This is a genomic window from Allobosea sp. GW821-FHT03A12, from assembly GCF_058986765.1.
Map to the genome: position 1 here is coordinate 1 of NZ_JBYSVZ010000006.1, position 109,865 is coordinate 109,865.

General features: G+C 68.6%; 107 protein-coding genes and 1 riboswitch (1 of these 108 running past the window's edge). Of the genes, 61 read left to right on the top strand and 46 right to left on the bottom strand.

Going from position 1 to position 109,865, the window contains the following annotated elements; genetic code table 11:
* Positions 1 to 315 precede the first annotated feature (315 nt).
* The 3 genes from AC3WLC_RS22290 (at position 316) to AC3WLC_RS22300 (ending at position 4,433) form a co-directional block, all read left to right on the top strand.
* Positions 316 to 1,284, top strand: a complete 969-nt coding sequence (locus AC3WLC_RS22290) for an ornithine cyclodeaminase family protein (protein WP_493686109.1) — start codon at positions 316 to 318, stop codon at positions 1,282 to 1,284.
* An 84-nt stretch (positions 1,285 to 1,368) separates the two neighbouring features.
* Positions 1,369 to 3,024 carry an acetolactate synthase large subunit gene (locus AC3WLC_RS22295; protein ID WP_493686110.1) on the top strand — a complete coding sequence of 552 codons (1,656 nt, stop codon included), beginning with the start codon at positions 1,369 to 1,371 and terminating at the stop codon, positions 3,022 to 3,024.
* Between the two features lie 26 nt (positions 3,025 to 3,050).
* Positions 3,051 to 4,433, top strand: a complete 1,383-nt coding sequence (locus AC3WLC_RS22300; protein ID WP_493686111.1) for an aldehyde dehydrogenase family protein — start codon at positions 3,051 to 3,053, stop codon at positions 4,431 to 4,433.
* A gap of 6 nt (positions 4,434 to 4,439) precedes the next feature.
* On the opposite strand, the gene AC3WLC_RS22305 is transcribed toward AC3WLC_RS22300, so the two are convergent.
* Both AC3WLC_RS22305 and AC3WLC_RS22310 read right to left on the bottom strand, forming a co-directional pair.
* Positions 4,440 to 5,063, bottom strand: coding sequence for an SCO family protein (locus tag AC3WLC_RS22305; protein ID WP_493686112.1), 624 nt, complete (start codon positions 5,061 to 5,063; stop codon positions 4,440 to 4,442).
* Between the two features lie 31 nt (positions 5,064 to 5,094).
* Complete coding sequence (locus AC3WLC_RS22310; protein WP_493686113.1) at positions 5,095 to 6,156, bottom strand: L,D-transpeptidase family protein; 1,062 nt, start codon at positions 6,154 to 6,156, stop codon at positions 5,095 to 5,097.
* A gap of 189 nt (positions 6,157 to 6,345) precedes the next feature.
* Between AC3WLC_RS22310 and AC3WLC_RS22315 the strand changes: the two genes are divergently transcribed.
* Both AC3WLC_RS22315 and AC3WLC_RS22320 read left to right on the top strand, forming a co-directional pair.
* The gene (locus tag AC3WLC_RS22315) at positions 6,346 to 6,969 is read left to right on the top strand and encodes a DsbA family protein (RefSeq protein WP_493686114.1); all 624 of its coding nucleotides are present in this window, start codon (positions 6,346 to 6,348) and stop codon (positions 6,967 to 6,969) included.
* Positions 6,970 to 6,976: 7 nt separating this feature from the next.
* A complete protein-coding gene (locus AC3WLC_RS22320) occupies positions 6,977 to 7,141 on the top strand; it encodes a cytochrome c oxidase system small membrane protein (protein WP_493686115.1) in 165 nt (54 codons plus the stop codon).
* A gap of 4 nt (positions 7,142 to 7,145) precedes the next feature.
* Here the strand turns inward: AC3WLC_RS22320 and AC3WLC_RS22325 are convergent, their stop codons facing one another.
* From AC3WLC_RS22325 to AC3WLC_RS22345, 5 genes are all read right to left on the bottom strand, one after another.
* Complete coding sequence (locus AC3WLC_RS22325; RefSeq protein WP_493686116.1) at positions 7,146 to 7,448, bottom strand: hypothetical protein; 303 nt, start codon at positions 7,446 to 7,448, stop codon at positions 7,146 to 7,148.
* 102 nt (positions 7,449 to 7,550) lie between these two features.
* Positions 7,551 to 8,465, bottom strand: a complete 915-nt coding sequence (locus AC3WLC_RS22330; protein ID WP_493686117.1) for a cation diffusion facilitator family transporter — start codon at positions 8,463 to 8,465, stop codon at positions 7,551 to 7,553.
* Positions 8,465 to 8,971 (bottom strand): signal peptidase II, encoded by a 507-nt coding sequence (gene lspA, locus AC3WLC_RS22335; RefSeq protein ID WP_493686118.1) that lies wholly within the window; start codon positions 8,969 to 8,971, stop codon positions 8,465 to 8,467. Before lspA ends, AC3WLC_RS22330 begins: the two co-directional genes overlap by 1 nt.
* On the bottom strand, positions 8,968 to 9,588 hold the full coding sequence (locus AC3WLC_RS22340) for a methyltransferase family protein (protein ID WP_493686119.1): 621 nt from the start codon (positions 9,586 to 9,588) through the stop codon (positions 8,968 to 8,970). The genes lspA and AC3WLC_RS22340 overlap by 4 nt, the downstream gene beginning before the upstream one ends.
* Before the next feature lie 20 nt (positions 9,589 to 9,608).
* A complete protein-coding gene (locus tag AC3WLC_RS22345; RefSeq protein ID WP_493686120.1) occupies positions 9,609 to 11,969 on the bottom strand; it encodes a heavy metal translocating P-type ATPase in 2,361 nt (786 codons plus the stop codon).
* Between the two features lie 104 nt (positions 11,970 to 12,073).
* Between AC3WLC_RS22345 and AC3WLC_RS22350 the strand changes: the two genes are divergently transcribed.
* From AC3WLC_RS22350 to AC3WLC_RS22440, 19 genes are all read left to right on the top strand, one after another.
* Complete coding sequence (locus AC3WLC_RS22350) at positions 12,074 to 12,493, top strand: MerR family transcriptional regulator (protein WP_493686642.1); 420 nt, start codon at positions 12,074 to 12,076, stop codon at positions 12,491 to 12,493.
* An 88-nt stretch (positions 12,494 to 12,581) separates the two neighbouring features.
* Positions 12,582 to 12,947: a hypothetical protein gene (locus AC3WLC_RS22355; protein WP_493686121.1), complete on the top strand. Its 366-nt coding sequence runs from the start codon at positions 12,582 to 12,584 to the stop codon at positions 12,945 to 12,947.
* 181 nt (positions 12,948 to 13,128) lie between these two features.
* The gene (locus AC3WLC_RS22360; RefSeq protein WP_493686122.1) at positions 13,129 to 13,647 is read left to right on the top strand and encodes a YcnI family copper-binding membrane protein; all 519 of its coding nucleotides are present in this window, start codon (positions 13,129 to 13,131) and stop codon (positions 13,645 to 13,647) included.
* Positions 13,648 to 13,686: 39 nt separating this feature from the next.
* Entirely contained in the window at positions 13,687 to 15,276 is a 1,590-nt protein-coding gene (locus AC3WLC_RS22365) for a copper resistance CopC/CopD family protein (protein ID WP_493686123.1), read from the top strand.
* Positions 15,273 to 16,070, top strand: a complete 798-nt coding sequence (locus AC3WLC_RS22370) for a DJ-1/PfpI family protein (RefSeq protein WP_493686124.1) — start codon at positions 15,273 to 15,275, stop codon at positions 16,068 to 16,070. Before AC3WLC_RS22365 ends, AC3WLC_RS22370 begins: the two co-directional genes overlap by 4 nt.
* A 19-nt stretch (positions 16,071 to 16,089) precedes the next feature.
* Entirely contained in the window at positions 16,090 to 16,569 is a 480-nt protein-coding gene (locus AC3WLC_RS22375; protein WP_493686125.1) for a copper chaperone PCu(A)C, read from the top strand.
* Positions 16,570 to 16,729: 160 nt separating this feature from the next.
* Positions 16,730 to 17,644 carry a dihydrodipicolinate synthase family protein gene (locus tag AC3WLC_RS22380; RefSeq protein WP_493686643.1) on the top strand — a complete coding sequence of 305 codons (915 nt, stop codon included), beginning with the start codon at positions 16,730 to 16,732 and terminating at the stop codon, positions 17,642 to 17,644.
* Entirely contained in the window at positions 17,644 to 18,813 is a 1,170-nt protein-coding gene (locus AC3WLC_RS22385) for a mandelate racemase/muconate lactonizing enzyme family protein (protein WP_493686126.1), read from the top strand. The genes AC3WLC_RS22380 and AC3WLC_RS22385 overlap by 1 nt, the downstream gene beginning before the upstream one ends.
* Before the next feature lie 27 nt (positions 18,814 to 18,840).
* Positions 18,841 to 20,112: an ABC transporter substrate-binding protein gene (locus AC3WLC_RS22390; RefSeq protein ID WP_493686127.1), complete on the top strand. Its 1,272-nt coding sequence runs from the start codon at positions 18,841 to 18,843 to the stop codon at positions 20,110 to 20,112.
* Between the two features lie 123 nt (positions 20,113 to 20,235).
* Complete coding sequence (locus AC3WLC_RS22395; RefSeq protein WP_493686128.1) at positions 20,236 to 21,141, top strand: carbohydrate ABC transporter permease; 906 nt, start codon at positions 20,236 to 20,238, stop codon at positions 21,139 to 21,141.
* Positions 21,142 to 21,151: 10 nt separating this feature from the next.
* Positions 21,152 to 21,982, top strand: coding sequence for a carbohydrate ABC transporter permease (locus AC3WLC_RS22400; RefSeq protein WP_493686129.1), 831 nt, complete (start codon positions 21,152 to 21,154; stop codon positions 21,980 to 21,982).
* Between the two features lie 9 nt (positions 21,983 to 21,991).
* Entirely contained in the window at positions 21,992 to 23,113 is a 1,122-nt protein-coding gene (locus AC3WLC_RS22405) for an ABC transporter ATP-binding protein (protein ID WP_493686130.1), read from the top strand.
* The gene (locus AC3WLC_RS22410; protein ID WP_493686131.1) at positions 23,110 to 24,093 is read left to right on the top strand and encodes an NAD-dependent epimerase/dehydratase family protein; all 984 of its coding nucleotides are present in this window, start codon (positions 23,110 to 23,112) and stop codon (positions 24,091 to 24,093) included. Before AC3WLC_RS22405 ends, AC3WLC_RS22410 begins: the two co-directional genes overlap by 4 nt.
* Positions 24,033 to 25,772, top strand: a complete 1,740-nt coding sequence (locus AC3WLC_RS22415; protein ID WP_493686132.1) for an SMP-30/gluconolactonase/LRE family protein — start codon at positions 24,033 to 24,035, stop codon at positions 25,770 to 25,772. The genes AC3WLC_RS22410 and AC3WLC_RS22415 overlap by 61 nt, the downstream gene beginning before the upstream one ends.
* Positions 25,769 to 26,533, top strand: a complete 765-nt coding sequence (locus AC3WLC_RS22420; protein ID WP_493686133.1) for an SDR family NAD(P)-dependent oxidoreductase — start codon at positions 25,769 to 25,771, stop codon at positions 26,531 to 26,533. The genes AC3WLC_RS22415 and AC3WLC_RS22420 overlap by 4 nt, the downstream gene beginning before the upstream one ends.
* Before the next feature lie 4 nt (positions 26,534 to 26,537).
* Positions 26,538 to 27,950, top strand: coding sequence for an FAD-binding oxidoreductase (locus tag AC3WLC_RS22425; RefSeq protein ID WP_493686134.1), 1,413 nt, complete (start codon positions 26,538 to 26,540; stop codon positions 27,948 to 27,950).
* A gap of 261 nt (positions 27,951 to 28,211) precedes the next feature.
* The gene (gene exbB, locus AC3WLC_RS22430; protein WP_493686135.1) at positions 28,212 to 29,270 is read left to right on the top strand and encodes a tonB-system energizer ExbB; all 1,059 of its coding nucleotides are present in this window, start codon (positions 28,212 to 28,214) and stop codon (positions 29,268 to 29,270) included.
* 3 nt (positions 29,271 to 29,273) lie between these two features.
* Positions 29,274 to 29,726 (top strand): TonB system transport protein ExbD, encoded by a 453-nt coding sequence (gene exbD / locus AC3WLC_RS22435; RefSeq protein WP_493686136.1) that lies wholly within the window; start codon positions 29,274 to 29,276, stop codon positions 29,724 to 29,726.
* Positions 29,723 to 30,589 (top strand): energy transducer TonB, encoded by an 867-nt coding sequence (locus AC3WLC_RS22440; RefSeq protein WP_493686137.1) that lies wholly within the window; start codon positions 29,723 to 29,725, stop codon positions 30,587 to 30,589. The genes exbD and AC3WLC_RS22440 overlap by 4 nt, the downstream gene beginning before the upstream one ends.
* A 68-nt stretch (positions 30,590 to 30,657) precedes the next feature.
* Here AC3WLC_RS22440 and AC3WLC_RS22445 read toward each other — a convergent pair whose 3' ends face one another.
* The 3 genes from AC3WLC_RS22445 to AC3WLC_RS22455 all read right to left on the bottom strand — a co-directional run bounded on the left by AC3WLC_RS22445 (position 30,658) and on the right by AC3WLC_RS22455 (position 33,210).
* Positions 30,658 to 31,956, bottom strand: a complete 1,299-nt coding sequence (locus tag AC3WLC_RS22445; RefSeq protein WP_493686138.1) for an alpha/beta hydrolase — start codon at positions 31,954 to 31,956, stop codon at positions 30,658 to 30,660.
* An 86-nt stretch (positions 31,957 to 32,042) separates the two neighbouring features.
* The gene (locus tag AC3WLC_RS22450; protein WP_493686139.1) at positions 32,043 to 32,810 is read right to left on the bottom strand and encodes an SDR family NAD(P)-dependent oxidoreductase; all 768 of its coding nucleotides are present in this window, start codon (positions 32,808 to 32,810) and stop codon (positions 32,043 to 32,045) included.
* Between the two features lie 109 nt (positions 32,811 to 32,919).
* Positions 32,920 to 33,210 (bottom strand): metal-sensing transcriptional repressor, encoded by a 291-nt coding sequence (locus AC3WLC_RS22455; RefSeq protein WP_493686140.1) that lies wholly within the window; start codon positions 33,208 to 33,210, stop codon positions 32,920 to 32,922.
* A gap of 216 nt (positions 33,211 to 33,426) precedes the next feature.
* Here AC3WLC_RS22455 and AC3WLC_RS22460 point away from each other — a divergent pair, with 216 nt between their 5' ends.
* Positions 33,427 to 34,326: a nickel/cobalt efflux transporter gene (locus tag AC3WLC_RS22460; RefSeq protein WP_493686141.1), complete on the top strand. Its 900-nt coding sequence runs from the start codon at positions 33,427 to 33,429 to the stop codon at positions 34,324 to 34,326.
* Here AC3WLC_RS22460 and AC3WLC_RS22465 read toward each other — a convergent pair.
* The 12 genes from AC3WLC_RS22465 to AC3WLC_RS22520 form a co-directional block, all read right to left on the bottom strand.
* Complete coding sequence (locus AC3WLC_RS22465; protein ID WP_493686142.1) at positions 34,307 to 35,155, bottom strand: GNAT family N-acetyltransferase; 849 nt, start codon at positions 35,153 to 35,155, stop codon at positions 34,307 to 34,309. The two genes, AC3WLC_RS22460 and AC3WLC_RS22465, sit on opposite strands and share 20 nt — an antisense overlap.
* 10 nt (positions 35,156 to 35,165) lie before the next feature.
* Positions 35,166 to 35,687 carry a hypothetical protein gene (locus AC3WLC_RS22470; RefSeq protein WP_493686143.1) on the bottom strand — a complete coding sequence of 174 codons (522 nt, stop codon included), beginning with the start codon at positions 35,685 to 35,687 and terminating at the stop codon, positions 35,166 to 35,168.
* 12 nt (positions 35,688 to 35,699) lie between these two features.
* Entirely contained in the window at positions 35,700 to 36,629 is a 930-nt protein-coding gene (locus tag AC3WLC_RS22475; protein WP_493686144.1) for a nucleoside hydrolase, read from the bottom strand.
* A gap of 1 nt (position 36,630) precedes the next feature.
* Positions 36,631 to 37,392, bottom strand: a complete 762-nt coding sequence (locus tag AC3WLC_RS22480) for an ATP-binding cassette domain-containing protein (RefSeq protein ID WP_493686145.1) — start codon at positions 37,390 to 37,392, stop codon at positions 36,631 to 36,633.
* 5 nt (positions 37,393 to 37,397) lie between these two features.
* Positions 37,398 to 38,339, bottom strand: a complete 942-nt coding sequence (locus AC3WLC_RS22485; RefSeq protein ID WP_493686146.1) for a sugar ABC transporter substrate-binding protein — start codon at positions 38,337 to 38,339, stop codon at positions 37,398 to 37,400.
* A 33-nt stretch (positions 38,340 to 38,372) separates the two neighbouring features.
* Entirely contained in the window at positions 38,373 to 39,314 is a 942-nt protein-coding gene (locus tag AC3WLC_RS22490) for an ABC transporter permease (RefSeq protein WP_493686147.1), read from the bottom strand.
* Positions 39,315 to 39,316: 2 nt separating this feature from the next.
* Positions 39,317 to 40,096, bottom strand: coding sequence for an SDR family NAD(P)-dependent oxidoreductase (locus tag AC3WLC_RS22495; protein ID WP_493686148.1), 780 nt, complete (start codon positions 40,094 to 40,096; stop codon positions 39,317 to 39,319).
* Positions 40,097 to 40,217: 121 nt separating this feature from the next.
* Positions 40,218 to 41,762: a xylulokinase gene (locus AC3WLC_RS22500; RefSeq protein ID WP_493686149.1), complete on the bottom strand. Its 1,545-nt coding sequence runs from the start codon at positions 41,760 to 41,762 to the stop codon at positions 40,218 to 40,220.
* Between the two features lie 203 nt (positions 41,763 to 41,965).
* Entirely contained in the window at positions 41,966 to 43,267 is a 1,302-nt protein-coding gene (locus tag AC3WLC_RS22505; RefSeq protein ID WP_493686150.1) for an NAD(P)/FAD-dependent oxidoreductase, read from the bottom strand.
* A gap of 11 nt (positions 43,268 to 43,278) precedes the next feature.
* A complete protein-coding gene (locus tag AC3WLC_RS22510) occupies positions 43,279 to 44,010 on the bottom strand; it encodes an amino acid ABC transporter ATP-binding protein (protein WP_493686151.1) in 732 nt (243 codons plus the stop codon).
* On the bottom strand, positions 44,007 to 44,669 hold the full coding sequence (locus AC3WLC_RS22515) for an amino acid ABC transporter permease (RefSeq protein ID WP_493686152.1): 663 nt from the start codon (positions 44,667 to 44,669) through the stop codon (positions 44,007 to 44,009). Before AC3WLC_RS22515 ends, AC3WLC_RS22510 begins: the two co-directional genes overlap by 4 nt.
* Positions 44,670 to 44,755: 86 nt before the next feature.
* Positions 44,756 to 45,511, bottom strand: a complete 756-nt coding sequence (locus AC3WLC_RS22520) for an ABC transporter substrate-binding protein (RefSeq protein WP_493686153.1) — start codon at positions 45,509 to 45,511, stop codon at positions 44,756 to 44,758.
* 136 nt (positions 45,512 to 45,647) lie between these two features.
* Between AC3WLC_RS22520 and AC3WLC_RS22525 the strand changes: the two genes are divergently transcribed.
* The 6 genes from AC3WLC_RS22525 to cueR all read left to right on the top strand — a co-directional run bounded on the left by AC3WLC_RS22525 (position 45,648) and on the right by cueR (position 51,671).
* The gene (locus tag AC3WLC_RS22525; RefSeq protein WP_493686154.1) at positions 45,648 to 46,235 is read left to right on the top strand and encodes a helix-turn-helix domain-containing protein; all 588 of its coding nucleotides are present in this window, start codon (positions 45,648 to 45,650) and stop codon (positions 46,233 to 46,235) included.
* A gap of 320 nt (positions 46,236 to 46,555) precedes the next feature.
* Complete coding sequence (locus AC3WLC_RS22530) at positions 46,556 to 47,428, top strand: alpha/beta fold hydrolase (RefSeq protein WP_493686155.1); 873 nt, start codon at positions 46,556 to 46,558, stop codon at positions 47,426 to 47,428.
* A gap of 96 nt (positions 47,429 to 47,524) precedes the next feature.
* Positions 47,525 to 47,914 (top strand): c-type cytochrome, encoded by a 390-nt coding sequence (locus tag AC3WLC_RS22535; protein WP_493686156.1) that lies wholly within the window; start codon positions 47,525 to 47,527, stop codon positions 47,912 to 47,914.
* 173 nt (positions 47,915 to 48,087) lie between these two features.
* Entirely contained in the window at positions 48,088 to 48,546 is a 459-nt protein-coding gene (locus AC3WLC_RS22540; RefSeq protein ID WP_493686157.1) for an NUDIX hydrolase, read from the top strand.
* A 195-nt stretch (positions 48,547 to 48,741) separates the two neighbouring features.
* Positions 48,742 to 51,282 carry a heavy metal translocating P-type ATPase gene (locus AC3WLC_RS22545; protein ID WP_493686158.1) on the top strand — a complete coding sequence of 847 codons (2,541 nt, stop codon included), beginning with the start codon at positions 48,742 to 48,744 and terminating at the stop codon, positions 51,280 to 51,282.
* On the top strand, positions 51,279 to 51,671 hold the full coding sequence (gene cueR / locus AC3WLC_RS22550; RefSeq protein WP_152015900.1) for a Cu(I)-responsive transcriptional regulator: 393 nt from the start codon (positions 51,279 to 51,281) through the stop codon (positions 51,669 to 51,671). Before AC3WLC_RS22545 ends, cueR begins: the two co-directional genes overlap by 4 nt.
* Before the next feature lie 92 nt (positions 51,672 to 51,763).
* On the opposite strand, the gene AC3WLC_RS22555 is transcribed toward cueR, so the two are convergent.
* A complete protein-coding gene (locus AC3WLC_RS22555; protein ID WP_291679339.1) occupies positions 51,764 to 52,045 on the bottom strand; it encodes a hypothetical protein in 282 nt (93 codons plus the stop codon).
* 203 nt (positions 52,046 to 52,248) lie between these two features.
* Here AC3WLC_RS22555 and AC3WLC_RS22560 point away from each other — a divergent pair, with 203 nt between their 5' ends.
* From AC3WLC_RS22560 to AC3WLC_RS22570, 3 genes are all read left to right on the top strand, one after another.
* Entirely contained in the window at positions 52,249 to 53,697 is a 1,449-nt protein-coding gene (locus AC3WLC_RS22560) for a cytochrome P450 (protein ID WP_493686159.1), read from the top strand.
* A 339-nt stretch (positions 53,698 to 54,036) separates the two neighbouring features.
* On the top strand, positions 54,037 to 54,492 hold the full coding sequence (locus tag AC3WLC_RS22565; RefSeq protein WP_346356849.1) for a YMGG-like glycine zipper-containing protein: 456 nt from the start codon (positions 54,037 to 54,039) through the stop codon (positions 54,490 to 54,492).
* Positions 54,493 to 54,557: 65 nt separating this feature from the next.
* A complete protein-coding gene (locus AC3WLC_RS22570; RefSeq protein ID WP_493686160.1) occupies positions 54,558 to 56,393 on the top strand; it encodes a hypothetical protein in 1,836 nt (611 codons plus the stop codon).
* Positions 56,394 to 56,410: 17 nt separating this feature from the next.
* Here the strand turns inward: AC3WLC_RS22570 and AC3WLC_RS22575 are convergent, their stop codons facing one another.
* The gene (locus tag AC3WLC_RS22575) at positions 56,411 to 56,983 is read right to left on the bottom strand and encodes a hypothetical protein (RefSeq protein WP_493686161.1); all 573 of its coding nucleotides are present in this window, start codon (positions 56,981 to 56,983) and stop codon (positions 56,411 to 56,413) included.
* 203 nt (positions 56,984 to 57,186) lie between these two features.
* Here AC3WLC_RS22575 and AC3WLC_RS22580 point away from each other — a divergent pair, with 203 nt between their 5' ends.
* The 5 genes from AC3WLC_RS22580 to AC3WLC_RS22600 all read left to right on the top strand — a co-directional run bounded on the left by AC3WLC_RS22580 (position 57,187) and on the right by AC3WLC_RS22600 (position 70,391).
* Positions 57,187 to 59,556, top strand: coding sequence for a hypothetical protein (locus tag AC3WLC_RS22580; RefSeq protein WP_493686162.1), 2,370 nt, complete (start codon positions 57,187 to 57,189; stop codon positions 59,554 to 59,556).
* Entirely contained in the window at positions 59,553 to 63,092 is a 3,540-nt protein-coding gene (locus tag AC3WLC_RS22585; protein ID WP_493686163.1) for a hypothetical protein, read from the top strand. The genes AC3WLC_RS22580 and AC3WLC_RS22585 overlap by 4 nt, the downstream gene beginning before the upstream one ends.
* A 122-nt stretch (positions 63,093 to 63,214) precedes the next feature.
* Positions 63,215 to 64,702: a hypothetical protein gene (locus AC3WLC_RS22590; RefSeq protein WP_493686164.1), complete on the top strand. Its 1,488-nt coding sequence runs from the start codon at positions 63,215 to 63,217 to the stop codon at positions 64,700 to 64,702.
* Positions 64,699 to 67,356, top strand: a complete 2,658-nt coding sequence (locus tag AC3WLC_RS22595; RefSeq protein ID WP_493686165.1) for a penicillin-binding transpeptidase domain-containing protein — start codon at positions 64,699 to 64,701, stop codon at positions 67,354 to 67,356. Before AC3WLC_RS22590 ends, AC3WLC_RS22595 begins: the two co-directional genes overlap by 4 nt.
* Positions 67,353 to 70,391, top strand: a complete 3,039-nt coding sequence (locus tag AC3WLC_RS22600) for a hypothetical protein (protein ID WP_493686166.1) — start codon at positions 67,353 to 67,355, stop codon at positions 70,389 to 70,391. Before AC3WLC_RS22595 ends, AC3WLC_RS22600 begins: the two co-directional genes overlap by 4 nt.
* A gap of 130 nt (positions 70,392 to 70,521) precedes the next feature.
* On the opposite strand, the gene AC3WLC_RS22605 is transcribed toward AC3WLC_RS22600, so the two are convergent.
* From AC3WLC_RS22605 to AC3WLC_RS22625, 5 genes are all read right to left on the bottom strand, one after another.
* Complete coding sequence (locus AC3WLC_RS22605) at positions 70,522 to 72,006, bottom strand: hypothetical protein (protein ID WP_493686167.1); 1,485 nt, start codon at positions 72,004 to 72,006, stop codon at positions 70,522 to 70,524.
* 68 nt (positions 72,007 to 72,074) lie between these two features.
* Positions 72,075 to 72,632: a hypothetical protein gene (locus tag AC3WLC_RS22610; protein WP_493686168.1), complete on the bottom strand. Its 558-nt coding sequence runs from the start codon at positions 72,630 to 72,632 to the stop codon at positions 72,075 to 72,077.
* Entirely contained in the window at positions 72,629 to 74,185 is a 1,557-nt protein-coding gene (locus AC3WLC_RS22615; protein ID WP_493686169.1) for a hypothetical protein, read from the bottom strand. The genes AC3WLC_RS22610 and AC3WLC_RS22615 overlap by 4 nt, the downstream gene beginning before the upstream one ends.
* 183 nt (positions 74,186 to 74,368) lie before the next feature.
* Positions 74,369 to 75,319: a hypothetical protein gene (locus AC3WLC_RS22620; protein ID WP_493686170.1), complete on the bottom strand. Its 951-nt coding sequence runs from the start codon at positions 75,317 to 75,319 to the stop codon at positions 74,369 to 74,371.
* 49 nt (positions 75,320 to 75,368) lie between these two features.
* Positions 75,369 to 76,004, bottom strand: coding sequence for an OmpA family protein (locus AC3WLC_RS22625; RefSeq protein WP_493686171.1), 636 nt, complete (start codon positions 76,002 to 76,004; stop codon positions 75,369 to 75,371).
* A 292-nt stretch (positions 76,005 to 76,296) separates the two neighbouring features.
* Here AC3WLC_RS22625 and AC3WLC_RS22630 point away from each other — a divergent pair, with 292 nt between their 5' ends.
* Entirely contained in the window at positions 76,297 to 77,253 is a 957-nt protein-coding gene (locus tag AC3WLC_RS22630; protein WP_493686172.1) for a hypothetical protein, read from the top strand.
* A gap of 12 nt (positions 77,254 to 77,265) precedes the next feature.
* Here AC3WLC_RS22630 and AC3WLC_RS22635 read toward each other — a convergent pair whose 3' ends face one another.
* Together AC3WLC_RS22635 and cobD are read right to left on the bottom strand one after the other, a co-directional pair.
* On the bottom strand, positions 77,266 to 78,237 hold the full coding sequence (locus AC3WLC_RS22635; RefSeq protein WP_493686173.1) for a D-2-hydroxyacid dehydrogenase: 972 nt from the start codon (positions 78,235 to 78,237) through the stop codon (positions 77,266 to 77,268).
* 105 nt (positions 78,238 to 78,342) lie between these two features.
* Positions 78,343 to 79,347 carry a threonine-phosphate decarboxylase CobD gene (gene cobD / locus AC3WLC_RS22640; protein WP_493686174.1) on the bottom strand — a complete coding sequence of 335 codons (1,005 nt, stop codon included), beginning with the start codon at positions 79,345 to 79,347 and terminating at the stop codon, positions 78,343 to 78,345.
* Between cobD and cbiB the strand changes: the two genes are divergently transcribed.
* A complete protein-coding gene (cbiB, locus tag AC3WLC_RS22645; protein ID WP_493686175.1) occupies positions 79,346 to 80,329 on the top strand; it encodes an adenosylcobinamide-phosphate synthase CbiB in 984 nt (327 codons plus the stop codon). The two genes, cobD and cbiB, sit on opposite strands and share 2 nt — an antisense overlap.
* Before the next feature lie 64 nt (positions 80,330 to 80,393).
* On the opposite strand, the gene AC3WLC_RS22650 is transcribed toward cbiB, so the two are convergent.
* From AC3WLC_RS22650 to cobU, 3 genes are read right to left on the bottom strand one after another with little or no spacing between them, the layout of a single operon-like run.
* Entirely contained in the window at positions 80,394 to 80,708 is a 315-nt protein-coding gene (locus tag AC3WLC_RS22650) for a hypothetical protein (protein ID WP_493686176.1), read from the bottom strand.
* Positions 80,705 to 81,316, bottom strand: coding sequence for a cob(I)yrinic acid a,c-diamide adenosyltransferase (gene cobO, locus AC3WLC_RS22655; protein WP_493686177.1), 612 nt, complete (start codon positions 81,314 to 81,316; stop codon positions 80,705 to 80,707). The genes AC3WLC_RS22650 and cobO overlap by 4 nt, the downstream gene beginning before the upstream one ends.
* On the bottom strand, positions 81,316 to 81,828 hold the full coding sequence (gene cobU / locus AC3WLC_RS22660) for a bifunctional adenosylcobinamide kinase/adenosylcobinamide-phosphate guanylyltransferase (protein WP_493686178.1): 513 nt from the start codon (positions 81,826 to 81,828) through the stop codon (positions 81,316 to 81,318). The genes cobO and cobU overlap by 1 nt, the downstream gene beginning before the upstream one ends.
* A gap of 122 nt (positions 81,829 to 81,950) precedes the next feature.
* A riboswitch (cobalamin riboswitch) is annotated at positions 81,951 to 82,130 on the top strand.
* 35 nt (positions 82,131 to 82,165) lie between these two features.
* On the opposite strand from cobU, the gene AC3WLC_RS22665 reads away from it, so the two are divergent.
* Genes AC3WLC_RS22665 through cobJ form a run of 9 tightly spaced genes read left to right on the top strand, consistent with a single transcriptional unit; the run spans position 82,166 to position 91,494 of the window.
* Positions 82,166 to 82,339, top strand: coding sequence for a CbtB domain-containing protein (locus AC3WLC_RS22665; protein WP_346364335.1), 174 nt, complete (start codon positions 82,166 to 82,168; stop codon positions 82,337 to 82,339).
* A 10-nt stretch (positions 82,340 to 82,349) separates the two neighbouring features.
* Positions 82,350 to 83,105 (top strand): CbtA family protein, encoded by a 756-nt coding sequence (locus AC3WLC_RS22670; RefSeq protein WP_493686179.1) that lies wholly within the window; start codon positions 82,350 to 82,352, stop codon positions 83,103 to 83,105.
* Positions 83,106 to 83,152: 47 nt separating this feature from the next.
* The gene (locus tag AC3WLC_RS22675; protein ID WP_493686180.1) at positions 83,153 to 83,578 is read left to right on the top strand and encodes a DUF1636 family protein; all 426 of its coding nucleotides are present in this window, start codon (positions 83,153 to 83,155) and stop codon (positions 83,576 to 83,578) included.
* Entirely contained in the window at positions 83,575 to 84,624 is a 1,050-nt protein-coding gene (cobW, locus tag AC3WLC_RS22680) for a cobalamin biosynthesis protein CobW (protein ID WP_493686181.1), read from the top strand. Before AC3WLC_RS22675 ends, cobW begins: the two co-directional genes overlap by 4 nt.
* A gap of 4 nt (positions 84,625 to 84,628) precedes the next feature.
* Positions 84,629 to 88,033 (top strand): cobaltochelatase subunit CobN, encoded by a 3,405-nt coding sequence (gene cobN / locus AC3WLC_RS22685; protein ID WP_493686182.1) that lies wholly within the window; start codon positions 84,629 to 84,631, stop codon positions 88,031 to 88,033.
* Positions 88,030 to 89,310, top strand: a complete 1,281-nt coding sequence (cobG, locus tag AC3WLC_RS22690) for a precorrin-3B synthase (protein WP_493686183.1) — start codon at positions 88,030 to 88,032, stop codon at positions 89,308 to 89,310. Before cobN ends, cobG begins: the two co-directional genes overlap by 4 nt.
* Positions 89,311 to 89,324: 14 nt before the next feature.
* Positions 89,325 to 89,957, top strand: a complete 633-nt coding sequence (locus AC3WLC_RS22695) for a precorrin-8X methylmutase (protein ID WP_493686184.1) — start codon at positions 89,325 to 89,327, stop codon at positions 89,955 to 89,957.
* The gene (locus AC3WLC_RS22700; protein ID WP_493686185.1) at positions 89,954 to 90,706 is read left to right on the top strand and encodes a precorrin-2 C(20)-methyltransferase; all 753 of its coding nucleotides are present in this window, start codon (positions 89,954 to 89,956) and stop codon (positions 90,704 to 90,706) included. The genes AC3WLC_RS22695 and AC3WLC_RS22700 overlap by 4 nt, the downstream gene beginning before the upstream one ends.
* Positions 90,703 to 91,494: a precorrin-3B C(17)-methyltransferase gene (gene cobJ / locus AC3WLC_RS22705; RefSeq protein ID WP_493686186.1), complete on the top strand. Its 792-nt coding sequence runs from the start codon at positions 90,703 to 90,705 to the stop codon at positions 91,492 to 91,494. The genes AC3WLC_RS22700 and cobJ overlap by 4 nt, the downstream gene beginning before the upstream one ends.
* Here cobJ and AC3WLC_RS22710 read toward each other — a convergent pair.
* Complete coding sequence (locus tag AC3WLC_RS22710; protein ID WP_454029317.1) at positions 91,437 to 92,198, bottom strand: cobalt-precorrin-6A reductase; 762 nt, start codon at positions 92,196 to 92,198, stop codon at positions 91,437 to 91,439. The genes cobJ and AC3WLC_RS22710 overlap by 58 nt on opposite strands.
* Between AC3WLC_RS22710 and cbiE the strand changes: the two genes are divergently transcribed.
* From cbiE to bluB, 5 genes are all read left to right on the top strand, one after another.
* The gene (gene cbiE / locus AC3WLC_RS22715) at positions 92,197 to 93,447 is read left to right on the top strand and encodes a precorrin-6y C5,15-methyltransferase (decarboxylating) subunit CbiE (protein WP_493686187.1); all 1,251 of its coding nucleotides are present in this window, start codon (positions 92,197 to 92,199) and stop codon (positions 93,445 to 93,447) included. The genes AC3WLC_RS22710 and cbiE overlap by 2 nt on opposite strands.
* Positions 93,444 to 93,830 (top strand): cobalamin biosynthesis protein, encoded by a 387-nt coding sequence (locus tag AC3WLC_RS22720; RefSeq protein ID WP_493686188.1) that lies wholly within the window; start codon positions 93,444 to 93,446, stop codon positions 93,828 to 93,830. Before cbiE ends, AC3WLC_RS22720 begins: the two co-directional genes overlap by 4 nt.
* Positions 93,827 to 94,591: a precorrin-4 C(11)-methyltransferase gene (gene cobM / locus AC3WLC_RS22725; RefSeq protein ID WP_493686189.1), complete on the top strand. Its 765-nt coding sequence runs from the start codon at positions 93,827 to 93,829 to the stop codon at positions 94,589 to 94,591. Before AC3WLC_RS22720 ends, cobM begins: the two co-directional genes overlap by 4 nt.
* Before the next feature lie 106 nt (positions 94,592 to 94,697).
* Entirely contained in the window at positions 94,698 to 96,026 is a 1,329-nt protein-coding gene (locus AC3WLC_RS22730; protein ID WP_493686644.1) for a cobyrinic acid a,c-diamide synthase CobB, read from the top strand.
* Complete coding sequence (bluB, locus tag AC3WLC_RS22735; RefSeq protein WP_493686190.1) at positions 96,023 to 96,655, top strand: 5,6-dimethylbenzimidazole synthase; 633 nt, start codon at positions 96,023 to 96,025, stop codon at positions 96,653 to 96,655. The genes AC3WLC_RS22730 and bluB overlap by 4 nt, the downstream gene beginning before the upstream one ends.
* Here the strand turns inward: bluB and AC3WLC_RS22740 are convergent.
* Entirely contained in the window at positions 96,652 to 97,854 is a 1,203-nt protein-coding gene (locus AC3WLC_RS22740) for an MFS transporter (RefSeq protein WP_493686191.1), read from the bottom strand. The two genes, bluB and AC3WLC_RS22740, sit on opposite strands and share 4 nt — an antisense overlap.
* A 146-nt stretch (positions 97,855 to 98,000) precedes the next feature.
* Here AC3WLC_RS22740 and AC3WLC_RS22745 point away from each other — a divergent pair, with 146 nt between their 5' ends.
* Positions 98,001 to 98,921, top strand: coding sequence for a LysR family transcriptional regulator (locus AC3WLC_RS22745; protein ID WP_493686192.1), 921 nt, complete (start codon positions 98,001 to 98,003; stop codon positions 98,919 to 98,921).
* Here AC3WLC_RS22745 and AC3WLC_RS22750 read toward each other — a convergent pair.
* Entirely contained in the window at positions 98,905 to 99,558 is a 654-nt protein-coding gene (locus AC3WLC_RS22750) for a CoA transferase subunit B (RefSeq protein WP_493686193.1), read from the bottom strand. The two genes, AC3WLC_RS22745 and AC3WLC_RS22750, sit on opposite strands and share 17 nt — an antisense overlap.
* 15 nt (positions 99,559 to 99,573) lie before the next feature.
* Positions 99,574 to 100,281, bottom strand: coding sequence for a CoA transferase subunit A (locus tag AC3WLC_RS22755; protein WP_152015937.1), 708 nt, complete (start codon positions 100,279 to 100,281; stop codon positions 99,574 to 99,576).
* Positions 100,282 to 100,458: 177 nt separating this feature from the next.
* Between AC3WLC_RS22755 and AC3WLC_RS22760 the strand changes: the two genes are divergently transcribed.
* The 5 genes from AC3WLC_RS22760 to AC3WLC_RS22780 all read left to right on the top strand — a co-directional run bounded on the left by AC3WLC_RS22760 (position 100,459) and on the right by AC3WLC_RS22780 (position 104,199).
* On the top strand, positions 100,459 to 101,727 hold the full coding sequence (locus AC3WLC_RS22760; RefSeq protein WP_493686194.1) for a phosphopantothenoylcysteine decarboxylase domain-containing protein: 1,269 nt from the start codon (positions 100,459 to 100,461) through the stop codon (positions 101,725 to 101,727).
* 6 nt (positions 101,728 to 101,733) lie between these two features.
* Positions 101,734 to 102,219 (top strand): dUTP diphosphatase, encoded by a 486-nt coding sequence (gene dut, locus AC3WLC_RS22765; protein ID WP_493686195.1) that lies wholly within the window; start codon positions 101,734 to 101,736, stop codon positions 102,217 to 102,219.
* Positions 102,216 to 102,668, top strand: a complete 453-nt coding sequence (locus AC3WLC_RS22770) for an RrF2 family transcriptional regulator (RefSeq protein ID WP_493686196.1) — start codon at positions 102,216 to 102,218, stop codon at positions 102,666 to 102,668. The genes dut and AC3WLC_RS22770 overlap by 4 nt, the downstream gene beginning before the upstream one ends.
* A gap of 107 nt (positions 102,669 to 102,775) precedes the next feature.
* The gene (gene cysK / locus AC3WLC_RS22775; protein WP_493686197.1) at positions 102,776 to 103,750 is read left to right on the top strand and encodes a cysteine synthase A; all 975 of its coding nucleotides are present in this window, start codon (positions 102,776 to 102,778) and stop codon (positions 103,748 to 103,750) included.
* Positions 103,747 to 104,199 (top strand): GNAT family N-acetyltransferase, encoded by a 453-nt coding sequence (locus AC3WLC_RS22780; RefSeq protein WP_493686198.1) that lies wholly within the window; start codon positions 103,747 to 103,749, stop codon positions 104,197 to 104,199. The genes cysK and AC3WLC_RS22780 overlap by 4 nt, the downstream gene beginning before the upstream one ends.
* A 5-nt stretch (positions 104,200 to 104,204) precedes the next feature.
* Here the strand turns inward: AC3WLC_RS22780 and AC3WLC_RS22785 are convergent, their stop codons facing one another.
* The 8 genes from AC3WLC_RS22785 to AC3WLC_RS22820 all read right to left on the bottom strand — a co-directional run.
* Positions 104,205 to 105,056 carry a VOC family protein gene (locus AC3WLC_RS22785; RefSeq protein ID WP_493686199.1) on the bottom strand — a complete coding sequence of 284 codons (852 nt, stop codon included), beginning with the start codon at positions 105,054 to 105,056 and terminating at the stop codon, positions 104,205 to 104,207.
* A 157-nt stretch (positions 105,057 to 105,213) separates the two neighbouring features.
* Positions 105,214 to 105,489, bottom strand: coding sequence for a hypothetical protein (locus AC3WLC_RS22790; protein ID WP_493686200.1), 276 nt, complete (start codon positions 105,487 to 105,489; stop codon positions 105,214 to 105,216).
* A gap of 25 nt (positions 105,490 to 105,514) precedes the next feature.
* Positions 105,515 to 106,180 carry a ribosome biogenesis GTP-binding protein YihA/YsxC gene (yihA, locus tag AC3WLC_RS22795; protein WP_493686201.1) on the bottom strand — a complete coding sequence of 222 codons (666 nt, stop codon included), beginning with the start codon at positions 106,178 to 106,180 and terminating at the stop codon, positions 105,515 to 105,517.
* A gap of 9 nt (positions 106,181 to 106,189) precedes the next feature.
* Entirely contained in the window at positions 106,190 to 106,822 is a 633-nt protein-coding gene (locus tag AC3WLC_RS22800) for a CatB-related O-acetyltransferase (protein WP_493686202.1), read from the bottom strand.
* A gap of 129 nt (positions 106,823 to 106,951) precedes the next feature.
* Positions 106,952 to 108,847: a membrane protein insertase YidC gene (gene yidC, locus AC3WLC_RS22805; protein ID WP_493686203.1), complete on the bottom strand. Its 1,896-nt coding sequence runs from the start codon at positions 108,845 to 108,847 to the stop codon at positions 106,952 to 106,954.
* Between the two features lie 40 nt (positions 108,848 to 108,887).
* Positions 108,888 to 109,262, bottom strand: a complete 375-nt coding sequence (rnpA, locus tag AC3WLC_RS22810; RefSeq protein ID WP_493686204.1) for a ribonuclease P protein component — start codon at positions 109,260 to 109,262, stop codon at positions 108,888 to 108,890.
* A 56-nt stretch (positions 109,263 to 109,318) separates the two neighbouring features.
* On the bottom strand, positions 109,319 to 109,453 hold the full coding sequence (gene rpmH / locus AC3WLC_RS22815) for a 50S ribosomal protein L34 (RefSeq protein ID WP_038364779.1): 135 nt from the start codon (positions 109,451 to 109,453) through the stop codon (positions 109,319 to 109,321).
* A gap of 210 nt (positions 109,454 to 109,663) precedes the next feature.
* Positions 109,664 to 109,865, bottom strand: partial view of a hypothetical protein gene (locus AC3WLC_RS22820; RefSeq protein WP_493686206.1) — the 3' portion only. 5 nt of this gene lie beyond the right edge of the window; the window shows 202 of its 207 coding nt (coding positions 6-207); its start codon lies off the right edge, out of view — the gene reads right to left on this strand; it ends in the stop codon at positions 109,664 to 109,666.

Genomic DNA, 109,865 nt, shown 5'->3' on the forward strand with positions numbered 1-109,865 from the left:
CGGCGCCGTCTCGATGGCCGCTTTATAGGGGGAGGCCGGTTCTGGTGTCAACACACCTCATGAAAGTTTTTCGACAAAAATGGATTTCGATCGAGAAATGAAGCGTTTTCAATGACTTATATCTTACCCGGCAAATGGGACCTGACAAACCGGCCCCGCCTCGGCCAAATCGTGCCTCCTGTCCCCCCGCTCCCTGAGGGAGCCACTCGATACGATCAGCTCGCCTCGGCCTTGCCCGCCGCTTCTCCGGTGCTCATACCCAGTCCCATGGGCGTTCCGGCCCATTTGTCTGTCCGTCATGGAGCAGTCCGAGCGATGAGTAATTCCCTCCTCTATCTCTCGCACGAGGACGTCGAAGCTTGCGCCGTGACACCGCGCGAGGCGCGCGAGGCGGTACTGCGCGCCTTCCGCGATCATGCTGCCGGGCGAAACCGCAGCTTGCCGAAGAGCGCGCTCGCGCTCGGACCCGGCCATGCCTTCCAGGCGATGACGGCGGCATCGGAAGCCCAGGCGATCGCTACGGTGAAATGGGTCGCCTCCGCGCCGTCGCAGCCGGGCAGCGGCGTGCCGAGCGTGAGAGCGCTGATCTGCGTCAGCGACTATGCGACAGGCGCCCCGCTCGCGATCCTCGACGGCGACGAGATCACGCTGGTCCGGACTGCGGCGATGTCGGCCGCCGCGGCCTCACTGCTTGCCCCACCTGAAGCTCGCACCATCGGCTTCGTCGGCTGCGGCCTGCAGGCTCATGCCCACCTCGCCGCCTTCCACGAACTCTATCCCGGCCTTTCGACCGCGCTGATGCTGAGCCGCAGCCGCAGTTCCGCCGAACGCCTGGCTGAGGCTGCCGCGGCGCGGGGCCTCGCCAGCGAGATCGTCGACGACGCCGATGCGCTCCTCGCCCGAGCCGACCTCGTCATCTCCATGGTGCCGGCAGCACCGGGCTTGCGCCCCTTCCTCGATGCAGGGCGGATGAAGCACGCCGCCTTTGCCGCCGCCGTCGACACCGGCCGCAGCTGGCTGCCCGAGGCGCTGCCCGCATTCGATATCCTGGCAACCGACAGCCTCGCCCAGTCGCAGGCGCCCTATGATGTCGACGGACAGCCGGTGACCAGCGTCCGCTTCGGCCATGACCTCGCCGCGCTCTTGCAGGCGCCGCTCGCCGATGCCGGGGCAAAGCGCTCGCTGTTCTGCTTTCGTGGCTTTGCGCTAGCCGATCTCGCGCTCGCGCATCTCGTCCTGGAGAAGGCCCGCGCCGCCGGCATCGGAACCTCCCTGCCGCGCTAGCAACCCTGCCATGCGCCAGCTTTCCCTTCGCGCACAGGAAGCCTACCTTCCCCGGTATCGAGACGTTCCGGATAGGCGATGGCAATGACAAAGGGTTCCGATCTCCTGGTAGCTGCTCTCGAGAATGAGGGCGTCGATCGCATCTTCGGGGTTCCCGGCGAGGAGAATCTCGACGTCGTCGAGTCGCTCCGGACCTCGAAGATCGAGCTCGTCCTGACCCGGCACGAGCAGGCCGCCGCCTTCATGGCCGCGACCCATGGCCGGCTGACCGGGCGGCCGGGCGTCTGCATCGCGACGCTCGGCCCGGGCGCGCTGAACTTCTCGACCGGCGCGGCCTATGCCCATCTCGGCGCCATGCCGATGATCCTGATCACCGGCCAGAAGGCGATCATGAGCGCCAAGCAGGCACGCTTCCAGATCGTCGACGTCGTCGCCTCGATGAAGCCGCTGACCAAGATGACCCGACAGATCGTCAGCGCCGCCAGCATCCCGGCGGTCGTGCGCGATGCCTTCCGCGTCGCGATGGAGGAGCGGCCCGGCCCGGTGCATCTCGAACTGCCGGAGGACATCGCCGGCGAGGAAGTTGCCGACGTGCCGCTGATCCCGGTGCATCCGCTGGAGCGGCCGGTGGCGAATCCGCAGGCAATCGCCCATGCGGCCGCGATGATCCTCGCCGCCAAGCGGCCGCTGGTGATGATCGGAGCCGCCGGCAACCGGCCGCGGCTGGTCGAGCCGCTCTCCGATTTTGTGCGCCGGGTGAAGCTGCCCTTCTTCAACACCCAGATGGGCAAGGGCGCCGTCACCGGCGGCTCGAACCTCTATCTGGGCACGGCGGCGCTGTCCGAGGGCGACTATGTCCACCAGGCGATCGACCGGGCCGACCTGATCATCGCGGTCGGCCACGACACCGTCGAGAAGCCGCCCTTCCTGATGAAGAGCGCCGGCGGGCCGAAGGTGATCCATATCGGCTACCAGTCGGCGACGGTCGAGCAGGTCTATCATCCCGACGCCGAGGTGATCGGCGATATCGGCGCGACCGTCGCGGCGCTGGCGGAGCGGCTCGGCGGCCGGCTCGAGGCAGATCCGGTCATGCTGGAACTGCGCCAGAAGATCCTCGCCCATCTCAACGACCGCTCCGAGGAAGACCGTTTCCCGATCACGCCGCAGCGCATCGTCCATGACATCCGCGCGGTGATGCCGGAGGACGGCATGGTCTGCCTCGACAACGGCATGTACAAGATCTGGTTCGCGCGGAACTACCGCACCCATGTCGCCAATACGCTGCTGCTCGACAATGCGCTGGCGACGATGGGCGCCGGCCTGCCCTCGGCGATGATGGCGGCGATGCTGCATCCAAAGCGCCGGGTGATGGCGGTCTGCGGCGATGGCGGCTTCATGATGAACAGCCAGGAGATGGAGACCGCCGTCCGCCTCGGCCTCAACCTCGTCGTCGTCGTCCTCAACGACAGCGCCTATGGCATGATCCGCTGGAAGCAGGCCGTCGACGGCTTCCAGGATTACGGCATGACCTTCGGCAATCCCGATTTCGTTCGCTATGCGCAGGCCTATGGCGCCAAGGGCTCGCGCGTCGGCTCGGCGGCCGAGCTGGTGCCTACGCTGGAAGCCGCCTTCAAGGGTGGCGGCGTCCATCTCGTCGAGGTGCCGATCGACTATTCCGAGAACACCCGCGTGCTCGTCGAGGAGCTGCGCAACAAGACGCCGGATATCGAGCTGGCCTGAGCCGAGACCAAGCGAAGGAGATCATCATGCTGCAGGTCGTCCAGGCCTATGATCGCGCGCCGATCGAGGAGATCGCCACCGACGATGCCGCGGCGCTCGAAGCCAAGCTGGCGGCGGCCGACAAGGTCTTCCGCGACCGCGGCGGCTGGCTAAAGCCGCATGAGCGGATCGCGATCCTGCGCAAGCTCGCCGGCCTGCTCGACGCCAAGCGCGACCATTTCGCCCGGCTGATCGCGCGCGAAGGCGGCAAGCCGCTGCCCGATGCCATCGTCGAAACCACCCGCGCCATCGACGGCGTCCACAATGCCGCCGACGAACTCAGAAATTTCGGCGGACGCGAGATCCCGATGGGGCTGACGCCGGCGGCCGTGAACCGCTGGGCCTTCACTACCAAGGAGCCGATCGGCGTCGTCGCGGCGATCTCGGCCTTCAACCACCCGCTCAACCTGATCGTCCATCAGGTCGCGCCGGCGATCGCGGTCGGCTGCCCGGTGATCATCAAGCCGGCGAGCACGACGCCCTTATGTTGCCGCGACTTCGTCGCGCTGGTGCACGAGGCCGGCCTGCCGGAAGCCTGGTGCCAGACCTTCCTGCCGGAGACCAACGAGCTCGCCGAGAAGCTCGTGACCGACAAGCGCATCGCCTTCCTCAGCTTCATCGGCTCGGCCAAGGTCGGCTGGTACCTGCACTCCAAGCTGGCACATGGCGCGCGCTCGGCGCTGGAGCATGGCGGGGCGGCGCCGGCGATCGTCGACCGCAGCGCCGATCTCGACCGGATCATCGAGCCCTTGGTCAAGGGCGGCTACTACCATGCCGGTCAGGTCTGCGTGTCAACGCAGCGCATCTATGTGCATGAAGAGATCGCCGACGCCTTCACAGAGCGATTGGTTGCGCGCGTCGCCAAATTGCGTACCGGCGATCCCACGCTGAAGGAAACCGAAGTCGGCCCGCTGATCCTGCCCAAGGAGGCCGACCGGGTCGCAAGCTGGATCGACGAGGCCGTGAAGGGCGGTGCCAGGCTCGCGCTCGGCGGCAAGCGGCTGTCGGAGACGACGCTGGAGCCGGCCGTGCTACTCGATCCTGCCGCCGATGCCAAGGTCTCGCAGCTCGAGGTGTTCGGCCCGCTGGTCTGCGTCTATCGCTACAGCAAGCTCGACGATGCGATCGCCCGGGCGAATTCGCTCAACGTCGCCTTCCAGGGCAGCGTCTTCGCGCAGGACATCGATGTCGCCTTGCACGTCGCCGAGCGGCTCGACGCTTCGGCGGTGATGGTCAACGACCCCACCGCCTTCCGCACCGACTGGATGCCCTTCGCCGGCCGCAAGGAATCCGGCTACGGCACCGGCGGCATCCCCTACACCATGCGCGACATGACGCAGGAGAAGATGATCCTGATGAACCGGCGCTGAGGCCCCTCAGCGCTTCAGCAGCAGCCTGACCTTGGCGAGCGCCGAGTCCTGCTCCTCGTGATAGTCGATCAGGCTGCGGAAGCCGCCTTGCGCATCCATCAGATAGACCGAGGCGGTGTGGTCCATGGTGTAGCCGTCCTGCGTCGGGATGCGCTTGGCATAGGCCTTGAAGGCCTTCAGTGCCGCATCGACCTCGGCCTGCGTGCCGGAAAGCCCGACGATGCGTTGATCGAAGGATTGCAGGTAGAGCGAAAGCTGCGCCGGCGTGTCACGCTCGGGATCGACCGAGACGAAGAGCACGTTGAGCTTGTCGGCCTCAGGGCCGAGCTTGCCGAGCAAGGTGGTGAGCTCGAAAAGCGTGGTCGGGCAGACCTCCGGGCAATGGGTGAAGCCGAAGAAAACCAAAGTCGGCTTGCCCAGATAATCGGCCTGCGAGACCTTGCGGCCGGTATGGTCGGTCGAGGTGAAAGGGCCGCCGACATCGGCCAGCGGCATCGATACGGCTGTGCCGGAACCCGGCCGGCCGGGTCCATCGACGCGCCACCAGCCGAGCGTGATTGCGGCGGCGGCGAAGGCCACGAGGACGACGGCAGCCCAGGCGCCGTAACGGATGATCTTGAGGATCGGCATGGCGCTTGTCTGGCCGCCGGCTTGCCCGGCGTCAACGCGACAAGATCGACCCGGTCGCCGATGCCTGCTGCGGCTCATCGTCGCCGCCGGCGCCATAGGGATCGGCCAGAGCCGCCTGCGGCTGGCTGATCTCGACCTTGCCGGCGACCATAGTCTGCATCCGCTCCGGCCCGATATTGCGCAGGATCTTGCGGAAGCTCTGGTGCATGCCGCCATCCATCAGCGCATAGCTCATCGCCGGCGTACTGCCGGAGAGCTCGGCAAGACGCGCGTCGTCGCGGGCGCTGCGCGCGGAGACCAGCGAGGCGACCTCCGGATCGGTCTCATAGGCTGGGCACGGCGCGCCCGGAACGAAAGCCGAGGCATCGCCGGCCGGGTTGAAGACATAGCGGCCGCCGCAGGTCGCCAGCTTCGGTGGCTGGCGTGTCGCCTCGAAATGATCCGAGCCTTCCTTGAGATTGCGCCAGAAGGCGATGTTTTGATTGCTGCGATGGCGCGCCATGTTCTCGGGCGTCATCCGGAAGGGGAAGGCCTGGACCTGGAAGCTGCGCTGCCCCCCGGCCAAGGCCTCGCGCGCCAACCCGTAGATTTCAGTGACGCCGTCATCGGTCATGGCGTAGCAGCCGGCCGAGGTGCAGGCTCCGTGGATCATCAGGGCCGAGCCGGTATAGCCCTGCGCCTTCTCCAACGCGTTGGGATAGCCGAGATTATAGGAGAGATAGTATTGTGACTTCGGATTCATCAGCTCCGGCGTCACCGTGTAGAAGCCCTCGGGTGCCTGCCGGTCGCCCTCGCGCTTCTTGGGGCCAAGCTGGCCCGACCAGCGGCACATCGGATAGGTCTTGAGCAGAGCATATTGGCCGGAGCGGTCGCGCTTCCAGACCTCGAGCTCGCTCTCCTTCTTGTAGAGGCGCACGACGATCGGGTCGGCCTGGCTCATGCCCTTGCTCGACATCTGCGAGACGAGCGCAGCCGGCAAAGGCTGGTTGCCCCGGCCGTCGCCCTCCATCCCGACACAGGACGACAGGGCAACGGCGGCGACGCCGAGCAGAGCGAAGCGCCGGAGACGCTGGAAGAGAGAGCGATCGGACATGGCTAAAATTATCGGCGTCTGGCGCTAACGACTCGTGAACGGGTTTGAACCCGCGCGACCCTGCAACCTGAGACCGGTTGAGGTTCAATTGACGTTTTCGTGAACAACGCCTGCCGCCGCCCCGATTCCCAGTACTTGAAGCTCTAGTGGCTTCAGGTTGCAGAACGGCGGCGAAAGGGGAATCACGCCATGCTCGACCGCCGCCTCGCTTTGCAATCCCTCGCCTTCGGCCTCGCCGGCTCGCTCTCTTTGCCCGCGCTCGCCCAGGCACCGACCGCCCTGCTCGACCCCGGACCGCTGCCGGAAAAGGTCTTCGGTGCGGCGGAGGCGCCGGTGACGGTGATCGAATACGCCTCGCTCACCTGCCATCACTGCATGAATTTCCACATGAAGACTTGGCCGGAGTTCAAGGCGAAGTATGTCGACAGCGGCAAGGTGCGCTTCATCATCCGCGAATTCCCGCTCGATCCGCTGGCGATGGCCGGGTTCATGCTCGCCCGCTGCGCCGGCGAGGACAAATGGTACCCGGTCGTCGACATGTTCTACCGGACGCAGGAAAGCTGGGCCCACTCCGACAATCCGCTGGACGGGCTGACCCAGGCGATGCGCCAGGTCGGCATGGGCAAGGACGGCGTCGAAGCCTGCTTGAAGCGCGAGGACATCTATCAGGCTATCAAGCAGGTCTCCGAGCGCGGCAAGAGTTTCGGCGTCGAGTCGACCCCGACCTTCTTCGTCAACGGCAAGAAGGAGGTCGGCGCGCTCTCGCTCGAGCAGTTCGACGCGATCCTGGCGCCGCTGCTGGCCGGGCGCTGACCTCGCCATGATGAGGTCAAGAAACCTTGCGCTCGCGGCATCACTGACGGCGCTGGCGATCCTGTTCTACGCCGTCACCGTGGTGCGGGTGCGCGAGAGCGAGGATCGCCGGCATCAGAGCGATCCCCAGGCGCATGCGACGCCGGCGGAACCTGCCGGTCCCAGGCCCTGAGACATCAGGCCGAGCGGCCGATGGCGCGCTTGGCCGTCTCGACCGCGCCGGCGCATTGCGGCGCGATCTCGACGAGCACGGCGTCCGGGGTCGCCGCCCCCGTCCAGAAGCGGACGACCTGGACGACAGCCCAGCCCGGATTCTCGCCGACGCGTGTCACGATCGTCGGCGCCGCAGCGCGGGCGCACGTCGCGACCTTCTCGGCGCTGTCGCGCGGAATCCCGAGGGCCGAGAGCTGGCTGGTGATGGCGCCCTGGATCGGATTGAGGATCAGGAGCGAGACCAAGGCGGCGATGAACGATTCCATGATGCGGCTTTCAGCTTTGCCTGTGTCGGAATTGCGGTGCTCAATCTTGAAGTCAGAGACGGATTCACCGATCAGATTGATCCAATCCGATCGGATCCGGCTCTAGAGGCGCTGCTCGTGACCATCGGTCCGGCGGATCGCCTCGTCCTCGATCTGGATGGTGGTGTGCTTGAGCCCGAACTCCTCGGCGAGGAGCCGATTGGCCTGAACGAGCGTCTCACGCCCCTGCGCCATGTCGGCGACGACGATATGCGCGCTCATCGCATCGAGGCCCGAGGTCAGCGTCCAGATGTGCAGATCGTGGACGGCGGTGACGCCCGGCAACTCCAGCAGCGATTTCTCCAGCAGCGCGATGTCGACCTCCGGCGGCGTGCCTTCCATCAGGATATGCGCCGCCTGCTTCAGCAGGATCCAGGTCCGCGGCACGATGAACAGGCCGATGCCGGCGCCGACGATCGGGTCGGCGAGCGTCCAACCGGTCGCCATCACGATCACGGCCGCGATGATGACGCCGAGCGAGCCGAGCATGTCGCTCAGCACCTCGAAATAGGCGCCCTTGACGTTGAGGCTCTCGGAGGAGCCGCCGGCGAGCAGCTTCATGCTGATCAGATTGACGATCAGCCCGACCACCGCGACGGCGAGCATCGGCCCGCCGAGGATCGGCGGCGGCTCAAGGAGGCGCTGATAGGCCTCGTAGAGAATGTAGATCGTCAGCAGCAGCAGGACGACGGCGTTGGCCAGCGCCGACAGGATCTCCATCCGGACATAGCCATAGGTCCGCTGCGGCGTCGCCGGCTTCTCGGCAAAGCGGATCGCGACCAGCGCCAGGGCAAGCCCGCCGGCATCGGCCAGCATATGCGCGGCATCGGCCAGCAGCGCGAGACTGCCAGTCCATAGGCCGCCGATCACCTCGGCGAGCATGAAGGAGAAGGTCAGGCCGAAGGCCATGGCGAGGCGCGACTTGTGCCGCCCCGCCGCCGTGCCGGCGCTGCCGCCATGCGAATGTCCGGCGCCCATCAGGATGCTCCGTTCGTGCGCTGGGCCGGCGCCCGGTTCATCACCGGCAGCGCGGCCAGCAGCATCAGCGCTACGCCGCAGCTCAGTGCGATGTCGGCGCCGTTGAAGGTCGGCCAGTGCCAGTCGCCCCAATGCAGGTCGAGGAAATCGGTGACCGCGCCCTGGCGCCAACGGTCGATCGCATTGCCGAAGGCCCCGCCCGCCATCAGCGCCAAGCCGATGCGTTCGAGCCGGTGCCCGGCGAACGCCGCCCAGGCCAGCAGGCCGAGGCCGGCCGCGAACTTGAACAGCCCGAGCAGGCCGGGCCAGGCTTCGAGCGTGTCGCGGAATAGGCCGAAGCTGACGCCGGTGTTGAAGCCGAGGCGCAAACTGAGGAAGCGCGTGAGCGCGATCGGCTCCGGCGGATTGAGCACGATCTCGAGCATCAGCCACTTGCTGGCCTGATCGAGACCGGCGGCCGCGAGCGCGACGGCAACGGCAAAGCTTAGCCTGCGCGACCAGCTCATGCGGCCTCTCCCGCAGTGGCGCCACTGACGCCGAGCCAACGCCGGACGCGGGTCTTGTAGGCGAGATAGGGCTGACCGAGCGAGGCGGCGAGCACGCGCTCCTCGATCGCCACCTGCAGCCTGATCGCGATCAGCAGCGCCAGAGTCAGCGCCGCCTGGACGAGGCTCGGCAGGACGATGAAGAGGCCGATGAACAGCAGGGCCTGGCCGAGGAAGACCGGGTTGCGCGAGATCGCGAAAGGGCCGCTGTCGACGATCGCGCCCTGCTCGCCCTCTGCCGCGCCGATGCGCCAGGAAGAGCCCATGGCGCGCTGCGACAACAGCGCGACCCCGGTGCCGATGACGACGAGGAGATGGCCGAGCACGTCGAACCAGGGCCCGTCCAGCGCCGCCGCCAGCGGATCGTCCTTTACCGGATTGCCGAAGGCGGCGAGCCAGAGCGGCCAAAGCACGGCACCGGCGAAGGCGAGGCGGAAAAGCAGCGCCGGCAGCGTCTGCTTCTCCTTGCCCCTGCCGAAGAGCCAGACCGGGCGACCGGCCTCCTCCGCCAGGAGCGTCGACAGGACGAAGAAGCTGACGACGTAGACGACGGCCATCAGATAGCTAGCGATCTCCATGCCGGATATCGGCCGCCTCCTCAGCCGGCCTTGCCGGCGTTGAAGCGCAGCAGGCGCAGCGCATTGGCGGTGACCAGCACGGTCGCGCCGGTATCGGCGAGGATCGCGACCCAGAGGCCGGTATAGCCGAGCACGCTGGTGACCAGGAACACCGCCTTCAGGCCGAGCGCGAGCGCGATATTGGTGCGGATGTTGCCCATCGCCGCCCGCGCCAGCCGGATCATCGCGGCGATGTCGCGCACCCGGCTTTTCAGCACGGCGCCATCGGCCGTCTCAAGCGCGACATCGGTCCCGGAGCCCATGGCGACGCCGATATTGGCGGCGGCCAGCGCCGGGGCGTCGTTGATGCCGTCACCGACCATCATCACCGGCGCCTCGCGCGACAGAGCCTTGATCGCCGTGACCTTGTCGTCCGGCATCAATTCAGCCTTGTGCTCCAGGCCGAGCGAGCCGGCGATGGCGGCGCCGGTGCGGGCATTGTCGCCGGTCAGCATCACCGAGCGGACGCCGAGCGCCTTGAGCTCGGCGATGGCGGCGGCAGCGTCCTCGCGCGGCTCGTCGCGCAGGGCGATCAGGCCGGCGAGATGGCCGTCGGCGATGACGGCGGCGACGGTCTTGCCGGCCGTTTCGAGCTGCTCGACCGCTTCCAGTGCACTTGCGTCGAAGCTGGCGCGATCCTTGGCGTGGCGCGGCGCGCCGACGAAGATGGCGACACCATCGAGCTCGCCGGTGACGCCCTTGCCGGCCAGTGCCGCGGCATTGGCCGCAGGCCGCACCGGGACGCCATCCGCCTTGGCGCGGGCGAGGATGGCGAGCGCCAGCGGATGGCTGGAGCCGGTCTCGACAGCTGCAGCGAGCTCGACCACCTTGCGCTCGTCATGGCCGAGCGCAACGATTTCGGTGACGCGTGGCTCGCCCGCGGTCAGCGTTCCCGTCTTGTCGAAGGCGACGACGCCGGTGCGGGCGGCAGCCTCGATCACCACGCCGCCCTTGAGCAGCAGGCCCTGGCGCGCGCCGGTCGAGAGCGCCGCCGCGATCGAGGCCGGCACCGAGATGACCAGCGCACAGGGGCAGCCGATCAGCAGCAGCGCCAGCGCCCTATAGATCCAGACCGACCATTCGCCACCGAATGCCAACGGCGGCGCCAGTGCGACCAGGATGGCGAGGCCGACGATCGCCGGCATGTAGATGCGCGAGAAGCGGTCAATGAAGCGCTCGGTCGGCGCACGGGCCTCCTGGGCCTCTTCGACCAGGCGGATGATGCGAGCGATGGTGTTGTCAGCAGCCGCCTTCTCGACGCGCACGCGCAAAGCCGCCTCGCGATTGACCGAGCCGGCATAGACCTGTTCGCCGACCCCCTTGGTCTTCGGCACGGATTCGCCAGTGACCGGGCTCTCGTCGATGCCGGAGATGCCGTCGCTGATCGCGCCGTCGGCCGGGATGCGATCGCCCGGGCGCACCAGCACGATCTGACCGACTTTCAACGCGGCAGCATCGACTTGGCGGGTCTCGCCATTCTCCTCGACCAGGGCCGTCTTGGGCACGAGATCGCCGAGTGCCCGGATCGAGGCCCGGGCACGGTCGGCGGCGACGCCTTCGAGAACCTCACCGACAGCGAAGAGAAAGACGACCAGCGCCGCTTCTTCGGCCGCGCCGATGACGAGCGCGCCGGTCGCGGCGATCGTCATCAGCATCTCGATGGTGAAGGGCTGGCCGACAGCCGCCGCCGCGAAGGCGCGCCGCGCCACCGGCACCACGCCGATCACGCAGGCGACGACGAAGGCCCAGTAGGCGGCGGTGTCGGAGACCGTGAACTTGGCGAGCCAGGCGCCGGCGAGCAGCGCGCCGGTCAGGAGGACGAGCCGGCCCTTGCCGGTCTGGTACCAGGAGACGCCGTCCGGCGTCGGCTCATGGACATGGCCAGGCAGACCGTGGCCGTGGTCGGCGGCTTTGCTCGCCTTGCCGTGGGTATGGTCGTGGCCGTGGTCGTGCTTGTGGTCATGAGCATGGTCGTGCCCATGTCCTCCACAGGCCGAATGGTCATGGTCGTGATCGCGCGCATGATCATGCGCCTTGTCCGCCGGCCCGTGATCGTGGCCACAGCCGCAGCTCGAAGCGGCCTCTGGCTCAGCCGCCCGCTTGGCGGCAATCGCCGCCGTCGTATAGCCGAGGCTGGCGACGCGCTTCTCGATGGCGTCGCGCCGGGTCCGGCTCTCATCGAGAGCAAGCGTCAGCGTCTCGGACATCACCGAAAGACGCACATCGGAGACACCGGGCAAGCGCTCGACAGCCCCGCGAATCTTCGCCGCGCAGCTGGCGCAATCCATGCCGCCGACCTTCCAGGACAGCGTTTCCGTTTCGGTTTTGGCGGCAGTAGTCATGCGTCGTCTCCGCTTGACAGCGTTGCGGGACCACCTACCTACAACCTGTAGCCACTACAGCTTCAAGAGGAAAAATGATGCGGCCGGCAAAAACCCTTGAGCGCGTGGTGCCGATCGGGACGCTGGCCGAGCGCACCGGGGTCAAGGTCGAGACGATCCGCTATTACGAGCAGGTCGGCCTGCTGCCGGAGCCCGAGCGCTCCGAGGGCAACCAGCGCCGCTATGGCCGCGCCCATGTCGAGCGGCTCGCCTTCATCAAGCATGGGCGCGATCTCGGCTTCGCGGTCGATAGCATCCGCACCCTGCTGCGGCTTTCGGACACACCCGGAATGGCCTGCGACGAAGCGCATGCGATTGCCGCCGAGCATCTCGAGGAAGTGCGCGACAAGATCGCGCGTTTGCGCTCGCTGGAGGCGGAACTCGCCCGGATCGCAACGGTTTGCTCGGGCGGTGTCGCCGCCAGCGACTGCGCCGTGATCGAGGCGCTGGCCGACCACCGCCAATGCGAGCACCACGGCCACTGAGACATCGACGCAAATTGACCCAGCCGGCAGCCATGCTATCGAAGCCGCAGGAGGGCCGGTTTTGTCCGCAGGGCGCCACAAAGTAGGGATGAGACGCTGGGTCGCGCTGGCCGCGGCCTATCTCGTCGTGCTGCAGGCGATCTTCGCGGGCCTTGCTTCCGGTGCCAATGCGGCGAGCTTCAGCCTCGACCGCTCGCTGGCGATGACGCTCTGCGCCGGCGGCGATCAGCCGATGAGCCAAAGCGACGGCGCCGCGGCGCATGAGCTGATGAGCTGCTGCATGCTCGGCTGTGCCTTCACCAGCGCCGGCGGACCAGCCGGCCCGACCAATTCGCTACCGGTCGTGCATCGCGCCGTCGATCTCGTCGCCTTCCAGCGCCGGCTCGACCTGCCATCCGGCTTCGTCGCCGGTCGCTCTCCAGCCAATCCGCGCGCACCTCCCGCCGGCCTCTGACCAGGACAGGCCTGCGCGCTCGGTTGCGCCGCCTGCTCCTTGCCGACGGCCGCCAGCGGCCTCTTCCCACTCCATTCGCTCGCGACGGCACCCTGCCGGCTCGCGCTCTCCTTCCAAATCCATGCCGCCGAACGCGGCTGCGCCGGCCGTGCCGGCGTCCTTTCCGCAGGGATTCCTGACGATGAAATCGCTTTCGCTTGCCGCGCTCGTCGCGGCTTTCGCTGCCGGCCCGGCCGTCGCCCATGTCACGCTGGAGAGCCAGCAGGCCCCGGTCGGTTCGACCTACAAGGCGGTGCTGCGCGTGCCGCATGGCTGCAAGGGCGCGGCCACGACCAAGGTCCGCGTCCGCATCCCCGAGGGTGTCATCGCGGTCAAGCCGATGCCCAAGCCCGGCTGGACGCTGGAGACGACCAAGGGCAAGTACGAGAAGGCTTACGACTATTACGGCACGCCGACGGCCGAGGGTGTCACCGAGGTCAGCTGGAGCGGCGGCAAGCTGCTCGACGAGCACTATGACGAGTTCGTCCTGCGCGCCTACCTCACCGCCGACCTCAAGCCGGAGACCACGCTCTACGTGCCGATCATCCAAGAATGCGAGGGCGGCGCGGTCGAGCGCTGGATCGAGATCCCGGCGGCCGGCAAGTCGGCGGACGACTACAAGTTCCCGGCCCCGGGCGTGAAGCTGACCCCGAAGAAGTGAGCGAGCGCGGCCGGGTTTTCGCCCGGCCGCCGTCCCGCCATGACCCGGCAACTTCGTCTCCTTCTCATCCTGCTCGGCCTCGCCGTCGCGTCGCTCGCGACAGCGGGGCAAGCACTGGCGCACGCAGCGCTGACGAAAACCGTCCCGGCGGATGGCGCGGTCGTCGCCGGCGCTCCCGATGCGTTCAGCCTGAGCTTCAGCGAGCCGGTCTCGCCGCTGGTGCTGAAACTGATCAGCCCGGACGGGACGAGCCGCGCGCTGACGCGCTTCACACTCTCGGACCGGACGCTCTCGATCGCGCCGCCGGCCGATCTCGGGCAAGGCACGCATGTGCTGAGCTGGCGCGTCGTCTCCGAGGACGGCCATCCCGTCGGCGGCTCGGTGCTGTTCTCGGTGGGTGCACCGAGCGCAGCGCCTGCCATCGCCGCAAGCCAGACCGAGACGGCCGTCCGCATCGCGCTCTGGCTCGGCAAACTTGGGCTTTATCTCGGCCTCGCTTTCGGCATTGGCGGCGTGGCCTTCATGGCCTGGGTCGCCCCTCTGTCCGCTGCCGCGCACCGACCGATCGCGAGCTTCCTTGCGCTCGGGCTGCTGTCGCTGCCGGTCGCCTTTGCGGCGCAGGGGCTCGACGCGCTGGCGCTGCCGCTCTCCGCGGCACTTCGGCCTGCAGCCTGGCAGGCCGCCGCCGCGAGCAGCTTCGGTCGCACGGCACTGATCGCGACGCTCGCTTTGCTCGTCGCACTGCTCGCGCTATTCGTCCCCAGCAGAAGCGGACGCCTGCTCGCAGCCCTCGGCTGGTTCGGCATCGGTGCAGCGCTCGCGGCGAGCGGTCACGCCAGCGCCGCCGAACCGCAATTCCTGACCCGCCCGGCCGTGTTCCTGCACGCGGTCGGCATGGCCGGCTGGGCCGGCGCACTGCTGCCTCTCGCTCTCGCCCTGCGGCAGCCCGATGGGTCGCTGGCGCTGCAACGCTTCTCGCGTCGCATTCCCGTGCTGATGCTCGTTATCCTGTTCAGCGGCCTCGCGCTCGCCATCGTCCAGGTCGAGCGCCCGCAGGCCTTGCTGACCACGCCTTATGGCCTCGTGCTCACCGGCAAGCTCGCGCTGGTCGCAGCGCTGATCGGCCTCGGCGCCTTCAACCGCTACCGGCTGACGGACGCGGTCGTATCGGGGCGGGCGAGCGCCCGCTCGCTGCTGACCCGGGTCATCGCCGCCGAGATCGCGATCATCGTCGCCATCCTCGCCGTAGTCGCGCTCTGGCGCTTCACGCCGCCGCCGCGCGCCCTCGCTGCGGCAGCGGCGCAGCCCGCCAGCGTCCATATCCATACCGAGAAGGCGATGGCCGACATCAGCGTGACCCCGGGCCGCGCTGGCCCCGTGACGATCACCGTCTCGCTGCTCGACGGCGATTTCGGCCCGCTCGCGGCGAAGGAACTGCGCCTTGCCCTGTCGCGGCCGGAGGCCGGCATCGAGCCGATCGAGCGGCAGGCAATCAAGCAGTCGGACGGCAGCTGGCAGGTCGGGGATCTGACGCTTCCCGTCGCCGGACGCTGGACGATCGAACTCGAGATCCTGGTCTCGGATTTCGAGATGACCCGTCTCAAGGAGACCGTGGAGATCAAGCCATGACAGGTGACATTACGCGACGCGACTGGACGGGCCTGGCGGCGACCAGCGCGCTCTCCGGATTGCTCGCCGGGCTGCCTCAAACCGCACTGACCCAGCCTGCCGGCGCGAGCGCGCCACGGATCGCCATGCTGGTGCATCCCGATATGGTGATGCTCGACCTGATCGGGCCGCTGACCGTGTTCTCATTGCTGCGGGCGGAACTGCATCTGGTCTGGAAGGACCGGCAGCCGGTCGCGAACGATCTCGGCCTGCCGATTACGCCATCCACGAGCTATGCCGATTGCCCGGCAGAGCTCGATGTCCTGTTCATCCCCGGCGGGCTGAAAGGTAGCATCGCCCTGATGGAAGATGCTGAAACACTCGCCTTCCTCGCCGACCGCGGCGCCCGGGCCCGCTATGTCACGGCGGTCTGCACGGGCTCGCTGGTGCTCGGCGCCGCCGGGCTGCTCAAGGGCTATCGCGCCACCGGCCACTGGTACATTCGCGACCTGCTGGCAGCGATGGGAGCGAGCGTCGAGCACAGCCGTGTCGTCACCGACCGCAACCGCATCACCGGCGGCGGTGTCACGGCCGGGATCGATTTCGGCCTGACGGTCGCGGCCAAATTGCGTGATGAAGAGACGGCGCGCCTGATCCAGCTCGTGCTGGAATATGATCCGCAGCCACCATTCGACGCCGGCTCGCCCGAACGGGCCGGCGCCAAGCTCACCGGCGACGTGTTGGCGCGGCGCAAGCCCCTGATCGATGCCGCCCGGCGCAATGCCGACCTCGCCAAGTCCCGACTCCCGCTTTGATCACCCAAGGAGCCTCAAGATGACCAAGTTCCGCTTCGCCCTCGCCGCCACAGCCCTCGCGCTGAGCTGCGGCATCGCCCTCGCGCAGGACTACACGGCCGGCCCGCTCAAGATCGAACAGCCCTGGACGCGCGCGACGCCGGCCGGCGCCAAGGTCGCTGGCGGCTACGTCGCGGTCACCAACACCGGCAGTGCCCCCGACCGCCTGCTCGGCGGCAGCAGCGAGATCGCCGGCAAGGTCGAGATCCACGAGATGTCGATGAACAATGGCGTGATGACCATGCGCGGCCTGCCTGAGGGCGTCGAACTCAAGCCCGGCGCCAAGGTCGAGATGAAGCCCGGCGGCTATCACATCATGTTCATGGATCTGAAGCGCCAGCTCAAGGAAGGCGAAAAGGTCAAGGGCACGCTGACCTTCGAGAAGGCCGGAGCGGTTCCGGTCGAATTCTCCGTGCAGTCCGTCGGCGCCCGCGCCCCGGCCGAAGCGCACAAGCACTGATCGCCGCCGAAGGGCTGCGAAATCGATGAAGCCGCCGGGCGCATGCCCGGCGGCTTTTTTGATGCGCGCTTGACGATCCCGAGCGTGAGAAGTACGGTCCATATTAGAAAACAAATGATCCATAATATGGATCGATTGGAGGAACGCAGTGCTGCAGGGCATGCTCCCGGTGTTGCCGACGCCGTTCACGGAAGCTGGCGCTGTCGACCCCGAGGCGATGGCGGGGATCGTCGACTTCGCCGTCGCCTGCGGCGTCGACGGCGTGGTGTTCCCGGGCTTCGCCAGCGAGGTGGACGAACTCACCGCGGCGGAGCGGACGGCACTGCTAAAGGTTGTGGTCGCCAGGGTCGGCGGCCGCCTGCCGATCGTCGCCGGCGCGAGCGCGCCGACCGCGGTTGAGGCGATCTCGCATTGCCGCGAAGCCCTCACCAACGGCGTCAGACATGTCATGATCCAGGCGCCGAAGAGCGTCGGCACGACGACGGAGGCCGTTTCCGCTTTCTATAGCGAGATCGCCGCGGCAGTGCCCGGCCTCGAGATCGTATTGCAGAACGCCCCGGCACCGCGCGGCTCCGACCTCAAGCCCGAAGCGATCCTGGCGATCGTCCGCGCCAATCCGGCGATCACTTATGTCAAGGAAGAGACCTTGCCCTCGGGCCTCGCTATCTCGGCGATCGCGGCCGGCATGCCGGCGCATCTGAAGGGCGTGATCGGCGGCGGCGGCGCGCGCTACCTGATCGACGAATATAACCGCGGTGCCTGCGGGGCGATGCCGGCGGTCGAGCTCGCCGACATCCATGTCGCGATGGACCGAGCCTATCGCGCCAGCGAGATCGAGCGCGCGCGCGAGCTCTACATGCGCACGCTGCCGCTGCTGGTGATCCAGTTCAATTTCCGCATGGCCTTCACCAAGCATGTGCTGACGCGGCGCGGCGTCCTGACCAACCAGGTGGTGCGGGCGAAGGTGCCGCCGATGGATGCGCTGGATGTCGCCGAGATCGACGCCTGGCTGGAGGCCTGCGCCGAGCTGATGAGCGTCGAGCCTCGTGAACCCAAGCTCGACGGAGGCGCGTGATGGGGGAGCGCGTCGCCCGCGTCGAGGTCTTCTCGATCACCATCCCGCGCGAGACGCCCTATCTCGGCGCCTTGCGCGAGGGCGAGCGCATCAACGATCACGGCTACATCGTCCGTAAGGGCAACCGCACAGTCTATCCGACCGTCGACCGGACCGTAGTCGTCCGGATCGAGACGGCGGGTGGTGCGGTCGGCTGGGGCGAGACCTATGGCATCGTCGCGCCGGGCGCCGCGATGGCGATCATCGACGACCTGCTCGGCCCCTTCGTCGTCGGGCGCGATCCGCGCGACGTCAGCATCATCCATGACGACCTCTACGATCTGATGCGGGTGCGCGGCTATACCGGCGGCTTCTATCTCGATGCGCTGGCCGCTATCGACATCGCGCTCTGGGACCTCTGCGGCAAGCTCTCCGGCCTACCTTTGGTCAAGCTTCTCGGCGGGCAGAAGCACGAGCGCTTGCCAGCTTACATCTCCGGCCTGCCCAAGCCGACCCGGGCGGAGCGGGCGGATTTCGCATCGGAATGGCAGGCGAAGGGCTTCGACAGCTTCAAGTTCGCTGCCCCTGTCGCCGATGATGGCAATATCGCCGAGATCAGGACGCTGCGCGAGCGGCTCGGCCCGCAGGCGCGCATCGCCTGCGACATGCACTGGGTCCATACCGGCGAAGAGGCTGTCGCGGCGATCCGGGCGATGGAGCCGCATGGGCTCTGGTTCGCCGAGGCGCCGGTGAAGCCGGAGGATCTCGACGGCCTCGCCCATGTGGCGTCCAAAGTCTCGACGCCGGTCGCCGCCGGCGAGGAATGGCGCACGGTCTATGATCTGGTACCGCGCGCCGCGCGCCGTGCCTGCGCGATCGTGCAGCCGGAGATGGGCCATAAGGGCGTCACCGAGTTCATGCGCATCGGCCTTTATGCCCAGGCGCATCATCTTCGCGTCATCCCACACGCCACCATCGGCATCGGCCTGTTCCTGGCGGCGAGCCTGCACGCGTCATCGGCGCTCGCCGCGGTCGAGTGCCACGAATTCCAGCACTCGATCTTCGAGCCGAACCGGCGGCTGCTCCTCGGCGACATGGATTGCAGCGCCGGCTTCTACCGCTTGCCGAGCGGGCCCGGCCTCGGCGTCGAGCCGTCAAAGGAAGCGCTCAAGCTGCTGAAGCGGCTTTAGCGACAAGAACCAAGGGAGGAGGAGACCATGACGAGGAAGAAGCTTGCATTCTCCGCGGCTGCGCTCGCGCTCGCCGCCGGCTTTGTCCCCGGCGCCGCCTGGGCGCAGGGCAAGGTGCTGAAGTTCGTCTCCTGGCAGAAGGACGAGCGCGGCGTCGGCGACTGGTGGGGCTCGGTGATCAAGGAGTTCGAGGCGACTCATCCCGGCGTCAAGATCGAATGGACCAAGGTCGAGCGCGGCGCCTATGCCGACACGATGACGACGCTGTTCGCCGGCGGCAAGCCGCCGGACATCGTCCACCTCGCCTCCTTCGAGTTCCAGAAATTCGCCGATAATGGCTGGCTGGAGCCGCTCGATAGCTACATCAAGGATGCGAAACTGGACCTCAAAGGCTGGGCCGGCCAAGACACCTGCACCTGGAACAAGCAGACCGTCTGCACGATGATGCTCTACTTCGGCTACATCTTCGCTTACAACGAAGAGCTGCTGAAGAAGGAAGGTCTTGCTGTCCCGAAGACCTACGCCGAATTCCTGACGGCAGCGCAGAAGCTGACCAAGGACCTCAACGGCGACGGCATCACCGACCAGTTCGGCACCGGCCACGAGACCAAGGGCGGCGGCGGCCAGTACATGAGCGAGATGATGAACTACACGCTCGATGCCGGCGGGCGCTGGACCAACGATGCCGGCAAGGTGACGATCAACACGCCCGAGATGATCGAGGGCCTGTCGCGCTGGAAGACCATCGTCAAGACCAGCCTGACCCCGCGCGATCTGGCGGCCGGCGAGGTCCGCCAGATGTTCGCCGACGGCAAGATCGCGATGAAGACGGACGGGCCCTGGCTCTACCCGATCATCCAGAAGGGCAAGGCCAAGGACCAGATCAAGCTCGGCATGGTGCCGTTCAAGCCGCCGGTCGGCGGCTCCTCCAACGTGCTCGGCATCGCCGCCGATGCGCCGAAGGAGAACAAGAAGCTGGTCTGGGACTTCATCGCGATCGCGACCTCGGACAAGTTCCAGTCGAGCTATGCGACGCTCGGCGCCTCGCCGCCGCCCAGCCCGCGCGCCGACACCTCGGCCGCGACCAAGGACACCCCGCATTTCGACCTCTTGGTGCAGGCGACCAAGGCGGCGGCCGAAGCCAAGGTCGACCGCATCCCGAAGGGGCTGGAGCTGCAGTTCAACGAGTTCGCCAAGATGGTCATGGAAGAATCCCAGCGCATGATCATCCAGGACCTCGACCCGAAGGCGGTGGCGGCGACGATGCAGGCCAAGGCCGAGGCACTGCAGAAGCAGTGACCGGAGTGCCGTCATGGCCGGGCTTGACCCGGCCATCTCGGAAACCAGCGCGCTCTCGTCATGAGATTCTCGGGTCTGCGCTTCGCTCCGCCCGAGAATGACGCGCTTCGGCCAGGAGGCACCATGCCCCGATCAGCCTTTCTCGATCTCGCCCGCCCGAGCCGGCGGCACTGGCTCGGCTATCTGCTGCTGGCGCCGGCGGTGCTGCTGATCGCGCTGATCATCGTCTATCCGCTGTTCGTCTCGGTCGATCTCTCCTTCCAGAACGTCAACATCGCCCGGCTGGACCAGCCGCGCCGGCCGTTCACGACCGCCAATTACGAGCGGCTCTTCGCCTCCGAGGATTTCTGGAACGCCTGCTGGGTGACGTTCAAGCTCGTCACCATCGTCTCGTTCTTCTGCTTCCTGCTCGGCCTCGGCACGGCACTGCTGGTCAACAATCGCTTCAAGGGCCAGGCGCTGGCGCGGCTGCTCGTCGCCCTGCCCTGGGCGATCCCGGAAGTGATCGCGGTCGTGATCTTCGCCTGGCTGTTCGATTCCTCCTTCGGCCTGATGAACTGGCTCTTCATCAGGCTCGGCCTGGTCGACCAGACGATCAACTGGTTCTCCTCGCCTGAGGCCGCCTTCGCCGTGGTCTGCACGGTGATGGTCTGGAAGGGCTATCCCTTCGTCTCGATCATGATGCTGGCCGGTTTGCAGTCGATCCCCGAGGATTTCTACAACGCCGCCAAGGTCGACGGCGCCCGCGCCTGGCAGCGGCTGCTTTACATCACCATCCCCTCGCTGATGCCGGTGATCGGCGTCACGCTGGTGCTGGTGATGCTCTGGGTCTTCCGCGACTTCTCGATCATCTACGTGCTGACCGGCGGCGGGCCGCTGAAGGCGACGCAGTCGCTCTCGATCATGACCTACGAGCAGGCCTTCGGCTTCTTCAAGATGGGTTACGCCTCGGCCATCGGCGTCATCACCCTGATCGTCTGCGTGATCGCGAGCCGGCTGATGATCGCCCGCGCGCCGGACAATATCTGAGGAGGCGGCGATGAGACGGAAAACGACACGTCACGCCCTGCTCTATGCCGGCGTCGTCCTGACCTGCGCCATCCTGGTCTTCCCGATCTACTGGCTCGTCGTCACCGCGCTCTCCGAGCCGAGCCAGCTTCGGCAACTGCCGCCGAGCTTCTGGCCGAGCGAACCGCGCTGGGGCGTGTTCGGCCAGATCATGGCGGAGAAGCCGATCCTGCTCTGGCTCGGCAATTCGGCGCTGGCGGCGATCGGGGCGGTGAGTCTCTCCATGGTCGTCTCGGTGCTCGCCGGCTACAGCCTGTCGCGTTTTCGGGTCCGCGGCGGCCAGTCGCTCGGACTCTTCATCCTGACGGCCAAGATGCTGCCGGCGACGCTGCTGGTGATCCCGCTCTTCGGCATCTTCCGCAATCTCGAGCTGATCGGCAGCCTGTGGTCGATCATCCTCGCCCACGCCACCCTGATCATCCCGTTCACCACCTGGATGCTGAAGGGCTATTTCGACACGATCCCCCGCGAGCTCGAGCAGGCGGCGATGGTCGATGGCTGCTCGCCGCTGGGCGCGATGGTCCGGGTGATCCTGCCGGTCTCCGCGCCGGGGCTGGCGGCGACGGCGCTCTACGGCTTCGTCCTGTCCTGGTCGGACTATGCCTATGCCCGCACCTTCCTGACCAACGCCCAGGGCAACTGGACCGCCAATCTCGGCATCACCACGATGAAGGGCGAGTACATCTCGAACTGGAGCGACATCTCCGCCGCCTCCATCCTCGTCGCCCTGCCGATCCTCGCGATCTACCTCTTCCTCGAACGCTATCTCGTCGGCGGCCTGACGGCCGGGGCCGAGAAGTAGAGAACCTGCATGGCTGGAATCTGTATCGACAGCGTCACCAAATCCTATGGCGCACTGACCGTCCTCAAGGCGTTCTCGCTCGATATCGCCGATGGCGAGTTCGTCGTCCTCGTCGGCCCATCCGGCTGCGGCAAGTCGACCATGCTTAAGATCCTCGCCGGGCTGGAAGAAGCCTCATCCGGCACGATCGCGATCGGCGAGCGAGACGTCACCGACCTCGCGCCGGGCGACCGCGACATCGCCATGGTCTTCCAGAACTATGCGCTCTACCCGCATCTGACGGTCGCCAAGAACATGGGCTTCGGCTTGAAGATGCGCGGCACCGATGCCGGCGAGATCACCAGGCGGGTCAATGAGGCCGCAAAGATCCTCGGCATCGACCACCTGCTCGAGCGGCGGCCGCGCGCCCTCTCGGGAGGCCAGCGCCAGCGCGTCGCACTCGGCCGCGCGATCGTGCGCGAGCCGCAGGCCTTCCTGATGGACGAGCCGCTCTCCAATCTCGACGCCAAATTGCGCGTCCATACCCGCGCCGAGATCAGCGCCCTGCACAAAAGGCTGCGGGTGACCACGATCTACGTCACCCATGACCAGACCGAGGCGATGACGATGGCCGACCGTATCGTCATCATGAAGGACGGCATGATCCAGCAGATCGCCTCGCCGGACGTGATGTTCCGCGAGCCGGCCAATCTCTTCGTCGCCGGCTTCATCGGCTCGCCCGGCATGAATTTTCTGAAGGCGAAGGCTGAGGCCGCGAGCGGCAGCGTGACCGCGAAATTGTTCGGTCACGACGTGGCGCTGCCGATCGCGAACGTCACCGCACTCGCCGGCAGGGAGATCGTCGTCGGGCTCAGGCCTGAGCACATCGCCGCCGGGCCGGGCCAGGTCTCCTTCGCGGTCAGCCCGCGCCTGATCGAAAGCCTCGGCAGCGAGCAATATGTCTATGTCGACTTGCCCGAAGAGCATCGCCGCGAGGCGGGTTCCGGCGGCGAGGACGAGGCAAGGCGGACCTCGCTGATCGCACGCCTGATCAATCCCGAGCCGCGGCCGCCCGAGGCGACGCTAACGCTCTCCTTCGATCCGACAAGACTGCATGTCTTCGATGCGGCTAGCGGCGAGGCGATCCGATGAGCACCATTCTGGTCACCGGCAGCGCCGGGCGTGTCGGCTCGCGCGTGGCGCGGCAACTGCTCGATGCGAGCCACCGCGTCACCGGCTTCGACCTGCGCGCCAGCGGCATCGAGCATCCCGCTTTTCGCGAGGTGCTCGGCGGCTTCGACGATCGCGCCGCCGCGAGGGAGGCGGTGCAGGGTACTGATGCGATCCTGCATCTCGGCGCCTTCATGTCCTGGCTGCCGGCCGACCGCGACAAGCTGTTCACCGCCAATGTCGAAGGCACGCGCGTGCTGCTCAAAGAAGCGGCGGCGGTGAAGCCGAAGCGGCTTGTCTTCGCATCCTCCGGCGAGGTCTATCCCGAAAACGTGCCGGACTATCAGCCGATCGACGAGGACCACCCGCTGAAGCCGCGTTCGCCCTATGGCTTGAGCAAGCTCCTGGGCGAAGAGGTCGTGCGCTTCTTCGAGCGGACCAGCGGAACGCCATCGACGATCCTGCGCTTTTCCCACACTCAGGATGCTAGCGAACTGCTCGATCCCGGCAGCTTCTTCTCCGGCCCACGCTTCTTCCTGCAGCCGAAGATCCGGCAGCAGGAAGGTTTCGGTAACGCCGCCGCCGTCGCGGCGTTACGCGCGATCGATGACGGGCGCGAGGCCTTGGTGCTGTCGCGCAACGAGGCCGGCCGGCCCTTCCGCATGCACATCACCGACACCCGCGACATGGTCGCCGGCATCCTGCTGGCGCTGTCGGATGAGCGCGCCGCCGGCCGCACCTATAATCTCGGTGCGACCGAACCGGTCGACTTCGCTGCCGCACTGCCGATGATGGCGGAGTTGACGGGACTGCCGTTGAAGACCATCGACCTGCCGGGTGCCGGCGTCTTCTACGAGACGTCGAACGCCAGGATCCGGACCGAACTGGGATTTGAGCCGCAATGGACCTTCGAGCGCATGATCGGCGAGGCGGCGCAGGCGCGGGTGAAGCGCGCGTCCTGACGCCGGACGAGCGCGACGTCCCGACCGGCGCAGCCGCCCTCGCCAAGGGCCTCTATCTGCTCGACGTGATCGGCGAGGCATCGGCGCCGCCGCGCTTCCGTGACCTGCAGGCCGCGACCGGCCTACCCAAGGGCACGCTGGCACGAATGCTCAACACGCTCCTGACCTTTCGCCTGATCCGGCATGAGGAGAGCGACAACACCTACCGGCTCGGCCACCGCCTGTTCGAGCTCGCACACCGCGTCTGGGAATCCTTCGATTTGCGCGGTGCGGGAGCGCCAGCGCTCGACCGGCTCGCAGAGGAGACGCGCGAGACCGCCGCGCTCTGCGCCATCGACAATGGCGAGGTGCTCTATATCGACCAGCGCAGCCGTGGCGGCCCCTATGGCTTCCGCATCGAGATCGGCCGGCGCGCGCCGCTGCATTGCACCGCCGGCGGCAAGGCCCTGCTCGCCTTCGTCCAGCCGCATGAGCAGCGGGCGCTGGTCGACCGGCTGAAGCTCGAACGTTTCACCGACACCACCATCACCGAGGAGGAGGCGCTCGCTGCCGACCTCGCTCTGACCCGGGCGCGCGGCTACGCCGTCTCGCAGGAGGAGCATGTCGCCGGCGTCGCCTCTGTCGCGGCGCCGATCTTCGACCATACCGGCCGCGCCGTGGCGGCGATCGGCGTGTTCGGCCCGTCCTCGCGGCTGACGCGCGAGCGGTTGCACACCACCGGCCGCGACCTGATGGCGGCTGCGAGGCAGATCTCCGGCAATGTCGGCGCGACGCAGATGAACATCTCCCCGGCGCCGCGTTCGGCGCGGCCGGTCGATCCGAACGTCCAATGCGTGCTGCCCTGGGGCGCGCATCTCGCCGAGGGTCCCTACTGGTCAGCCGGCGAGCAGCGGCTTTATTGGGTCGATATCCTCGCACCCTCGGTCAACCGCTTCGACCCTGCGACCGGCAACAATGAGGAGGTAACGCTGCCACGCCTTGTCAGCGCCGTGCTCGGCCGCCGCGGCGGCGGGCTGGTGGTGCTGACGCAGGAGGGGCTGGAGGCCTTCGACTTCGCCAGCGGCCGGCTGACGCCACTCGCCGACCCCGAGGCTGACATCCCCGACAATCGCTTCAACGATGGCAAATGCGACCGGCAGGGCCGGCTCTGGGCCGGGACGATGCGGCTCGACGCCAGCCGCGCCTCCGGTTCCCTCTACGCGATCGCGCCGGACCTCTCCTGGCAGCGGCAAGAGAGTGGGCTCACGGTTGCCAACGGGCTCGACTGGAGCCCGGATGGCCGGAGCTTCTACTTCGTCGATTCCGCCCATGGCCGCATCTACGCCTACGCGTTCGACGCCAAGGCGGGCACGCTCGCCGATCGCCGCGTCCTCGCCGAGGTCGCCGGCCGGCCGGACGGACTCGCTGTCGATGCCGAAGGTTTCGTCTGGTGCGCGATCTGGGATGGCTGGTGCCTGCACCGCTATGCGCCGGACGGCCGGCTGGATCGTGAGGTCTGGCTGCCTGTGCCGCGCCCGACCAGCCTCGCCTTCGGCGGGCCGGACCTGAAGACGCTGTTCATCACCACGGCGCGCATCCGGCTGGCCTCGCGCGTGCTGGCCGAGGCGCCGTTCTCGGGCGGTCTCTTCACTCTGCCGGTCGACGTGCCCGGTCTGCCGGCGGCGGAGTTCGGCGGGTGAGGGTCGAAGCCAGCTATCCCGATCTCGCCGGCAAGGCCGCGCTGGTCACTGGCGGCGCCGATGGCATCGGTCGCGCCATCGTCGAGGCCTTGGCACGGCAGGGCAGCAAGGTCGCTTTCCTCGACATCGACGCCGGGCGCGGCGAGCGGCTCGCGGCCGAGCTTTCGGCGGCTGGCAGAACGGTCTCGTTCCATCGGGTCGATCTGCGCGACATCCCAGCGACGCAAGCGGCGATCGCCGCGGCGCGGGCCGTTCACGGCCCCTTCGCCATCGGCATCAACAACGCCGGTCATGACGAGCGGCACGATTTCGAGGCGGTGACGGAGGCCTATTGGGACGACCGCCTTGCGGTGAATCTGCGGCCAATGATGTTCGTCGCGCAGGCGCTGGTGCCGGATATGCGCAGCCTTGGCGGTGGGGCGCTGGTCAACCTGTCTTCGACCTCGTGGATGAAGGGCTCGCCGCACATGATCGCCTACACCACGGCGAAATCCGCGGTGATCGGTTTCACCCGCTCGCTGGCACGGGCGCTCGGGCCCGACGGCATCAGGGTCAACTGCGTCACGCCGGGCTGGGTGATGACCGAGCGCCAGCGATCGCAGTGGTGGACACCGGAGAAGGGCGCGGCCAACCAGGCTGCGCAGGCGCTGAAGGGCGAGATCCTGCCGGAGGACATCGCCCAGATGGTGCTGTTCCTCTGCTCCGACGTCTCGCGCATGTGCGCTGGCCAGAACTTTATCGTCGATGCCGGCACGGTCTAGCGCGATGAGCTCGCTCGACGACCTGCGCGCCATCCTCCACCCGGCCGCCATTGTCACCGATCCGCAGGCGCTGGCGCCGCATCTGACCGATTGGCGCGGCAAGCATCGCGGCCAAGCGCTCGCGCTGCTCCGCCCGCGCAGCGTCGAGGAGGTCTCGACCGTCCTGCGCTGGGCGAGCGCGACGCGCACGCCGGTCGTGCCCCAAGGCGGCAATACCGGCCTGTCGGGCGGGGCGACGCCGGGCGGCTCCGGCGAAGCCATGGTGCTCTCGCTGGCCCGCCTCAACCGGATCAGGGCGGTCGACATCGAGGGCGACACGCTGACCGCCGAGGCCGGCTGCATCCTCGCCGATGTCCAGCAGGCCGCTGCCGCCAATGATCGGCTGTTCCCGCTCAGCCTCGGCAGCGAAGGCTCATGCCAGGTCGGCGGCGTGGTCGCGACCAATGCCGGCGGCATCAATGTCATCCGCTACGGCACGGCGCGCGATCTCGTGCTCGGCCTCGAATATGTCCGCGCCGACGGCGCCGTGATCCATGGGCTGAAGCCGCTGCGCAAGGACAATGCCGGCTATGCGCTGAGAGAGCTGGTGATCGGCTCGGAAGGCACGCTCGCGATCGTAACGGCGGCGACTTTCAGGCTGTTTCCCAAGCCGCGCGCGAGTGCGACGGCACTGTGCGGTCTCGCCAGCCCGACGGACGCATTGCGGCTGCTCGCCCTGCTGCGGCAGAGCGCAGGCGAGCGCATCTCCAGCTTCGAACTGATGTGCGACGGCGAGATGGGCCTCACGCTCGACGGCGTGCCGGGCACGGCCCTTCCCCTTGAACGGCGGCACAGCTGGTATGTCTTCATCGAACTCGCTGACAGCGACCCGACTGGACAGGTTGGCGAGTTGCTGACCGAGACACTCGCAACGGCGCTGGAGCAGAACCTGCTGCAGGACGCAGCCATCGCGCAGAGCGAGGCGCAAGCCAAGGCGATCTGGCATCTGCGCTTCACCGTAGCGGAAGCCAATCGCCGCGCCGGATCGATCGTCTCGCATGACACCAGCGTCGCCATCGCCGATGTCCCGGCCTTTATCTCGGCGATCGAAGCGATGGCTGCCGAGCGCTTTCCGGACGCGCGCGCCCTCTTCGTCGGCCATGTCGGCGACGGCAACATCCATGTCATCCTGCGCCTTCCCAACGAGACGCCGGCGGAACGGCTCGCAGATATCGGCCCTGCCGTGAATGCCCAGGTCTTCGCGATCGTCGGGGATTTCGGCGGCAGCATCACGGCCGAGCACGGCATCGGCCGCAGCCTGACCGGCGCGCTGACAAGGCAGGCGCAGCCAGAGGCGCTGGAGCTGATGAGAGCGGTCAAGCGGGCCTTCGATCCGCTCGGCATCCTCAATCCCGGCGTGGTCCTCGCGCAAAGCTGACCATGCTCGCAGCCGAGCGAAGCACCCAAAACACTTGAACTGTTCCGGACCAAGAGCAGCGGGCGCGTTACTTTAGAATACGTGTAAACTATTGTATTTGCTAACCAATTCGCTCTGGTTTAACTGCTGGTGACGATCGCGGAGACGATGTGCTCAGCCAGCCTCGTCGTGCGGTCGACCGGAGCTGCTTCAACGGACGTGGCTCTGGTCGGAAAGCGCTCCCGTCAAGGAGGAGCGCCGCAAGACCACGGACCCAATTCGATGCAGCGTTTGATCGGCACAGTTCTGCTCGCGACAGCCATCGTCGCCACGCCCGTGGCGGGCTTCGTCGCCGTGGCCCAGACCGCCCCCGCCGAGACCGCACCGGCACAGCAGCAGCCGAGCCCGTCCGGTGCTCATGGCGGCGGACTGCCGGCCCCGGCGGCTTCGACTCCCGCTCCGGCCACCGCCGCACCAGTTGGTCAAGCCGCGCCGGCTACCGTTCCCGGCGCCGGCGCCACGCAGGCCGCCCTGCCTGCAACCGCCCCTTCCGCATCCCCCGCTCCCGTCACAGCGCAGGCGACGCTGCCTCACGACCTGTCGCCTTGGGGCATGTTCATGGCCGCCGACATCGTCGTGAAGGCGGTGATGCTCGGCCTTGCCTTTGCCTCGCTGGTGACCTGGACGATCTGGCTCGCCAAGGCGCTTGAGCTCGCCGCAGCCAAGACTCGGGCGCAGCGGGCCGTGCGCCGGCTGGAAGAGGCCGTCAGCCTCGACGAAGCCGCGCGTGCGATCGCCGGCCGCAAGGGCCAGGCACGCGGCACTGTGGCCGAGCTGGTCGGCGCCGCCCAGAGCGAGCGTCAGCGCTCCGACGATCTCGGCGAAGACGGCATCAAGGAGCGCGCTGCAATCGCGCTGTCGCGGATCGAGGCCAGGGCCGGCCGCTCGATGGCGCGCGGCACCGGCCTGCTCGCCACCATCGGCTCGACCGCCCCCTTCGTCGGCCTGTTCGGCACGGTCTGGGGCATCATGAATTCGTTCATCGGCATCAGCCAGTCGAAGACGACCAACCTCGCCGTCGTCGCCCCCGGCATCGCTGAGGCGCTGCTGGCGACTGCGATCGGTCTCGTCGCGGCCATCCCTGCCGTGATCATCTACAACGTCTTCGCGCGCGCCATCTCCGGCTATCGCGCGACACTCTCGGACGCCTCGGGCGAGGTCCTGCGCCATCTCTCGCGCGATCTCGAGCGGGCACGCCGCCAGGCAGCCCAGCAGGTCCGTGCCAACCTGCATGCCGTGCCGGCCCAGCCGGCCGCCATGCCGCGCGTCCCGGCGGAGTGAGCCATGGCGGTTTCGCTCAAGGAAGTGCAGGACGGCGATCTCGGCGAAGTCAGCGAGATCAACGTCACGCCGTTCATCGACGTGATCCTGGTGCTGCTGATCATCTTCATGGTCGCCGCACCACTCTCGACCGTCGACGTTGCGGTCGACCTGCCGGTCTCGAACGCCCAGCCGCAGCCGCGGCCCGACAAGCCGGTCTTCCTGACCGTGAAGCAGGACCTCTCGCTCGCCCTCGGCAACGACACCGTGCCGCGCGAGCTCCTGCAGGCCACGCTCGACCGCCAGACCAATAATGACCGCGAGCAGCGCGTCTTCCTGCGTGCCGACGGGGCGGTGGCCTATCGTGAACTAATGGACGTCATGAACCGGCTGCGCCAGGCGGGCTATCTCAAGATCGCGCTGGTCGGCCTGGAAGATACCGGCCAGAGCACTGCGCCGGGGGCGGGCAAGCCATGATCGCCCCCGCGCCGGATCGCCGCTGGCTCGCCGCGCTGCGCTGGGGCGTTGCGGCGGTTGCTGTCGCCGCCGCCCATGGCGGCGCCGCCTGGGTCGGCGTGAACTGGCGCCCGACGGAAGCCGCAGCCGGCGCTCCTGAACCGGCGGTGATGATCGAGCTCGCCGCTCTGTCGGTCGCCCCCGAGGCGCCGCCAGAGGACCTGCCTGTCGCGGAACAGCGTGCCGAGCCGGAACCGCCGCCGCCCGAGCCGGTCAGGGAGACGACGCCACCGGAGCCCGAGCCGGAGCCGGTTCCCGAGCCGACACCGGTCGAGCAGCCGGAGATCAAGCTGCCGGAACTGCCGCAGATCCCGAAGCTCGACGCCGTGCTGCTGCCGCCTCCGCCCGAGTTAAAGCCGGTGGAGAAGAAGCCCGAACCGAAGCCGAAGATCGTCGAGAAGAAGGAAAGGCCGAAGCCCAAGCCCAAGGTCGTCGAGCGCAAGCCGGTCGAGCAGCGGGCCAAGGAAGCGGTGGCACCGAAGCCCTCGGAGCAGCGCGCCGCCGCCCCGAGCAGCGCGGCTCAGGGCACCGCCAGCCAACCGACCGTCTCGACCGCCTCCTGGCGCGGCTCGCTGATCGCCCATCTCAACCGCTACAAGCGCTTCCCCGGCGGAGCGAGTCCCGGCACGGTCCAGGTCGCCTTCGCGATCGACCGCAGCGGCAATGTGCTGTCCTCGCGCGTCGTCGGCTCGTCCGGCGATTCCGCCTTGGACGCCGAGGCGGCGGCGATGATCCGCCGCGCCAGCCCGGTCCCGGCCCCGCCTGCCGGCGTCGGTGGCGGCGGAGCGATCGCGCTGTCGGTGCCGGTACGCTTCAGCCGCTAGATCATCGCATCGGATTTTTCCGAAAAGTGGATTCCACTTTTCGGTCCGATGCTTATAGGCGGCTTCCCTCAGCGCGGCGCGCCGGGGTTCTGGAGCGGCGTGGTCACGGTGTCGCCGACCGCCGCGCCGGTGTCCTGGATATTGTTGCCGAGATGCTCGACCCGATCGCCGAGATTGCGCCGGGCCTGCGGATCGATCACCGCGATCGGCGCGGAAACGACGATGCCGGCGGCAGTGCCGACCGCGGCCGCGGCACTGCCAGTCACCTCGATCAGCCGGTCGCCGAGGCCAACACGGGAATCGGTGATCGGCTGGCCGTCGACCAGGCGCGTGCCGATCAGCTTCACCACCTCGGGGCTCTCGGCGAACTTGCCGTGGTTGAGTTTGTCGCCGGTGCGCAGCTTGGTCAGGTTGAGGACCGTGATCTTGTCCTTCTCGAACTCGGTCTTGTAGGGCTCGACATCGGGATCGACGGCGCCGAGGCGGTCCTTGTTACCCCAGACCCGGCGCGAGACCGCGAGCGCGCGGTCATCCTGCGAGACGAAGAGGGTGAAGTTCGGCCGCCGCCCCGTCATTTCGGCGATCTGCGTGCGGAAGACGTCGGCATCGACATCGGGCGAGGCGAGCATGACGTTGGCGATCTTCGGCGGAATGCCGCGATTGCGCACCGCCATCTGGGTCAATGACTCCAGCGCGACCCAGTTGCCCATCGAATGCGCCAGAAGCGAAACTTCGCCGACAGCCGGATCGCGGGCGAGTGCCTGCAACAGGTTCTCCAGCGCATTGCGCGAATAGGTCGCGCTCTCGCGATCGTAGCCATAGGCGAAGAGCGAGCCGCGTGAGGGCCAGGTGAACAGCACCGGCACGACGTTCGCATCGGAATCGTGGACGATCTGAGCGAAGCGGTAGACCGCGTCCTCGAAGCGATTGTTGAAGCCATGGACGAAGACCATGACGCGGCGCTTCGGTACGCGCGAGACGCGTTCGTGCAGGCGCGCCAGGCCGGTCTTGGCGTCGAGCTTGTCGACCTTGAGCGTGACGAAATCGGTCTCGGGATTGCCAGGCAGTCGACTCGGCCACTGCACCTCACCGACCTTGCGGCGGCTCTCCGGCGGCAGCGAGATCGTCATCTCGGCAAAAGCAGGCTTGCCGCGTTCGCCGGAGAACAGCACGCCGGCATCCGGATCAGCCGCGCGCGTGGTCGCGACCAGCATGGTGACCTTGCTGGTGCCCGGCACGGTCGAGGTGACCGGCGTCAGCACGCCCTTCACGTCGCCGGCGCAGCCGGCGGCGAAAACGCTGATGGCCACGGCCGCAAAGCCTCGTCGGGCAGCCGATGTCGGCAGATCTGTGCGGCGGATCGGCATCACTGGCTACCCATGGTCCGGCTCGTAGCCCGGACCATGCTAGGCTGCAGCAAGGCCCGTCAATGACGCCAAAGCCACAGTGACCGTCAGACCATGTACTGGCCGCCATTCACCTCGATGGTCTGACCGGTGATGTAGCCGCTCATCGCCGGGCTGGCGAGAAAGAGGAAGACCCCGACATTGTCCTGCGGTGTGCCGACGCGCTCCATCGGAACGGTCTTGCGCATCGCCTCGATCTGCTCGGCGGTCGAATAGCGCTCGTGGAACGGCGTCATGATCACGCCGGGCGAGACGCCGTTGACGCGGATGCCGAAGGGCACGAACTCCTTGGCCATGCCGCGCGTCAGGTTGAGCACGAAGGCTTTCGAGCTGGCATAGAGCGAGGAGCCGGGGCCGCCGCCATTGCGTGCCGCGATCGAGCTCAGATTGATCACGCTCGCCTTGCCGCCGGACTTCTTGAGATAGGGCAGCGCCGCCTTGGAGGCCATCACCACCGAGCGGACATTGAGATCGACGACGCTGTCGAAGAACTCGTCCTCGATCTCGGCGATCGGCGTGCGCTTCACCAGCGCGCCGGCATTGTTGACGAGGACGTCGAGCCCGCCGAGCTTGTCGGCCGCCTTGTCGACGAGATCGACCGCCTGCCTGCTGTCGGCGACGTCGGCCTGCAGCACATGCGCCTCGCCTCCGGCCGCCCGGATCTGCCCGGCAACGGCGTTGGCCTCGGCCTCGCTCGACTTGTAGTGCACGACGACACGCATGCCGTTCGCCGCATAGGCCTTGGCGACGGCAGCCCCGATGCCGGTGCTGGAGCCGGTGACAAGGGCGCGCAGCCCCTTGAGATCGTCGAGCATCATTCCTCCCATGGGATGCAGGCTTAAATCGTTTCAGGAACGATCTTGCGCGAGCCGACGCCGAACCGCCAGCGCCGCTTCGGCAACCCGGCCATTCCCGAACGGCCGTTCAAAGGAACTTGGTCATCGCCTTGAACTCGGCGAGCAGCCCGCGCGCCTCGTCGGGAAGGCTTCCGGCGGCCTGCTCCAGGCAATGGCCGATATGCTCCTGGATCAGGATCTTGCGGGCATTGGCGATCGCCCCTTCGACTGCCTGCAATTGCTGGGCGATTTCCAGGCAGGAGCGGACATTGGCGACCATCTCGATGGTCGAGCGCAGATGCCCCTCCGCCCGGTTCAGGCGCGTGATGATCTCCGGATGCCGGTGATGGTGGATCCGGGCGTGTTCCTCGTCCTGCATTCCCCGACCTTTCCGTCTTGATCCTATCCTCCCGGGGAGGTTATAGACCGGAGCATCCGCTGAGCAAGCGGCACCCGATCAGGCAGGCGCCGGCGCAAGACCGGGTGCATCCCGGCGATCGGGCGGGCGAGGACGAGACGGGCGCCCCCGACCAGCTCCGGCAACGCCGGACGGCACGGCAGCCCCCGATCCGTTCCGGATCCGGAGCACCATGTCGTGCCGAGCTTCACCGAATTGCTGGCGCAGGGCGCTGGCCATGCCTGGCTGTTCATTCCGAGCGCGATCCTGCTCGGCGCGCTGCACGGGCTTGAACCCGGCCATTCCAAGACGATGATGGCGGCCTTCATCGTCGCCATCCGCGGTTCTGTCATGCAGGCGCTGCTGCTCGGGCTCGCCGCGACGCTCTCGCATACGCTCGTCGTCTGGGGCGTGGTCCTCGGTGGCCTCTATCTGACGCGCGATTTCAATGCCGAGGTGACCGAGCCCTGGTTCCAGCTCGCGTCCGGCCTCCTGATCATCGCGATCGCGCTCTGGATGTTGTGGCGGACCTGGGCAGAGCAGCGCGCGCTGCATCCGGCCAGTCATGGCAAAAGGCATAGTCATGGCCACTCCCATGGTCATGGCCACAGCCACGGACACTCCCACGGCCATTCGCACGGGCACAGCCACGACAAGACGGCCGAGGACGAGCCGATGGACGCGCATCAGCGCGCTCATGCGCAGGACATCCGCCGACGCTTCACCGACCGGCCGGTGACGACCTGGCAAATCATCCTGTTCGGGCTGACCGGCGGGCTGATCCCCTGCCCGGCGGCGATCACCGTGCTCTTGATCTGCATGCAGCTGCGCGAGATCGCGCTCGGCGCCGTGCTGGTGTTGTGCTTCTCGATCGGCCTGGCGATCACGCTGGTCACGGTCGGCGTCGCCGCCTCGCTCAGCCTGCGCGCCGTCGAAAAGCGCTCGACATGGCTGTCGATGGTCGCGGCGCGGGCGCCCTATTTTTCCGGTGTGCTGATCGTGCTGGTCGGGCTCTATACGGTCTGGCACGGCTGGAGCGGGCTGCAGGCGCTGGGCACGCACGCCGCAGCGATGCTGCTCAACCCATTGCCTGGTTGACCAGCGCGAACCGATGCGCCGGCCCGGGCGCGGCCGGTGCGGACCCGCGCGCCATCACCACGCCGGAAGCGACGAGCGGCAAGCCGCGCTCGCCGAGCCATGCACCGAGGCCGGTGCGGGCGGGCACGTCGATGCGGACGAAATCGCCGCGGCGGGCGGCGAGCAGAGCCGCGATCAGATTGCAGGCGGCGGCATCGTCGATCGCTGCCACCGGGCCAATCAGCCAACCATGGCCATGCCGGCGCAGGAAGCCGAAGCCGGTGGGCGTGCCGTCTCGCTCGATCAGGATGGCATGGCCGCGCGCCAGCAGCGCTTCGAGGACGGGCGCGCGCGGCAGCCCTGTCGCCTCGCCGTCGAGCTGCGCCAGCAGCGGCAGGTCGGCGGCAACGGCCGGGCGCATGACCTCGTTCGCAGCGAGAACCGGCGCTGCCAGTTCCGGCCAATCGCCCTGGTGCTGGCGGACCTCGTCGATAGCGATGAAGCCGTAGCGGGCATAGAGCGGCTCGCCCTGCGGTGTGGCGACGAGGCCGAGCGTCCGCCCCTCCGTCACCGCGATCAGCCGCTCGGTCAGCAGCTTGCCAATGCCCTGGCCCTGCCGGTCCGGCGCGACGATGATGGTGCCGAGCGTCGCATGGCTCGCGCCAAAGCCCCACCAGAGCCCGACGGCGACGACCGCGTCCTCGATCGACAGGGTGAAGCCCTGGCCGAGCGACAGCACGAACTCCCAATCCTCGCGCCGATGCGGCCAGCCGATCGCGGCCGACAGCCTCTGGCAGGCGTCGGCATCGGAAAGACCGGCCGGGCGAAGGGTGAGCTGGAGCGGCTGCATCGACCGGCCCTCAGCGACAGAATTCGGCGCAGCCAGACTGCCAGAACGGCGCCTGCCCATCGAGCACCGGTACCGAGGGACGCGGCTTGGCGCCCGGCAGATCGGTGGGCGCCGGCACGACCAGCTCCCACCAGCGATGGGCGCATTGCGAGCGGAAGGCCATCTGGTCGCTGATCGAGGTGTTCTCGCGGGCGAGGACGGCATCGAGCGCATCGCAGGCGCGGCGGAGCGCAGCGTCGTTCGCATCGCCGGGCTCATTGGCGTAGTCGTGGAAGGCTGCGGTGAAGGTCTCCATCTCCTGGGCGATATGCGGCCAGTCCTGGCGGCCGAGGTTCCAGGCGTCCATCCATTCGCGCACCACCGTCTCGACCGCCTCGGCCTTCGGCTTGCTGGCGACCTTGCGGGCGGTGGTCAGCATATGGCGCATCAGTTCGGCGCGGGCATGGAGCTGGCGGGCGGCGAGCGCGGCCGTCTGCATCGCCAGAATCGCACGCTCGGCCTCGAGCTGCAGCTCCTCGACGAAATGGGCCATCTCCGCCTCCAATCACGGCAACGTCGCGAGTCGGTCGAACAGGCGCTGGAACAGCGCTTCCGCCTCGACGCTCGCGACGACATGGGCATTGGCCGGCCGCTTGAGCCGGCCGTTCAAGTCGATCGTGGTGCGGCCCCGCAAGGGACCGTCACCGGTCTCGACCTCGACACAACAGTCGCGCCCCGAAAAGAGTTCCGGCCAGAGCAGGAAGGCGATCACGCAGGGGTCGTGCATCGGGTGGCCGGCGGTGCCGAGCCCGCCGGGGCGTGGGCGGGTCAGCATGCCGTGAACAGCCCTGCCCGCCGCATTGCCAAAAGAGAGCAGGCGGGCGACCTGCTCGTGCGAAGCGATCGCCTGATGGGTGACGCCGAGGCCGAACATCACGATCGGCCGGCCGCAACCGAACACGATCGCGGCGGCGTGCGGGTCGACATGGACGTTGAACTCGGCCGCCGGGGTGATGTTGCCGAGTGCCAGAGCCCCGCCCATCAGCACGATGCGCCTGACCTTGGGAAGGACATCCGGCGCCAATCGGAAGGCGAGAGCGAGATTGGTCAGAGGCCCGAGCGGGCAGAGCGCGACGCTGTCGTCTGGAGCGGCGCGCAAGATGGCGATGAGAGCCTCGACGGCATGGGTTGCGCTGGCCGTGCCACGTGCCGGCGGCAGATCGGCGCCGGCGAGGCCGTCTGGACCGCAGACGAATTCGGCGGTCGAAAGCGGGAAGAGCAGCGGCCGGTCGGCCCCGGCATGGACCGGCACATCCTCGCGGCCAGCGAGCTCGCGGATGCGCAACGCGTTGGCGGTGGTCAAAGCGAGCGGGACATTGCCGGCGACGGTGGTGATCGCCCTGAGGTCGAGCTCCGGGCTGGCGAAGGCGAGCAGCAGGGCAACAGCGTCGTCCTGGCCCGGGTCGGTGTCGATGACGATCGTCTCGCCGGCCATCTCAGGCGGCTCTCGCATTGCCGGCCATGATCATATGGCTGAGATCGTCGGCAGTGAGGTCGCCGAGCGGCTGATCGACGTACTTTCGGCCGGCCCCCATGATCACCACCCGATCGGCCAGCGCAACGACGTCGCGCATATTGTGGCTGATCAGCAGCACCGTCCGACCATCAGCCTTGAGCTTGCGGATCAGGTCGAGGACGAGGGCGGTCTCCTTGACGCCGAGTGCCGCCGTCGGCTCGTCCATGATGATGATCTCTGCCTTCCAGCGCAGGGCGCGCGAGATCGCCACCGCCTGGCGCTGGCCGCCTGACAGCCGCTCGACCGGCCGGTCCATGTCCTCGACCGAGACCGAAAGCTGCTTGAGGAAGCCGCGCGCCTCCTGCGCCATCCGCTTCTTGTCGAGCACGCGCAAGAACGGCAGCACGAGGGGCCGCGTCAGCTCGGAACCCATGAAGACGTTCTGGGCGATGGAGAGCCGCGGCGCCAAAGCGAGGTCCTGGTAGATGGTCGCGACGCCATGGCTCAATGCGTCATGCGGCGAGGCGAAGACGACTGTCTTCCCACGCATCTGGAGCGTGCCCGAGGTCGCCTCCTCGGCGCCGGAAATCACCTTGATCAGGCTCGACTTGCCGGCGCCGTTGTCGCCGCAGATGGCGACGACCTCGCCGGCAAAGATGTCGAGATCGACCTCGCGCACCGCCACGACCGGGCCGTAGGCCTTGCCGATGCCGCGGAGCGACAGGAGGGGTGTGGCGGTCACCGGACTCACTTCAGGAACTGCTGGACGTTGTTCTTGTCGACCAGCACGGCGTCGGTGAAGAGATAGGGGCCCGAAGTGATCGTCTCCTTCGGCTTTTTGTCGACGACGATGGTCTGGATCGCGTCGACCGCCTGCTTGCCCATCTCCTCGAACGGAATCGAGACGGTGGCGGTGAAGGTCGAAGCGGGGTCGGCGATGCGGGCATAGGTCTCCTTGCCGCCATCGACCGAGACCAGCGGGATTTGGCCCTTCTTCACGCCCTGCGCCTGCAGGAGATCGTCGATGATGTAGGCTTGGCCGTCGAACGAGGCCCAGATGCCGTTGATCTTGCCCTGGTTCTGCAGCAGCAGCGCCTGCATGCCGGCGCGGACATCGTCGCGCCAGCTCTGGGTGCGGGCCATCGAGAACTTGCCGAGCTCCTTCACCGCCTGGTTCTCGGAAAGCACGGCGTCGAGCAGCTTGCCGCGGATGCGCGACGCGACGTTGAGGTCGAAGCGGGCGGTGACGATGTTGCCCTGGTAGCCGAGCTGGCCGAGCAGGTAGAGCGCAGCCTCGGCGCCGACCTTGTATTCGTTGGTCTGGATGTCGAAGAGCGCGTGCGGGCTCGCGCCCGACTGCACGGTGATGACCGGGATCTTGGCGTCCTTGGCGGCCTTGAACTGGGCGTCGGCTTCGACCGGCTTGCCCATGGCGATGATGATCGCATCGACCTTCTTGGCGATCAGCGCGTCGAACTGCTCGGCATGCTTGGGCAGCGCGCCTTCCGAGTTCAGCAGCGTGACGTTCCAGCCCTTGGCCTTGGCCGCGGCGGCCGCGGCATTGGCGACGCGGGCATGCGTCTCGGACGAGAACTGGAAGCCGATGACGCCGAGCTCGAAGGCCCCTGCCCCCTGAGCCATCGCGACGACGGCGGCCGCCGCCAGCAGAACCTTCCTCAAACCGACCATGACGACCTCTCCCCTCGTTATCGTTGTGAACTGTCAGACCTTGAACGCCGCCTTCTTCAACGCGCTGGCCGAGAAGGCGACCGAGCCGATGATGATGACGCCGAGAAAGATGTCCTGAACGTAATAGGCCGCGCCCATCAGCACCAAGCCGTTGCCGAGCACCTTGAGCACCAGAGCGGCGAAGACGGTGCCGGGGATGTTGGGCTTGCCGGGCTCGAACATGGTCATCCCGAGCAGCACGGCGGCGATGGCGTAGAGCAGGTAGTCGCCGGCCATGTTCGGCGCGGCCGAGGACAGGTTGGCAGCGAGCAGCACCGCGGTGATGCCGGCGCAGAGCCCGGTCAGCAGCAGGCCGATGCGCTTCATCCTGGCCGTCGCGATCCCGGAGAGCCGGGCCGCTTCGTCCGCCTCGCCGGTCGCGACCATATGGGCGCCGGTGCGGGTCCACTTGATCAGGCCGTAGGTCACGAGCGTGACGGCGGTGAGCCAGAGCACGAGATTGGGAATGCCGAAGCTCGTGCCGCGCGCCAGGCCGGTGAAGGAGACCGGCCAGCGCCCGACGAAGGCGACGCCCTGCGTGATCATGAAGGCGAAGCCCCGCGCGATCGCGGCTGTACCGAGCGTCATGATCAGCGAAGGCACGCGCATGACCGTGACGCCGTAGCCATTAGCCGCGCCGCAGAGGAGCCCGACCAGGAGTCCCGCCGCAACGGCGAGCGCCGGATGCTGCTGGCCCTGGATGAGCCAGCCGGTTACGACGGCCGACAGGCTCGCGACTTCGGCGATCGAGAGGTCAAGCTCGGAGACGATCAGGGCGAGCGTGAAGCCGATCGCCAGGATGGCGAGGAAGCTCGTGTCCTTCAGCACGTTGACGATGTTCATCGTCGTCGCGAAGTTCGGCGCGAAGGCGACGAAGAAGACGATCAGGGCAAGGCCGGCGAGCGCGGTGCCGTAGCGGCCGATGATCTCGCGCATCGTCAGGCGGTTCCCTTGGCGATCGCCGAGATCGGCGAGAGGATCTCGATGCCGCCGGTGACCGGGATCAGCGCGCCGGTGACAAAGGCGGCGGCGGGCGAAAGCAGGAAGGCGATCACTCCCGCGACATCCTCCGGACGGCCGAGCCGCCCGAGCGGGGTACGCTGCGAGGCGCCTTCGACCAGGGCGTTGAACTGACTGGCGAAGCCGCCGCGCACCATCGGCGTGTCGATGATCCCCGGCGCCACAGCGTTGACGCGGATGGCATGGCGGCCGAGCTGCTGGGCCATGCCATAGGTCAGCGTCGCCACCCCGCCCTTGGCCGAGCCATAGGCGAGATTGGCGCCGCCATTGCTATGGGCGATCGAGGAGATGTGGACGATGGCACCGCCCTCGCCCTGTTCGATCATCCGCCGGGCGGCGGCCTTGGAGACGCGGAAGACGGCGGAGAGGTTGATGTCGACGAGCTTGTCCCACTCCTCGTCCTCCATCTCGACCATCGGTACCGGCCGCGAAGCCCCGGCACCGGTGACGAGATTGTCGAGCCGGCCAAAGCGCTCCACGGCAAGCTCGACCAGCGCCCCGGCGAGATCGCGATCGCGGACATCGCCGGTCATGGCGGCAACGTCGGTGCCATCTGCCTGCAGCCGCTCAGCCAGCTCGACCAGCGGGCCGGCCTCCAGCCCGGAGAGGACCAGCCTGTGCGCGGGAGCCAGCGTCATCGCGAGCGCGCCGCCGATGCCGCCGGAAGCGCCGGTGATCAGGGTGACGGGCTTGGGCATCAGCCGGCCTTGCCGACGACGGCGGAGGGACGAAACGCGGCGACGCGGCAGGAACGCGGCATGGACCTCTCTCTGGAGATTGGTTCCATCTGGGTAAGACGCCTGCTCCCCAGCCGCAACGTCAATCGGCGTGCAGGCTCGCGGCCGCAGACGCATGGCGCGCGAGACCGGCGAACGAACCGCCATCCTGCGCGGCAGCGACGAGATCGCGCGAGATCGGAGCCAGGGCTGCTTCGGCCCGGCGGAACAGGGCATAGAGCGCGTCATAGGCCGGCTTGCGAGCCGGATCGGGCTCGAAGCGGCGGGCGACCGTGACGAGCGCCTGCTGCGCGTCGGCAAGCGAGGTGAAGCGGCCGAGCCCCGCGAAAGCGATGATCGCAGCGCCAAGCAGACCGGGCTCGCGGGAGGCTGCGACCACGACCGGCCGGCCGCAGAGATCGGCCTTGATCTGGCTCCAGAACGGATTGGCTGCGGCGCCGCCGCCGAAGCGGATCTCGGTCGCTTCCCGGCCGAGCGCAGCTTCGGCACGCTCCAGCACGACACGGTTGAGGCAGGCGACGCCCTCGAGCACGGCATAGGCAAGGTCGGTCGGCCCATGCCGGCGGTTCAGCCCCGCGAGCGCGCCGCGCAAGGACGGGTCCCAATACGGCACGCGCTCGCCCTGGAGATAGGGCAGGAAGAGCAGCGGCTGCGTATGGCGCGGGCCGGCGAGCAGCGCGTCGATCTCCTGCCCCACCGCCGCACCATCGCGGCCGAGCAGCGCCAGCAGCCAGGAGACGGTGTCGGCGCCGGTCTGGCTGGGGCCGCCTAGCTGGAACAGGCCGCGCCAGTCGACCGTGAGCAGCCCCTCCGCCCGCGCTGGCTCGCGGCCGACAATGCCGAGCACCTCGGTGGTGCCGGAGATGTTGTAGGCGAAGCCTTCGCGCATGGCGCCGAGGCCGACCACCGCCGCCCAGGTGTCGTTCGAGGCACAGAAGACCGGCTTGCCGGAAAGGCGGTCGAGCGGCGCCGGCAGACCGACCTGCACCGGGCCGACCTGATCCCAGGGCTCCAGCATCTTCGGCAGGATCGCAGCGGGAATGCCGATTGCGGTCAGCAGATCACGCCCATCGTGCGGGGACGCCGCCGCCAGCAATCGCGCCATCGAGACAGGATCGCTCGCCTGCCGACCAGTCAGGCGAAAGTTGAGATAATCCTTCGGCTCGAGCAGGCAGTTGAGCTTGTCAAATGCGTCCGGCTCCTGCTCGCGCAGCCAGGCCAGGCGGGCAAGCGGATGGAAGGCGTTGACCGCGGCGCTCTCCGGATGGGCTGCGTCGAGCCTCTCGCGCAGACGCGCCGCAAGCGCGTCGGCGCGCGTATCCTTCCAGGTCATCGCCGTGCGAAGGGGCCGGCCAGCGCGATCGAGGAAAACTTGCGTGCGGGTGACGCCGCAGATCGCGACGGCCTCGACCGCATCGAACAAGGCCGGCGCCTCGGCCACCAGTCCGGCACAGGCCTCGACCAGCACGCGCCACCAGGCCTCCGGCTCGATCTCGGAAGCCCCCGAGCGATCGTCGCGGCTCACCGGCCCCGCGCTGGCATGCTGGGCGCGGATGGCGCCGCTGTCATCGACGAGGGCGGCGCGGAAGGAGGTGCCGCCGAGATCGCAGGCAAGGACGATGCTCATGCCCTCGCCCTGCGTCAGGCACTCTGATTGGTCAAGCGGCAATCACGACCGGCCCCTGACAGCCCTCATCCTGAGGAGCAGCCGAAGGCTGCGTATCGAGGGATGCTCCAGGAGGCTTCCGAGACATCTGGACCATCCTTCGAGACGGCCCTGCAGGCCTCCTCAGGATGAGGGCTGAGAAGAGATATCCGGAGGAGGAACGCTCAAGCGGCGCGGTCCTTCATGCCGCCATCCGTGAGCCGGTACCAGGCGATGATCGCCGAGACATAGAGCTCATTCAGCGCGTGCAGCGGCAGCGGCTTGATCGAGGTCACCGGGAAAGGCAGGCTCGCTCTGTCGCCGGTCGAGAGATACTGCGCCATCGCCTTGCCCATCGCCGTCTGCAGGCCGACGCCGCGGCCCATGCAGCCGATGTCGACGAGCAGGCCGGGCTCCGGTTCGTGCAGATGCGGCAGGAAATCGCGGGTCAGCGCGACGCGGCCGCACCAGCGATAATCGCTGCGCAGATCCTTGGCCTGCGGGTACATCTTGCCGACGACGCGTTCGAGATGGGCCCAGTCGGCGGCCCCCTGCGGCTCGCGGAAGGGCCCGCGCCCGCCCATCAGCAGGCGGTTGGTGTGGTCCTTGCGGAAATAGAGCAACAACTGGCGGGTATCGGAGGTGACCTGTCCCTCCGGCAGGATCGTGCCGGCGAGATTGTCCGAGAGCGGCTCGGTGGCGACGATGAAAGAGTTCGGCCGGATCACCGTCTGGCGCAGCTTCGGGATCAGGTCGCCGGTATAGCCATTGGTCGCGATCACCACGCGCGGCGCGGTGACAGTTGCTCCCTGCGCGGTGCGCACGATCCAATTGCCACCGTCGCGACGAAGGCCGGTGACCGGGCTCTGGCCGCAGATCGCGACGCCCGCCTTCTGCGCGGCACGGGCGAGGCCGCGGGCATAGGCGAGCGGCTGGACGCCGCCGCCGCGCGGATCGAGCCAGCCACCGAGATAGCGGTCCGTACCGAGCATGCGGCTGGCCGCATCGGCATCGAGAAAGCGGGCGCCGACGCCGCGCATGCTCCACTGCTCGGCCCGGCGCTTCACCGTCTCGACCATGGCCGGCGTATGTGCGCCCTGAATCCAGCCGGCGCGGCGATGTGGCACGTCCATGCCGTGCTTCTCGATCAGTCCGAAGACGAGATTGGCGGTCGAGCCGACGAAGGAGACCAGGGCCTCGCCGGCCTCGGGCCCATATTTGGAGACGATCTCGCTGGGATCGTATTTGATGCCGGGAATGACCTGCCCACCATTGCGCCCCGATGCGCCCCAGCCCGGCTCGCGTGCCTCCAGCACGATGACGGAGACGCCTGCCTCGGCAAGATGCAGCGCCGTCGAGAGGCCGGCATAGCCGGCGCCGACGATGCAGACGTCGGCTTTGGCATCGCCGGCAAGCGGCGGCGTCTGCGGCGCGGCCGGGGCGGTCGCATGCCAGAGCGAGGGCTGCAGCGGGAAAGGCTCGACCATGGTGATGTCCCTCAGATCGGCTTGAGCACGCGGCGCAGGAAGTCCTGCGTGCGCGGATTACGCGGCGCGCTCAGCACCTCGCGGGCGGCGCCTTCCTCGACGATGACGCCGCCGTCGAGGAAGAGGACGCGGTCGGCGACCTCGCGGGCAAAGCCCATCTCATGGGTGACGACCAGCATGGTCATGCCCTCCTCGGCGAGGCTCTTCATCACGCCGAGCACCTCGCCGACCAGTTCCGGATCGAGCGCCGAGGTCGGCTCGTCGAACAGGATCGCCTTGGGCTGCATGGCGAGCGCACGGGCGATGGCGACGCGCTGCATCTGGCCACCGGAGAGCTCTGCCGGATACGCCTCGAACTTGTCGGCAAGGCCGACGCGGGCAAGCAGATCGCGACCGCGCGCCAGCGCTTCGGCAGCCGGCTCCTTCTTCACATGGATCGGCCCTTCGACGACGTTCTCGAGCGCGGTCCGATGCGGGAACAGGTTGAAGCGCTGGAACACCATCGCCATGGCGGTGCGGATGGCCTGGATCGAGCGGTCGGCACGATCGACCCTCGCCCCGTCGACCGTGATCGCGCCGCCATCATAGGATTCGAGCCCGTTGATGCAGCGCAGGATGGTCGACTTGCCGGAGCCGGAGGGGCCGATCAGGCAGACGACCTCGCCGCGCTGGACGCTGCCGGTGATGCCCTTCAGCACCTGATGGGAGCCGAAGCTCTTGGTGACGCCGGAAAGTTCGATCATCGCCTGGCTCCCTTGCCGAAGCGGCGTTCGAGCCAGCCGACGAAAGCGATCAGCGGCAGGCTCATCGAGAGGTAGAGCAGCGCCACCAGCGTGTAGACCGTCATGTTCTTGAAGGTCGAGGAGGCCAGGATCTGGCCCTGCAGCGTCAGCTCGGCGACGGTGATGGTCGAGGCCTGCGAGGAATCCTTCAGCATCATGATCATGATGTTGCCGTAGGGCGGCAGGATCACCTTGATCGCCTGGGGCAGGATCACCCGGCGCATCATCAGGAACCAGCCCATGCCGATCGACTGCGCCGCCTCGATCTGGCCATGGTCGATCGCCTCGATGCCCGCCCGGAAATTCTCGGAGTGATAGGCGGAATAGGCGATGCCGAGCCCGATGATCGAGGCTTGCAGTGCCGTCAGCGCCACGCCGAATTCGGGGAAGACGAAGTAGATGTAGAAGAGCTGCACCAGGATCGGGATGCCGCGCAGCGTGTTGACGATCACCTTGGCGACGAAGGCAAGCCAGGCGATGCCGGAGACGCGCATCAGCGCCCAGACCAGCCCCAGCATGGTGGAGATCGCCAGCGAGCCGAGCGTCACCAGAACGGTGAACTTCAGGCCCTGGAGCAGGATCGGCAGGAAGGTGCCGGCATCGCGCAGGATGGTCTGCATGAGCCTCGGACTGTCTGAAACGGGCGGCGCGCCGGGCGCCGCCTCACGATGACGATGGAGCGTGCTTCAGTGCGCCGGGCGCGACCTCACTCGAGGCCCCATTTGGCGAGGATCTTGGCGAGGCTGCCATCGGCCTTGAGCTTGGCGAGCGCCGCGTTGACCTTCTTCAGCAATTCGCCATCGCTCTTGCGCACGCCGATCCCGACCGAGCCGGTGAACATCGGCTGATAGGACTTCACCAGCCGCACCTGCGGGAACAGGCCCTGCTGCAAATTGTAGGCGACGATCGGCCCGTCGGCGAAGCCGGCCTGGATACGGCCGGCGTTCACATCGGCGAGGATGTCGGGGATGGTCTTGTAGATCTTCACCTCGGAGACGATGCCGCCCTTCTGCAGCGGCTCGACATAGGCGGTGCCGACCTGGGCGCCGACGACATAGCCCTTGAGCTCGTCGACGGACTTGTAGTCCTTGCTGTCCGACTTCGGCACCATCAGGCCTTCGCCATAGGTGTAGATCGGGTCGGAGAAGTCGATCGCCTCCTTGCGCGCCGGAGTGATGTACATGGCGGCGGCGATCAGATCGATCTTGTTGCTGGTCAGGCCGGCGATCAGGGTGGAGAACTGCATGCCCTCGACCTCGACCTTGAAACCGGCCTCCTTGCCGACCTCCCTGATCAGGTCGACCATCACGCCCTCGATGGTGCTGGTCTTGGTGTCGAGGAAGGTGAAGGGAATGCCGGTCGGGGTCGAGCCGACCTTGAGGACGGACTGGGCGGCCGCCGGCGAAACGGACGCGGCGACAGCGCCTCCGGCCAGCAGAGTCAGGAAGGTCCGGCGTTCCATGGCAATGTCCCCTCATTTGTCCGTACACCCGATCGGGCGTCGGCTCGAATTTTCATGAGCATGAAGATACGAGCATAGAGCGGCCTTGCCGGCAAGCGATTTTCATGCACATGAAAAAGACGAAAAAGGAATCGCGATGAGCCTGCCTGCCGCCGACCTGCCGCATCTGCATGTCGACCGCGAGATCGGGGCGCGGCTGCGCCTCCTCCGGCGCGCGCGCCGACTCTCGCTGGAGGAGCTGGCGGGCCGCACAGGCCTCTCGATCGGCTTCCTCAGCCAGATCGAGCGCGGCCTGTCCTCGCCGACGCTGCGCGTCCTCGCCGCCGTCGCCGACGCGCTCGGCGTCGCAATCTCGGACCTGTTCCCGGCGGATGCGCGCCAGGCCGACCCGACCGCCACCATTGTCCGCCAGGCCGATCGCGGCGAATTGCAGCTCTGGCGCTCCGGCATCCGCAAGCAATTGCTGACCCCGCAGGCGGAAGGCTCCAAGCTCAATCTCTACCTGGTCGAGATGGAACCGGGCGCCAGCACCGGCGACGAGCATTACATCCATAATGGCGAGGAGGCCGGCCTCGTGCTCAGCGGCACCATGCTGCTCAATGTCGAGAACGAGAGCTGGGTGATGAGCGAGGGCGACAGCTTCCGCTTCCTGTCCTCGCGGCCGCATCGCTTCGCCAACCAGCATGACGGCGTCACCCGCGTGCTCTGGGTCAACTGCCTGTAGCCGGCATCGCCATGCACGTAGCGCATAACAACGCTCTTCCCCGATAGGCCGTCCTGCGTCTAAGCCAATGCCGCCATGAACAAAGGCGGCTGGACAATGCCGCCTCCCCCGGCACGATCAGCCGCGAGGGAAATGCAAGGGGAGGTCGGCATGGCAGGGCACGCCGCCAGCAGGACCATCCCGTTCGGCTCCGCATCCGGGCCGCAGCGGCAGGCCATCCATGTGATCCAGATCAAGGCGCCGCCTGCAGGCGAGCCGAATGATCCCGCTTTCCCTTCCGAACAGCCCGCCAGCCTTCCCGCGCAAGAGGACAGACAGCCATGACACAAGCGCGACGGCATCAACACGACCATTCCGAAGCGGCACCGGCGAGCGTGGCCAACGGCGGCGCGGTCAGCGGCGAGTTCAAGGTGAAGCTGCCCGATGGCGCCGTGCTGCGCGCGTTGTCGCAGGGCCAGGGCCGCCCCGTGCTGCTGGTCAGCGGGCTCGCCGGCAGCGTCGCCTTCTGGGACGACAATGCCGCGACGCTCGCCCGCTCCTTCCAGGTGCTGCGCTTCGACCAGCGCGGCATCGGCACGAGCGATCGCGGCGGCGCGCCCTGCACGGTCGACCAGCTGGCCAAGGATTGCCTTGCCGTGCTCGATGCCGCCGGTGTCGAACGCGCCACCGTGCTCGGGCACTCGACCGGCGGCTGCATCGGCCTGTCGCTGGCGCGCCAGGCGCCGGAGCGGCTCGACGGGCTGATCCTCAGCGGCAGCTGGCTCAGGCAGAACCGCTACATGGCCGCTCTGTTCGAGACCCGCCTCGCCATCCTCGACCAGCATCCGCGCGCCTATGCGGCGAGCGCGGCGCTGATGACCTACCCGCCGACCTGGCTCGAAGCGCATTGGGGCGTCTACGAGACAGCGATCGCGACGGCGCCGGACACGCCGGAAGCAAAGCAGATCGTGCGCGAACGCATCGGTGCGCTACGCGCCTTCGACGCGTCGGGCTGGGCCGGAGAGATCGCAGCGCCGACACTGATCCTCGGCGCGCGCGACGACATGATCGTCCCGGCCTTCCTGCAGGAAGAGCTCGCGGCCGCCATGCCCGGAGCCCGGAAGACCCTGCTCGATACCGGCGGGCACTATTTTCCGATCTCACGCCCCGACGCCTTCACCGCCAATGTCGCCGAGTGGATCGGGGCTTTGTGATCCCACCGCGACGAACTGCCCCCCTATCCAACAGAACAGGCTGCGTTATCTCAGAAGGAGTCTAAGCTGAGGAGAAACGACCCGATGAGGCTGCCCATGAGACTGACCGCCAGCGCCACCTTGCTTGCCCTCGCGGCGATTGCCGCCTCCCCTGCCTCGGCGCAGGACATTTCCGCCGGCGAGCGCTCCTGGAACAAGTGCCGGGCCTGCCACCAGATCGGCGAGGGCGCCAAGAACCTGGTCGGGCCGCAGCTCAACGGGCTGTTCGGGCGCCATACCGGCGCGGTCGAGGGCTACAGCTATTCGACTGCCAACAAGGGCGCCAACATCACCTGGGACGAGGCGGTCTTCGCCGAATACATTCGGGATCCCAAGGCGAAGATCCCCGGCACCAAGATGGTCTTCGCCGGCATCAAGAACGACAAGGAAATCGCCGATCTCACCGCCTTCCTCAAGCAGTTCGACAAGGACGGCAAGAAGCTCTGAAGGCGGGTTGCCCGCTTCATCACGCTCTGTTGGCGGCTGAACACCAGGCTGCCTGCAGGGCCAGTCCTGACGGGCTCGTGCCTGGAGCCGGCATTTCGAAAAAGAGTTGCCGGCTACAGAATCCACTGGCACAGCACCGCCCGAATCACCATATGCTGCCGCTTGGGCAGGGAATGGAAAGATTGGCAAGGGCAGCGAAGGCCGCCGCCGGGAAGAAGGCGGGCGAGCCGAAAATCCAGATCGGCGCGATACCGTACCGGCACCGGCCGGACGGCGCCGTCGAGATCATGCTGGTGACGACGCGCGAGACGCAGCGCTGGATCGTGCCGAAAGGCTGGCCGATCCGCGGGCTGAAGGGTCATGAGGCCGCGGCGCGTGAGGCCATGGAAGAAGCCGGGCTCGTCGGCGAGGTCGGCAAGAAGCCCATTGGCCGCTACACCTATTGGAAGCGGCGCACGCGCGATTTCGTGCTGTGCAAGGTCAGGCTCTATCCGCTCGCGGTGAAGGACCAGCTCGCGAGCTGGCCCGAGCAGGACCAGCGCCGCAGCCAATGGTTCACCCAGGCCGATGCCGCCGATCTCGTGGACGAGCCAGCGCTCGGCACGATCCTTCGCGAGCTGAAGCTCGGCTGAGCCGGCCTCCATCGCATTGCCGCGTCATTCCGAGGCGGCCCTTTGGGCGAGCCCGGAATGACGGCGGCGTCGGGCCATGTGCTCGTCCCGGCGAAACCGACCGCCGCATCGGCACAACCTGAAAAACGACCGCTTGACCTTCCTATGATGGGAAGGTGTAGCCATCTTCCAACGAGAGAAGGAAGGTGATGCGTCATGACGATGCATGCGAAGCATGAAGCGCCCGCAAGCGGGCTCAGCGTGATCGATATCCCGGTCGACGGGATGACCTGCGCCTCCTGCGTCGGGCGGGTGGAAAAGGCGATCGCCGCGGTCCCCGGCGTGAACGGCGCCGAGGTCAACCTGGCCACCGGCAAGGCGCGCGTGACGCTCGCCGGGGCCGATACCGGCGCGGTGGCCGATGCGATCCGCGGCGCCGGCTATGAACCGGGCGCGACGACGATCGCGCTGGCGATCTCCGGGATGACCTGTGCCTCCTGCGTCGGAAAGGTCGAGAAGGCCTTGCGCGCCGTGCCGGGCGTGCTGGCTGCCGAGGTCAACCTCGCGACCGAGCGGGCGACCGTCCGAGCCGCCGATGGCGGCGTCACGCCGGCGCTCGTCGCGGCCGTCGCGGCCGCCGGCTATGAGGCCAGGCCGCTCGACGCGGGACGCAGCGACGAGAGCGATGCCGCCGCCCGCCGTGAGGCGGAGCAGGCCGCGCTCGGCCGCGCGGTCGTGGTCGCGGCGCTGGCGACCCTGCCGCTGCTGGTGCTCGAGATGGGGCCGCATCTGAGCGAAGCCTTCCATCACTGGCTCTATGCCCGCATCGATGCCTTCGTGCTGAAGCTCATCGCCTTCGGCCTCACCACCATCGTGCTGTTCGGGCCGGGCTTGCGCTTCTTCCTCAAGGGCTGGCCGGCTCTGCTGCGGGGCGCGCCCGACATGAACGCGCTGGTCATGCTCGGCGCCGGTGCCGCCTATGCCTATTCGGTGGTCGCGACCTTCGCGCCGGACTGGCTGCCGGCCGGTACCGACTACACCTATTTCGAGACCGGGGCGGTGATCGTCACCCTGATCCTGCTCGGGCGCTGGTTCGAGGCCCGTGCCAAGGGCCGGACCAGCGAGGCCATCAAGCGGCTGGTCCAGCTGCAGGCGCGCTCGGCCCGGGTGCTGCGCGACGGCGTCGAGAACGAGATCGCGATCGAGCATGTCCGCGTCGGCGATCTCGTGCTGGTCCGGCCGGGCGAGAAGGTCCCGGTCGACGGCGAGGTCGTCGAGGGCGCGTCCTATGTCGACGAAGCCATGGTGACGGGCGAGCCGGCCCCCGCCCATAAGAGTGTCGGCTCCGCCGTGATCGGCGGCACGATCAACCGCAACGGCGCGCTGCGCTTCCGGGCGGAGAAGGTCGGCGCCGATACCTTGCTCGCCCAGATCCTGCGCATGGTCGAGCAGGCGCAAGGCGCCAAGCTGCCGATCCAGGCGCTGGTCGACCGCGTCACCAACTGGTTCGTTCCGGTGGTGATCGCCGTCGCTTTGCTGACCTTCGCGGCCTGGCTCGCCTTCGGCCCCTCGCCCGCCTTGACCTATGCGCTGGTCAATGCCGTCGCCGTGCTGATCGTCGCCTGCCCCTGCGCCATGGGCCTGGCGACCCCGACCTCGATCATGGTCGGCACCGGCCGCGCCGCCGAGCTCGGCATCCTGTTCCGCCAGGGCGCGGCGCTGCAGGGGCTGAGCGAGGTTGCGACCATCGCCTTCGACAAGACGGGAACGCTGACCAAGGGCCGGCCCGAGGTGACGCACTTCATCGCCGCAGAGGGCTTTGCCGAGGACGAGGCCCTGCGCCTTGCCGCCTCGGCAGAGAGCGCCTCGGAGCACCCCTCCGCCGAGGCGATCGTCGCCGAGGCTAAGCGGCGCGGCCTTGGACTCGCTCCGGCCAGCGGCTTCACGGCCGAGCCCGGCCTCGGCATCTCCGCCAAGGTCGAAGGCCGCGACGTCCTGGTCGGCTCGCAGAAGTTGATGGCACAACGGACCATCGCTCTCGGCAGCCTGACCGACAGGGCGACTGCCTTCGCGCGCGACGGCGAGAGCCCGCTCTATGTCGCCATCGACGGCAGGCTCGCCGGCCTCGTCGCCGTGGCCGACCAGATCAAGCCGGGCACACCGGCGGCAATCGCGGCGCTGAAGGGCCTCGGCCTGCGCATCGTCATGGTCACCGGCGACAATCGCGCCACCGCCGAGGCGATCGCGGCCCGGCTCGGCATCGACGCGGTCGAGGCCGAGGTGCTGCCGACCGACAAGGCTGCGATCGTCAAGCGGCTGCAAGGCGGCGGCAACAAGGTCGCCTTCGTCGGCGACGGCATCAACGATGCGCCGGCCCTGGCCCAGGCTGATATCGGCATCGCCATGGGCGCCGGCACCGACATCGCGATCGAGAGCGCCGACATCGTGCTGATCTCCGGCGATCTGCGTCATGTGCCCGAGGCGATCGGCCTGTCCAAGGCGACGATGACCAATATCCGCCAGAATCTCGGCTGGGCCTTCGGCTACAATGTGCTGCTGATCCCGGTCGCGGCCGGCGTGCTCTACCCGCTCTGGGGCGTGCTGATGTCGCCGGTCTTCGCCAGTTTCGCCATGGCCTTCTCCAGCGTCAGCGTGCTGGCGAACGCATTGAGGCTGCGCCGCTTTTCGGCGCGGCAGGTCATCACCGCCGCAGAGCCGGAGACGGCCTCGGCGTCAGCCTTCGGGAGGATGGGATGAATATCGGGCAAGCAGCCGAAGCCTCCGGCGTCAGCGCCAAGATGATCCGCTATTACGAGCAGATCGGGCTGATCGAGCCGCCGGCGCGCTCGCAATCGGGCTACCGGGTCTATGCCGAGCCGAACATCCACACCCTGCGCTTCGTGCGCCGGGCCCGCAGCCTCGGCTTCTCGGTCGAGGAGACCGGGGCACTGCTGGCGCTCTGGCGCGACCGGTCGCGGGCGAGCGCCGACGTGAAGACGCTGGCGCTGAAGCATGTCGCCGAGCTGGAGGAGAAGGCCGCGGCGCTGCAGGCGATGGCGGCGACACTGCGCCATCTCGCCAGCCATTGCCACGGCGACAAGCGGCCGGACTGCCCGATCCTCGACAAGATCGGCTCGCCGAACTGAGACGCTGCGGATATCAACGATGCGCAAAGCAAAACGCCGGAGGCCCTTCCAGGCCTCCGGCGTTCGCAAAGTCCGGAAACGGGCGCTGCCGTTCAGCGGCGCATCGCCTCGGCGAGGCGTGGCGAGAAGGTGCGGGTCGGCCGGCGAACCACGACGACGGAGCGGTTCGGCGTCATCACCGTGGTACGATGCGCGGCCTTGCGGATCAGCGGCACGACCTCGGCGACGGGCACGCCCATCAGCTGAGCGGCGAGCTCGGCCTGCTGCTCCGGCGAATCGCTCATGCACTGCGCCGCCGTCACCGCCTCTTCGAGGGTCGGCAGCTCTTTGCGCGGGCGCAGGATGCGCGGCGGGGGATTCTTGTACTCGGGCATCTCGGTGGCTCCTTGGAAGCCTAAAATAACACTTATTGTGCACTGCACAAGATCGCGCGGATTATTCTCTGCAATGCAACAATTGCAGAGCGGGTTGGCATGCGGCTTGCGCCTTTGGAATGCCTAAAACCGGCAGGAGATTGTCGGCCTCAGAGCCAGTTCCGATCGGGTCGGCCCGAGCTGGCTCCATTAAGGAGGACCTCATGAGCGTAGCGGATGCAGCCATGCCTGCCGCGCAGGCCCGCCGGCGCCGCCCGCCCGCCCCCGTGCCGGAAGAGCGCGAGTTCGGCCGGCTCGAACTGCTGCTGCGCCTGCGCCGCAACCCGCTGACGATCTGGCGGACGCGCCATTTCCGCGAACCGATCGTCGCCGGCGAAGGCCTGTTCGGCTATGGCGTCGTCATCTCCGACCCCGACGCGATCCGGCATGTGCTGGTCGAGAACGCAGCGAACTACCGCAAGGACGACCTGCAGCGCACCGTCCTCGCGCCCGGGCTCGGCGAAGGTCTGCTGACGGCGGAGGGCGAGGCCTGGAAACGGGCCCGGCGGACCCTGGCCCCCCTGTTCACCCCGCGCTCGGTCGCGGCGCTGGCCGAGCGCATGACGGCACCGGCCGAGCAGACGGTGACGCGCATGGCACGCCGGCGCAGCGGCCGCATCGTCGACATATCGGCCGACATGACCCGCGTGACCTACGACATCCTGGCCGAGACGATGTTCTCGAACGCGATCGCCGGCGGCGCCGACGCCTTCGGCAAGGCGTTGACGCGCTATTTCGAGACGCAAGGGCGGATCGACCCGCTCGACGTGCTCGGCGCACCGGCCTGGCTGCCGCGGATCGGCCGCTGGATGGCACGGCCGGCGATCTCGTTCTTCGAGACGCAGGTCAAGACGATCATCGCCGACCGGCAGGCCCTGCATGCCGGCGGCGCCTGGAAGCCGGAGAAGCCCGACCTGCTCGACGCCCTGCTCGCCGCGCGCGACCCGGAGACGGGCACGGGCCTGAGCGAGGCCGAGGTCGGCGCCAACATCGTCACCTTCATCGGCGCCGGCCATGAGACCACTGCCAATGCCCTGACCTGGTCGCTCTATCTCACATCGCTCGCACCCGACGTGCGCGAGGCATTGGAGGCCGAGATCGACGCCGCCGGCGAGGACCTCGCCGCTGCCGCCCTGTCGGGCGAGCGCCTCTCGCTCACCCGCGCCGTGATCGAGGAGGCGATGCGGCTCTATCCGCCGGTGCCGTCCCTGTCGCGCACGGCGCTGGCGGACGACATGGCCGGCACATGCGTCATCCCCAAAGGTGCACTGGTGGTGATCTCGCCCTATCTGCTGCATCGGCACGAGACGCTCTGGCAGGCGCCGGAGCAGTTCCGGCCCGAGCGCTTCCTGCCCGGCGCCCGCGAAGCCGTCTCGCGCTATGCCTACCTGCCCTTCGGCGCCGGTCCGCGCGTCTGCATCGGCCAGCAATTCGCTATGGTCGAGGCCGTGATCGTGCTGGCCGCGCTGCTGCGGCGGTTGCGCTTCGACTATGCCGGCACGGAGGCGCCGATGCCGGTCCAGCGCATCACGCTGCGTCCGGGGCACGGCATGCCGATGCGCGTCACCGTGCGGCAGGCCGAACAGCGGCCACAGCCGACCGCGGCGAATTAACCACAGGTGCCGGAAAAGCGTTAAAGATGAACCTCGCGTTTTTAAAGATGTCGCGCCGGCGGCACGCGTTCCGGCCGAACAGCCACGGCGCGAAGCCCCGCCAAGCCCTGTCGTTCTTGGCTCGTCGAATGATCGCAAGGACGCGAACAATTTAAAACTTGGCAGAAACGTGACAAAGCGCTGCGGCTCTTGCCCAAAAAAGGCCAATATGGAACAGATGCCAGGTGTGGTGCCCTGTGGGTCCCGCCTGGTTCTGCGAAACCGGCTCTGCCGGGTGCAAGGGCTACCAGATTGCTGGCACCATCTATTTTGGAAGCAACTTCTTACTGGGGTGACGTTATGCATGCCAAGACCTTGAAGGCCGGAACCATCCTCGTCGCGGGCGCGCTCGCGCTTGGCGGCTGCACCCAGTCGCAGGAACGCGTCGCGGCCGGTGGCGCGCTCGGCGCCGGCGCCGGCGCCCTGATCGGCGGCGCAGTCGGCGGCGGCCGTGGCGCCCTGATCGGTGCCCTGATCGGCGGCGTTGCCGGCCTGGTCATCGCCGACGCGATCGAGAAGGAGCGCGCCCGCGAGGCCGCCTACATCGCTGCGCGCTCGGGCGGCTCGAACACCCAGCGCTTCCGCAATTCGAGCGGTCAGGACGTCACCGTCCGCGCCCGCACCGTCCGGACCTACAACAACAACCAGGGCCAGAAGATCCGCGTTGTCGAGCGCACCGTGACCCGCGAGGGCAAGGCCGCCGGCTCCGATACCGTCGAGGTCAATCTGGCGACGAACGAAGCGTCCGGCATCTGAGCCGCGACGGAACTAACCGGTCCTCCCTCGCTTGCGAGGGGGGACCTCATGAGTATCGAACCGAGATGACTGCGCGCGCGCTGACGAAACGAGCCCTTTGCCTGACGGTTGCCTGCCTCGTGGCGGCGCCGCCGATGGGGGCTACGGCGCAGACGCAGATGATGGCGGGCTTCGATCCGTACAACCCGTTCGGCTCGGCCGCGCAGCTGCTCTGGCAGCGCATCCAGCAGCAATGCCCGCAGCTCAAGCTGCCGGTCACGATCGGCATCGCCTCCCGCCCGGTGACGCGCGAAGCCTTCACGACCGACCAGGGCAACAACATCATGCAGCAGATCCGGGCTGCATTCTCGAACATCCCCGGCATCACCATGGCGCCCTGGCTCGACATCGACCCGATCAAGGGCATCGTCGACACCGGCGTCCTCGACAATCCGCTGGCCGGCGACAACAAGGAACAGCTCAGCAAGATCCAGCTCGAAGTCCGGGCCTCCGGCTACAAGGTCGGCGCGGCGACGCGCTTCAACCTGTCGGCGCATGGCTGGAACGGCTATGAGAGCTGCTCGCCGAGCCTCGACCCGTTCCCCGTCTCCCAGGATTTCATCGGCGAGGAATACAGCTCGACCGACGAGCTCTTCAACAAGGTCGCCGCCGGCGTCTGGGCGGCCTCGGTCGATACCGGCAACCCGATGACCCTCTCGGTCAGGATGCTGAGCGGGCTGCCCGTCAGCCCCGGCTGGCAGGAATTCTTCTCCGACAAGCTGCGGCGCGCGCTGAGCAAGCAGAACGCCGAGGAGAAGGAAACCAAGATCCGGGCCGAGCGCCACGTCCAGCTGGTCATCGCGCACGACCCCGCCAGCGCCGAGGACAAGCGCTGGGACGGCATGGTCACGGTCGATCCGCGCCCGCTCGGCTATCGCATCTCGGTCAGCGTCAACCGCCGGAACACGACGCCGGTCTCGGAAGACGGGCTGGTCACGCTCGACGAGCTGCCGACCATGCAGCAATGGGCGGCGCTGGGGCCCGAAGCCCATACGCCCCGGCTCGACCAGACGCCGATGCGGATCAATGCGCGGATCGAGGGCGGCCGGGCCCTGCAGCAATACCCCTTCCTGGTCGCGCAGGAATCCTATGTCGAGGTCGACATTCCGACCGCCAGCGTCCGCGGCCCGCACCCGGCCGTGCCCGTCGACGTGCTTGGCCGCAACAACGCCCAGATGAAGACGATCCACATCGTCAATCCGAGCCGGCCGAACCTGCGGCGCTATAAGCTCGGCCCCGGCGAATACACGATCCGCGTCGCCAGCGCCGGCCCGGTCGCGCAGGATTTCCAGCTGCGGGCGCGCGCCGTCGACACCAAGGACATGCTGATGCCGGAGGCGCCGGGCCGGCTGCTGCGCCGCTTCCAGGACTGGTATGCCAGCGTCTCGGAGGATCCACGCACGGGACAGCGCACCTGCTATGCCTATACCGCGGCGCAGGAAGCCGGGCCGCGCTACTGGCGCGAGCAGGCGCCCTTCATCCTGCTGCAGGCGAGCAGCGCCGGCGTCGGAAACGGCGACCTCCAGCACCTGATCGAAGACAAGCGCTACTACAAGCCCAATACGCCCTTCGAGGCCGTGATCCGCGAAGGCGGCGGCATGGTGCGCCGGCTCAACGCGGCGCCGACCGCCGCGGGCAATTTCATCCGCCCGACGAAGCAGGGCTCGAACGGCCAGCCGATCCTCGATATGGACGCGGTCGCCGGCTACAACCGAGGCACCACGCTCGAGATCCAGGGCACGGCGACCGATGGCCGGCCGGCGCATGTGATCTACTCGCTGCAAGGGTACCGTGCCGCCGTCAACGCCATGTCGCTGGAATGCGGCCGGCGCGACCTCGCCAACGCCCTGGTCTGGAAGTAATCGGTCGGCTTATGCCATCAGGCCAGCGCCAGCGCCGCCCGCGCCGGTCCCGCATCCTGCGCCGTTTCGAACCGAATCAGGCCGCAGCGGACATTGGCAGCCGCGCCGAGCACGGCCGGAAGCGAGCGGGCGGAGCGTTCGAGCACGCCGAGCATGGCTGGCACCAGGCGCGGATCGTTCCAGACCTCCTGTGCCCGGCGGCCGAACGGCGCCAGGAAAGGCTCGACCCCGCTCCAGGCCAGGATGACCTCGCGCGGGCGCGTCGCCGCCGCTTCCAGCCCCGACAGGATGCGCTCGATGATCGGGGCCCAGACGCCGTCGTCATAGCGCCCGACCGGCAGGAGGATGACCAGCCGCGCAGCATCCAGCAGGGCCGCCTGCGCCTGCGAAGTCGCCTGAGCCCGATCGCGGAACAGGCGCGGCAGCAGGCGCGGTGCCAGGAAGCTTGCCTCGACCTCGCACGCCTCCTCGCCGGACGCTTCGGACAGAGCCAGGCGACGCAGCGCGACATCTTCCCCGGCCGTCGCCTGGGCGAGCGCCGGCGGCAAGGCTGCCGGCAGGGCGGCGAAGCAAACCGATTCTGCCGTCATCGCAACCCGCTCCGTCTCGGCTCCGGACCGGCCTGCGCCGACAGCCCGGCGCGGCAGGTTTCCGCAAGTGCAGCCAGCCCGCCGCAAGATCAGGCCCGCACCGACAAGGTCGAGCCGAGCACATGTCTTGCAAGACGGCGGGCCATCGCGCAAGGTCCGCTTACGTCGCCCCGCCCAATTCGCCTCTCCCGGAGCCTGTTTCCGTGACTCTTTCCGCGGCGCCGGTCGCCATCATCTGGGACGGCTCACGTCATGTCGCCGCGCTCTGGCGCGATAGTGCTCCCGCCCGCTTCCTCGCAGCCGAAGAGAGCGGCGGCCGGATCAGCCTGATCGCTGCCGCCGACGCCGGAACCGCGGCGCTGTTCGGGACGCTGCCGCCGGGAAGCCACGCTCTTCATGCCGTGACGATTGCCGCCGATGGCGGGCTGGCCACCATCCCGGTGCAGCTCGACGACAAGCTGTCGCTGGCCGAGGCCGATCGGGGCGCCGCCGGCCTGTCCGTGGTGCAGACCTACCTCGACGACCACGGCCGGCTGGCCCAGCGCAGCGGGCCGACCGATGCCCCTGCCCCCGCCGAGACCGCAATCCTGGCCTCCGGGCTCAACCGCGCCAGCGGCTCCGACACCGAGGGCTGGCGGCTCCTGGCCGGCCCTTTCCTGCACCCGGACGACGAGCGCGCCGCGACGAGCGCGCTGACGGCGCGCCGCAGCGAAGCCGGCGGCCTGACACTCACCTTCACTGGTGACGACGCTGGCGCGGCGGCAGAAGGGCTGTTGGTGGCGCATTTGCCTGCGGCGATGCGGGAGGCGCGGCAGAGCCTGGCGCAGATCGACCAGGACCTGCGGCTCGCCATCGAGGCCGAGCTCGACACGCTGGCAGCCTCGCCGGCCGATCAGCGCGACGTCGACGCCACCGGCCTCGGCCGCGTCGCGGCGCTGCGCCGTGGCTTTCGCCTGCTCCGGCCCCGCGCCGAGGCGGAAGGCGGCGTGCTCTCGCTCCCCGACTGGGTCGAGGCCGACGACATCATCGTCTTCGCCGAACCGCGACGCCAGCTCGCCTGGGCCGGCGAGGGCGAAGCGACTAGCGGCGGCCCGATGACGCTGCGCTGGCAGGAGGGCGCCTTCGCGGCGCTCTCGCACGGGACGCGCTACAGGGCCTCGGCCGCGACCGGTCTGACGCTCGGCCAAAGCGGCGGCAACGCGCTCGTCGTCGCGGCCGCGGGAGGCGCTGCGCCCTTGCACGACGACCTCGCCCTCGCGGCAGGACGACTGGCCGAAGGGCTGTGGCGCGCGACGAACGCCGCCAGACCGGCACGCCTCGGCACCATCCTCGGCGAGATCGCGCTGCGCCTCGCCCGGACGCCGAGCGGCGCTCTCGCCCAGCTCGATGCGCGCAGCAAGGCCCCCGCGACACCGGTCAGCCTGCTGGAGGCGCTGATCACGACGACCGGGATCGAGCCGGACCGGATCGACGAACTCGGCGAGCGCACGCTTACCGAGCAGGTCGCCATGCTCCAGCGTGCACTGACGCAGCCGCAGTTCGCAGCGCGTGCCTGTGCCGCGCGCCTCATCCTGCCCTTGCCAGGATCGACACAGGACGAAGCCGGGCTGGAGCAATTGCTCGCCTGGTACGAGGATCCCAACCTGCCGCAGGCGCTCGCCCGCGAGGCGATGGCGCTGGCCGGGCAGGATCGGCGCGCCATGCGGCTGCTGCACGATGTCGCCGCCAGCGTCCATCAGAGCTGGATCGAGACCGGGCTCGCCATCGAGGTCGAGCAGGCGATGGCTGCGGCCGCGACGCAACGCGGGCAGCGCCGGCTCTCCCCGCTCGATGCCCTGCTGCTGGAATTGCGCCGGCAGCCGCAGCGGCAGCCGACACCAGGCCTCGAGGCGATCGCCCGCATGCGCAGCGCGCTCGCCGCGGCCGCCTTGCAGGCGAGCCAGCCGGCAGCGATCACGGACGAGCTCGGCCGGCGGCTCGGCGAGTTGACCCCTGGCGAAATCGTCCTGCTGCACGGTCATTTCGCCTCCCTGCGACGCGAGGTCGAGCAGGCGGCGGCGGCCGCCGAGCTCATCCGCAGCTGGGAAGAGGTGGCCGGCTGCCCCGGCCTCGCGGCCCGGGCGCATCGATCCGGCGATCCCGTGCGCGGTGCGCAGCGGCTCGCCGCGGCCAGCCGCAATTTCGCCGGCTCGCTGTCGCGGATTGAAAGCCTCGCCCCGGCCCTGGCCGAACTCGCGGGCGCGATCGACGGGCTGCTCGGCCCCGCCGGCGAAGGCACGGCGCGCAACAGGGCCTTGCGCGAGACGCTCGACGGCTATGGACGCCTTTTGCTGGCGCAGCTGGTACGGCACGAGGCCGATGCCGCCTTCGCCACCGTGCCCTTTGCCGGGAAAGCGCTCGCCGACCCGCAGGATACCGGCTTCGGCGCCGCCTATCGCCGACTGAGGGCGGGCAGCGGCGACATGCTGCCGCGCTATCTCGCCGCCGCCGCCGCGCTGACCGGGCTCGATCATCCCTGGGGGAGCACACTCGGCGGCAACTCCGGGTCTGCCGCTTCGAGGCAGGACGCATGACCACTCTGCCCTGCTACAATCTCGAAACCCGGCTCGGCAGCTTCGCGGCGACCATCGCGCTCGACCGTAGCGGCGAGCTGATCGACCTCCTCGCCTTCGAGGCGCCGGAGGACATGGTCAAGGCGGTGACGGTCTCGCTGGTCTCGCATGCGCCGAGCCTTGCGAGCGGCATCGATATCGGCTGGCTGCAGGGCAATGCCCTGCTCGACAAGGCCGCGGTCCGGGCCGGCGAGCGGCTGGTACTGGGACTGAAGCGCGAGGCGGTGATGCGCGCGGTGGCGAACCATCGCGCCCAGGCCGATGTCGACAGCGACGCCAGCCTCGAAATCGCCTTCTCCACCATCGTCGAGACCGCCGGCGGCACCCGTGCCTCGCCGCGGCGCCTGCTCAAGATCGCCGCGCTCGCCGGCGCGTCCCAACCTGAATGGCGGATCGAGCCGGTCGAGATCGACCTGGACTCGCTGCAGGCCGGCAAGCAACTGGCGATCGGCCAGATCGCGATCGACATCCCCAGGGACATCGTGCTCGAAGGCCGGCGCGGGCTGACCATCGAGGCGAGCTGCTTCGGCATCAAGGCGCAGCATCTTTCGCTCGGCGTCGCCGCGCCGATGGATCATTCGGTCTCGCTCAGGCGCTTCCCGGACGCCGGCACATCGACCAGCCGGCACCTGATCTGGCTCGCCGACGCGCCGGCGCTGGCCGGCCAGGAGGTGCGCCTCGACGTGACGCTGACGCGCGATGCCGTGCTCGACTTCGTCGACGAGACCAGCCAGGCCAATCCAAGGGCGCCGCTGCAGGTCAGGCTCACCGCCAAGCTCGGAGGCTGGGTCGGCCAGGACGGCGCCGGCCATGATCCGGACGGTCCGGCCAAGCCCTGGTCGAGCGCGCTCGAATCCCGCTCGGTGCCGATCCTCAGCCAGAACCGCGGCGAGGTCGCGCTGACCATCGCCGGGCAGCATTTCAGCTGCCCGCTCGGCGGCAGCGCGCAGTTCGAGATCACCGGCGGGCTCAATGCCGAGGTCGACCCGGACGACGAGACCTCGATCGTGCGCTGCGACGGGCTGGTGATCGACCTGCGCCGCTGGCCGCTGACCCGGACCGCGCCGCTGACCGTCGAAGTCAGCAGCAGGATGGGCGAGAGCGAGATCGCCGAGCCGCCGACACCCTTCCCGCTCGAAATCGTGCGCGAGGGTGATTTCGGCCGGCGCGGCCGCGCCGTCGTGCCGATGCAGAACCTGACGACAACCTTGTCGCGCGCCGTGCGCACCAGCGGCGCCAATGTGCTGCGCGGAGAGATCACCGTCTCGCTGGCGATCAAGGCCGGCGATGAGGCTGGCAAAGCCTTCGCACAGGCGAGCCTGCCTCTGCGCTATAGCCGCCGCGTCCACCGCCTGCCGATCTGCATCGACCTCGGCGCCTCCGCCACCTCGATCTGGTCCGGCGCCCCGCGCGCCGCCGGCCGGGCGACCGAGATCAAGCCGCTGGCGCTCGGCACCTGGCTTTCCGCCCATGTCGACCCGCGCCATGGCGAAGCCGCCCTGCAGGATGCCGGCGCCGCGCCGCTGATCCCGAGCCATGTCGGGCTCGATTCCGGCAACAACCTGCGCGCCGACCACGCCCCGCACAGCCTGCCGGACCTCTCTCTGATCGGCTCCGACCGTGCCAGCGTCGCGCGCCGGCTCAAGGCGTTCGCGCGACGCTACGACGTCTCGGCGCCGGCCCCGCCGCCGCAATCCGGCCTGCCCGAGAGCGGCCGGCGGATCGACTCGCTCAAGCACGCACTGACCTCCGGCGCGGTGTCGCTGACGCTGAACGAGCAGGTGCATCGCTACGACGCCGCTACCGACCGCGTCGTCGCCACCAACACCGTCGAGATCGCTCCGCTGGTCGCCGACGTGCTCGACGAACTCGTCGATCTCTATGTGTTGCGGCTCGGCGAGGACCGACTGCGCGTCGAGGACCATGCCCCGCCACCGGTGGTGCCGCGCATCCTGGTCTCCTGCCCGAGCGGCATCGGCGACGAGATCGCCTCGCGCTATCGCGCTGCGCTCGAACTCTTCGCCCAGCGTCTTGAACGCCTCTTCCCCGGCGCAACCAGCTTCCCGGATGCAGCCGTCACCGTGCCCGAAGCGGTCGCCGCGGCGCGCTATGTCGCCAGCCTGCCGGAGGTGCGCGCCGCCGTGCCGGACCAGAGCGAGGCCCTGCTGGTCACGCTCGACATCGGCGGCGGCACCAGCGACGTCGCGCTCGCCTCGCTGCGGCGCGACGGCGACCGGCTGAACCATCAGACGCTCGCCACCTTCGGCCTGCCCGTGGGCGGCGACCTGATCGACGAGGCACTGACCGGCATCGCGGCGACGCTGGTCGACCGGGCGATGGACGGGCAGGACGCGCATTGGCAGCCGGCCTTCGCCGAAGCCTCGCTCGCCCGCGCCATTCAGCGCGAGGACGCGGCCGCGCTGGCGGCGCGCAGCTGGCTGCGCAACGCGGTGAAACAGGCCAAGGCCGGTCTCGCCACCCGCCTCAGTGAAAAGGCGCAAGGTTCCGGCACGCGCTATCGCTGGGATGCGGAAGCCGCCGACGAGACCTTCGACCTCGTCCTTGCCGAGCTGAAGCCGGATGCCGATCCGACTGGCCTCTATGTCGCTCAGAACGAGCCGGCATTGGCGGACACGACGCGGCGGCCGGGCCTGCAGCTCGCCGTCGACGGGCCCGACAAGGCCGGGACGCGCCGGCTGGTGCTGAAGCTCTCGCGTGGTGCCCTGGAGAAAGGCGCAGGCGAGGGCTCGCAGCACCTTGCCGAGATCGGTGCTGTGCTTGGCGGCCTGCTGCCACGCCTCGCCCGCGCCGCGGGGCCCAATCCGGTCAAGCGCCCCACCGTGATCATGGTTCCGACCGGGCGCGCCGCGCTCTGGCCGCCGATCTTCGAGGCGATCGCGGCCGAAGCCGACGCCAGCCGCGCCGCCTTTCCGTTCCAGCGGCCGTTCTCGCCGGCGGCGATGAAAAAGGCGGTGATCGCGGGGGCTGCCATCCTCGGCATCGAGGGCGACATGGCCGGGAGCACGGTGCAGCACAAGAACCCGCTCGGCATCGCCGCCATGGCGGTGCAGATGCGCGATCTCGGCGCCACCGGCCTGCGCACCGAATTCGCGGCCGAGCGCATCCACTATCTCGGCTACGACATCGGCTCGGGTGCGCGCGTCCATGCCGAGCATGACGAGGCGGCGCCGAGCCTCGGCGGGCGCGCCAATCTCGGCCGCCGCTTCCAGTTCGTGCGCACGATCCCGGGCCTCGACCCGCAGGGCAAGTCTCTCGCGCGCCTGCGTCCGCTGCTCGACGGCCAGGACCCGATGGTGCTGCTCGAAGGCGATTCGATCGTCGAGGCCCATCGCGAGGGGCTCGACGGCTTCGGCGTCTGCGAGATCATCAGCGAAGTGCTCTCGCCGACGAGCCGCAAGGTCACGGTCGTCGCGGCCAATGAGGGCTGGGAAGCCTGCTGGCGCATCGAGCACGACCGCGTTTCGCGCATCTACTAGGGATCGCAGGATCGTCATGGCCCGCACGCGAAAACGGCTCTGGCGTCCACAAGCGCGGCCTTGGCCCGCCTCGTCGCGAACCGATTTCCATCATGCCTTTCCTGCCCGAGTGAGCTGACGCCATGGCCCTGCCCGATCTCATGGACCTGGTGATGCACGACCCGCGGCGGCTGACTTGCCTGCGCGCTGTCGCCGGCGAGCCGGGCGAGGCGATGCCCGGCATCGAGAACCTCTGGCGCAAGCCGGTCTTCAGCCTGACCGCGGGCGGCCAGCCGACCAAGGACGGCAAGGCCTCGCTGGAGGACCTGATCGACCGCTATCGCAGCATCGCGCTCACCGATGGCGGCAGCGGCCCGCAGCCGATCGACGTGCCCTTCACCTCGCTGGTGGTGCTGACCGCCGAGGCGCTGCCGGGGGCCCAGGAACTCGGCCGCTTCCTTGCCGACCGGATCGAGCAGCGCTTCCGCGACGTGATCGACCCCGATATCGGCGTCACCGTCCATGTCGAGCAGAGCCTGCACGCGACCGCGCCGGTCGCGGTCTATCTCGGCCATGGCGTCCATGCCCCGCCGGCCGACAACCGGCTGCCGCATGGCGAGGTGGTGATCCGGCAGGATGCGCAGACCGCGATCGGCCAGCCGATCATCGGCGTCAACACGCCGGGCGGGCTCTATTCCGGCCAGGCGCGCTTCGCCTTCTCGCGCAGCGAGATGCTGACCCCGGCGGTGCATCCCGATCTGCCGGGCGGTACGATCTTCTTCCTCGGCCGCTATCCGGTCGACGCCTCCGCCCGCGATGCCGGCGGCCTGCCATTGCTCACCGCCTTGCCGCAGACGCCGGAGGCGCGCGCCCAGGCGATCCAGGTCGAGACGCTGGCTTTGCCCGGCGGCAATGTCGATGCCCGCTTCGAGATTTTGGGCGTGCGCCCGCAGGTCGGACGGGTGTCGCTCGGGCTCGTCGACGTCACGCTCGACCGCAGGCCCAGCCGCCTGCAGGCGCAGCCACCCAAGGGCCCGCATCTTGCCGTCACCGGCCTCGCCATCCCCGAGAATTTCGGCGGCCGACGTATGGCCCGCTACTGGGTCGAGCGCAGCCATGGCGGGCGTTTGATGTCCTCGGCGATGCTAGCCCAGCGCGACAGCATCGTCGTGCAGGGCCGCGACGCCCGCCGCTACGACCGGCGCGAACTGCGTTACAGCCGGGTCGGCGGCGAATTCCGCGCCGAGAGCATGAGCTTCGACGGCCGCCGCCGTTCGCTGCTGATGCTGGAGGATGGCGAATTCGGCTATATCGGCCTGCCGCGCGAGCAGACTGCGATCGCCTTCGGCCCGGACCAGTCCTCGCGCGGCTACGGTACCTTCGACTGGCTCGGCGAGGCCGTGCGCGTCCAGTTCGGCTCCGGCGTGGTCGAGCGCCTTGACGATCTCTATGATCACAACCCGGTCGGCTTCATCGCGGCCGCTCCCGACGGCGTCGCCGTGCAATCGGCCGGCGACATCTGGCTGCTTGGCGGGCGCAAGCCGCAGGCGGCTGGAACCTGCATCATCCCGCCGAACGGCCCCTTCGTGCTCGGGCCGCTGGTGGTCGAGCTTCGGGAGGCGACGCCATGAGCCATCCGCTCTTCCGCGGCCTGAAGCGCAGCGTCACCGCCGTCGCGGTCGGCGCCGTCACCATCGCCGGCTTCCTCTGGCTCTCGGGCGGGCTGATCGGCGAGCTCGCCGCCAGCCGCGCCTGGATCAAGCAGCCGGACTTCACCGAGACCAGCCGCTCGAACGAGGAGCTGTTCGAGCAGGGCGTCGCGACCGGGCTGATCTGGCTCGACGCCTCCGGCCCGGTCATCCGCTCGCAGCCCTGCGAGGCGCTCTACGATGCCTCGCTGACCGTGCCGACGCCGCAGGGCACCAAGGAATTCTCGCGGACCCTGCTCGACCGGCTCTGCAACCTGCCGGCCGGCGCGCAGATCCGCTCGGAGATGCTGGCCTGGAACAACTCGTTCCTGATCGCCGGCGCCCGCGATGACCGCGCCCCCGACCGGCGCTGCGCCGATGGCACGCCGCTGACGCTGCCGGTGGTGCCGGCCGGCTGTCGCCCGGCGAGCTGGACTGCGCGCGTCGCCCAGACCACCGACCTCGCCGCGCCGCTCAACATCATGCCGAATGCGGTGCCGCCGCCACGCGACTTCGCCGATTTCGCCAAGCGCCGGGGCAACCAGCTCTCCGACTGGGCCCTGTTTGGCCCCTTGCGTGCCCCCGAGGACAGGCTCGTGCTCACGACGCGGCTGCCGGCCGGCAATCGCCGCGTCACCCTCGACATGATCCTCGAGCCGGCGCGCATCGTCGTCGGCAATGAGCGGGTCAATCTCGACCCCAAGCGCGACGAGCAGACCGTGCGCATCGCCGGCCTCGCCATCGCGGCCGAGCGCGTCTGCTCAGACAGTGACGACTTCGCCACTTGCGCCGAAGAGGCACAGCAGGGCCTGCCGCATGGCTGGCGCTTCACCATCACCGGCGCGCGCCGGCGCGATGTCGAGATCGGCTTCGAGGGCCAGCCGGTCAGGGCCGTGCCGCCGCGCGCCCGCGAGATCCTCGGCGGCTCCGGCGTCCAGAGCGAGGACGGCAAGGTCAAGCTCTGGCGCTCCTCGCATATCGAGGCCGATTGCGAGCGGGCCAAGACCAAGCTGGTCTGCGAGCTCGGCTGGCGTGGTGCTGTCACGCAGCGGCGCACTGGCGCGGCCCGCGCCCTCTACTTCGCCGACGGCACGCCAGCGCTCGACAACAACGGCATTCCCTTGCCGATCGTCGACGAGCTCGGCCTGACCGCATTGATCGGCTATGGCGCCGGCGATGTCGGCTCGCTCTCGGCCGCGCTGGGCCGGGCCCGCACCCGCGAGAACCTGACGCTGACCATCGAGCCGCGCCTGCAGAAGCTGGTGCAGGAGGCGGTCTACGATCACATGGGCGAACGCCTCGGCCGCGGCAAGCGCCCGCGCAAGCCGGGTCCGCTGCCGGTCAACCTCGCCCCCGAGCAGGAGCCGCCGGACCAGGGCGACGGCCGCGCCGTCGTGCTGCTGATGGATGCTGGCGACGAGCCGGGATCGCTGCTGGCGCTGGCGAGCTGGCCCGATTTCGTGCCGGGCATGCACAGCTGGGACATCCAGGCGCTCTCGACCGGGCGCGACAGTGATTCACCGCTCGCCGGTCATGGCTGGCGCGCCGGCGACGTCCACACCATGCCGGGCTCGACCTTCAAGCTGGTCACCGGCCTCGCCAGCATCCTGGGCATTCGCGAGCAGCCCCGCTTCCCCGACATGATCCTCGGCCGCACCCCGCCGGCGCAGCAGGCGCAGATCTTCGGCATCGGCGGGGGTGGCGGCCTCAATGTCGACGGCGTCGGCATCGCCAATTATGGCGGCGCCGGCTTCAACTACGGTATCCTGGCGCCGGCGCAGAGTGGCTGCCCCGATGCTGGTCGCGGCGCGCAGATCGGCTTCTGCGAGGCGCTGATCAAGTCGTCGAACCTCTGGTTCGCCGGCATGGCGCTGACCATGGACGGGCGCAAGGTGGGGGGCCGGCCGACGACGGTACCCGGCCGCACCGGCACGATCCTGGCGGAGCTGACCGAGCATCTCTACCCGATCACCCAGCCGGGCACGCTCGACCAGCCCGGCGTCGATCTGACCCGCGGCATCGTGCCGGGCGCACAGCGGCTGACCGCCGAAGCGCTCGACCTCGCGGTCGAGGACAAGCGCAACGCCCGCCGCATCGACCTCGCCACCAACTCCTACGGCCAGGGCGTGCGCGCGACGCCGATCGCGATGGCCTCGATCTACGGCTCGGTCGGCGCCCGCAAGGTCATCCGCCCGCGTGTGCTGAAGCCGGTCTCCGACGTCGCCGAGACGCCGCAGCCGAACGAGGGCACGCCGGTCATCCCCGGCATGGACCCGCGCCAGGCCGAGCCCTTCCTCGACGGCGCCCAGCGCGGCCTCTACGGCGTGGTCAACTCGCCGGGCGGTACCGCCGCCGGCGTGATGGCCTCGCTGCCGCCGGAGATTCGCAAGCGCATCTTCGGCAAGACCGGCACCGCCGACACCACCGACGGCATGAACTCGGCCTGGTTCGCCGGCTGGATGGACAATGTCGCGGGGCGCAAGCGCGTCGCCTTCACCTGCCTGGTCTCGCATACGCGGGAAACCGGCGGACGCGCCTGCGGACGCCTGATGGCCGGCCTGCTCGGCAAGGTCGCCGCGCTCGGAGACAAGAAGTGAGCGAGACCACCGCGCTGCGCCAGCTGATGGGCCGCTGGCTGACCTTGCGGCCGCTCCGCCTGCCGCGCATCCGCATCGGCGGCGCCGGCGGGGCCGTGACCGGCCTCGTGCTGCTGGCGCTCTGCCTCGGCGTGCTCGGCTTCTGGTGGCACAACACCACCCATCTGATCGAGAGCGCCCGGCCGGTGGTCAGCCTGGAGAGGCTCGACCTCGCCCTCGCCCGCGGCGAGACCGTGACGATCGGCCGGCGCGAACTGCTGCAGCCGCAGCGCTTCGACGCGGCCGAGACACGTCACGTCACCTTCACCCGCCAGCCGGATGGCCGCGTCACCATCCGTAACGTCGCCAGCACCCGCCGGCTCTGGCTCGACTATCTCAACGGCGCCGGCAGCTTCTCGGCGCGCTGGCGCTTCCAGCCCGGCGACCGCATCGCCGCCGGCGCCCTGACGATCGCGGTCGACGAGGCCAGGCCGGGGCGGCTGGCACTCTCCCTGACCGAGGCAGGCAAGCCGGGCGCCCGCAAGCTCACCATCGACTCGACCGGCCCGCTCTCGACGCTCAGGCTCGACGGCAACACGCTCCCCGTCTGCCAGCCGCGCAAGGCGACCGACCGCGTGCGCGAGGTCGTCACAGGCATGATCGCCGCCGATGAGCGTGGCGAGGATCGCATCGTCTCGATCGGCGGCCGCCTGACCTGCTCGGTCAGGGAAGAGGCGCATGTCGCTGCGACCGCTCTGCCCTTCAAGGCGCTCAGCATCATGGCCCGCGGCGGCAGCTATTTCCTGGCGCCGGGCGACGCCGTCGACGCGCCGCGCCCGCCGGTCGTGTTCGCGCGCGGCAACCAGCGCATCACCGACTTCACCGACATCGCCTGGGAGCTCGATCCCGAAGGTCCGTCGCGCCTCAGCCACATGATCATCGGCCGCACGCGCTATGCCGTCGACATCGGCGCCGAATCCAATGGCCGCCTGCCGCTGCGGCTGACGCCGCTGAGCAAGACCCACCGCTTCGCTCCCGACGACGCCGAGGCGCTGCGCGCCAGCGCGACGACCGAGAGCGTCCGGCCGGTGGTGACGCCGCCGCGCCAGCCGATGTCGGCCGCCGAGATCGGCAATCCGCTGTCTTCGCTCAACGGCGCCGAGCGCGCCGTGCGGCTGGCGCTGATCCTGGCTGTCGCCGGCTTCGGCGTGCTCTCGGCCATGCACCACGCCACCTTGTTCCGGCGCAGCGCCATCCTGGTCAGGCTGGTCGGCGCGCTCGGCGCCACCGCCATGATCGGCGCGACGACGATGCTGGCGCTGTCGCCGGAGCTGTCACGGCTCGGCGGGACCTCGATCTCCTATGAAGCGGCGCTGCACGCCACCATCCTCGGCTATGCGATCGCCTGCCTCACCATCATGATCGGGCCACGCTTCACCACGCCGCTCCGGCTGACCTGGCTCGGCCTCGTCATGCTCTGCTGCCTGGGCAGCCTGACCCTGCTCGCGCTCGGCGTCGATGCCGAAAAGACCGACTTCACCATCCATGCCGAGAAGAACAAGCTTCTGTTCTTCGATCTCGTTCCGGTCGTCGCAGTGGTGATCGCCTGCCAGCCGCAGCGCGCGATCGCGGCCCTGCCGCGCTCCTTCTTCATGGGCGTCGGCTTCAAGGACCAGCTGCTGCGCGCCGTGCCGGCGATCGTGATCCTGGCCGGCTTCGTCGTCTGGGCCGTGATCGGCACCGAGACCGGCGTTGCCGGCTTCCAGCCGGTCGAGGTCGGCAAGATCGCGCTCGTCCTGGTGCTGGCGCATATCTTCCTCGGCTTCTCGCGGATCGATTACTTCTACAACCAGCGCCACTACGTCTCCTGGCTGAGCGTCAGCCTCGCGACCGTCTTCGTCTTCATCCTGTTCCAGACCGCGGTGCCGTTCCTGAAGAGCGACTACTCGCCGGTGCTGATCATGATGGCGACCACGGTGGTGCTCGCCTTCGCCTTCCTGCTGCCGAGCACGCTGAAGCGCCTGGTCGCGATCATGCGCGTCTTCTTGCGGCGGGCCGATGCGCCGCAGCGCAAGGTTCGTCGGCTCGGCTGGCCGCGCGGCGGCGTGCTGGCGCTCATCCTGGTCACCCTGCTCGGCATCAATGCGGCGCTGATCTACATCTTCCCCAACCTCGTCAGCTACGGGATCTCCGGCCTCTGGACCCTGCCCAAGGAGCGGCTTGCGGCGATCGAGGTGCTCGAGAAGGCGCGCGCCGGCTCGCTGAACAAGCCGGCCGAGCGCCTGATCACCTGGTACGACCTCGACCACGCCAACAAGCGCACCGCCCAGGCGAACGCGCAGGAGCACGGCCCGGACGTGATCCATCGCGATCTCGGCTTCCAGCTGCTGCAGTCCAAGGTCGCGCTCGCCGAAATGCCGTGCACGCTGGCCAGGCTCGATCTTGGCCTCGACAAGACGCCGATCGAGATCCGCCGCGCGCTCGACGAGCTGCCGCCCTCGCCGGTCTCGCTCTGCGCGATGATGCCGGGGGCGCGGACGGCGCCGATCGCCGAGCGCAAGAGCGAGGTCGCGGACGATGCAGTGAGCCGCTTCACCGTCAGCGATCTCGTGCGCCTGCCGGTGGTGCAGAACGACTTCATCGCCACCTTCCTGGCGGTGCGTTTCGGCCTGCCGGCGGTGCTGGCGCTGCTCGCCGCCGAGGTGATCACCATCTTCGGCCTGCTCTGCCTCGCAGTCAGCCTGCTGCGCGAGCGCGCCATGGGCTCGGCCCAGGAAGGTGCCAACAAGGGCACGGCGATCATCCTCGTCGGCATCGCGACGATCTTTTCGCTGCACTGGAGCATTTCCTGGGGCAACGCGATCGGCCTGCTGCCGGTGATGGGCCAGCCGATGACCTTCATCGCCGCAGCGACCTCGCATCACATGCTGATGGCGCTGCCTTCGATCGCGATCGCGCTGATCGCAGGCCGGCTCGCGGCGATCCGTCAGCTCTCGCCGACCAGCGATCCCCCGCCCTGGGGCCTGTGGCGTGGGCTGACGCGCGCGGGGCTGTGACTGGCCCCCGCCGTCATTCTCGGCCGAAGCGGAGCGCAGAGCCGAGAATCTCGCGACCAGAAGGCGCTGACAGTTGCCTCATCCGGCCTGAGATGCTCGGGCCAAGCCCGAGCGTGACGACGAGACCGGCTCAGCGCCGCTTGATCTCGACCGCGAGCGCTCTCGGTTCCTCGAACTGGATCACCGGAAAGGCCGCGATGCCGGCGCGGATCGCCGTCGGGTTGAAGACCAGGCGGGTCGGCGTCGATTTCGAGGCGACGACAGCCGGCCCGGTTCCGCTCTGGAACTTGACCTTGGCCGGCGCGACCGGATCAAGCGCCATTCCGCAGATGTCCTGGCCATCGATCAGGACATTCGGCGCCTCGCCGACATCGACCGAGGCCTCGCTATAGCGTGGGCGCGCCTCGTAGAATTGCGCCTCGCAATTGCTCCCAGCCGGCGCCGACAGCAATACCAGCTTCGCCAGGGCGGAGCCGGACGCGACAGAGGGCCCGCCCAAGGGCGGGCTCTGCTGCCCCTGCGGCGAGGCGCTCGCATTCTGCTGGCCGGCGGGCGATAGCCCCGGCGCATTGGTGCCGGGCTGCGTCAGCGTCGGTGGCGCCTGATAGGGATCCTCGGTCGCGGTGACCCGGGTCAGATACCAGCCCGCTCCCGCCGCTCCAGCCACGAGCACCAGGCCCAGGGCGGCGATCAAGGGCAGGCGCGACGAGGACGAGGACGTCGAGGCCGGCTTGTCGCCCGGCAGCGGGCGGCGCGAGCGCGGCGCCTGCGGGCTCTTCAGCACATCGGCGATGGAGGGCTCTTCGCCGGCGGGGCGCGGCTGGATCAGCGTCTGCTCCGGCTGCGGAGCGGCCGGTTGCGCGGGCTGCTGCTCGGTGCTCTTGGGCTCGAACGGTCTCAGGGCCATCGAAGACGATCCCGGTGCGGCCGGCCGTTCCGGCGCGGACGCCACGGCCTGCGGTTCGAAAGCACCGCTGCGCAGGAAGAGATCGATCGGCGCAGCGATGTCCGCGAGAGAAGAGACCACCACGATATGATGCGGCTGGCCACCAAGAATCTTGCCGAGGATCGCGACGGCGCGTTCGGCCTCCTCGCCATGCGGCACCAGGGCCAGCACGGGGGTGGCGCCGTGCTCGGCATCGGCGAAGAGATGGCGGCAGCGGTCGAGCTTGGTGGTGAGGTGGTATTCCTGCTGGGTGACGCGCGCCTCGCTTGCCGTATCGGCGACGGAGAGGTCGATCGCGCCGGTGCCCCAGATCACCAGCTTGGCCTCGGAGGCCTTGTGCGTCACCGCCTCGCCATGGGCGAGCGCGCAATGGGCCGCGAGCGTCGGCACCATCCAGCTCTTGCCCTGGTCGATCGAGCCGGAGGCGGCGAGGCGATAGCTGCCGCCATCGGGCAGGCCGAGGATCTGGCGGAGCGGCTCGCCCGGGCGCAGCAGGTTGCTGTACTGCGTGCTCCAGGGCTCGCAGACCTCGGAGCTCTCGGTCGCCAGCACGACGCGCGAGACCGGCACGCGGGCCGACCAGGCGAGCTTCTTCAGGATGATCGGCTGGTCGGTCGTCGGCACGACGACGAAGACACCGGAGCGCCTGACGTTCTGATCTCCCGCCATCATCCTCTCGCAGGCCCTGCCGTCCCCTCAGCCAGGCAAAAGCGCCACTTGTGGCAGCGCTCCCGGCGTTACAGCAGATAAACGCCCGCGAGCGGGTTGGCGAGCATCAATCGCAACAGGTCGCGCTCGGCATCCTGCCGCGGCAGGTCGATGACGATGTGCTTGTCGACCGGTGCCGGCAGCGGCAGGCGGACCACGCCCTCGATCGAGACGACCTCGATCATGGTCGGGGCCGGATCGGTCTCCGACAGGCACTGTATGACGAGAGCCGGCGGCGCATCGTCCTCCTCGATCACGTCGAGCTCGAAGGAGCCGATGCGGCGGTGGGTCGCGCTGCTGTCATAGGCTGCGGCGGCGAGTTCGCTGCGCGCCACGGCCTGGAAGGAGAGCAGGCGGCGATAGAGCCGCGCCGCTTCCGGATCGGTGCGGATGGCACGCTCGGCGGCGAAATTGACAGGCTCGCCGCGGACGCGGCGGGCATGCGCCCAGAGATCGGCGCGGCTGATGCTCGTGGCGACAGCCTCCTCCGGCTCGGTGCTCGCAAGCGCCGCCAGAACCAGCCTGGCCGTGGCGCGGCCGGCGCGGAGGTCGTCTTCGAGCGGACCCTGGTTAGCGAAGTCTGTCATGGCCGTTTCGATCGCCCTTGATAGCGCTGCGAGAAGACGTCGGTGAACCGCGCCTCGTCGCTGGCGGCCTGGGCGACCAGGTCCGTCGTTTCTCCGAAGCGCTTCTGTTGCCTGTTGATCCGGTGCAGGGCTGCTGCGACCGTTCTCAGTGCTCCCCCATGCCTTGCGAAGGTCAGCGCGAGTTTCGCATCGTCGATCCGGAAGCTCGCACGATCATGGCGCCAGCGCCGCAGCAGCTTCTGTCCCTCGGCCGTCGCCGCCTCGCTCTGCGGGCCCTCGATCGCCTCGAGCGCATTGCCGATCAGCAGCAATTCGTCGAGCCGCCTGCCCAGCCCCGCGAGCGCGGTGGCGATACCGGCATAGTCGAACGGCTCCGGGCTCTGGTCGACCTGGCCACGATTGGAACCGGCGACGCGGCGGCTGGCCTCGACCAGCCGATTCTCCCAGGGCGCGACGGCGCGCGAGCGCGCCAGCGTCAGCGGCTGCTCATGGGCGAGCGGCAGGATGGCGAGCGCCCGGCCGATCGCCTCGCGCTCCTCCTTGTTGAGGAATTTCGGCTCGGCCGGCAGGCGCATCAGCGCGGCATAGACGCGCTCGCGCACGACGCCGTCCTCGTCCTCCTCCTCGGGCTCGTCGTCCTCCTCCGGCTCATCCTCTTCGAGTTCGCCGAGGATCGCCTGATGGTCGAGCCAGGCGATCAGCGCCTCCTCGGGATTCTCCGAGGGCTGGCGCGCCATCAGCGTCTCCATCGAGGCCGGCGCCATGAAGTCGCGGCGGCCGACGCTGGAGCGCTCCTCGCGCATCAGCGCGCTGAAGCGCTCGGCGAAGCGGGCGAAGCTCCAGGTCTCGCCATGCAGCAAAGCGAAGCTCCAGAGCGCGATCAGATCGTCGGGATCGAATTCGCGCTGGCGCTCGCGCCGGCCGGAGGCGTTGAGAAAGGCCTCGCGCTGGCGGATCAGGTCGGCGAAGGCGAGCAAGGGCAGATGGCGCCGGCGCCAGGCCCGCATGAAGCGAGCCGGTTCCTGCACGGCGCGCTTCATGCCGTCCTCGTCGAAGGAGGACAGCGCGAAGACGGCGTCGAGCGCGGTGCGTAGCGCGACGAGCCCGCCTTCCGAGCGCTCATCCGCCTCGGCCGCGAAGAGGAAGTCGGCGAGGCCGAGCGCACGCCTGATCCGGCTCCAGGAGAAGGAGCGGGTCTTGGCTTCGCCCTTGTCGCCATAGGCCAGCACGATCTCGGCCGCCGAGGCCTCGATCGTCGCGCCGGCGAAGCTGATGCGCACCGGCCCGTCCTGGCGCAGCGGCCGCAGCAGGATGCCGCTCTCGTCGAGCATGCAGCCGATGGCGGCGTCGCGGGCCGGCATGCGCGGATTTGCAGTCAGCGCGCCGAGCGAGAACAGCACCTGCAGCATGTCCCAGAGCGGCAGGTCGGCATTCTCCGACCCGCCCCCCGTGATCGCGAGAACGAACTTCTCGGTGTCCCGGGCGGAAAATCGGCGCGAAGACGCGATCGTGCTGATCTCCGCGACCCGTGCCGGGTCAATACCCCAATCCATGTGTCAAATATCCGCATCGAACACCGGCTCGGTCGCGGCGAACGGAACCCCTCCACTCCGTTCGCGCCAAGCCGGCGCATATTGCTGCCACAATTAAAGTAACAAGCCGCCCGGTCCATGTCGACCGGGCGGCTTTTTTGAAAAAAGAGGCTGGGGTTTATGGTTACCCCGCGCCCAATCCGATCAGCGCGTGGCGACCTTGCTGACGACCACGCGGTTGCCGGAGAAGTTGACCTGGCCGTTCAGGCCGACCAGCTCGAGCATCAGGCGGAAGTTGCGGGTCAGGCGGGCCGAGTCGGCCGAGGTGGTGTAGAAGAAATCGGCCGAGGTCGAGGTCATCTGCGTGGCGCGGTGGGCGCGGTAGCAGCCCCAGCGGACGAACTCGCCCTCGATCCGGTCGACTTCCGTGGCGGTGAAATCGCGCAGCTGGATCATGAAGTCGGTCGGCAGGCTGTTGCAGCCCTCGCCGCCCGCCGCGACCGGAGCCGCACCACCGGCGCCACCGCCGAGGACGATGCCGTCCTTGCCGACAGCCGCGGTGCCACCACCAGCCGGACGGGCGAAGCCCTCGAGCTTCTGGGCGATCGCCGCGCCGAGATCGGCGGCAAGGAGGCGCGAATGGGTGCCGACCGTCTCGAGCAGGCACTCGGCGCTGCAGGGGTTCGGCAGGGCAGGCAGCTGGAAGCCGCCGACCTCGAAGGCCGCGATGAACTGGCCGGAGCGGACATTGAGGACGCGGCCGGCGATGCGGATCTCGGGGAAGCGGATGTCGGCGGCGACCGCACGACGGGCCGAGGCGTAGATCTGGTAGACGACCATCGCGTCGACCGGCGTCGGCACGGCGCGGGCGATCTCGATCAGCTCGGCGTCGCGGCGGCGAACGCGGGCCGTCGGGGCGATGCCCAGCGAGACGCTGGTCTCGTCATAGACCTGGAAGCCGCGGGTGTTCAGATACTCCGAGAGCTGGAGCTGGACGCGGTTGAAGATGCGGTTGTTGCGCGGAACCGTATCCGGATCGGCATCGTCCGACATCACCAGGAGGTTGATGCGGGAATTCGGCGATTGAGCGTGGGCGACGGCTGCGAAGGACATCAACAGCGCGAAGCCGAGCATGAGACGCTTGAAGAAAGCCATGACGGGTGCCCCCTGAGGCGAGCGGTTGTTTCGGGAAGACAAGTAGAAATCAGCCGGTGATGGCGATGACCTCGACGCGGCGGTTGACGGGTGAATACGGGCTGCGCGGATTGCGCAGCATGTCGGGGCCGAAGCCGTGGGCGACGAGGCGGCCAGGCGAGATCTCGCCATAGGAGACCAGCCAGTCGCGCACCGCGGCCGCCCGATCATGGGAGAGATCGACATTGTAGTCGTAGTCGCCGTCCCTGCTGGTGTGACCGGCGATCAGGAAGCGCTGATCGAGCAGGATCGGATCGCGCAGCGCCAGAGCCAGCCGCATCAGCGTCGCCTCCGCGCCGGGGCGCAGCGCCGCCGAGTCGTTGTCGAAAAAGACGGTGACCTCGACCCTGCGAGTCAGGTCGATCACGACATCCGAGCCGTAGCCGCGCGGATGAACCCGGCGCGGCACCGGTGCGACACGGCGCACCACGACCCTGCCGCCGCCGCTGCCACCGCCACTCGAGCGGCCGGGAGCCCGGTCGTGCGGCGCCAGCGAGCGCAGGATGTTTGTCGCACCCTGATCTGTCTGCGCCAGAGCAGGAACGGCGCTGAGCAGCGGCAGCGAAAGGACGAATCCGCCGAGCGCACGGCGGGACATCATCTGAGGAAGCTCGCTATTGTCCTTGCGCTCATCTGCGTTCTTCATAGCCAGACCCCCTGTTTACCCTCTCTTCGCATAGTCCTGTAGCCTCGACAATGCGACGGCCGGCTCGGCGAGACGGGACGCGGCAATGGCGTTGCCCGAGCTTTGCCACGGTTTGCCCGATTTTCGCTGCGAGCCGCATTTTTTCCTGAACGGTGAATGAATGAGCGGCGTCCTACGCGCACGCGTTCAAATCCACGCAGCGGTGTTTGCCAAGCATTTGCGAAACCGGCTCAGGGATCGCCAAGGGTCAGGCAACGTGCCCAGCGCACACCCGATCATGAGGAGACCCGCCATGGGCTTCCAGCTCGACCAGACCACCGGCCAGCGCGCCAGCCGCCTGCGCCTCGCCGTCGCCGCCCTCGCCGTGCTCGTCTCGGCCGGCGCCGGCTTCGCCCAGGCCGAAGGTGGTAACCCGGATGCACCGAAGGTCGCCGAGCGGCCGCAGTCGCTGAAGCTGGAGTTCTCCTCGCGCACGGTCTCGCTCGGCGTCGCACAGGCGGCCCGCGAGATCATGACGACGCGCCAGATCGCCTTCGCGCCCGGCAGCTGGGAGGTCAGCTCCGATGCGCGCCGCGCCATCACCCAGCTGCGCGACATCTTTCGCGGCAACGCCCCCAAGGGCGCGCCCTTCGCCATCCTGGTCTCGGGCGGTGACGAGGTCGTCAATTATCGCCGCGCCCGTGCACTCCGCACCCAGCTGATCGAGATGCAGCTCGAGGACGCCGCCAAGGTCGCCATCGCCGCCCGCGCCACCGGCGAGGGCCAGGCCAACGACGACGGCAAGGCGCGCGTCGACCTCGTCCCGCTCGACCCGGCCCGCTGCGGCGGCTGCGGCGACGCCCCCTTCCGCACGCTGGTGCTCGACACCGGCGTCCAGAAGCTGGTGCGCGCCACCGCCGAGGACGTCGTCGTCCCGGCCTCGCAGATCGCCGGCAAGGACGGCAAGGACACCGACGTCGCCGCGGCGCCGCTGCCGCCGGTGCGCCAGCAGGCCACCGAGAAGACGACCGAACGCGCCCAGGCGCCGCGCCCGGCCCAGAGGCCGGCGAGCGCCCGGCAGGCGGAGCCGCGCTATGACGGCCGCACCGTCTTCGTCGACACCGACGATTACGCGCAGCCGCGCAGCCGCGTCACCCGCAGCGCCAGCCGTAGCGGCTGCCAGCTGCCGGACATCATCATCGACGACTACTATCCCGGTGGCCCGCTCGTCGGCTGCGACGGCAGCTACGGCCCGCGCCCGCGCTGGTGAATCTGGGGCCGCTCAGACTGTTTGGTTGAGCAGCGCGGCCTCGCCGCGCTCCAGCCGGCCGAGATTGTCGAGCAGGATATCGACGACATTGCTCTCATAGGCGCGGGTCTCGCCCGCGCTATGGGGCGTCAGCAACACCTGCGGCATTGCCCAGAGTGGCGATGTCGCCGGCAAGGGCTCCTCATAAACGCAATCGATGCCGGCGCCGGCGATCCGGCCGGCTTCGAGCGCGGCGATCAGCGCCGGCTCGTCGACAACCCGGCCACGCGCGACATTGATCAGATAGGCTGAAGGCTTGATCGCCGCGAGCGCGGCGGCATCGATCAGCCCTTCCGTCTCCGGCGTCAGCGGGCAGGTCAGCGCCACGAAATCAGCCTGCGCCAGCGCGGCGTGCAGTTCCGACGGCGGCACGATCGTCTCGACATTCGGCTCCGAGCCCGGCCGGCGGCGCACGCCGATGACACGCATGCCGAAAGCCGCGGCAAGCGCCGCGAGCCTGAGGCCGATGCGGCCGAGCCCGACGATCACCAGCGTGCGGCCGCCGAGTTCGTCCTCGCGGCGGGAGCGATCGCTGATCATCGGCCGCCAATGGGCCTTCGCCTGGTTGTCGCGGGCGAGATGAAGCTGGCGCGCCAGCGCCAGGATCAGCGAGATCGCATGCTCGGCGACGGCGCGCTCATTGCCGCCCTGGGCGCTGGCGAGGCGAACGCCCGCCGCCGCCAGTTTCGGCTTGTCGAACTGGTCGGTGCCGGCGCTGATCGACTGGATGAAGCGCAGCTTGCTCAGCCCGTCCAGCATGTCGTTGCGCCAGAGGCCGGAAACGACCAGCACATCGGCTTCCGGCGCCCTAGCCCTGAGATCGTCGAGATTGCGGACCTCGAAGCTCGTCGCCTGGCCGTTGCGGGCGAGATATTCGTCGCGCATCTGATAGGCCGGATGGGCGAAGCCGATGGTGAGGGCGGACTGCTTCGGCCAGGGCTGCATGCGACATCTCTCCGGATCGCTGGAATCATTCGACGATAGCGTCGGCGCGCCGCTTCGTCCCGCACTCAGCCGCATGTAGCGGCTGCGATGACCGCGCAGCGGGGCTCAGACCGGCGCGAGCGCCTGCGCCAATCGCGCCCAGGCAGGCTCATCTCCCGGCAGGCCCAAGCGCAGGCGCGAGGGATCGTGCTGGAAGCGGCGGACATAGATGCCGGCCCGGCCGAGCCGCTCGAACAGGGACGGCGCCTGTGGTGCCTCGAGCAGGCGATAGAGCGCCGTCCCGCCGACGACCCGACCATGCGGAGCAAGGAGCGCGTCGAGCCGCGTGCTGTCGGCGGCGCGGGCCTCGCCGGCTTTCGACAGCCACTCCGCATCGCCGAGCGCGACGGCGCCGACATGCAGCGCCGGCCCGGCCACGGCCCAGGGACCGAGCATCGCCTGCACGGCGTCGGTGAAACGCGGCTCGCCAACCGCGAAGCCGAGCCTGAGACCAGCGAGCCCATAGGCCTTGCCGAAGGAGCGCAGCACCAGTGCGCCATCGGGCAGGGTCGGCAGCAGACTCGTCTCCGGCGCGAAATCGGCGAAGGCCTCGTCGACGACCAGCAGGCCGCCCCGTGCCGCGAGCGCACCAGCGAGCGCGATCAACGCCTCCTGCGCAACGATGCGCCCGTCCGGATTGTTCGGGTTGACCAGCACGACGACATTGGGGTCGCCGATCTCGGCGAGATCGCCGATCTCGCGCACCGTCGCACCTGCCTTGCGCCAGGCCGGCGCGTGCTCGCCATAGGTCGGGCCGAGCACGGCGACATGCGCAGCCGGCATCAGACGCGGCAGCAATTCGATCAGGACCTGCGTGCCCGGCGCGGCGACGAGGCCGCTTTGCGGGCGAATGCGATAGGCCCTGCGGGCTGCGGCGAGCAGCGCCGCCTCGTCCGTTTTGCCCGGCAGGCGCTGCCACAGGCTTAACGGCAGCTCCGGAAGCGGATAGGGGATCGGGTTGATACCGGTCGAGAGATCGATCCAGGGTTCTGGCGCCTGCGGAAACAGCGCCTGGGCCGTGGCGAGATCACCGCCATGCCAGATCACCTCCTTCGTCTCCCCGGCCGCCATGTCGCTCTCCGCAAGCCTGCCGCTCCTGCTCGCCGCCCTCCTGATCGAGGCGGCGATCGGCTATCCGGCGCGCCTGTTCGCATGGATCGGCCATCCCGTCACCTGGATCGGTGCGCTGATCGGCTGGCTGGACCGGAACCTCAATCGCGAGACCATGAGTTTCTCGATGCGGCGAACGGCCGGCATTGTCGCCCTCCTGATACTGCTGGGCGTGACGCTTGCCGCCTCGCTGGCCCTCGTCGCGCTCTGCCGCCTCGCCGGGCCGCTCGCTTTGCTGCCGCTGGCATTGCTGGCGTCGAGCCTGCTGGCGCAGCGCAGCCTGCACGAGCATGTCTCCCGCGTCGCCGAAGGACTGGAGCAAGGCGGCCTCACCGGCGGGCGCAAGGCGGTCGCGATGATCGTCGGGCGCGATCCGGAGAGCCTCGACGAAGCCGGCATCGCACGCGCCGCGATCGAGAGCCTCTCCGAGAACTTTTCCGATGGCATCGTTGCGCCAGCCTTCTGGCTCGGCGTCGGCGGCCTGCCGGGCGGGGCGCTCTATAAGGCGATCAACACCGCCGATTCGATGATCGGCCATAAATCGCCGCGCCATCTCGCCTTCGGCTGGGCAGCAGCGCGGCTCGACGATCTCGTCAACCTGCCGGCCTCGCGCCTGACCGCACTGCTGCTCACCGCCGCAGCGACGCTCGACCGGCAGGCCGATGCCGGCGCCGCCTGGCGCGCGGTTCGCCGCGATGCCGGTCGCCACCGCTCGCCCAATGCCGGCTGGCCGGAGGCGGCGATGGCCGGCGCGCTCGGGCTGCGGCTCGCCGGCCCGCGCGTCTACGGCGCGGTCAGGGTCGAGGATGGCTGGATGGGCGATGGCCGGGCCGAGGCGAATGCTGCCGATATCAGGCGGGCGCTTGCCCTCTATCGGCGCGCCTGCCTGCTGCTCTGGGGGCTGGCGAGCATTGGTAGCACGCTCGCCTTTGCCGCGGCCTGACACTCAAATCTCGTTGTTGCACCGAATACAGCACCGACACATCAGCAATTTCAGTCATCAGAAACTACGTGGTTCCAGGTGCTGGCGTTTGGGACAGGAGAACCTCCTGAGTTTCTGGATCACGCAGATTCACGACCTCTGAGAGACGGAAGAAGTAGATCTCTCGGAGAGTCTGCATCGACTCCAGCGACGTGTTGCAGATCACATGTTCCCACCAGTCGCCTGCGTCTCTCCCCCAGGAAACGTCATAGACAAGCAATTCACGACCATCCGCCAAGAGAACAGCCGTTGCCTGCCCGTCTCTTTGCTGCAGCAATTTTCGCAACGGAGCGCCGTATCCGTCCAGAATCGGCCCCCAACCTTGCTGTTCGACCGTCAAAACTCGATCCCTTCCTGCGCCTTCACCCCGGCGGCGAAATGATGCTTCACCAACGTCATCTCGGTGACGAGGTCGGCAGCCTCGATCAGTTCCGACTTGGCGTTGCGGCCGGTGACGACGATGTGGAGGTCGGGCCGGCGTTCCCGCAGCACTGCCACGACGTCGGCGAGCGGCAGGTAGTCGTAGCGCAGGGCGATGTTGAGCTCGTCGAGCACTACGAGCCGGATGCTTTCGTCGGCCATCAACTCCTTCGCCTTCTCGAAGGCGCGGGTCGCGGCGGCGATGTCGCGGGTCTTGTCCTGCGTCTCCCAGGTGAAGCCCTCGCCCATGGAATGCCAGGAAATCTGGTCACCGAAGGCCTCCAGCGCCTTGCGCTCGCCGGTCGACCAGGCGCCCTTGATGAACTGGACGACGCCGATGCGCCAGCCATGGCCAAGCGCGCGCAGGATCAGGCCGAAGGCGGCGGTCGACTTGCCCTTGCCCGGACCGGTGTTGACGATCAGCAGGCCCTTTTCCAGCGTCTTGCCGGCGACCTCGGCGTCCTGCACCGCCTTGCGCTTTGCCATCTTCGCCTTGTGGCGGGCGGCGTCCTCGGCCTCGGTCGTCATCACTTCACCTGCATCGGCAATCCGGCGACCATGAAGACCACGCGCCCGGCCTGCGCCGCAAGCCGCTGATGCAGGCGGCCGGCCTCGTCGCGGAAGCGCCGGGCGAGCGCATTGTCCGGCACGATGCCGAGGCCGACCTCGTTCGAGACCAGCACGATAGGCGCGCTGGCCTCGCGGCAAGCGGCGATAAGCTCGCCGGTCGCGATTGCGATGTCGCGCTCGGCGAGCAGCAGATTGGTCAGCCACAGCGTCAGGCAATCGACGAGAATCGGCTGACCGGCCCGTGCATTGCGAATCGCCTCGGGCAGGGCGACGGGCGCATCGACGGTCTGCCAGTCGCGCGAGCGGCGGGCTCGGTGCTCGGCGATGCGGGCGCGCATCTCGTCGTCATAAGCCTGCGCGGTCGCGATATAGGTCCAGGGCGCCGGCAGCGCCTCGACCAGCGCCTCGGCATGGCGGCTCTTGCCGGAGCGGGCACCGCCGAGGACGAGAGTGAGCAGAGGAAGGGTCATGTCCTGGTCTCCGCGTCATGCTCGGGCGCAGACCCGAGCATCTCTTTCAGGAGATTCTCGGCTCTTCGCTACGCTTCGGCCGAGAATGACGAGACTGCATTGCACAGTGCCTACCGGATGGCTAATGATCGTCGCTGACGGTGCCTCGACAACGAGGTGAAAAGGGAACGCGGTGAAAGGCCGCGGCTGCCCCCGCAACTGTAAGCGGCGCGTCCTGCGCCATCGGCCACTGGGTTTCCCGGGAAGGCGGAGCAGGACACCAAGCCGTGAGCCAGGAGACCTGCCGTCGTCCGATGTCGTCCAGCAGGCTGCCGGTGGGGTGGCCAGGAGTGAGCCAATGAACACCGCAACCGTCACCAGCCAGACCAGCGTTTCGGAGCGGGCGAAAGCCGTCGCCGCCGCGCTGATCCTCGGCTTCGTGCTGATCTACACCGTCGGCTTCGCCGCCTCGTCCACTGTCCACAACGCGGCGCACGACACTCGTCACGGCCTCGCCTTCCCCTGTCATTGAGGGAAAGCACATGGTCACGCGTGTTCTCACGGTCAGCATCCTGGCCGGGCTTCTGGCTGGGCTGCTGATCTCGGCGCTCCAGCACGTCACCACCACCCCGCTGATCCTCAAGGCCGAGACCTATGAGGCCGCATTCCGCTCGCAGGGCGCACCGATGAAGGCCGCCTTCTCTGACGGTGCCCGCATCATTCTCGCCCATAACGACCCGAAGGCCGGGGCGGACCATACCGGTGAGCATGAATGGAAGCCGCAGGACGGCCTCCAGCGTACCGCCTTCACCAGCCTGGTGACGATCGGCACCGCGATCGGCTTCGCCGCATTGCTGCTCGCCGGAATGATCGCCGCGAACGAGCAGATCGACCAGCGCCGGGCATTGGCCTGGGCCGTCTGCGGCTTCCTCGCCTTCGGGCTCGCCCCGGCGATGGGGCTGGCGCCGGAATTGCCGGGCTCCGCCGCGGCCGAACTGCAGCACCGCCAGCTCTGGTGGCTGCTGACGGCGGTCGTCACCGCCGGCGCGCTCTTTGTCTTCCTGCGCGTCGAGGCTTCCTGGGCGCGGGCGCTTGCCGTGCTGGCGCTGCTGCTGCCACATCTGATCGGCGCGCCGCACCTGGCGGCGCCGGAGAGCAAGGTGCCGGCCGAGATCGCCGCGCATTTCGCCGCGCTCTCGCTCGCCATCCAGGCCGCGCTCTGGCTCGTCACCGGCTTCGCCGTCGGCGTGCTCTGGCCTTGGGCCACGCGCCGCAGCGCCGTCGCCGCGGCGGCCTGACGCCTCGCGCAGCCAGAAACGGCCGCGCCAGAACAAGGAGGCGTCTCATGCTCGAAGGCGATCTCGCCCTCGCGATGGAGGCCCGGCAGCAGCCGGGCTGCACCATCCATGTCTGCACCACCTGCCGGCGCCAGCGCGAGGATCTGCCGGAAGGCTATGACCAACCCGGCATCGGCCTTGCGGCAGCGCTCTCCGAGCGCATGGCCGGCAGCGGCATTGCCGTCGTCCCGGTCGAATGCCTCTCCGTCTGCAAGCGGCCCTGCACGATCGCGCTCGCAGCCGACGGCAAATGGACTTATCTGATCGGCGATCTCGACGCCGGTCTTCATCTCGACGAGATCGTCAGCGGGGCGGAGAAATTCGCCGCCAGCGCCAACGGCATCGTTCCCTGGAAGGAAAGACCCGTCTCGTTCCGCAAGGGCGTGGTCGCGCGCGTGCCTCCCCTGCCGCGCACACAAGGATCAAACGAATGAACGCTCCCCAGACCACGACGCTCGGCAAGGTGCCGTGCACGATCATCACCGGCTTCCTCGGCGCCGGTAAGACCACCCTCGTCCGCCATCTCCTGGAGAACGCCGGCGGCAAGCGCCTCGCCGTCCTGGTCAACGAGTTCGGCGATCTCGGCTTCGACGGCTCCTTCATCGCCGGCTGCGGCATCGAGGGCTGCACGCAGGAGGACATCGTTGAGCTGCCGAATGGCTGCATCTGCTGCACCGTCGCCGACGATTTCGTGCCGGCGCTGGAAAAGCTGCTGAACCGGGAAAACCCGCCGCAGCACATTCTGATCGAGACCTCCGGCCTCGCTCTGCCGAAGCCTCTGGTCAAGGCCTTCAACTGGCCGGCGATCCGCAGCCGCGTCACCGTCGACGGCGTCATCGCCGTGGTCGATGGGCCGGCGGTGGCCGAGGGCCAATTCGCCGATGATCCCGAAGCGCTGAAGGCGCAGGCCGCGCAGGACCAGGCCGTCGACCATGACAACCCGCTGGAGGAGGTGTTCGAGGACCAGATCCTCTGCGCCGACCTGATCCTGCTCAACAAGAGCGACCTCGTCGACGCGGCAGGCCGCGAGCGGGTCAAGGCCGAGATCGCCCAGCACCTGCCCAAGGCGATCAAGGTGGTCGAGACTGCCCATGGCAAGGTCGAGCCGGCGCTGATCATCGGGCTCGGCGCCGCCGCCGAGGCCGATCTCGCGGCGCGTCCCTCGCATCATGGCGAGGGCGAGGATCACGACCATGACGATTTCGACAGCGTCGCGCTGCCGCTGCCGCAGGCCGGCTCGCCGGAAGAGCTCGTCGCCCGCGTCGCCAAGGCGGCCGAGGCCGAGGGCGTGCTGCGGCTCAAGGGTTTTGCCGGCATTCCCGGCAAGCCGATGCGGCTGGTGGTGCAGGGCGTGGGACGGCGCGTCGGCCATCATTACGACCGGGCCTGGGGTGCCAATGAGCCGCGCGACGGCCGGCTCGTGGTGATCGGCCTCAAGGGCTTCGACCGGGCCGCAGTCGAGGCGGCGCTCGCCGGCTGATGCGATGCACCTTCTCCCGACCAGCGAAGTGAGGCTCGACGACGGCGAAGACGCCGTCGACCTCGCTCTGCCGCCGGGAGACCTCGTCGTCCTCTCCTTCAGCGACAGCGACCTCTCTGCCCTGGCGGCGGCAGCGCCCGATAGCGGGCTGACCTTACGCCTGGTGCCGCTCAGGCGCTTCAAGCACCCGCTCTCGATCGACCTGCTGATCGAGAAAACGCTCGCCAGCTCGCGCTTCGTGCTGCTGCGCTGCCTCGGCGGGCTCGACTATCTCCGCTACGGCGTCGAGCAGATCGCCAGCGCCTGCCGGCAGCATGGGGTCGCGCTGGCGGTGCTCCCTGGCGACGACCGGGAGGACGAGCGGCTCGCCGGCTACGGCACCGTGCCACAGGAGTTCGCGGCCGCCCTGCTCGGCTATTTCCATGCCGGTGGCGGCGCCGAGAACATGCGGCGGCTGCTGGGGCGGGCCAGTGATTATCTCGCCGCACGGCCCTCGTCCGACCCGGCTTCGCCGGGCCACCTTCTCCCCCGAGGGGAGAGGGACGAAGCCGCACTGACAGCTCCCTTCTCCCCTCCCCGGCAGGGAGATCAGGGCCAGCGCGACCTTGCCCCTGTCCCGCTCCCCACGCTATTCGCGCTCGGCGCCAACGCCGCGCCGCTGCCTTGGCAGGAAGCGCTCGCCGCGCTGCCTACCGATACCCCCCTTGTTCCCATCCTCGTCTACCGCTCCGGCGTCGCCGCCGGTGACACGGCCATGGTCGAGGCGATCGCGTCAGCTCTCGCCGCACGCGGCCTCGACCCGCTTCCCCTCGCCCTGACCAGCCTCAAGGACGCAAGCGTCGCTGCCGAGCTCGCCGCGCTGATCGCCTCCCGCAAGCCGGCGCTGATCGTCACCACCACGGCCTTCTCCGCCCGCGACGGCGAAGGCTTCGTGCTCGACGCCGCCAATTGCCCGATTCTGCAGGCCGTACCGGTCGGCAGCGCGCGCGAAGCGTGGGCAGAATCGCCACGTGGGCTCTCCGCCGCCGACCTCGCCATGCAGGCGGCACTGCCGGAATTCGACGGAAGGCTCGGCGCCATCCCGGTCGCCTTCAAGGAGGAGATCGCCGATCCCGCCACCGGCCTGACATTGCGGCGGCTGACGCCGGATGACGACGGCATAACCGCGCTCGCAGACCTCGCGGCGAACTGGATCGCACTCGGCCGCAAGCCGTGCAGCGAACGCCGGCTCGCGCTGGTGATGTCCGACTACCCCGCCCGCGGCGGCCGCGCCGGCTTCGCCGTCGGCCTCGATACGCCGACGAGCGCGCTGGCGATCCGGGAACTGCTGGGTGGGGCGGGGTATGACGTTGGTCCCACGACATCTCACCCAGATGGCGCGAACCTCATGCAGGCGCTCACCGAAGGCCCAGCTGACTTCGCCGTCCCGCTCGCCGCCTATCGCGCCTGGCTCGCCTCAATCCCGGCCGCAGCGCGCGAAGCTCTCTTCGCCAGCCACGGCCAGCCCGACCCCGCCTGCATCAACGAAGCCTCCCGCTTCCGACTCGTCCGCTTCGGCAAGCTCGCCGTAGCGCTGCAGCCCCCGCGCGACGCCTCGCCCGACCGCAAGGCGCGCTATCACGACCCCGATGCGCCGCCGGGGCACGCCTATCTCGCCTTCTATCTCGGCCTGCGCGAAATCCTCGGCACCGATGCGCTGATCCATCTCGGCACCCACGGCACGACCGAGTGGCTGCCCGGCAAGGCGGTGGCACTCTCGGCCGCCTGCTGGCCGCGGCTCGCGGTCGGCGCCCTGCCGGTGATCTACCCCTATGTCGTCGACGATCCCGGCGAGGCGGCGCCGGCGAAGCGCCGGCTCTCGGCGCTGACGCTCGGCCACCTGCCGCCACCGCTGGCGAACCACGACATCGCCGGCGAAGCGGCGCTGCTGCGCGACCTCGTCGAGGAGTACTCGCAGGCGCAGGTGCTCGATCCGCGCCGGGCCGAATTGGTAGCGCGCGAGATCATCGACCGGGCCGAGCGGACAGGCCTCGCCGCGGCGAGCGGCGTCACGCCCGATCAGGACATGGCAAGCGCACTCGCGGCGCTCGACGCTCATCTCTGCGATCTCGCCGAGACCGCCTTCCGCGACGGACTCCATGTCTTCGGCTCCTCGCAAGCCGATCCGGCCTCCGCCGAGAACGAGCGCCGCAACCTGCTCAGGGCGATCGATGCCGGCTTCGTGCCGCCCGGCCCGGCCGGCGCGCCGCATCGCGGCCGGCCCGACGTGCTGCCGAGCGGACGCAACCTTTCGACCCTCGACCCGCGCGCCTTGCCGACACGCTCGGCCGCAAAGCTCGGAACAAAGGCGGCCGAGGCTGTCATCGCCAGGCATCTCCAGGACGAGGGAGATTATCCCCGCCGGATCGTGATGGATCTCTGGGCCTCGCCGACCCTGCGCTCGGGCGGCGAGGATATCGCCCATGCCTTGCGGCTGATGGGCGTGGAGCCAGTCTGGGACCATGGCTCGACCCGCGTCACCGGCTTTTCGATCATCCCGCAGGCCAAGCTCTCCGCACCGCGCGCCGACGTCACCATCCGGATCTCCGGCGCCTTCCGCGACACGTTTCCGGCGCAGATCGCTCTGCTCGATGGCGCCGCACGTGCCGTCGCCGCGCTCGACGAGTCCGACGAGTGGAATGAGCCCGCGGCGGCCCGACGCCGTGGCGAGGCCGGCGCGCGCATCTTCGGTGCTGCGCCCGGCCGCTATGGCGCTGCCATGGCCGACCGGGCGCTCGATGGCGACTGGCAGACCCGCTCGGAGTTGGGCAGCGCCTATATCGCCGCAACGAGCCATGCCTATGGCGGGCCGGACGGCGCTGCTTCGCCCGATGAAAGCTTCACCACCCGGGTCAAGGAGGCCGACGCCTTCGTCCATGTCAGCGACACCGCCGGGCGCGACATCCTCGAAGCGACCAGCGCGGCCGACGTGATCGGCGGCTTCGTCGCCGCGATGCAGGCCGAGGGCGGCAAGACTGCGCTCTACAGCCTCGATACCTCCGATCCGCAAAAGCCGAAGGCGCGTACCCTCGCCGAAGACGTCTCGCGCATCGTCCATGGCCGGCTCTGCCATCCCCGGTGGATCGCGAGCCATCTCGCCCATGGCTGGCGCGGCGCGGCCGAGTTGGCGGAGGCGATCGATGCGCTCTTCGTCTATGCGGCGAGCACCGATGCGGTCTCGGACGGCCTGTTCGATTCGGTGTTCCAGGCTTATTGCGGCGATCCCGCCATCTGGCAGGCGCTGGAGACGGCGAATGCACCAGCCGCCGCCTCGATCCGCTCCCGCCTTGCCGAGGCGCAGGAGCGCGGTCTCTGGACAAGCCGATCGAACTCGGCGGCAATGCTCTCGGGCCGGGAGGCCGCGGAATGAGCGCCACGGTCCGCGAGACGATGCGGCGCGGCTGGTGCCCCGGCACCTTGCGGCCGATGCTGACCGGCGACGGCCTGCTGGTACGCCTGCATCCGCCGCGCAACGCGCTGACCCCGGACCAGCTCGCTTCTGTCGCCGAATTGGCGAGCCGGCATGGCAACGGCCAGATCGAGATTTCTGGCCGTGGCAACCTGCAACTGCGCGGCATCCGCGAGGAAGCGCATCCGGCGCTGGTCGACGATCTGCTCGCGGCCGGTCTCGTCGACGAAGCGGAGGGCGATGGCCCGAACCGGCTGGTGCTGACCTCCCCGCTCGCCGGCCGGGCGGCGGACGAACTGCTCGACGCAGCCGCGCTGGCGCAAGCAGTCGAGAATGCCGGCCGCACCGTTTCAGGCCTACCGGCGAAGTTCTCGATCGTCGTCGACGGCGGCGCGCTGGCGCTCGACGGTTTTGCCGCCGATCTCAGGCTGCGTGCCGTCACCGGCGACACAGTCGCATTCGGCCTATCGGGCGAACTCTGGTTCGGTCCGGTTGCGCTCGAGGAGGCGCCGCCGCTGGCGGCTCGCCTGCTCGGCGGCTTCGTCGCTGCGAGCTGGCGAGGCTCCGAGAAGGTCCGCCGCATGCGTGATCTCGGTCCGGATCAGTTGACCGCACTGGCTGCATCGAGTGGGCTCGCGCTGATGCCTGCCCCTGCCAGCCGGCCGAAGCCGTCACCAGTCGGCCTCGTCGCCGAGCGGGACAACAGAGTCGCGGTGCTGGCCGGATTGCCCTTCGGCCGAACGGATGCCGCCGGCTTGCGCCGGCTCGGCGAAATCGCCCGCGAAGCCGATGTCCGCGAGATCAGACTATCGCCCTGGCGCGGCTTCGGCTTCTGCGGCCTCTCGGCTGACGCGGCGACCAGCCTGCGAGCGTCCTTGCACAGCGAAGGCCTGATCGTCGAGGCGGACGACCCACGCCTTGCCGTCTCGGCCTGTACTGGAGCACCCGCCTGCACGCGCGGCGAAGCGCCGGTCCTGACCGATGCCGCCGTTCTTTCCGACGCGATCGCACCGCTGCTGGCCGACGGTCTCAGCCTCCACGTCTCCGGCTGCGCCAAGTCCTGCGCCCATCCCGGCCGCGCCGCCCTCACTCTGGTCGGCCGCGATGGGCATTATGACGTGATCATCGATGGCGGCACCAGCGATGCCGCCATCGCACATCTCTCGCTGGGAGAACTTGTGCGCCGGCTCGAACCGGGTCAGGACATCCGCGCGCGCCTGCAAGCGGCGCGGCATTAGAAGCAGGTTGGAAGTTGAACACGCGTCACGCCTATATCCGCGACGGAGCCGCGATCTACGAGCGCTCCTTCGCCATCATCCGGGCCGAATCCGACCTGTCGCGGTTTTTCGGCACGGCCGAGCGCGTCGTCGTCCGCATGATCCATGCCTGCGGCATGACCGACCTGCCCAAGGACGTGGTGATGTCGCCGGATTTCGCAGAGGCAGCCGAGGCCGCGCTGGCAAAAGGCGCGCCGATCCTGTGCGATGCCCGCATGGTCGCCGACGGTGTCACCCGCGCCCGCCTGCCGGCGAAGAACGAAGTGATCTGCACGCTGCCCGACGCTTCCGTGCCTAAGCTCGCCGAGGAGATGGGTACGACGCGCTCGGCCGCGGCGATGGAGCTCTGGCGCCCGCATCTCGAAGGCTCCGTCGTCGTCATCGGCAATGCGCCGACCTCGCTGTTTCGCCTGCTCGACATGCTCGACGAAGGCGCACCGAAGCCGGCCGCCGTGATCGGCATCCCCGTCGGCTTCGTCGGCGCTGCCGAATCGAAGGAAGCGCTGGCGCAGGACGGGCGGGTGCCCTTCCTCGTCGTGCACGGCCGGCGCGGCGGGTCTGCCATGGCGGCGGCGGCCGTCAACGCGCTGGCGCAGGTGAAGGAATGAGCGGCGTGAGCAACCAAGCGCCCAGCATTTTGCTTTATGGCGTCGGCCTCGGGCCCGGCGATCCCGACTACATGACCGTGCGTGCCCGCGACATCATCCTGAAGGCCGACCGGCTCGTCCATTTCTGCAAGCGCGGCCGGCGCGGCAATGCCCGCATCACGGCCGACGCCATCATCGCGCCGGATCCGGCCCGCGAGATCGAACTCGCCTTCCCGGTGACGATCGAGGTGCCGGTCGACGACGAGGGCTATACCGGGCCGATCGCCGCCTTCTATGACGAAGCGGCCGAGCAGCTCGCCGGCGAGATGGCTGAAGGCCGCAGCATCGCCGTGCTCTGCGACGGCGACCCCTTCTTTTACGGCTCCTTCATGCATCTGTGGCGCCGCCTCGCCCATCGCTTCCCGACCGAGGTGGTGCCGGGTGTCACCGGCATGGCCGGCGCCTGGGCCCGTGCCGACGCGCCGATCAGCTGGGGTGACGACGTGATGACGGTGGTGCCGGGCACGCTCGCCGAGGGCGAACTGACCCGCCGCCTCGCCGACACCGATGCCGCCGTGATCATGAAGCTCGGCCGCAACCTGCCAAAAGTGCGCCGCGCATTGAAGGCAGCGGGGCTGATTAACCGCGCCATCTATGTCGAGCGCGCCACCATGGCCGGGCAAGTGGTGACCCGTCTCGCGGAAAAGCCCGACGACGAGGCGCCCTATTTCTCGATGATCCTCGTTCCCGGCGAGGGGCGGCGGCTGTGAGCGGCTCGCTCGCCATCATCGGCCTTGGCCCCGGCGAGGCGCGCTATCTCACGCCCTCGGCGCTGGCCGCGCTCGAAGCCGCCAGCGATCTCGTCGGCTACGGCCCCTATCTCGACCGCGTCCCGGCGCGTGACGGCCAGACCAAGCACGCCTCCGACAACCGCGTCGAGGTTGAGCGTGCGCGCCACGCACTGATGCTGGCAGCGGAAGGCAAGGCGGTCGCGGTCGTCTCCGGCGGCGATCCCGGCGTCTTCGCCATGGCCGCGGCGGTGTTCGAGGCGCTGGAAGCGGGCGAGCCTGACTGGCGCAAGCTCCAGATCACGGTCGAGCCTGGCATCACCGCGATGCTGGCGGCCGCGGCCAAGGCCGGTGCGCCGCTCGGCGGCGATTTCTGCGCGATCTCGCTTTCGGACAATCTGAAACCCTGGGATGTCGTCACGGCGCGGCTCACTGCGGCGCTGTCGGCCGATTTCGTGATCTGCCTCTACAACCCGATCTCGAAGGCGCGGCCCTGGCAGCTCGGCAAGGCGCTGGAGCTGGCGGCGACCATCCGCGCGTCCGAGACGCCGGTGATCTTCGCCCGCGCGGTCGGGCGGCCCGACGAGAGCTTGCGCATCCTGACGCTGGCGGAAGCCATCGCGGCCGCCGAAACCGCCGACATGGCGACCCTGGTGATGATCGGGGCCAGCGCGACGCGCCTGATCGCCCGCGAGGGCGAAAACCCGATCGTCTATACGCCGCGCTCGGTGACGAAGAGCCCCTGCGTCACCAGCCAGGGCAGGACCTGATCGATATGCTCGACGGTCTCGACATCGGGCTTGGGCGGCCGCTCGACCATGATCACCGGCAAGGAGAGCCGGCGCGCGGCGACGAGCTTGCCGAGCGTCATCGGCCCGCCGGCGTTCTTGCTGACCAGGACCTCAGTGCCTTCCTCCCGCATCAGCTTCTCCTCGGCCTCGGCCTCGAACGGCCCGCGCTGCTGCAGCACCTTGGCATTCGGCAGCGGCAGATCGCTCACAGGCTCGATCACGCGGATGAGGTATTCGTGCTGCGGGGCTGCGAAGAAGTGCGGCAGTTCGAGCCGGCCGATGGTCAGGAAGACCCGGCGCGGCTCATCGCCGAGCGCCTCGACGGCAGCGTCGATGTCGGGCACGCTCTTCCAGCGGTCGCCGTTCTGCGGCTTCCAGCTTTCGCGCCGGATCGCCAGCAGCGGCACGCCTTCCGCCTTGCAGGCAGCTTCGGCGTGATAGGGCATGATCGCGGCGAAGGGGTGGGTCGCGTCGATGACGGCGACGACACCCTCGTCGAGGAGATATTGCCGGAGGCCGGCAATGCCGCCGAAACCGCCGGTGCGGGTCGGCAAGGACAAGGGGCGCGGGTCGGAGGTATGACCCGCGAGCGAGATCACGGCGCGAATTTCGGGTGCCTGTTCGGCCAGGAGCTGATCGAGCGCAGCCGCTTCGCTGGTGCCGCCGAGGATGAGGACCGTCATGGAACAGTTTTCGCCTGAAACGACCAAACTGTCGAGCATGCCGCCCGGGCCCTGGCTGTCGCTGGTCGGACTCGGCGAGGATGGCCGCGCCGGGCTCTGCGCCGAGGCGCTGGCCGCGCTGGAGAGTGCCGAAATCGTCTTCGGCGGCGAGCGCCATCTCAAATTGATCGGCGATGTGCCCGGCGAGGCGCGGCCCTGGCCGCAACCTTTCCGCAACGCGCTGCCGGCGATCCTGGCCGAAAAGGGCCGCAATGTCTGCGTGCTCGCGACCAGCGACCCGTTCCATTACGGCATCGGCGCCGGGCTGACCAAGGCGGTGCCGGCGGCGGAGATGCGCGTCATCCCGCAGCTCTCCTCCTTTTCGATGGCCTGCACGCGGATGCGCTGGCCGCAGGAGGAATGCGGGCTGGTCTCGCTGCATGGCCGCGCCCTTCAGAGGATCATCCCTTTTCTCCAGCCGGGCGCGCGGGTGCTCGCCTTGTCCTGGGATGATTCGACGCCGCTCGCCGTCGCCCAATTGATGAGCGCGCGCGGCTTCGGCGAAAGCACGATCACCGTGCTGGAAACGATCGGCGGCCCGAACGAACGCATCAGGCAAGCCCGTGCCGACAGCTTCGCGCTGGATGGCATCGTGCCGCTCAACCTGCTGGCGATCGAGGTCGTCGCTAGCCGCGATGCCCACATCCTGCCGCTGGCGACCGGGCTATCCGACGACTGGTTCGAGCATGACGGCCAGCTCACCAAGGCCGATATCCGCGCGATCACGCTCTCGGCGCTGGCGCCGCGCGCCGGCGAGCTGCTCTGGGATATCGGTGCCGGCTCGGGCTCGATCGGCATCGAATGGAGCCTGCGCCATCGCCACAACCGCGCCATCGCCTTCGAGGAGCGGCCGGAGCGCGCCGCCCGCATCGCCCGCAACCGGCTCGCGCTCGGCGCGCCGCCACTCGAGGTCGTCGAAGGCAAGGCGCCCGAGAGCTTCGCCGGAAAAGCCTCGCCGGACGCCGTCTTCATTGGCGGCGGCCTGACCGACCCCGGTGTGTTCGAAGCCGCCTTCGCGGCGCTGAAGCCGCGCGGGCGGCTGGTGGCCAATGCCGTGACGATCGAGGGCGAAGCCAGGCTGGCCGGGCTGTTCTCGGTCCATGGCGGAAACTTACGCCGCGTCGGCGTCTCGCATCTCGATCCGATCGGGACGATGCATGGCTGGCGCGCGGCGATGGCAGTGACGCAATGGCGCGTGGTGAAGCCGTGAGCGGCATCACCGCCGGCATCGGCCTGCGCCCGGGGACATCGGAAGCCGATATCGAGGCCTGCCTGACGCAGACACTGGCCGCAGCCAACCTGCCGGCGGATGCGATCAAGCGCCTCGCTACCCTGGCCTCACGCCGCGACGAGCCAGGGCTCGCCGCGGTGGCGCAGGCGCATGATCTGACGCTCGTCGCCATCCCCGACGAAGCGCTCGCCGGCTTCGAGGCCGCCTGCGCAACGCGCTCGACCCGGATTTCCGGACTCTACGGCGTCGGCTCGGTAGCGGAAGCCGCCGCGCTCGCCGCCGCCGGCCCGGGCGCCATCCTGATCCAGCCGCGCATCGCCACCGCCCGCGTCACCTGCGCTCTGGCTAGGGGCGCCGCGTGACCGTCCATTTCATCGGTGCCGGGCCCGGCGCGGTCGATCTCATCACCCTGCGCGGACGCGAATTGATCGGCTCATGCCCGGTCTGCCTCTATGCGGGCTCGCTGATCCCCAGAGCGATGCTCGGCTGGTGCCCGCCCGGCGCGCGCATCGTCGACACCGCCCCGCTCGATCTCGACGCGATCATCGCCGAGATCGAGGCGGCCCATGCCGAGGGCAAGGACGTCGCCCGGCTGCATTCCGGCGACATCTCGATCTGGAGCGCGACGGGCGAGCAGATGCGCCGGCTCGATCAGCTCGGCATCCCCTATGAGATCACGCCGGGGGTGCCGGCCTTTGCTGCGGCTGCGGCGGCGCTCAAGCGCGAATTGACCCTGCCCGGCGTCGCGCAATCCCTGGTGCTGACGCGCACCTCCGGCCGCGCCTCGGCCATGCCCGAGGCGGAAAAACTCGCGACCTTCGCCGCCTCGGGCGCGACGCTCGCCATCCATCTCTCGATCCATGTGGTCGAGCAGGTCGTCGCGGAGCTGACACCCTTCTATGGCGCAGACTGTCCGGTCGCGATCGTCTTCCGCGCCTCCTGGCCGGAAGAGCGCATCCTGCGCGGACGTCTTGCCGACATCACCGATCGGGTGCGGGCGGCAGAGCTGGAGCGCACTGCGTTGATCCTGGTCGGCCCGGCGCTGGCAAGCACCGATTTCGGCGAAAGCGCGCTGTACTCCACCGGCTATGATCGCCGCTTCCGGCCCGGGGGCGGCATCTGATGGCTGAGTGTCATTGCGAGCGAAGCGAAGCAATCCAGAAGGGCTCGTTCGACCGTCCCTGGATTGCTTCGTCGGCTGCGCCTCCTCGCAATGACGAGAAAGACTGCTGATGACAGCCCGTGGAATCCTCATCGCCGCGCCGCGTTCCGGCTCGGGCAAGACCACGATCACGCTCGGCCTGCAGCGGGCGCTCACCCGGCGTGGCCTCAAGGTGCGCGGGCTGAAATGCGGGCCGGATTATATCGACCCGGCCTTCCACGCCGCCGCGACCGGTGCGCCCAGCGCCAATCTCGACAGCTATGCAATGCCGGATGCGCTGCTCGGGCAGATCGCCAACGCTGCGGCCGGGGCCGCGGACATCATCGTTGCCGAGGGCTCGATGGGGCTGTTCGACGGCGTGCCCGGCCCTGACGGGCATACCGGCACAGGCGCCGACATCGCAGCGCTGCTCGGCTGGCCGGTGGTGCTGGTCGTCGACGTCTCCGGGCAGGCGCAGTCGGCGGGCGCAGTCGCGCTCGGCTGCATGGAATATGACAAGCGCATCCGCGTCGCCGGCGTCATCCTCAACAAGGTCGCGAGCGAGCGCCATCGCCGGCTGGCCGCTGCCGGCATGGAGAAGATCGGTCTCCCTGTGTTCGGTGCGCTGCCGCGCGAGGCCAGCCTGATCCTGCCCGAGCGCCATCTTGGCCTCGTCCAGGCCGGCGAAACCGAGGATTTGCACCAGCGCCTGGATGCGCTCGCTGAAGCGGTGACGGCAGCGGTCGATCTCGATGCCGTCATCGCCGCAGCCGGCGCGACCGCCTTGCCGGCTTCCACGCGCCAGACCGTACCGCTGCCAGCACCGGGCAAGCGCCTCGCCATCGCCCGCGACGCAGCCTTCAGCTTCGTCTACCCGCATGTCGAGGCCGGCTGGCGCGCGCTGGGAACCGAGCTCGTGCCGTTCTCGCCGCTCGCCGACGAACCACCGCCGGAGGGCTGCGACGCCTGCTGGTTACCGGGTGGCTATCCCGAGCTGCATGCCGGTCGGCTCGCCGGCTCGTCGCGCTTTCTCGATGGATTGCGCGATTTCGCCCGCACCCGCCCGGTCCATGGCGAGTGCGGCGGCTACATGGTGCTGGGCAAGAGCCTGATCGACGCCGATGGCGTCAGCCATACCATGGCCGGGCTGCTCTGCGTCGAGACCAGCTTCGCCAAGCGCAAGATGAATCTCGGCTATCGCAATGCAGTGCTCGCCACGGATGGGCCGCTCGGCCCCGCGGGCAGTCGCCTCAGCGGCCACGAGTTCCACTACGCGACCGTGATCTCTCAGGGCGAGGACTTGCCTTTCGCGGAGGTCACCGACCCGCATGGCTCGGCGCCTATACCCGCCGGCAGCCGCCGCGGCCTCGTCTCCGGCTCCTTCTTCCACGCCATCGCGGTGCGGGAGGGGTCGTGAGCGCGCCGCCCGTCTTCGACGACGGCTTCCGCGACAAGCTCGGCGAGCTCTTCGCCTGGCGCCGCGATGTCCGGCGCTTCCGGCAGGAGCCGGTGCCGGACGCGCTTCTGTCGAGCTTGCTCGATCAGGTACAGCTCTCGCCCTCGGTCGGCCATTCGCAGCCCTGGCGCTGGCTGAAGGTGGACGATCCCGAGCAGCGCCTCGCTGTTCAGGCGAGCTTTTCCCATTGCAATGCAGATGCGCTGGCTGAGTACGAAGGTGAGCGCGCGGCGCTCTATGCCCGCCTCAAGCTCGAAGGCCTGCGCGAGGCGCCGGCGCAGTTCGCCGTGTTCTGCGACCATGGCACCGCGCAGGGGCACGGCCTTGGCCGGCGGACCATGCCGGAGATGCTGGACTATTCGGTCGTGGCGGCGATCACGCAGTTCTGGCTCGCCGCCCGCGCCCATGGGCTCGGCCTCGGCTGGGTCTCGATCCTCGACCCTCCCGAGATCGCTGCAATCGTCAGCGCACCGCCAGAGTGGAAGCTGATCGGCTATCTCTGCCTCGGCTGGCCCGAGGAGGAGCACAATGTGCCGGAGCTCGTCCGGGCCGGTTGGGAGCGTGATCCGCGGCTGGCAGAGCGCGACTAGGCTCTTCCTGCCCGGCCGAGCACATCGCGCAGGCCGAGCGCCGTCAACATGGCGAGCAGCGCGGCGGCACCGACGACCCCGGCCGCCGAGGGCCAGCCCAGCGCCTCGATGACACTGCCGACTGCGACCGGCCCGACGACCTGGCCGAGATTGCTGCCCTGCATCATCAGGCCGACCACGACCGGCATCAGTTTCGCCGACGGTGCGGCAAGCGGAGCGGAGGCGAGCAAGGTCGCCGGGATCAGCCCGCCCGCCCCCGCGAACAGCACGCAGAGCACGAAGGTCACGGTATCCGGCAGCAGCCCGAGGAAGATGCCGACCCCGCACAGGCCCATAGCGATGCTGGCGGCGATGATCAGCTTCACGCGGCCGATGCCGCGCGACAGCAGCAGGCCGGCAAGGAGGTTGCCGGCGATATTGCCGGTGGTCGCGAGCGCGCTGAGCAGGCCGGCCGTCGCCAGGGAGACCTGCATGCGCTGCATCAGCAGCACCGGCAGGAAGCTGAACAAGGCGAAGAACATCAGCGCGTAGAGCGCGAAGGTCAGCGCCATCAGCAGCGGCTCGCGCGTGCTCAGCACCGCGCCGGCATCGCCGGCAAGAGCCTTCCAGGAGGGGGAGGTGCCGCTGCCGGTCTTCGGCACGACCAGCAAAGTCAACGCGATCGCGATGATCGCGAGCGCTCCCGTGACCTGCCAGATCATGCGCCAATCGGTGAGCCAGAGCCCGGCCAGCATGGCGAGCGCGATGCCGGTCGGCATGAAGCAGCTCCACAGCGCCATCGCGATGTCGCGCTGGGCCGGAGCGGCGATGCGCTGGAGGATCGACGGCCCGGCGATGATGACCAGCAGGAAGCCGAGGCCTTCGACGACGCGCGAAGCGAGCAGCATCGCGAAGCGCGGCGCCGCCGCGCCGAGGAAGGCGCCGAGCGCGACCGCCAGCAGGCCGAGCAGTAGGACGCGCCGCGCGCCCAGGCCGACGGCGAGCGTGCCCGCCGGGATGCCGCCGACCATGCCGAGCACGGCGAAGATCGAGGCGAGCCAGCCAAGCGTGGCGAGATCGAGCCCGAACTCGGCCTGCACCAGCGGCATCGCGATCGCCGCCTTGCCGACCTGCAGCGCCGCGACGATGCCGCTGGCGATGACAACCGTGATGGCGAGCCAGTCGGTTTTGACGCCGGGTGTTGCAACGACGGTCGTCATGAGCGCGATCTCGCGGTGATGGCCGGGGCGGGGCGATCAGTCATGCTCGACTCCTGGATGGCGCCGCAGCGCTGCCCCGAGATGTGGTTTCCTGTCGATCTCGAAAAGTGAGATAATTGGCATCGAGTCGATCAAGGGAATCGATCATGCTCGATGCGCTGACCCTCGACCAGATGCGGACCTTCATGGCCGTCGCCGAAGCCGGCAGCTTTCGCGCGGCGGCGGCGCGGCTGTCACGGGCCCAGTCCGCCATCAGCCACGCCATCGCGAACCTGGAAGCGCAGCTCGGCCTATCCCTATTCGACCGCTCGGCCCATCGCCCAACCCTGACGGCGGAGGGCAAGGCCTTGCTCGCCGATGTCAGGGAGGTGCTGCTGCGTGTCGGCGCCTTGAAGGCCCGTGCCCATGGCCTGAGCCGTGGCGTCGAGATCGAATTGTCGCTGACCATCGACGTGCTCTTCCCCTCGCCTTTGATCGGCGCGGCCCTCGCCGGCCTGCGCGAGCACTACCCGTCGGTCTCGATCCGGCTCGCCATCGAGCCGCTCGGCGGGCCGATCGCCGCCTTGCTGGAGCGACGCAGCGCGCTGGCCATCACCGTCGGCGAGAACTTTCGCGATCCACGCATCGCGATCGAGGCGCTGACAGCGATCGAGATGATCGCAGTCGTCGCAGCGACGCATCCGCTCGCTAGCGCCGGAGAGGGGCGTCTGCTGACGCGGTCAGAGCTCGCCGCACATCTCCAGATCGTACAGATCGACCCGACGCCGATCTCGGGTGCGCAGGATTTCGGCGTGCTCTCGCCGCAGACCTGCCGCGTCACCGGGCAGGACACCAAGCATGCGATGATCCTGGCCGGGCTCGGCTGGGGCCGCCTGCCAAACTGGCTGATCGAGCGCGATCTCGCCGAAGGCAGGCTGGTCCGGGTCGCCACCGGGGCACTCGGCCGCAACGCGCAATTGCCGGCCGAAGCCTATCTCGCCCACCGCCTCGACGAGGCGATGGGCCCGGCCGCGCGCGCCTTCGCGGAGACGCTGGCGCGGCTTTGCGAGGTCAGAGCGCGACCTTGAAGTCCGCCTCGGTCTTGGCCTTGATCTCGTCGAGGGAAACACCCTCGGCGAGCTCGATCAGCGTCATGCCGCCGCCGTTCTCGTCGATGGAGAAGACGCCGAGATCGGTGATCACCATGTCGACGACGCCGGCGCCGGTCAGCGGCAGGTCGCAGGCCTTGAGCAGCTTCGGCGATTCCGAGCCGTCCTTGTTCTTGGCGACGTGCTCCATCACCACGACGACCTTCTTGACGCCGGCGACGAGGTCCATGGCGCCGCCCATGCCCTTCACCATCTTGCCGGGGATCATCCAGTTGGCGAGGTCGCCATTCTCGGCCACCTGCATGGCGCCGAGAATGGAGAGGTCGATATGGCCGCCGCGGATCATGCCGAAGGAATCCGAGGACGAGAAATAGCTCGTCGTCGGCAGTTCGGTGATGGTCTGCTTGCCGGCGTTGATCAGGTCGGGATCCTCCTCGCCCTCATAGGGGAAGGGGCCCATGCCGAGCATGCCGTTCTCCGACTGGAGCTGCACGCTCATGCCGTCGGGAATGTAGTTCGAGACGAGCGTCGGGATGCCGATGCCGAGATTGACGTAGAAGCCGTCCTTCAGCTCCTTGGCGGCGCGAGCGGCGATCTGTTCACGGGTCCAGGCCATGTGTGTGATCTCCTCTCAAGCCGTTTCGCGCTTGCGCACGGTGCGCTGCTCGATGCGCTTCACCGGATTGGCGACGTGCACGATGCGCTTCACGAAGATGCCGGGCGTGTGCATGTGATCGGGGTCGATCTCGCCGGCCGGGACGAGATGCTCGACCTGAGCGATCGTCATGCGCGAGGCCGAGGCCATCATCGGATTGAAGTTGCGCGCCGTCTTCCGGTAGACGAGGTTGCCCTCGGTATCGCCCTTCCAGGCATGGACGATCGAGATGTCGGCGAAGAGGCCGCGCTCCATGATGTAGCGCTCGCCGTCGAACTCGCGCTCTTCCTTGCCCTCGGCGATCAACGTGCCGACGCCGGTCTTGGTGAAGAAGGCCGGGATGCCGGCGCCGCCGGCGCGGATGCGCTCGGCCAGCGTGCCCTGCGGGTTGAATTCGAGCTCGAGCTGGCCGGAGAGGTACTGCTCGGCGAAGAGCTTGTTCTCGCCGACATAGGACGAGATCATCTTCTTGATCTGCTTGGTCTCGAGCAGGATGCCGAGGCCGGCGCCGTCGACGCCGGCATTGTTGGAGATGAAGGTCAGGTTCTTGGCGCCGGAGTCGCGGATCGCCTCGATCAGCGTGTCGGGAATGCCGCAGAGGCCGAAACCGCCGGCCATGATGGTCATGCCGTCCTTGACGACGCCGGCGAGCGCCGCCTTGGCGTCAGGAAAAACCTTCTTCATCGGAATGCCTTCGTCGCTGGATGATCGTAAGGGACGCCCGAAAACAACTAGCCGAGCGCATGGTGCGGTTGCAACATGCGTCACTGACGCGCCGCTCGTGCAGCGTTGCACGGCACATGACAGCCCGGCCCGGCCGATGCTACCAAACGGCGCGCACTGCCTTCCGGAGCCACGCCCTTGCCCGCTTCCCGCTCCATCCTGCTGATCATCGGCGGCGGCATCGCCGCCTATAAGTGCCTGGAGCTGATCCGGCGCCTGAAGGATCACGGCATCGCCTGCCGCTGCATCCTGACCAAAGCCGGCGAGCAGTTCGTCACGCCGCTCGCAGTCTCTTCGCTCGCGGGCGAGAAATGCTTCACCGATCTGTTCTCGCTGACGGACGAGGCCGATATCGGCCATATCGCCCTGTCGCGCTCGACCGATCTGCTGGTCGTCGCGCCCGCCACCGCCGACCTGATCGCCAAGATGGCGAACGGCCATGCCGACGACCTGGCCTCCACAGCCCTCCTGGCGACGGATAAGCGCATCCTGATCGCGCCGGCGATGAACCCGCGGATGTGGGAGCACCCGGCGACGCGGCGCAACATGGCGACGCTGCAGAAGGACGGCGTCCTCGTCGTCGGCCCCAATTCCGGCGCCATGGCCGAGCGCGGCGAGAGCGGCCCCGGCCGCATGGCCGAGCCGCATGAGCTGCTGGCTGCGATCGAGCTGGCACTCGCCGGCGATAACAGGCAGACGCCCTCGATCGGCTTCCTCGGCCGCCTGCCCGGCGGCGCCCCCTCCGGGCCGAAGCCGCTCACCGGCAAGCGCGTGCTCGTCACCTCCGGCCCGACGCATGAGCCGATCGATCCGGTGCGCTATATCGCCAACCGCTCCTCCGGCAAGCAGGGCCACGCCATCGCCGCAGCGGCCGCAGCGGCCGGAGCGCAGGTGACGCTGATCTCCGGCCCGGTGACCATCCCGGACCCCGCCGGCGTCGACACCGTCCATGTCGAGAGCGCCCGCGACATGCTGGCGGCAACGGAAAGCGCGTTGCCGGCCGATATCGCGATCTTCGCCGCCGCCGTCGCCGACTGGCGCACCGCCGGCACTGCCGGCCAGAAGATGAAGAAGGACGGCAGCAAGCCGCCCAGCCTGGCCCTGGTCGAGAACCCCGACATCCTCGCCACCATCGCGGCGCGCGAGATCGACCGGCCGGCCCTTGTCGTCGGCTTCGCGGCCGAGACGCAGAACGTCGTCGATTATGCCCGCGCCAAGCTGGCGAAGAAGGGCTGCGACCTGATCGTTGCCAATGATGTCGGCGGTACCGGGGTGATGGGCGGCGACGCCAACACCGTCCACCTCGTCACCACCGACAGCGTCGAGACCTGGCCGACGCTCCCCAAATCGGAGGTGGCGACGCGCCTCGTCGCGCATTTCGCCGATCTGCTGGCACATAAGGGCTGACGGCCGATGGCGACGCTCCGCATCCGCCGCTTGCCGCACGCCCACGATCTGCCGCCACCGGTCTATGAGACCGCTGGCGCTGCCGGGCTCGATTTGCGCGCGGCTCTGCCTGACGGACCGCTGCGGTTGGAGCCTGGCGCAAGGCTGCTGGTGCCGACCGGCCTCGTGCTCGAACTGCCCGAGGGAACCGAAGGGCAGGTCCGGCCGCGCTCGGGCCTGGCGCTGCGGCACGGCGTCACGCTGCTCAACACGCCCGGCACGATCGACGCGGACTATCGCGGCGAGGTCGGGGTCATCCTGATCAATCACGGCCAGGAGACCTTCGCCATCCAGCATGGCGACCGTATCGCCCAACTGGTCGTCGCGTCGGTGCTGCAAGTGGGAATCGTCGAGGTCGAGGAACTCAGCGAAACCACGCGCGGCGCGGGCGGCTTCGGCTCGACCGGGGTGAGCAATGCTACGCCGCGGCAGGCAGCCGGAGGCAAGGCATGATCCAGCTCTCGCGCCGCAGCCTGCTCGCGGTCACCGCGGTGGTCGACATCGCCCTGCATGCCCGGCCCACCCCGGTGGCGGCCAAGGCGCTGGCGGCCCGGCACGAATTGCCGCCGCGCCATCTTGAAACCGTATTGCAGGCGCTGGTCAGGGTCGGCATTCTCAAGGGCGTGCGCGGCCCGCGCGGCGGCTACGAACTCGCCCGGGAGCGCCGGCGCATCACCGCCGGCGAAATCGTTCGCGCCGCCATGCAGGCCAATGCCGACGAAACCCTGCCGCCACTGCCGCGTTCGGCCCTGGTCGACGCCGTGATCGACCCGATGATGCAGCAGGCCATGGAGGCCTGGCTCGCCAGGCTCGATGCGGTCACCGTGGCCGATCTCTGCCGCGAGGCCGAGGAGCGGTCCGCCACCGGAAAATCATCGGTCGATACTGATTTTACAATTTGATCCGTTAAATACTTCATTCCTCGACAGATTCTGTAATTTGATGCTAGCCTGAACGCTCGTTCTTGATCCAAGACTGACCGCCAAGACCATCAGCAAGGGAGGCCGCCATGGCCGATGCAGCGCAGAAGCCCGCCCATATCCCCGGTCGCGGCCGCGTCTACGACTCGATCACCGACACGATCGGCGACACCCCGCTGGTCCGCCTGAACCGCCTGCCGGCCGAGCGCGGCGTCAAGGCGACGATCCTGGCCAAGCTCGAATTCTTCAACCCGATCTCCAGCGTCAAGGACCGCATCGGCGTTTCGATGATCGATGCGCTCGAGGCCTCCGGCGCGCTCAAGCCCGGCGGCACGCTGATCGAGCCGACCTCGGGCAATACCGGCATCGCGCTCGCCTTCGTCGCCGCCGCGCGCGGCTATCGCCTGATCCTGGTCATGCCCGAGACGATGTCGCTGGAGCGCCGCAAGATGCTGGCCTTCCTCGGCGCCGAGCTGGTGCTGACGCCCGGTCCCGGCGGCATGCGCGGCGCCGTGGCCAAGGCCGAGGAGCTCAAGAACGAGATTCCGGGCGCGATCATCCCGCAGCAGTTCGAGAATCCGTCCAACCCGGCGATCCACCGCAAGACCACGGCGGAGGAGATCTGGAACGACACCAATGGCGCGGTCGACATCGTCATCTCCGGCGTTGGCACCGGCGGCACCATCACGGGCGTCGGCCAGGTGCTGAAGGCGAAGAAGGCGTCGGTGAAGATGGTTGCGGTCGAGCCGGAGGATTCGCCGGTCCTGTCGGGCGGCCAGCCCGGCCCGCACAAGATCCAGGGCATCGGCGCCGGCTTCGTGCCGGGCATCCTCGACCGCAGCGTCATCGACGAGGTCGTCACCGTCGGCAACCAGACGGCGTTCGAGACCTCGCGGGCGCTCGCCAAGGCCGAGGGCATCCCGGCCGGCATCTCCTCCGGCGCAGCGATTGCCGCGGCCCTGGAGGTCGGAGCCCGGCCGGAGAACGCCGGCAAGACGATCGTGGTGATCATCCCCTCCTTCGCCGAGCGCTACATCTCCAGCGCCCTCTTCGAGGGGCTGTGACGCAAACGAGCCTGCAGATCGTCCGGATCGGCGAAGCCCTGCCGGACGATCTGCCCGCCTTGCAGGATGAGGCGGCGGCCGAGGGCTACCGCTTCGTCGAGGGAATCCTGGAAGAATGGGATGCCGGCCGCTACGCTGGCGAGGACGAGCGCAACACGCTGCTAGCCGTCTATCGCGAGGGCATGCTGGCGGCGATCGGCGCCGTAACGCCCGATCCCTATGACCCCGCTCCCGATCTCTTACGCATCCGCCACGTCTATGTCCGGCCGGGCAACCGGCGCGAGGGCGTCGGCCGCGTCCTCGCCAGCGCCCTGATCCAGCAGGGCCTTGCGCTGGCGCCGCGGCTCTCGCTCAACGCCGCCGATGCCGGCGCCTCCGCCTTCTGGGAGGCGATGGGCTTTCGGCCAGATAGCGGCGGTACCCGCCGCAGCCATCTGCTGGAGCGCTGAAGAACTCAGCCTCGAAGCGTGATCCGATTGCCCCAGGGGTCGACCGCAGAGGCTGCATCGCCGCCGGAGGCCGCCAAACGCCGGCTCACGGCCGCATGCGCCTCGTCATCGCGCGCGACGAGCTCGAAGCTCGCCAGGCCCGCCTCATTGTCCCGGCGCGGGCCGGCGCCGCGGCTGTGCCAGGTATTGGTCGCGATGTGGTGGTGATAGCCGCCGGTCGCCATGAAGCTCGCACCGGGATAGTGCACCATCACCTCGAAGCCGAGCGCATCGCGATAGAAGCCCTCGGCCTGCGCGACATCGCCGACGCGTAGATGGATATGGCCCATCACCGTGCCCTCCGGCATGCCGGCATAGGCGCGGGGCTCAGCGTCACGCAGCAGCGCATCGAGATCGAGCCGCTCCGTCGCCATGGCGATGCGGCCACCGTCGAGCCGCGGCCATTCGGGGCGGCTGCGATCGCGATAGATCTCGATGCCGTTGCCCTCGGGATCGGAGAGGTAGAGCGCCTCGCTGACGAGATGGTTCGAGGCGCCTTCCAGCCCGACGCGCGTCTCCGCCGCATGCCTGAGCCAATTGCCGAGATCGCGGCGCGAGGGCAGCAGGATCGCCATATGGAACAGGCCTGCGGCCGAGGACGGGTGCTGCGCACCGGCTTCCAGCTTCACCAGCGGCTCGCCGCCGGCGCCGAGCACGGCATGATCGGCATTCTGCTCGATCACCGAAAGCCCGATCGCATCGCGATAGAAGGCCGTCAGCCCGGAAAGATCGCGCACACGCAGTGAGACCGCGCCGATATGGACGGGAGCGTCGAGCGCTTCATTGCGATTGGCCAACGTCTCTGTGGCTGCGGACATGGGGTTGCTCCAGACTTGCGGGCGGCAACGCCGCCCCCAAGTAAGATGGGGCTTTCAACCGCGCTTGTCGCCCCTGGGCACGGCAAGTCCGAGATTGCGCATAAGCAATGAAAAAACATTCGATTGCGATATTGAACGGCTTCTGCGAGCTGGCATGTCAGCGCTGCTGCCTGAGCGCACCGACGAATTCGACCACCGGATGGATGCTCGGAGTCTCGGCCGCCAAGGCCTCGAGCGCCGCAGCGATATCCATGCAGTCCGCCGGCGTGAGCGCACGCAAATTCGACGACACCTTGTTGTAGGAGGCTGTTCCGCGGCTTGCGATCGAGCGGTTGATCACGAAGGTCTCGGTCGTCCCGTCCAGGCGCTCGACGAAGAGGGCGAGCGAGCCGCCATCGGCTGCCGCAGCGCTGTCTGTCACCGCCTTGAACATGTCGCTCTCCGGGACTCGCGACGGGTTACGCCCGCTCCGCCAGCGCCCGCGCGATCGCCCCCCGGAATTCGGGGATGCCGAGTCCCTTTTCGCTGGAGGTCAGCAGCACCTCGGGGAAGGCGGCAGGCCGACGCTTGATCTTCGCGGCGGTCGCCTCGATCACCGCCTCCTGCTCGGACTTCTTGAGCGCATCGCCCTTGGTCAGGATCACCTGATAGGAGACGGCGGCCTTGTCGAGCGTTTCCAGCACGTCCCCGTCGACGTCCTTGATGCCGTGGCGGGCGTCGATCAGCACGTAGACGCGCATCAGATTGGCGCGGCCGCGCAGATAATCGTGGATCAGCTTCGTCCAGGCCGCAACCTTCTCCTTGCCGACGGCGGCATAGCCATAGCCGGGCATGTCGACGATGGTCAGGCGCTCGTCATGGCCGACCTGGCGGAAGAAGTTGAGCTGCTGGGTGCGGCCCGGCGTGTGCGAGGTGCGCGCCAGGGCGTTGCGACGGGTCAGCGCGTTGATCAGGCTCGACTTGCCGACATTGGAGCGGCCAGCGAAGGCGATCTCCTGGCCGACCATGGGCGGCAGGTCGTCGATCCGGGTCGAGGCCCAGACGAAATCCCATGGCCCCTCGAAGAGTTTTCGGGCGGATTCGAGTTCGTCGTCGCTGAAGGGCGTGGTCTGGTCAGATGTCATCGCCCCTGCCTACACGGCGGCGCGCAGCGCGTCGATGTCCGCGCCGGCGATCAGGGGCAGGTTGCGCGCGATCTTTTCGGGCTCCCAGTCCCACCAGCGGATTTCGAGCAGGGCCGTGATCACCTCCGGCGGAAAGCGCAGCTTCACGACATGGCCGGGATTTCCGACGACGACGGCATAAGGCGGCACGTCGCGGGAGACCTGCGCACGGGTGCCGATGATCGCGCCGTCTCCGATCGTGACGCCCGGCATGACCACCGCCTCGCGGCCGATCCAGACGTCGTTGCCGATCACGGTGTCGCCGCGCAAAGGCAGGCCGTCGCGGGTGAAGTCGGGCACGTTCTCGAAGCCGAACATGCCGAACGGATAGGTCGAGAAGCCGCCCATCGGATGGTTGGCGCCGTTCATGATGAACTGCGCCGCCTGGGCGATCGCGACGAACTTGCCGATGATCAGCCGGTCGCCGATGAAGTCGAAATGATAGCGCACGCAGCGGGCGAGGAAATGCTCGGGACCGCGCGAGTCGTCGTAATAGCTGTAGTCCCCGACCTCCACGAGCGGATGGTCGACCACCGCCTTGAGGAAGGCCGTGCCCTTCCAGCCGGCGATCGGATGGCGGGTTTTGGGATCGGGTAAGGGCATGGCGCGGCACTAAGCACATCGCCAGCGCCGGGGACAAGCCGCACAGCGGCGCAAAAAGCAAAACGCCGGAGCCAAGGAGGCATCCGGCGTTTTCCGTCTCGTCGTGGCGGGGGGCTTACGCCCCGTGCCTCACTTCTTGTTGCTGTTCGCGGGCTTGGGCGGCGTGGCGCCGGCGGTCGCAGCAGCCGGCTTCTTGCCGAACAGGCCCTTGAGGTTGTCCCACAGCTCGATCTTCACGCCGTGCTTCCTCATGATGAAGCCCTGCTGGAGGACCGAGAGCAGGTTGTTCCAGCTCCAGTAGATCACCAGGCCGGCCGGGAACGAGCCGAGCAGGAAGGTGAAGAACACCGGCATCCAGGTGAACATCATCTTCTGGACCGGATCCGGCGGCTCCGGATTCATCTTCATCTGCACGAACATCGTGATGCCCATGATGATCGGCCAGATGCCGAGATGCAGCATGGCCGGCGGCGTGAAGGGCAGGAGGCCGAACAGATTGAAGAGATTGGTCGGATCGGGCGCGGCAAGGTCGCGGATCCAGCCATAGAACGGCGCGTGCCGCATCTCGATGGTGATGAACAGGATCTTGTAGAGCGCGAAGAAGACCGGGATCTGCACCAGCACCGGCCAGCAGCCGGCGAGCGGGTTGATCTTCTGGGTCTTGTACAGCTCCATCAGCGCCTGCTGCTGCTTCATCTTGTCGTCAGCATAGCGCTCGCGGATCGCCATCATCTCCGGCTGCACCGCCTTCATCTTCGCCATCGAGGCGTAGGACTTGTTGGCGAGCGGGAAGAACAGGCCCTTCAGCAGGACGGTCACGACCAGGATCGCGATGCCGAAATTGCCGACATGCTTGTAGACCCAGTCCATCACGTAGAACATCGGCTTCGTGATGAAATAGAACCAGCCCCAGTCGATCATCAGCTCGAAGCGCTTGATGCCCTGGTTCTTCTCGTAGCCGTCGATCGCCGCGACTTCCTTGGCGCCGGCGAACAGGCGCGAGGAGGCGGTGGCCGAGGCACCGGGGGCGACATTGACGGCCTCGCCGAGGAAGTCGGCCTGGTAGGTGCGCACCGCGCCGGTCTGCACCGAGGAGTAGCGGCCCTCGTATTTCTTGCCCTGGTCGGGGATGGCGGCGGCGGCCCAGTACTTGTCGGTGATGCCGACGAAGCCGCCGACCACGTCCTTCCAGGCCTTGCCATGCGTCGCCGAGCCGAGCGCCGGCTCCTTGTCGATGGCGTCGTAGGTGTATTCCTGCAGGCCCTGGTCGCCGAGTGAGCCGATCATGCCCTCGTGCAGCACGTAATAGCCGAGCGTCTGCGGCTTGCCGACGCGCACGACCTGGCCATACGGGTAGAGCGAGACGGCGTTCGCGCTCTTGTTCTCGACCTCGTCGCGGATCGTGAACATCGCATTGTCGTCGACCGAAATAGTGCGCTTGAACAGCAGGCCCTGGCCGTTGTCCCAGGTCAGCGTCACCGGCTTGGCCGCAGTCAGGACCTCGCTGTCGGCGGTCCAGACCGTTTTGGCGTCGGGGAGCGCGACATTGGCGCCCGGCCCGGCGACCCAGCCGAAGTCGGAGTAGTAGGCGTTCGGCCCGCCGGCCGGCGAGAACAGCACGATGATCGGGCTCTTCGGGTCGACCGTCTCGTGATAGGCCTTGAGCGAGACGTCGTCGACGCGTGCGCCGGTCAGCGAGAGCGAGCCGGCGATCTTGGGCGTGTCGATCCTGAGGCGGGGGCCCGCAGCGAGCGCCGCCTCGCGGGTCGCGGCGACGGGAGCCGCCGTGACCGGCGTCTGGCCGGGCTGTGCCGGGGCGGCGCCGGCGGCAGGAGCCGGTGCAGTACCAGGGGCGGCCGGCGCGCCGGCAGGCTGCGTCGCCTGCTGGGTCTGCGTCTGCTGGTTCTGCTGGGCGATCTGCTTCTGCTTCTCCGCCTGCGGCAGGCCGTAGAAATATTGCCAGCCGAGCAGCACGACGACCGAGAGCGTGATCGCCAGCAGCAGATTGCGGTTGTCTTCTTTCATCATCCGTCTCGGAGGCAGTCTCGCGGGCCCTGACGGGCCTCTAAGAGGCTTTGCGGGGGGCGGAGCGGCGCTTGCCGCCACCGGCTGGGCGGGCGCGGTCGAACGCGACCGAAAGGTCGGCGACCATCGCGGTGAAATCGGCCTGGACGGTCTCGGGCCGGGCGACGATCACGAGATCGCAGGGCTTGCCGATCTGCTCCGCGAGGGCGAGGGCAGCGGCAGCGCGCAGGCGACGGCGGATGCGGTTGCGCACCACGGCGTTGCCGGTCTTGCGCGAGGCCGTCAGCCCGAGGCGCAGGCCCTCCTGGGCCGGCTTGTCGAGCACCTGCACGGTGAAGGCGGACGAACGAAAACGGCGGCCGTGCTCGGCCGCCGCGAGAAAGTCCTTGCGTTGCGTCAGACGGGCGAGGCGCATGGCGGTTGGCCAGTCTTCCGGAACGGGCGCGCCAGAAACGCGCGCCTTTGGGCTCATCAGGCCGACAGACGCTTGCGGCCGTGGGCGCGACGAGCGGCGATGACCTTGCGGCCGCCCTTGGTCGCCATGCGGGCGCGGTAGCCGTGACGGCGCTTACGCACCAGCTTGCTGGGTTGATAGGTTCTCTTCACGGTCCGTCTCCGGGGCCTTGTTCGGCAGGGCAAGCGCGGCTTTCGCGGGAAAGCCGATGCCTGCCAGGCCTGTCGTGCAAAAAGGGTCCGCGCCGCCCGGTAGGCAGCGCAGGTCGCGGGCTTATGGCGGATGGGGGACCCCGAGTCAATGCCGAAGACGCATCCTGCGACGAAGCCGCGCGCTCGCCCTGCGGGATCCGGACCGGGCGCTCAGCGCTCGCGCGCCCGCAGCGCGCTCGCCACCAGGACCATGATGCAGCCGACCAGCAGAACGGCGCCTGTCACGAGCGCAGGCAGCGCCAGCCAGAAAGCCGAGAGCGCCGCGAGGCCGACGACGCCGAGCACGGCGAGTGCCAGGAACTCGTCGTCGACAAAGAGACCGACGAGCTCGCGGCAGATCGATTGGAGCAGA

What these genes read in the sequence shown, in the direction of transcription:
- AC3WLC_RS22535 (WP_493686156.1), top strand. Translation starts at nt 47,525, where the DNA reads ATGAGACTGACCGCCAGCGCCACCTTGCTTGCCCTCGCGGCGATTGCC.
- exbD (WP_493686136.1), top strand. Translation starts at nt 29,274, where the DNA reads ATGGCGGTTTCGCTCAAGGAAGTGCAGGACGGCGATCTCGGCGAAGTC.
- AC3WLC_RS22370 (WP_493686124.1), top strand. Translation starts at nt 15,273, where the DNA reads ATGACAGGTGACATTACGCGACGCGACTGGACGGGCCTGGCGGCGACC.
- AC3WLC_RS22770 (WP_493686196.1), top strand. Translation starts at nt 102,216, where the DNA reads ATGATCCAGCTCTCGCGCCGCAGCCTGCTCGCGGTCACCGCGGTGGTC.
- AC3WLC_RS22490 (WP_493686147.1), bottom strand. Translation starts at nt 39,314, where the DNA reads ATGCGCGAGATCATCGGCCGCTACGGCACCGCGCTCGCCGGCCTTGCC.
- yihA (WP_493686201.1), bottom strand. Translation starts at nt 106,180, where the DNA reads ATGACATCTGACCAGACCACGCCCTTCAGCGACGACGAACTCGAATCC.
- AC3WLC_RS22800 (WP_493686202.1), bottom strand. Translation starts at nt 106,822, where the DNA reads ATGCCCTTACCCGATCCCAAAACCCGCCATCCGATCGCCGGCTGGAAG.
- cobN (WP_493686182.1), top strand. Translation starts at nt 84,629, where the DNA reads ATGCACCTTCTCCCGACCAGCGAAGTGAGGCTCGACGACGGCGAAGAC.
- AC3WLC_RS22740 (WP_493686191.1), bottom strand. Translation starts at nt 97,854, where the DNA reads ATGACGACCGTCGTTGCAACACCCGGCGTCAAAACCGACTGGCTCGCC.
- AC3WLC_RS22290 (WP_493686109.1), top strand. Translation starts at nt 316, where the DNA reads ATGAGTAATTCCCTCCTCTATCTCTCGCACGAGGACGTCGAAGCTTGC.
- AC3WLC_RS22625 (WP_493686171.1), bottom strand. Translation starts at nt 76,004, where the DNA reads ATGAAGAACGCAGATGAGCGCAAGGACAATAGCGAGCTTCCTCAGATG.
- cobG (WP_493686183.1), top strand. Translation starts at nt 88,030, where the DNA reads ATGAGCGCCACGGTCCGCGAGACGATGCGGCGCGGCTGGTGCCCCGGC.
- cobO (WP_493686177.1), bottom strand. Translation starts at nt 81,316, where the DNA reads ATGACGACCGAGGCCGAGGACGCCGCCCGCCACAAGGCGAAGATGGCA.
- AC3WLC_RS22295 (WP_493686110.1), top strand. Translation starts at nt 1,369, where the DNA reads ATGACAAAGGGTTCCGATCTCCTGGTAGCTGCTCTCGAGAATGAGGGC.
- AC3WLC_RS22325 (WP_493686116.1), bottom strand. Translation starts at nt 7,448, where the DNA reads ATGGAATCGTTCATCGCCGCCTTGGTCTCGCTCCTGATCCTCAATCCG.
- AC3WLC_RS22315 (WP_493686114.1), top strand. Translation starts at nt 6,346, where the DNA reads ATGCTCGACCGCCGCCTCGCTTTGCAATCCCTCGCCTTCGGCCTCGCC.
- AC3WLC_RS22745 (WP_493686192.1), top strand. Translation starts at nt 98,001, where the DNA reads ATGCTCGATGCGCTGACCCTCGACCAGATGCGGACCTTCATGGCCGTC.
- AC3WLC_RS22665 (WP_346364335.1), top strand. Translation starts at nt 82,166, where the DNA reads ATGAACACCGCAACCGTCACCAGCCAGACCAGCGTTTCGGAGCGGGCG.
- AC3WLC_RS22520 (WP_493686153.1), bottom strand. Translation starts at nt 45,511, where the DNA reads ATGGAACGCCGGACCTTCCTGACTCTGCTGGCCGGAGGCGCTGTCGCC.
- AC3WLC_RS22605 (WP_493686167.1), bottom strand. Translation starts at nt 72,006, where the DNA reads ATGGCGGGAGATCAGAACGTCAGGCGCTCCGGTGTCTTCGTCGTCGTG.
- AC3WLC_RS22635 (WP_493686173.1), bottom strand. Translation starts at nt 78,237, where the DNA reads ATGCAGCCCTGGCCGAAGCAGTCCGCCCTCACCATCGGCTTCGCCCAT.
- AC3WLC_RS22305 (WP_493686112.1), bottom strand. Translation starts at nt 5,063, where the DNA reads ATGCCGATCCTCAAGATCATCCGTTACGGCGCCTGGGCTGCCGTCGTC.
- AC3WLC_RS22565 (WP_346356849.1), top strand. Translation starts at nt 54,037, where the DNA reads ATGCATGCCAAGACCTTGAAGGCCGGAACCATCCTCGTCGCGGGCGCG.
- AC3WLC_RS22540 (WP_493686157.1), top strand. Translation starts at nt 48,088, where the DNA reads ATGGAAAGATTGGCAAGGGCAGCGAAGGCCGCCGCCGGGAAGAAGGCG.
- AC3WLC_RS22570 (WP_493686160.1), top strand. Translation starts at nt 54,558, where the DNA reads ATGACTGCGCGCGCGCTGACGAAACGAGCCCTTTGCCTGACGGTTGCC.
- cysK (WP_493686197.1), top strand. Translation starts at nt 102,776, where the DNA reads ATGGCCGATGCAGCGCAGAAGCCCGCCCATATCCCCGGTCGCGGCCGC.
- AC3WLC_RS22330 (WP_493686117.1), bottom strand. Translation starts at nt 8,465, where the DNA reads ATGGGCGCCGGACATTCGCATGGCGGCAGCGCCGGCACGGCGGCGGGG.
- AC3WLC_RS22340 (WP_493686119.1), bottom strand. Translation starts at nt 9,588, where the DNA reads ATGGAGATCGCTAGCTATCTGATGGCCGTCGTCTACGTCGTCAGCTTC.
- cueR (WP_152015900.1), top strand. Translation starts at nt 51,279, where the DNA reads ATGAATATCGGGCAAGCAGCCGAAGCCTCCGGCGTCAGCGCCAAGATG.
- AC3WLC_RS22750 (WP_493686193.1), bottom strand. Translation starts at nt 99,558, where the DNA reads ATGGCCTGGACCCGTGAACAGATCGCCGCTCGCGCCGCCAAGGAGCTG.
- AC3WLC_RS22785 (WP_493686199.1), bottom strand. Translation starts at nt 105,056, where the DNA reads ATGTCCGCAGCCACAGAGACGTTGGCCAATCGCAATGAAGCGCTCGAC.
- AC3WLC_RS22450 (WP_493686139.1), bottom strand. Translation starts at nt 32,810, where the DNA reads ATGCTCGACGATCTCAAGGGGCTGCGCGCCCTTGTCACCGGCTCCAGC.
- AC3WLC_RS22410 (WP_493686131.1), top strand. Translation starts at nt 23,110, where the DNA reads ATGAGCACCATTCTGGTCACCGGCAGCGCCGGGCGTGTCGGCTCGCGC.
- AC3WLC_RS22620 (WP_493686170.1), bottom strand. Translation starts at nt 75,319, where the DNA reads ATGGCTTTCTTCAAGCGTCTCATGCTCGGCTTCGCGCTGTTGATGTCC.
- AC3WLC_RS22545 (WP_493686158.1), top strand. Translation starts at nt 48,742, where the DNA reads ATGACGATGCATGCGAAGCATGAAGCGCCCGCAAGCGGGCTCAGCGTG.
- lspA (WP_493686118.1), bottom strand. Translation starts at nt 8,971, where the DNA reads ATGAGCTGGTCGCGCAGGCTAAGCTTTGCCGTTGCCGTCGCGCTCGCG.
- AC3WLC_RS22395 (WP_493686128.1), top strand. Translation starts at nt 20,236, where the DNA reads ATGCCCCGATCAGCCTTTCTCGATCTCGCCCGCCCGAGCCGGCGGCAC.
- AC3WLC_RS22700 (WP_493686185.1), top strand. Translation starts at nt 89,954, where the DNA reads ATGAGCGGCGTGAGCAACCAAGCGCCCAGCATTTTGCTTTATGGCGTC.
- AC3WLC_RS22405 (WP_493686130.1), top strand. Translation starts at nt 21,992, where the DNA reads ATGGCTGGAATCTGTATCGACAGCGTCACCAAATCCTATGGCGCACTG.
- AC3WLC_RS22475 (WP_493686144.1), bottom strand. Translation starts at nt 36,629, where the DNA reads ATGGCCGGCGAGACGATCGTCATCGACACCGACCCGGGCCAGGACGAC.
- cbiE (WP_493686187.1), top strand. Translation starts at nt 92,197, where the DNA reads ATGGAACAGTTTTCGCCTGAAACGACCAAACTGTCGAGCATGCCGCCC.
- AC3WLC_RS22595 (WP_493686165.1), top strand. Translation starts at nt 64,699, where the DNA reads ATGAGCCATCCGCTCTTCCGCGGCCTGAAGCGCAGCGTCACCGCCGTC.
- cobU (WP_493686178.1), bottom strand. Translation starts at nt 81,828, where the DNA reads ATGACCCTTCCTCTGCTCACTCTCGTCCTCGGCGGTGCCCGCTCCGGC.
- AC3WLC_RS22345 (WP_493686120.1), bottom strand. Translation starts at nt 11,969, where the DNA reads ATGACTACTGCCGCCAAAACCGAAACGGAAACGCTGTCCTGGAAGGTC.
- AC3WLC_RS22400 (WP_493686129.1), top strand. Translation starts at nt 21,152, where the DNA reads ATGAGACGGAAAACGACACGTCACGCCCTGCTCTATGCCGGCGTCGTC.
- AC3WLC_RS22365 (WP_493686123.1), top strand. Translation starts at nt 13,687, where the DNA reads ATGACCCGGCAACTTCGTCTCCTTCTCATCCTGCTCGGCCTCGCCGTC.
- AC3WLC_RS22505 (WP_493686150.1), bottom strand. Translation starts at nt 43,267, where the DNA reads ATGGTCGAGCCTTTCCCGCTGCAGCCCTCGCTCTGGCATGCGACCGCC.
- AC3WLC_RS22530 (WP_493686155.1), top strand. Translation starts at nt 46,556, where the DNA reads ATGACACAAGCGCGACGGCATCAACACGACCATTCCGAAGCGGCACCG.
- cobW (WP_493686181.1), top strand. Translation starts at nt 83,575, where the DNA reads ATGAACGCTCCCCAGACCACGACGCTCGGCAAGGTGCCGTGCACGATC.
- cobD (WP_493686174.1), bottom strand. Translation starts at nt 79,347, where the DNA reads ATGGCGGCCGGGGAGACGAAGGAGGTGATCTGGCATGGCGGTGATCTC.
- AC3WLC_RS22755 (WP_152015937.1), bottom strand. Translation starts at nt 100,281, where the DNA reads ATGAAGAAGGTTTTTCCTGACGCCAAGGCGGCGCTCGCCGGCGTCGTC.
- AC3WLC_RS22555 (WP_291679339.1), bottom strand. Translation starts at nt 52,045, where the DNA reads ATGCCCGAGTACAAGAATCCCCCGCCGCGCATCCTGCGCCCGCGCAAA.
- AC3WLC_RS22440 (WP_493686137.1), top strand. Translation starts at nt 29,723, where the DNA reads ATGATCGCCCCCGCGCCGGATCGCCGCTGGCTCGCCGCGCTGCGCTGG.
- exbB (WP_493686135.1), top strand. Translation starts at nt 28,212, where the DNA reads ATGCAGCGTTTGATCGGCACAGTTCTGCTCGCGACAGCCATCGTCGCC.
- AC3WLC_RS22445 (WP_493686138.1), bottom strand. Translation starts at nt 31,956, where the DNA reads ATGCCGATCCGCCGCACAGATCTGCCGACATCGGCTGCCCGACGAGGC.
- AC3WLC_RS22500 (WP_493686149.1), bottom strand. Translation starts at nt 41,762, where the DNA reads ATGAGCATCGTCCTTGCCTGCGATCTCGGCGGCACCTCCTTCCGCGCC.
- AC3WLC_RS22355 (WP_493686121.1), top strand. Translation starts at nt 12,582, where the DNA reads ATGAGACGCTGGGTCGCGCTGGCCGCGGCCTATCTCGTCGTGCTGCAG.
- AC3WLC_RS22590 (WP_493686164.1), top strand. Translation starts at nt 63,215, where the DNA reads ATGGCCCTGCCCGATCTCATGGACCTGGTGATGCACGACCCGCGGCGG.
- yidC (WP_493686203.1), bottom strand. Translation starts at nt 108,847, where the DNA reads ATGAAAGAAGACAACCGCAATCTGCTGCTGGCGATCACGCTCTCGGTC.
- AC3WLC_RS22360 (WP_493686122.1), top strand. Translation starts at nt 13,129, where the DNA reads ATGAAATCGCTTTCGCTTGCCGCGCTCGTCGCGGCTTTCGCTGCCGGC.
- AC3WLC_RS22485 (WP_493686146.1), bottom strand. Translation starts at nt 38,339, where the DNA reads ATGGTCGGTTTGAGGAAGGTTCTGCTGGCGGCGGCCGCCGTCGTCGCG.
- AC3WLC_RS22320 (WP_493686115.1), top strand. Translation starts at nt 6,977, where the DNA reads ATGATGAGGTCAAGAAACCTTGCGCTCGCGGCATCACTGACGGCGCTG.
- rnpA (WP_493686204.1), bottom strand. Translation starts at nt 109,262, where the DNA reads ATGCGCCTCGCCCGTCTGACGCAACGCAAGGACTTTCTCGCGGCGGCC.
- AC3WLC_RS22560 (WP_493686159.1), top strand. Translation starts at nt 52,249, where the DNA reads ATGAGCGTAGCGGATGCAGCCATGCCTGCCGCGCAGGCCCGCCGGCGC.
- AC3WLC_RS22510 (WP_493686151.1), bottom strand. Translation starts at nt 44,010, where the DNA reads ATGATCGAACTTTCCGGCGTCACCAAGAGCTTCGGCTCCCATCAGGTG.
- AC3WLC_RS22310 (WP_493686113.1), bottom strand. Translation starts at nt 6,156, where the DNA reads ATGTCCGATCGCTCTCTCTTCCAGCGTCTCCGGCGCTTCGCTCTGCTC.
- AC3WLC_RS22375 (WP_493686125.1), top strand. Translation starts at nt 16,090, where the DNA reads ATGACCAAGTTCCGCTTCGCCCTCGCCGCCACAGCCCTCGCGCTGAGC.
- dut (WP_493686195.1), top strand. Translation starts at nt 101,734, where the DNA reads ATGGCGACGCTCCGCATCCGCCGCTTGCCGCACGCCCACGATCTGCCG.
- AC3WLC_RS22670 (WP_493686179.1), top strand. Translation starts at nt 82,350, where the DNA reads ATGGTCACGCGTGTTCTCACGGTCAGCATCCTGGCCGGGCTTCTGGCT.
- AC3WLC_RS22415 (WP_493686132.1), top strand. Translation starts at nt 24,033, where the DNA reads ATGGACCTTCGAGCGCATGATCGGCGAGGCGGCGCAGGCGCGGGTGAA.
- AC3WLC_RS22495 (WP_493686148.1), bottom strand. Translation starts at nt 40,096, where the DNA reads ATGCCCAAGCCCGTCACCCTGATCACCGGCGCTTCCGGCGGCATCGGC.
- AC3WLC_RS22615 (WP_493686169.1), bottom strand. Translation starts at nt 74,185, where the DNA reads ATGGATTGGGGTATTGACCCGGCACGGGTCGCGGAGATCAGCACGATC.
- AC3WLC_RS22610 (WP_493686168.1), bottom strand. Translation starts at nt 72,632, where the DNA reads ATGACAGACTTCGCTAACCAGGGTCCGCTCGAAGACGACCTCCGCGCC.
- AC3WLC_RS22425 (WP_493686134.1), top strand. Translation starts at nt 26,538, where the DNA reads ATGAGCTCGCTCGACGACCTGCGCGCCATCCTCCACCCGGCCGCCATT.
- AC3WLC_RS22525 (WP_493686154.1), top strand. Translation starts at nt 45,648, where the DNA reads ATGAGCCTGCCTGCCGCCGACCTGCCGCATCTGCATGTCGACCGCGAG.
- AC3WLC_RS22300 (WP_493686111.1), top strand. Translation starts at nt 3,051, where the DNA reads ATGCTGCAGGTCGTCCAGGCCTATGATCGCGCGCCGATCGAGGAGATC.
- cbiB (WP_493686175.1), top strand. Translation starts at nt 79,346, where the DNA reads ATGTCGCTCTCCGCAAGCCTGCCGCTCCTGCTCGCCGCCCTCCTGATC.
- AC3WLC_RS22380 (WP_493686643.1), top strand. Translation starts at nt 16,730, where the DNA reads ATGCTCCCGGTGTTGCCGACGCCGTTCACGGAAGCTGGCGCTGTCGAC.
- AC3WLC_RS22675 (WP_493686180.1), top strand. Translation starts at nt 83,153, where the DNA reads ATGCTCGAAGGCGATCTCGCCCTCGCGATGGAGGCCCGGCAGCAGCCG.
- AC3WLC_RS22385 (WP_493686126.1), top strand. Translation starts at nt 17,644, where the DNA reads ATGGGGGAGCGCGTCGCCCGCGTCGAGGTCTTCTCGATCACCATCCCG.
- AC3WLC_RS22710 (WP_454029317.1), bottom strand. Translation starts at nt 92,198, where the DNA reads ATGACGGTCCTCATCCTCGGCGGCACCAGCGAAGCGGCTGCGCTCGAT.
- AC3WLC_RS22585 (WP_493686163.1), top strand. Translation starts at nt 59,553, where the DNA reads ATGACCACTCTGCCCTGCTACAATCTCGAAACCCGGCTCGGCAGCTTC.
- AC3WLC_RS22390 (WP_493686127.1), top strand. Translation starts at nt 18,841, where the DNA reads ATGACGAGGAAGAAGCTTGCATTCTCCGCGGCTGCGCTCGCGCTCGCC.
- AC3WLC_RS22455 (WP_493686140.1), bottom strand. Translation starts at nt 33,210, where the DNA reads ATGCAGGACGAGGAACACGCCCGGATCCACCATCACCGGCATCCGGAG.
- AC3WLC_RS22575 (WP_493686161.1), bottom strand. Translation starts at nt 56,983, where the DNA reads ATGACGGCAGAATCGGTTTGCTTCGCCGCCCTGCCGGCAGCCTTGCCG.
- AC3WLC_RS22630 (WP_493686172.1), top strand. Translation starts at nt 76,297, where the DNA reads ATGGGCTTCCAGCTCGACCAGACCACCGGCCAGCGCGCCAGCCGCCTG.
- AC3WLC_RS22515 (WP_493686152.1), bottom strand. Translation starts at nt 44,669, where the DNA reads ATGCAGACCATCCTGCGCGATGCCGGCACCTTCCTGCCGATCCTGCTC.
- AC3WLC_RS22470 (WP_493686143.1), bottom strand. Translation starts at nt 35,687, where the DNA reads ATGGCCCATTTCGTCGAGGAGCTGCAGCTCGAGGCCGAGCGTGCGATT.
- AC3WLC_RS22790 (WP_493686200.1), bottom strand. Translation starts at nt 105,489, where the DNA reads ATGTTCAAGGCGGTGACAGACAGCGCTGCGGCAGCCGATGGCGGCTCG.
- AC3WLC_RS22465 (WP_493686142.1), bottom strand. Translation starts at nt 35,155, where the DNA reads ATGCAGCCGCTCCAGCTCACCCTTCGCCCGGCCGGTCTTTCCGATGCC.